Raw genomic sequence first — 115343 nt, forward strand, 5'->3', positions numbered from 1 at the left:
TGCCAATCTCGTCAGCGTCCTGCAAAACTGGTGGTTCAAGTAAAACTGAAAACGCTATCTATGTCAGCCCCTAAAGGTGATCCGAGCGCTTTGAACAAGTGCGCCGTCGCCATAACGTGTTGAAGCCGGATTGTTTCCGGTCTTTTCTATGGACCGTTTCAGAAAATTATGTTGATGCTCTTCTCATGCAGAAGAACAGACTTCCTTATCTTGATGGCCTGCGCGGCATTGCGGCTTTGCTCGTGTTCATGATCCACGCAGGCGGTTGGGGTTTACGGGAGCTGGGGTCTATTGGCAATTCGATTGCGGATCACGGGAAGTACGGCGTTACGATTTTCTTCGTTGTTTCTGCCTACAGCCTGTGTCTCAGCATCCAGTCCAGCGCTGTCATGAATCTTCGATTCTGGGCGGGATTTTACGTCAGGCGGCTCTTCAGGATCATGCCGCTCTATCTTCTGGCACTCGCAGTCTATATCCAGCTTGGCGGCGGGGTCGACTACTTCGGCATAGACTCAATCATATCTCACGTATTTCTGCTGAACATCTTCATGCCATGGTACGCGAATGATATCATTTCGGTGGAATGGTCGATCGCAGTGGAGATGGCGTTCTATCTCGTTTTCCCTCTTTTCTACGTGATCTCACAACGCAGACTTGATTTCATCTTTATTTTCATTGTGTTATTTTCTTTGTATCCAATACGAGATCTTGTTTACATGTCGATTGGAGACAACTATTTCAAATATCGCGCTTATACATTGTTCTGGTATCTGCACATTTTCCTGCTTGGAATCGTTGCCTATACTTTGAAGCTCCAGACGGATTGGGGAAAGCTCGTTTCCTCCTACGCCGATCCTGCAATTGCTGCGCTTCTGATCGCGCTCCTTGTCCTTGGTGAAAGCAACTTGAGTGTACTTGCCTTTGGCGCAATAACATTTCTTGTACTGATGAGATGCCGTACAGACTGCTTGCTGCGGCGCATCCTTTCAGGACGATTGATTGTGTTTGCCGGAGGAATCAGTTTTTCAATCTATCTTTGGCATATATTGGGTATCCGTCTGTTCGGGCCGTTCTGGGCGGTGCCTGCCACGATTGGCTTGTCCTATCTCACCTACCGTTTCGTTGAGAGGCCCTTCATGAAACTTGGACGCAAGCTTGGGAGCCGTCTGGAGGGAGAGCCCCGGGCGATTGCTTGATACCAAGGCTTCCGATGCTGACGCATCACGCCTTGAAATTGCTCAGGCGCCGCGCGGGCTTGACCAACTCTCGATCAGTCAAACGCATCGAGAGTTGGTCAAACCGGTCTGGCGCCGGTATATTTTTAGATATATTGGATGTTTTTACGTCTTGCCGGATAACGTGATGTCATTGCCTAAGCTGAAAATCCTGTTTGTTGTTTCGGAAGACTGGTACTTCCGCTCACACAGGCTGCCTCTGGCGGCGACGCTGGTGCGGGCCGGGCATGAGGTGGTCCTGGCAACACGGACCAACGGGGACGAGGCGGTGATCTCCGCTGAAGGGGTGCGCGTCATCCCGCTGCAGCACATGGACCGTTCCGGCCTCAATCCGTTCCGGGATCTGCGGTCCATTGCCGAACTGATGCAGATCTACCGCGCCGAGAAGCCCGCTCTGGTGCATCATGTGGCGTTGAAGCCGGTGCTTTATGGCGCGCTGGCAGCGCGGCTGACCGGCGTTCCGGCCATCGTCAACGCCCTCGCCGGCCTCGGTTTTGTGTTTTCCTCCACCTCGCGCAAGGCCCGGGTCCTGCGGCCTGTGATGCGTGGCCTCTTCCGCCTGCTTCTGGGCAACCCGCGCAGCCGGGTCATCGTACAGAACAGCCATGATGCGGCCGCCCTCACCCACAATGGGTTGCTTGACCCGTCGCAGGTTCGCCTGATCCGCAGTGCCGGGGTCAATCTCTCCAGCTATGCCGCCACGCCGCTGCCGGACGGCGCGCCCGTTGTGCTGCTGGCCTCGCGCCTGCTGTGGGACAAGGGCATTGGCGAGTTTGTGGAAGCGGCACGCCGGCTGCGGGCGGACGGTGTATCTGCACGCTTCGTGCTGACTGGCCGCCCGGATGAAAAGAATCCCTCATCCGTATCCAGCCAGCAGCTTGAGGCCTGGGTGGCCGAGGGCGTGGTGGAATGGTGGGGCTACCGGTCCGACATGCCTGAGGTTCTGGCCGCCACGCATATCTTCTGTCTGCCCTCCTATTATGGCGAAGGCATTCCCAAGGTGGTGATCGAGGCGATGGCCTGTGCCCGGCCCGTTGTGACCACCACCATGCCCGGCTGCAGCGAGGCCGTGGAAGACGGGGTCACCGGCCTGCTGGTGGAGCCGCGCAACGCCGCCGCTCTCACTGCCGCCATCCGCCGCCTGCTTCAGGACCCCGCCACCTGCGCCCGCATGGGCGAGGCCGGACGGCACAAGGCAGAGGCGGAATTTGCGGAAGAGGCGATTATCGAGCAGACGCGGGCCGTATACCGCGAACTTTTCTGATAACGAGCCGACCCCGCCGTGGGGGAGCCCAAGCGCTGCAGGTGCTTGACCAAGTCCCGATGAGTCGAACTCATCGAGACTTGGCATCAGCGCCCTGATATCAGACAGGATATCCCGGATCGAAGCCCGGCAAATGCATTGCCATCTTCTTCATCGTGCTCTCAAACACCGCTTTTGCCAGTTCCTGATCGCTCGCGGACAGGTCCTGCTTCCAGCGATGGACGGAGCTTTCCGAACTGGCGCTGGTGATGTGTGAATTCGCCGCCCCATCCGTTGCGCCTGAGGCAGGCATCTCAAATGCCTCCAGCCCAATGAACTTAAACACACCGGACATTGTTTCCTGCGGTGAAGAGATCATGTCCTCATACAGGATCACCTTGTTCCTGCGGTCTTCCAGATCAAGCCTGTAAAGCATGCGCTCATAACCGAGATTGAGCGCAGAAATATATTCATCCGTCTTGTAGAACTCCACTTGCGGGAAAAATGATCGGACAGAACAAAGCACGTCGAATGGATGCCGGACAAGTGTCAGCTCTGCCGGATTCCCGTAGACTTCATTGAAGATCTCGGAGTGCATGTTCGGCTGTGTCTTCTCTGCGAAGAACACGGCGCCCTCTTTCCCGCATTCCTTGGCGAGTGCCTTGTAATATTGGTCAATCTGACGTTTGAAGAACTCGATTGTCTGAGGAACATGGGTATGATCGGCCCATTCCAGAACCGGATTGTGCTCTGCCGGATCCGCCATGAACGGATGAGAGAGGAACGGATTGCGGAAGATCTTGTTCATGGCCTGCTGAAATGCCGTTACCGGAACGTCCGGCCGGACATCGCGGGGCTGCAGCAGGATGCGGGCAGCATTCAGCCAGTACTGAGCTGCCTGACCTTCATAGGGATGAACATCCCAGCCGGCGATCTTGGGGTGAGACAGCAGGAGCTTCATCAGCAGCGTCGTGCCGCTGCGGCCCAGTCCCGACACGAGGAGCGGATGGATCGCCGCCGGATCCCCAGCGCTGTCACGGCTCCATGCAGGAGCCACACGCTCGACCTTGATCGTCCCTGCGCTGAAATAGACGGCATGAGGGAGATCCTCCTCAGCCTCAGAGTTCTCCAGATAAAGAACGACCGTCAGGTCACAGTGTGGCCCCGTCCCGATGAGACCTGCGTTGATCGAAAAGCTGTAGCTTGAGGTTGTGGCGGAATGACCCCAATAACTGGTCTCTGAAAGCGTTTCGGTGTCCCAGATGACCCGGATTGCCTTCAGCTTGAATTTGTCCGTCCCCGCTCCCTTCAACATGAAACTGCCGCGCACCTGAAGCCCCCTGACTGTCGTGTGGGGCGCGGGCGCAATTTCAAGCTTACAGCCGGACAGATAGAGATCCAGCTGCGATGCGTCCGCAGCCGGGGTCAGTTCCAGCCGCCTCAGGAACGGGAAGGGCGCAAGGTCCACCTGCACAGGAGCCGGGGCCTGAGCAGCAGGTTCCGGCTCTTCCTCCGGCGGGCTCACTTGCGGCATCGGCATGGCAGGACGCTCCCAGGAGGATGTCAGGTTGACAGCAAAAGAGTCCATCCGCTCGAGGGCTGTCTTGACCTTGAAACGCTCAGCATAACGCGAATAAAGCTGTCCGTCCGAAGCCGTTGCAGGTTCGTAGTCAAGAATCCTGATCTTTATGCCATATTTTTCCATCAGATAGATAAGACAGAAAGCTGCAATGTTTGGCCTGCCGATATAGATAAAGAAATCTATCTGCAGAGGCTTGAATATCTTTTCATAGTAATTTTCCGCCAAATGCGTAATGAGCGGCGGTATTTCAGAGATTTCTGAAATTTCGGAGAAGTTCTGACTTTCTATAACTTCCTGCGCATGGTTCAACATGCCGGGCATATAGATATACTGGATGGGATGGCGCCTTTCCGCAAGCACGGCAGGGTCATACATGGAATTTGCCGGATAGGGCTGAAAATCCCAGGTTCCGGAAATCATGAAAGAGGAAGGCTCAACATCCCTGAATATGCTGTAGAGGGCGCCCTCCAATTCGCTTTCTTCAGGTGCACGCTTTTCAAACCGACCTTGCGGCAAGGCCGTTTCGGCAATGACAAGGGTCTTGCGGCTGAACCTGTAGCGGTAACCCGGCTTGGGAAACGTCCGGATGGCATAAAACGGCCGCGCGTCCCCTGGCGCAGCCGGGATCTGCTCCGGCTGGAAAACAATCTGCCAGGTTCCGTCAAAATCCTCCGGGCGCCAGACCGTCCCTGTGCTGCCGGGCGAATGTTCGCCCTGGGAAGAGACGGAAACTCCGCAAGGAATGACAGCCTGGCGCCGCGCAATACGGAGCAGGTGTTCGATCACCTTCCACCCTTCGGCCCTGTCCAGGAGCGCAAGATCACCGGCAAGAACTGCGGTATCGGCCGTCTTGTCCGGAAAGATCGAGAGGGCGTCAGAATCTGCAAGAAGAAGCTCGGTCCTGCGTTCGCACAGTTCCGGCTCTGCACTGAAGGCGCCGTCTTCCGAGGGCCGGGAAGCTGGAGAGGACCAGTTGCGGATTCGTGCCTCGATCAGCATTTCGGGGCGAAACAGCCGGCGGTCGACCGGCCCAGAACCAACGCTGAGTACAACCGGGCCAGATTCGATCACTTGGGCCAGTTGCTGGATCGCATTTTCCGGGGCAAGGCTTTCACTGGAATTCTGCCTGTCAATCAAAGGTGCTCTCCGGCGGTTCTGGGGGCAGCACTCTCACGCTGCAGATCCCGGCCAGTCAGGGTTTTCAGGGCAAAGAATGCTCCGAAGCTCAGCTCCCGGCCGGGATGGCTATGATAGGTATCGCAAACGAAGCATTGCCAGCCGGGCCCGAAGTCGGATGGTGTCCATCCGGATCTGTGTGTTTGCAAAAGCGTGTTGTCAAAGCCCCAGGCATCCTTGTCATCTGCCTCATATGACTGGTCAATGAAGCCGAGCGGGGTAAATATCCCGATCTGATCGCGGGCGATCCGTTCCGCCTCCGCCAGCAGCAAATGCCCCTGATCCTTGTCGAGGTGTTCGATTACGTCAAACATGAAGACGCTGTCAGCTGACTTGTCCGGAAGAACACTCAGCCCCTCCGGAACAAGGAAATTCAGAAGAACAAATCCCGGAACGTTCGAAAACCGCTTTCTCAGAAGCGGATGATACTGCCCCCATGGCTCAACGGCCAAATGAATGCCCGGAGTGAACATGGAAAAAGGATTGAGCCCGCATCCGATGTCAAGAACAACATTGTTGTGGTGCAAAGCTTCCCGAAAGGCCGCATCGGTCTTCTGATTGCTGTCGAAGTTTCTTACGTCCGCATGACTTGGGGCTGGTTCTGCTCCAGTCGAATTTGTCATCAAAATCTCCGTCAGGAACCCGTCCTGCCCATAAAATGGGTAAGGAGGATACGCGTTACAACGTCACTGACATTGGTTTGCAGATACTCGCGGGGTGCCGTCCAGCTTGGAGGAAATGCCAGGGCTGCACGCACGCATTCCAGAATGCGGCCGGCATCGCAGCCACTGAGAATGTTGCTTCCGCAGTCGATCGTCTCCGGGCGCTCGGTCGTATCACGCAACGTGACGGTCGGAATGTTGAGAAGGCAGCATTCCTCCTGCACGGTGCCGCTGTCGCTGAGCACGCAAAGGGCCTGCTTCTCCAGGTGAACGAAATCAAAGAAACCGAAGGGCTCGAGAAAGCGGACATTGCTGCTGCCCGTAATGCCGAAGCGGGTCATCTTGTCGCGCGTGCGCGGATGTGTGCTGACCACAACCGGCTTGCCGAATGTATCTGCAACCCTGTTGAAGCCTTCGATAAAGGTAGCCAGCCGGTCCGGAGAATCCACGTTCTCCGCCCTGTGGAGGGTCGCCAGGATGTAGTCCTTGGCACCCAGCCCGAGGTCGGCCAGAATCACGGATCTGTCAATTTCGCTCTGGTAGTGGTCCAGAACTTCCTTGATCGGATTGCCGGTGACATAAACCCGGTTCGAGGGAATGCCCTCTGCCAGCAGTATGCGCCTGCTCCCTTCGGTGTAGGGCAGAAGAATCTCGCTTGAATGGTCGATGATCCGTCTGTTGCCCTCCTCCGGCACACGGATGTCGTAGCAGCGGTTGCCTGCCTCCATATGAAACACCGGAATCCCGCGGCGCTGCGCCGGTATGGCTGCGAGGCCTGAGTTCGTGTCGCCCAGGATCAGGATGCGGTCCGGCTTTTCTGCCTCAAGAATGCGGTCCGTTCTTTCAATCACCTGCGCAATAATGCCCGCAGCCGTGTCAGCCTTCACGCCAAGAAAGTGATCCGGCTCCCGGATGTCGAATTCCTTGAGAAAGTTGTCGCTCAGGCTTGGCGTGTAGTTCTGGCCGGTATGGATCAGAACGTGCTCTGAGACCGCATCCAGCTTGGGAATGATCCGGCTCAAGCGAATGATTTCCGGACGGGTTCCGAGGATCGTGGCAATTTTCATTCTGCTCAAACCCTTATTGAGTGAACAACATAGTAAGGTATTCAATGGCCCAAATGCGGCAGGGCACAAGCAAGGATGGCCCGTCAGACCGGCCGGCTTCGAACACGCCCTTCGACCTGATCAGACGGCTGGAACTGCTCTGTTCCTGTGTTCTGCCGGAAAATCAGAACATGACATATGTTTTTTCGTTGACCCCGGAGGCTTCGTTGCCCCTGGCCAGAGGCGTGGCGCGGATCATGAGCCGCAGCAGAAGCCTGTCGCCAAGACGCATGACGAATGACATGTTCCGCAGAGAGGAGCGGTAGGAGGAAGGCACAATCAAAATCCGTTTGCACCGCCGCAAGAAGGTTCTCAATATTGCCTCCTGAAAGTTTCCGGGTCGATGGTGGTAACGCTGACGTCCACCCAGCCTTGCTGTTTCAAGCCGCGGCCCGTCAGCCGGCGCAAGAACCCAACCGGCAAGATCACGCAGAACCAGAGAAGGTTCAGAACCGTCTTCAAAGTATGTTCAGGCATGAAAAATTCCGTTCATTTTGCTGGAACGTGGATCTTGTCGATGAACTTATGCCACCAGGTGACCTGAGGTGCCATCTCCGCCATGGACAGGCTTGTGCTCCAGGGCGGCACCGGCAGTTGCAGGACAGAACTGAGGGGAGGCAGCGTTTCACGCGAGGAGACGCACATGATCATGTTCGGCTTTTCAGGCCTGGGATCGCCTGTGTAGATTTCTCCGCCGACCTCTTCGTAGAAAATCTCCACATTGGAGTAGTCCCGGAAGGATTCAGCGGTCACATTGGAGACCAGATGATGTTCGTTGATGCCGCCCGGCTCATCATAAGGCACGTCGAACATCAGGCGGCTGGTCCATCTGGCATTGATCGTTTCTTCAATGCCGTCGGGAACGTGTTCAATCACGCCACGTGACACGACGTAATCGAAAGGCTTCATTTTCCGAAGATAATCTGGAATGTCGGCGATCACATAGTCGATGTTGCGGCTGTTATAGTAGCGCCTGGCGTATCTTCGGCACGCATAGGAATTGTCTATCCCGACAACCCTGGAATTGGGGATCTGAGCGAGCATTTGGCAGCCATGCCCTGTCCCGAATCCGAGATCGAGAATGCTCACCGGACGCTTGCCCAGTTCCCCGGCACGTTCAAGATCACTGACAATGGCGTCATGGAAGAATTTGTAGCTGCTGTAATGCCTGACGATCTCAGCCATCGAGTGAGTGATGCCGGGCAGCATCCGCTCACCGCGATTGTATACCACGTACTGGATGCGGGACATTTTCGACATGTCATCTAGATGCTGTGCCATATCAGCTCATTCTTTTCCCATGAACCCTGCAAGTGCTCGAATCCGATATCTCAGGCGAGGAACTCACCTTCGTAGTTGAGCATATCGGTGACGCGAAGCCTGCGATCGATCAGCAGCTGACGCATTTCATCTTCCGTCATGACATCATCTTCGGAGCTGTATTCCTTGGTCAGGCAAGGAGCTGCCGCCTCACCCTTCCGCAATTCCGGCAGGATGGACTGAATGACATAGTACTTGCCGCGTTCGACCGTGCGCAGGGCCTCCTCTTCGGAAATGAGGATCTCATGCAGCTTCTCGCCAGGGCGGACGCCGGTCACCTTGATCTCGATATCCCTGTCCTCGATCAGCCCATGCGCCAGATTCATGATATTGCTGGAGGGAACACGCGGCACGAATGTGTCACCCGGATCACCGTCCTTCACCGCCGCCATGATGACGTCCACCGCCTCATCAAGGCTCAGGAGGAAGCGTGTCATGTCCGGACTGGTGACAGTGACCGGGCCACCCTTCTTGATCTGATCATGGAACAGGGGAATGACGGAACCGCGTGAGGCAAGGACATTGCCATAACGGACGCAGACAAATCTGGTCTGGGGCGCATAGATGTTCGCGCTGAGGAACAGGCGCTCCTGCAGAGACTTCGTCATCCCCATCACATTCACAGGCTTGGCGGCCTTGTCCGTGGAGATGCCGACCACAGTTTCGATCGGCAGGCGCAGCTCACGGATCGCACGGATGATGTTCTGGCAGCCATCGATGTTGGTGCGCACCGCCTCGTAAGGGAAATACTCGCAGGTTGGCACCTGTTTCATTGCGGCTGCATTGAACACGATATCCACATCGCGCAAGGCATTGGTGATGGACGGGTAATCCCGCACATCACCGATAACGAACTCAAGGATACGTTCGAAATTATGATAGACGATTTCTTCCGTTGAGACGGCCTTGTGCAGATACTCAAGCCGGAGATTATGCTGCTTTGCTTCATCTCGGGAGAAGACGACTATCTTGTCCGGTGTGCCGAATTCGCCGCTCAACAGCCGCCGGATGAGGACCTTTCCCAGAGACCCGGTGCCACCTGTGATCAGTATCTTCTTGCCTGTGAGCATGCTTTTGTTCCCGTGTTCGTCTGAATGCCGTCAAAATCTGCCGCTTACAGCGATTGCTCGCGGATTGCGTATTGTGAGCCAAGCTCGGCGATCATGTGCTGCCATGAAGGTGCGCGAAAACCTATGGCATCCTGCAGCCGGCTGCTGTCAAGAGAGCGGTCACACCTGAAGTCCGGATAGGCTTCAATCTCAATACCAAGCTTCAGCTCGTCATTGATGAGCTTGACCAGATCATACTTGCTGATTGGCTCGGCCGAAGCATGGTACAGGCCGCTCAAATCTGGATGCGAGGTGATGATGTCACCGGCAAGGCGGGCCAGGACCGGCGTCGTGAAGCCGGAGAAGATTGCGTTCGTAAACCCGCGCACCTTGCCGCCCTTGTTGGAGATAACCCACTCAGCAAGACTGAGAAAATGATTGAGTTCAAGGCCGATGATTGACGTTCTCAGCGTCAGGGCGTTGCCATCCGTGACTTCGCCAAGCAGCTTCGACAGGCCATAGACATCTCTTGCATCGGTCAGATCGCCTTCCCTGTAGTTTCCTGCAGCGCCTGAAAAAACGCAGTCGGTGCTGAAATGAATGAGGCGGCTGCCGTAAAGTCCGCACAACCGGGCCAGCTGATGCGGAAACAGGGCATTGGTGGCAATCATTGTTTCGGATGAAGCTTCCGAAGCCAATTGCTTGATGACCCCGACGCAATTCAGGACCGCATGCGGGCGCAGATCCGCAAGGAGTGCTTCAAGCCCGTCCAGGCCCGACGTGGAGATCCCGCCGGCAAGCTGCACGTTCCGGAAGGCAGGCAGGCCTGAAAACGCACCTGCATCACCTCTCACCGTACCTGTCACGGAGAAGCGCTGGGAAAGCTGCGCGCAACACTGATGCCCCAGCATTCCTGTTGCTCCAATGACCAGGACACTCTGCATCTGATGCGTTCTCCCCGTGTTCGTCTGCAGCGCTTGTCCGCCATGAAGCTTGTGCGTGACCTGCCTGACAGATTCAATCATTTATGGCGTGCACACTATCGTGCAATTCCTGTGATTCCCAGACTTGTGTATGCGCTCCAGAGATCTGCCTGTGCAATGTTGCAAACACCGGTGGCATTTCCCTGACACCGGGCTCCGGAAGCAACCCTGGGGAGACTGACGGGGTGTAATAGAGTGACCGGCTTTGCACCGTGACGTGCATGCCTCATCTTGCCCCGATCGCCGGACGGCATCAAAAACAGAGTGAAGACGTTGTCCTGTCATACTTTTTCTGCCGTCAAACTCACCGTCATCAACAAGCCAGCTTGGTGTTATGAGCGGCTCTAAGATTTCTGGTTGTATGGGGTGTTCGGATCGTTTAAGCCTTTCGGGCGAAATATCTCGCACGTCTATTTATGTCTTTGGGTGGGTTATGTAGGCAGATGAATCCAAAGGTTACTGTGATCGTCCCTACGTTCAATAGGGAAAAACTGATCTGCGAAACTATTGATAGCATTTTCGCCCAGGATTATGACGATATTGAAATTATCGTCATTGACGATGGTTCAACTGATCGCAGCCTTGAAATGATCGGCCGGTATGCTGGCCGTTTGCGTGTCATTTCAAGAGAAAACCGGGGTGAAGGGCGGACGGTCAATCAGGGTTTCAGCGAGGCGACAGGCAAATATGTCTGCGTTGTGAACTCGGACGATCCAATTCTGCCGGCCTGCATTTCGACACTCGTAAAAGCGCTGGAAGCCAATTCACTGGCCGTTGCTGCTTATGGTGACTGGGTCCGGATTGGTCCGGAGCATGAGTATATTCGCGTCGAAAAATTGATGCCCTATACGATTCACTCAATGCTGCGGGATGTGAATTTTGGCATTGGTCCGGGCACCCTGATCCGGCGTGACGCAATTACCTCTTACGGCGCAAGGCGCGAAGAATACCGCTATGCAGGGGACATGGAATTCTTCATGCGCCTGGCCATCCGTGGCGACCTTATCTATGTGCCGAAATTGCTTGCCACGCATCGGGACCATCTTGATTCTGCCAGTATCAAGACAAAAAAATCCGCAATATTTGTGGAGGTCGTCGATGCCTTCAAGCGCACCCTGGCCGATCCTGCCCTTCCCTCCGAGCTAAAGTCGGAGCGCCACCAGATTCTGGCGAAGCTGTATGGCATCGGCGCCATGCATTACTCGGAGCACTGGAAACAGCGCGTGCGGAACCGCTGCCTGCAGGTCTCGGAAAAGGTCAAGGCTATTGCTTCGTGGGGCGGAAAGGACGGGGCCGCCACCCGGCCGGCCGGCTTGCAGCGCCTGATCCGGCTGCTCCGCTTGCCCTTGCGCGGGGCCTGCCGGATTGCGCAGTGGTTCATCTTCAAGGTCTTCGGCCTTGTGCTGCACGGTATGGCGCGAAGGGCGAACGTGCCGCCGGCCTTGGAGCGGCCAAAGGCGCCGCTTTTTGCCTTTTCCAGCAGATTTCTTCCGCCGATGTGGTCCGGGCAGGCGGTCGTCATCAGGCGCCTGCTGTCTGCAATTCCGCCCGAACACTACCGGCTGATCGGTCACCCGGTTCTTGCGTCGCGGTCAGGTGCGGACGATTTCGTTGGCAATGTGGGAGGACGCTATTTCCCCCTGCCTCCGATCAAGCCGGTCCTGCCGCTTTACTTTACGCATCATTACAGCAGGCCGTTTATCGGCCCCCTGCTCCGGTTCTTCGCGCCTGTCATCGCCTCGATCAGCATCTGGCATGGCAGCATCCAGCGTGCACGGCAGATCGTATCCTGCTTCAGGGATCCGGAACACCGCCCGAAGATCCTTATCGGCTGCACGGGTGACTACCACGATCCGCTGGCGACGCTGATTGCCGCCAGGGTGCTGGGTGTAAAGGCTGCGCTCTATTATTTTGACGATTACCGGGAGCAGTGGTGGGCAGACCGGCACATCATGCCGGCGATTGCGCTGATCGAGCGGTTCATTGTCCCCAGAGCAAGCTTCATGATCGCGCCAAACGAGTTCATGCGGGACAAGCTTGTCAGGGATTTCAAGACGAAGTGCTATGTGCTGCGCAATCCGATGCACAGTTCATCCCTGCCGCCGCTCGTCACCCGGTTTCCCGCTGATGGGAAAAAGGTGAAACTGGTTTTCACCGGCGCTGTGTACCACCTCAACTATTCGGTCTTCCGCTCGATCATTGCCGCACTCGAGGCGATCAAGGATTTCGATGCCGAGCTTCATATCTATACGGCGCAATCTCACGATCACTTGAGATCAGAGGGGATCGACGGGCCCAAAGTGGTGCTTCACCAGCATGCCAAGCCCGAGGAAGTTGTCGAGGCTCAGTCAAATGCCGACATCCTGCTGATTCCATTCAGCATGGACACACGGGCAGCGGAGCTTGTCCGGACTTCCGCAACCGCGAAGCTGGCGGATTATCTCGCAACCGGGCGGCCAATCCTTGCAATTGCGGGGAAAGACTCGTTCCTGTCCTGGTACCTGAGAAAAAACAATGCCGGCATTGCGGCGCATTCCGAGTCCCCGCTTGAAATTGCCAAAGCCGTTTCCTTGATTGCGGGTTCGCCGGAACTTAGAACACAGTTGCGCGAAAATGCGAGGCGGATAGCCGTTGAGGAATTCGATCCCATCCGGCTCAGTCAGCAGCTTTTCACGATTTGCAGCCGGGAGAGTGCCGGTTGACCCTGCCGGGCTGTCATGCTGGCGGTTTTGAGACAGATATTTGAGGAGGCGGCGGATGTTTCTCAAGAGAACCGCACGGCACGAGGCGGCGCCAGTTTCATGGAAGCGCACGACGCGCACGCGGTGGCGGCGCCAGTGCTTTGAGTATCATCCGGTTTTTGGCTGGTGGCATATCCCGAACATGGATGCCCGGCTCATGCTTGGCCAGACCTATCACCGGTTTCAGACGAACAGCACCGGCATGCGGGATTCCCGCGAATTCACCCGCGAAATCCCGGCCGGAAAGACCCGGATCATTGCGCTGGGTGATTCTTATACGGCGGGTGACGGTGTCTCGAATGACCGCCGCGCGACCAGTCTGATCGAAGCCAGGCATCCAGACCTGGAAATTCTGAATTTCGGCCTGAATGGCAGCGGTACTGACCAGCAGCTTTTGATTTTTGAAACGCTTGCGAAGAGCTATGAGGCAGATGCCTATATCTGGTTCTTCTGCGTGGAGAATATTGCCCGGAACAAGTACACTTGCTTCCCGAGTTTCAACTGGCATGAGAATCGTGAGGTGCTCCGGCCCAAGCCCTTCTTCGAGTTGACTGAAGACGGCTTGAAACTTTCAAACGTGCCGGTGCCAACAGAAATGCGAACGGCAGAGACCCGAGGTGATTGGGCTTATACCTTCCCCTATCTGCCAGAACACCCGTCAGATCCCTATGCGATCTACAGCAAGCCCGATAGCAGCCACTGGCTTCTCATGAAGGCGATCATCAGCCGGTTCCTGGCGCAGGTTGCCCCCAAGCCCGTCTTCCTTGTCCCGCTGCCGATGTATCAGCATTATTTGGGCGAGGCCCCCGCGACATATCTGGAGCGCTTCAAGGAGCTTCGCGACCCGGATACACGGGTGCATGTCCTGGATGTCTTGCCGGCCTTCATGTCCGAGCATCCGAGCAACCGCCAGAATTTCCGCTTTCCGGACGATCCGCATTACACGGACTTTGCGCATCAAAGACTTGCGTCGTCCCTTGACTATATGATGACCTGGCTTGAGCCCGGCTTGATGAAATCCAAAATCAACGGTGAAACGGCATCATGACCTGGACACTCGGTATTTCCGCATTTTACCACGATTCAGCTGCGGCCCTGCTCAAGGACGGTGAAATCATCGCCGCTGCGCAGGAGGAGCGTTTCACGCGAATCAAGCACGATGCATCCTTTCCGGTCAGCGCCATCGCCTATTGCCTCGAACAGGGAGGAATAGGCTTTCATCAGCTGAACCATGTGGTCTTTTACGAGAAGCCGCTGCGCAAGCTGGAGCGCATGGTCGCGTCCTTTCAGTCCGGGGCTGCTGGAGCAAGGCAATCCTGGCTGAAGGCAGCACCCGGCTGGAGTGGGGAGAAACTGCACGTCAGCCAGATCATCTCGGATACATTCGAGGGCTATCCCCAGGCTCAGATCTATTTTTCCGAGCACCATCTTTCGCATGCCGCGTCGGCCTTCTACCCGTCTCCCTTCGAGGAGGCCGCAATCCTCGTGATTGACGGTGTCGGGGAGTGGGCAACCGCATCGATCGGCACCGGAAAGCAACAGCATGTGAGCTTGAGCAAGCAGCTGAACTTTCCCGATTCCCTTGGTTTGCTCTATTCGGCAGTGACCGCTTTTTGCGGGTTCAAGGTGAACTCGGGCGAGTACAAGCTGATGGGTCTCGCCCCTTATGGCAAGCCTGTCTATCTCGAGAAGATGCTTCAGGAACTGGTCACGCTGGGTGAAACCGGAGAAGTCACCATGAAGCTTGACAAGTTCGCTTATGTGGCTGGCGAAGAGATGTTTTCCGAGGCATTTGCGGGCTTGTTCGGCGGACCGGCCCGGGCGCAGGAAAGTCCCATCACGCGCCGGGAAATGGATCTTGCGGCTTCCATTCAGGCACTGACCGAGATTGCTGTCGAACGCATGGCCCGCTTTGCCCGCGATGTCACAGGTATGAAGAACCTGTGCCTTGCTGGGGGCGTTGCGCTCAATTGCGTTGCGAATGGCAAGCTTCTGAAGTCGGGCTTGTTTGACCGCATCTGGATCCAGCCCGCTGCGGGCGACGCGGGCTGTGCATTGGGCGCCGCACTGGCCTATCACCACGGTGTGGCTGCTGTACCCCGCAAGATGGCTGCAGGGCTGGACCATATGAAGGGCTCCTATCTTGGCCCCAAGTTTTCCAGAGACGAAGTCAGGGCGTATCTGCGCAGCTATCAGATCCCCTACCGCGAGCTGGATGACGCCGAGTGTGCGGAGGTTGTCGCATCGGCTCTTGCAGAGGAAAAGATCGTCGGCTTTTTCAACGGGCGCATGGAGTTCGGTCCACGCTCTCTGGGCGCAAGATCCATCCTTGGAAATCCTCTGAGCCCGGAAACGCAGAAGCAGATGAACCTGCAGATCAAGTACCGGGAGTCCTTCCGGCCCTTTGCTCCTGCTGTTCTTGCAGAGGATGCTTCACAGTATTTCGAAATTGATACGGAAAGCCCTTACATGCTTCTGGTCGCACCGGTTTGTAAGGAGCGTTGCCTTCCCCGCGCAACAGATGTTCCCGATGAGGACCTTCTGAAGTCGGTCAGCCAGCTGCGCAGTGATATTCCTGCGGTGACCCACTGGGATTACAGCGCCCGCGTGCAGACTGTTCATGCCGAAACGAATCCGCTCTTCCACCAGATCCTGGAGGCGTTCAAGGCGAAAACCGGCTGCTCGGTTCTGGTCAACACGTCCTTCAACGTCCGGGGTGAGCCGATTGTCTGCACCCCCGACGATGCATTCCGGTGTTTTGTGAACACAGATATGGATTTCCTGTTCATTGAGGGATTCTGGCTGGATAAGTCTGCCCAACCCGAGCAAACTGCCGCAGATAGAGAGAGATGGCGCAACCGCTTCGATCTGGACTGACCGCGTGGAGTCTCGCACAGAATGAAGATCGTCCAGATTTCCGGCTTTGATACACTTGGTATCCAGGTCAATGGCTACCTTCTGCATGAATACTATCTGAATGAAGGACATGATTCGATCATGTTCGTTCATGAGAAGCATTCTGACGATCCGCGGGTCTTCAGCCTTTATTCCAGGTGGCTGCGGTATCTTAACGTCCGGATGCAGAAGATCGGGACTGCGCTGTCCTTGTGGTCCGTGTTTCCCATAGAGGGCTACCGCCTCCTTTTCAGCCGCAGGGTGCGCCAGGCGGATGTTCTGCATTTGCAGCTGACCTACAATGCGCAGTTCTTCAGCCTCTTCATGATTGCGCTGATAAGCTGGCTGAGGTGGAACAAGCCGACGCTGGTTGCAATCCATGACATGTTCATGACCACTGGGCACTGTGTCTATTCGATGGGATGCGAGCGCTGGCAGTCCGGCTGCGGCAAATGCCCGAACAAGGAAACACCCTTTGCGATCCGCCATGATGTCACACGCCTTGCCTGGCTGATTCGCAGGCTCGTGTTCGGCCTGGCCCGTATTCACCTGATCGTGGGATCTCCCTGGCAACAGAGAATGCTGGCACGCAGTCCGATACTTGCCCGCAAGCTGTCCCACTACATCCCCTATGGCGTCGATACATCCAAGTATTACATAAAGGATAAGAGGGTGTGCCGTGAGCGGTTTGGCATCCCTGAAGATGCCGATGTTATTTCATTCCGTTCTGTCCCTTATGGAACAAACTTCAAGGGAACGCATTTTATTATCGCAGCACTGAAAGATTTCGTGCCGCGGCGTAAAACCTACCTGCTCACCTTCGAGGGACAAGGCGGCCTGGACGCGCTCAGCGGCAAGTTCGAGATCATTCAACTGCCCTGGACGAACAATGATCAGGAGATGCTCTCTGACGCCCTGAACGCTGCTGACATTTTTCTCATGCCTTCCGTTCAGGAGGCATTTGGCCTTATGGCGATGGAGGCACTGGCCTGCGGCACCCCTGTGATCACCTTCAGGGGGACGGCGCTTGAGGAGACGATTGACGCCCCAAGATGCGGCATTGCCGTTGAGATGGGCAATAGCGCCCAGCTGAAGGACGCAATAGAAACACTGTTCAATGATGACGGTCTTCGATACAAAATGGCGGAGAACGGCCTCCGCCTTCTGGAGAGACACCATACTTTGCCGATCTATGCCGGGAGATTTCTGGAGCTTTACCGGCGGTTGAGCGCGAAGGCCAGCTGATAGGGCGCTCGGCTGGAACCTGGACGCAGACCTGCCAGTTCTTCATATGAAGGACCTGAATTCTGAGGCATTTCTTGCAAAAGAGGAAACCGGTTTGTCTCCGGAGTTGTTTGAAAAAAAATAGATAGAGATCTTTCGATGAAAATGGAGTCATCGAAAGAACTCTGGTGGGGCCATGAGGGAAGAGCGTGAATGGGACGGCCTCCGCACAAGCTTGGCATGCATACCCTGCGCCGGTTGCCTGATTTGTTTTCAGGCGGCACATGGAGGAGCAGCAGAATGCTGGCAGTGACGGTATGAGGGTGGTGCATGTCGCAGATGCCTACCCATCAGCGAGCACACCGGCAGCCAATTCCTTTATCCATGAACAGATCCTCCAACTGAGGAGACTGGGCGTGGAGGTGATGGTTTTCTGTCCAACGCCTTATGTTCCCAAGGCTATGCGGGTGTTTCCGAAATGGGGCAATTTCTCAAATCTCCCCAGCCGTGAGACGCTCGATGGGGTGCAGGTTCTGCGCCCGAGGTTCCTACGGCCGCCGGGCCGCTGGTTTCGCGCCTACGCGGCGCAAAGCATCAGCCGCTTCTGTTCCGGTGCTTTCGATGAACTTTGTGCCGGGTTTCAGCCTGACGTGATTCATGCCCACATGACTTTGCCGGTTGGTCTGGCCTCTGTCCGGATGAATGCCGGCCGGCGGCCACTCGTTCTGACCGTTCATGGTCTCGACGTGACGGACTACACGCACTCATCGTCTGCCCTCAGGGAACTGGCCGTAGAGTCTCTGTGCGGATCAGATGCTGTCTTATGCGTCAGCGAATATCTGAAGGAAGCCACGACCCAGCTGTGTGGCGCTGGAATTTCGGCGAAGTCTGCCTATCTTGGTGTGAATCTCGAGCAGTTTCAGCGGGATGACGTCGCCCGGAACAGGATACGGAGCGCGCATGGCATCGGTGATGACGTTCTGATCGGTTATGTCGGCCGCATCGAAGATGAAAAGGGCGTCTTTGAGGCTCTTGAGCTTGTCAGCCGGGTGCGAGCGGCAGGAACCCGTGCGGCAGGCATGTTCATCGGTGACGGTTCCCGCTGCGCCGCGTTGAAGCAAAAGGCTGGCACGCTAGGGCTTCAGGATGCGGTGCATCTCGTCCCGTCTGTTCCGAACTCGGAGATTCCAGGCTACATGTCAGCGCTGGATTTGCTGGTCCTTCCATCAAAGCAGGAGGGCTTCGGCCTGGTTCTGATCGAGGCACAGGCCTGTGGAACCCCGGTCATTGCCACGCGAACCGGCGGTATCGTGGAGGCTGTTGAGCATGGCACAGGTGGATTTCTCGTCGAACCGGGTGATCTGGCGGCGTTGACCAGCCACGCCGTGTTTCTTGCAAAGAACAGTCAGCAGCGTGCGGAAATGGGGGCCCGGGCCGCACAATGGGTCCACTCGCGGTTTGACGGACAGGAACAGGCGGTACAGCTTTTCCGCATTTATGAACGGCTTGCACGGCAGGCAGGTTACGGCAGCGGCGGCCGCAAGGTCGGGTGCAACGCGGAATGAAAGGCGCTGACCCTCTCGTTTCAGTCATCATTCCCGTTTTCAACGGCCAGGCTTTCATTGAGGAAACTGTCCGCAGTATTGCGCAGCAATCCTATTGCGCACTGGAAATCGTGGTGGTGAATGACGGGTCACAGGATGGAACCGGGAAGTGCCTCGAGGCCCTTCGCCCCATCCTTGATGACTGGGTCCCGCAGCGCCTGTTCAAGATCATCAACCAGCCCAATGCCGGTGAGGCCGCAGCTGTGAACACCGGCTGGGCAGCGGCGCAAGGGGAGTTCGCCGCGATTGTCAGTGCGGATGACCCCCAGCCTGCCGATTGGCTGAGTGGCTGTGTGGCTGCTCTGCTGCAGCACCCGGAAGCCGCCGCGGCCTATCCCGACTGGGTGGTCATTGGCGAAGATGGCCGGGTGCTCCAGGAAGTCAAACTGCCGGATTTTTCCCAGGATGAACTGATTGCCGGGGCACGGTGCCTTCCCGGCCCTGGAACGCTTATCCGCAGGCGTCTGGCTCCCGCCGGCGCGCTCAGACGCAGAGATCTGAGGTTTGGATCGGACTATGAAAGCTGGCTGAGGCTGTCTCTGATTGCCCCCTTCGTGCACGCCACAGGTGTCAGAGCCCAGTGGCGGGAGCATGCCGGAAGTACGTCGATACGGGGCAACCACTGCGACAGGGCAAAGGAATACACCCAGATTCTCCGGAGTTTTTTCGATCGGGAGGACTTGCCCGGCCGGGTCAGAGCCATGAGATCTGCCGCCATGGCTTCCGTGCATTTTCTGGCGGCCCGCATCACCTGGCGCGTCAATCCGGCAGTTGCCGCCCGGCACCTGCTGGCATGGGCTGCCTACAGGTCTGCCGACCTGATGACGGGGCAGAAATGGCGTCCTGAGAGGTTTGAAGGCCGGAACCGCTCTGCCCCGCCTTCAGGCCGTTGAAAGCTGCTGGGAGCACTCGTGGAGAATGTCCACTGTTGCAGCGCTCTGCTCAAGCAAGGCTTCGTGATCCAGGCCGCCAAGGCCCTGAACGGTGCGCCTGAATGCACCCAGGGCGTTGTCGAGGGATAAAACGCCGGGAAGAGCCAAAGGCGTGGCGGATTGGCCATGTCGCTGAAGAACCAGTTTGTCCGCAGCAAGATCATCATACTGCAGGCTGCCAAACTCTCCTTCGACGGAAAAATGCCGCCGCTTTTCAGCCCGGATGTTGCTGATATCAAAGGCGCAGTCAGCCTGCTCCGGCCCGAAGTGAAGGGCCACACGGATATGCTCGCCCATCCCGTCCGGCGTCTGCTCATGCTTCACGCGGCGCGCCTGCACCGCCTGCGGCCTTAAGCCGGTGATGTTCAGGATCATCGCCAGATCATGAGGACCCCAATCCCACAACACACTGGCATCGTGCCGGACCGGCCCCTTGTTGCCGGCCTCGCCTCGTATCACCCTGATGCGGCCGATATGGTGAAGATGAGCCTTCAGGCCCTGGAAAGCCTCAGAGAAGAGGTGAATGTGGTCGATGATAACGGGGATACCCGTTTCACCGGACAAACGCAGTATTTCCCGCGCCTCTTGCGGAACCATGGTCATGGGCTTTTCCAGAAAGACGGGCTTGCCGCACATGAGGGCCAGCCGCGTCATCTCCAGATGCAGCGCGGGGGGAGTTGCAATCAGAACGGCTGAAACGTCGGGGTTCCCGACGGCAGCACGCCAGTCCGCCGTGACCATGCAGTCATGCGGCACCAGCGACCGGGTCTCCGGATTGCTGCTCGCGACAGCTTTCAGCGCAAACCCGTCAAGGCGCTGGACCGTGCCGATGAGGCATTTGCCCCACCGGCCAGCCCCGAGAACGGCAACATTCAGACGGTCAGGTTCGGCCACGTTTGTGTTCCGTCTGCAGACACAATCCGCAATTCCGGCAGAGCGACAATGAAATGCCCACCGCGCTCCAGGAACCAGCGATGCTTCGCGATGATGGCATCGGCAAAATTCCATGCGAATATCAGAATATAATCCGGCGCGATCTGCTCCAGACTGGCTGGCGGCACAATTTCAATATTCAATCCCGGAATGTAGCGCCCTTGTTTCAGCGGATTGTCATCGACTATGGAGGGCACGAGATCGGCATTGACACCGAAGTGATACAGCATCGTGGTGGCCTTGGCAGGGACACCATACCCGCAGATTTTCTTCCCCTTTGAATTAATCTCCACCAGAAGATCTTTCAAGTTTCGGGAGAGATCCTGAATTCTTGCAGAAAATCTGGAGAATGTTGCCTCCTCGTTGAGGCCTGCAGCCTCTTCAAGTGCAAGCAGGGCAGCCACGGTTTCATCGGCCGGTACCGACCCCTTGCGGACGAAGCCTCTGAGGGCGCCGCCCTGAATGTCGTGCCGCTCCACCCGCACAAGCGACATGCCGTGCTGCCTGAAGAAATCCACCAAGGGCCGCACGTGATGATAGTGAAGATGCTCGTGGTAGATCGTATCGAACAAGGCCTTCTGAACGACATCCAGAAGGTAGCCGACTTCAAAGACGAACTCGCCGTCGTCATCCAGCAGGTGCCTGACCCCGCGCACAACAGACTCGATGCCAGCAATGTGCGCGAAGCAGTGGTTCGCGCAGATCAGCCCGGCCTTGCCATAGGTGTCAGCAACTTGCTTTGCCGTCTCTTCATTAAAGAAGGCTGCGATCGTTCTCACGCCGGCGTCATTTGCTTCCTGGACGATGTTGGCAGCCGGATCGATGCCAAGAACGGTGTAGCCATTTGCAATGAAGTTCTTCAGGAGCGACCCGTCGTTCGAACCGAACTCCACGACAAAGCGGTTTGAACTGTCAGCATGCCGGCTGGCGATGGAAGCAGCCTGCGCTGCGAGGTGATCCAGCATCACCTGCGAGGTTCGCGAGGTGTAGAGATAGCTGGAAAAAAGCAGCGAGGAATCTACCGTGTGGCGCAGCTGAATGTGGGTACAGCTGCCACAGCGGCAAACAGTGAGCGGAATCCGCAGGACCTGATCACCCAGGTGTTCTGCAGTGATCAGATTGTTCGCAGGCGGTGTGGCCGTCAGCCGGACAACATCCGTAAGCGCGCCGGAGCCGCAAAGACGGCAGTTTTGTTCTTCCGAGAAGATAGCTCCACCCGTCATCTCACGTTCCCGGATAAAGGTTGACGCGGACAATGTCGTCCTCGTAGGTCGCCTGGTCGCGTTTCTCGGATGTGATGTTGAGGAAGGTGCAGTCCTCCAGGAAAAGCGCGGCGTGCTCGACCATTGCCGGCGTATGCACCAGCTGGCCGGCCTTCAGGTCGACATAGTCCGGTGCGCCGGTTTCGCCTACGGGCCTGTGGAAGTAACGCATGACACCACTCACAATATACATGTAGTGGGAGTCTTTCTTATGATAATGATTCGCCCGAACAGTATCTTTCTTTGAAGTAATAACCTGAACTGCGGCGAAGCCACCGTCAACCAGAGGCTGAATGACGCCGCGATCGTCAGAAAAGCCTTCGGGAAGCTCGATGACAGGGTAATTTTCTGTGTTCATTGATCTTTTCCTTTGGTGCCTTCAGACAAAGCGGTGAAAATCAACCGCCTCAATAATCTTGCGGAGTTCTTCGTCAAAGTTGCGCCGCGGCACCCAGCCGAGGGCATGCAGCGCTGAACTGTCGAGGCTGTAGCGAACATCCTGACCAACCCGGTCGGCGACGAACTTATACGCCTTGCTCTCCTCGATGCCTATGATCGCGGCGATCTTGCGCACCACTTCAATATTCTGAAGTTCGGCATTGCCGCACACATTGTAAATGCGGTTGGCCTCGCCCTTGTCGATGACGGTGAGGATGGCGTCCACACTGTCTTCCGCATGCAACCAATTGCGGTAGTAGGTGCCATTTCCTTGAAGTAGCGCGGGTTTTCCGCGCAGCATCCGCCCTGCCGACTTGGGGATCAGTTTCTCAGGATACTGATGCTTGCCGTAGTTGTTGGTCATACGGATGATGTTGTAGCGAATCCCGTAAGTGCGTGCCCAGCCATGAACCAGCATGTCCGCGGCAGCTTTTGTCGCCGAGTAGGGATTTGACGGCTTCAGAATGTCATCTTCCGAATGCGTCCCTTCCTTGATGTCACCGTAAACTTCGTCGGTGCTGATCTGGAGGAAATGGGGACGGTCATCCGGGCCTTTGGCCCGCGTCAGTTCGAGCAGGCGATGGGTACCGATGAAATTGCTGAAACAGAACTCCCTGCTGCTCGCAATCGAATTGTCGACATGGGATTCGGCAGCAAAGTTAACCAGATAATCGCATTCCTGGAGATGACGCAGGTTTGATATGTCTTCTTCAACGTGCCGGTACTTTTCGTAATCAAGAAACTCCTGCGCAACCTTACGGTCTGCAGCATAGTTCATGACATCGATATTGGTCACGTAGTGGCCATCGTCCAGAAGGCGCTTCACAAAGTGCTTTCCAATGAAGCCCGCCCCACCGGTCACAGTGAAAATTTTTGTTTGTGACATCGTTATACTGCTTCCTCCGGTTATGTCCTTAGACAAGAGCGCAAATCTTCGCGATTATCAATCCAGTTTTGAGCAGGTCCAGTCCAGCTTCGGAAGGATGTATCCTTCCCAGCCGCCAAAATAATCACCGCGCAAAACACCGGAATCGGTAACTTCAAATTCGGCTACATTGTCGAATCGGCGTTGATCTGTGTAGCTGTCACTCCACAAGAGAACAACCAGCGTATATCTGCCCTCCCGCATTAGGTGCTTGGGGATTGTCACCGTGCTCCGGTAAGCACCCAGCGGCCGGGGCTTGCCGTGCCAGTTGGGCTCGTGATTGCTCAATGATCCAAATACGCAGACGCCTGCAGAATTGAGAATGGCCACGGTTGCACCAATCTTGGCTCTGTCGCGCACGTTCCAGTAGTCAATGTCGATGTGAATGTCTTCACTGTTCTTCAGCCTGTAACGTTCGCTGTTATCCTCGCCGCGGATGACAACTTTTTTTAGGCGGAATGTCTCGTTGCCGGGAGCGCTCTCGGGATTTTCAAAGTCGACCATGGAATCGAGAGAAGAAACCTTCTCGAGATAGGCATCGACGATGTCATCGGTGGATCCATCATGGGTGATCTGCCCGTCAGCCAGCAAAATAGCTCTGTTGCACAGGCTGGAAACCGAGGCCATGCTGTGGCTGACAAACAAAACCGTCCGCCCGCTGCTCGCCTCCCCATGCAGCTTTCCGACGCATTTCTTCTGGAACTCGGCATCCCCAACGGCAAGAACTTCGTCGATAAGCAGTGTTTCGTGTTCCAGATGTGCAACGACGGAAAAGGCGAGGCGCGCATACATGCCCGAGGAGTAGAACTTCACAGGCACGTCGATGAACCGCCCGACCCCTGCAAAGTCGATGATCTCGTCCATCTTCTTGCGGATCTCGTGCTCGTGCATGCCTAGAATTGCCGCGCTGAGCGTGATGTTCTGGCGCCCCGTCAGGTCAGGACTGAAGCCTGTGCCGATTTCGAGAATGGAGCCGATGCGGCCCTTGATCTCGATGCGGCCGCGCGTCGGCGCGGTTATCTGAGCAAGGATCTTCAGGAGCGTTGATTTCCCGGCGCCGTTCCTGCCGACGATGCCGATCACATCGCCCTTGTTCACGGTCAGATTGATGTCCTTTAGCGCCCAAAACTCCTGCCGTGCGAGCGCAGGCTGCGCCTCCTGCGGCTTCTTACCGAACAGGCTGCGGAGAGAATTCCTGATGCGGCTCGCAGGCGTCGGCGTCTGGCCAAGCACAAAGCGTTTCGACAGGCCCTGAATTTTGATGACTGGTTCGCTCACTGGTCTTGCCTGACTTTCATTCGCATTCTGGGCTTACATCTTGTCGGTATAGGCGCGCTGCACTTCGTTGAAGTAGTAGAGCGCCCACAGCACAATCGCAACAGACACGGCTCCTGATGTTGCAAGCGCATGCATGTCCGGAGGAGGCGCACCATAGATGGTCCAGCGGACGCCACTGATGATCGTTGCCACAGGATTAAGATGGAGCAGGAAGAGGAAGCGGTCGGGAACCAGACTTGGCGGATAGATGACCGGAGATGCAAACATGCCGATCTGCAGGATGATCGGGATCACCATGGGCACGTCCTTGTAGTGGATCGACAAGGCCGAAAAGAGCAAGCCAATCCCCGCCCCCAGAACCAGGGCCCATAGAAGGAACGGAATTGCCAGCAGCGTCAGAGGCGAGAGTGCATGAGTTTGCACCAACACAATTATTACAATTGAAGAAAAAAGAAATATCGAATCAAATAGAGGCGTTCCCATTGTGCTTAAAACAACAGAAAGCCGTGAGCAGTATATCTTCGAAAGAAGCGCACCATTGGTACGAAGACCATTTGAGACGTTGTTCAGTGCACTGGAAAAAATCGTCCATGTAACGATGCCGCAGACCACAAAAACGCTGTAAGGAACGCCGTCTGACGGCACACGGGCCAGGAAACCAAGAACAACAGACAGGATGGCAACCGTTGCAAGGGGCTGAAGAAGTGCCCAGAATATTCCCATATATGCTTGGGAATACCTGACTTTAATGTCGCGCCAGGCCAGCCAGTACATCAGGTATCTGAAGCGGTAAGCCTCAGATAGACCGAGCCCAGGTTTGATCTCGACGGCATCAATGACTTGGATCTGGTTGGGGTCGCGGTTCAATGTCGGGCCTGCGTCGAATGTGGTTGGATCGCTGAACTCTGTGCGGCTATCCGCACCTCCAGCTTGTAACCAAATGGCTGGGCCCATCCAAATGCAAAATGTCCAGCCACCTGCGAATGGTCTCCCTTCGGGACACCGGCGCAAACTGGTCACAGGCCAATAGGGCGAAAAGGCGTCATCTCATGCCTAGTCTTCCGACGCTGACGCATCACGCCTTGAAACGGCTCATGTGCCACATGGGCTTGACCAAATCCCGATGAGCCAAGCTCATCTGGATTTGGTATCAGGCTCTTTCCGCTCATGGGCAGGATGGGCTTCCGGTGACTATCGCGCACCGGAGCTGCTATAGCCCTCTTGCTTCCTTGCGGAAGATGCCGTTGCTGATATCTCCGGCTTTCGCAATTCGTTTTGCTGGGACTATGGTGCAGCATGATTCGTGCTTTTGATGTGATCCTGTCCGCGCTCGGGCTGCTCTGTGGCTTGCCGTTTCTGGCTGTTCTCTGTGTGGTGGGCTGGTTTGACACGGGCTCGCCGCTGTTCCGCCAGGAGCGGGTCGGGCGGGGGCAGAGGCCGTTTATCCTCGTCAAGTTCCGCACCATGCGGCCGGATACGGCCTCCGTGGCCACCCATCAGGCCGATCCGCGTGCGGTGACGAAGCTGGGGCATTTTTTGCGGCGCACAAAGCTAGATGAGCTGCCGCAGCTCTGGAACGTGCTGAAGGGGGAGATGAGCCTTGTCGGCCCGCGCCCCTGCCTGTTCAACCAGACAGAACTGATCACTGAACGCGCGGCGCGCGGCGTCTTTGACGCGCGGCCGGGTATCACAGGGCTCGCCCAGATCAACGATATCGACATGTCCACGCCGCAGCTGCTGGCGGAAACCGACGCGCGGATGCTGAAGGACCTGAGCCTTTCCGCCTATTTCCGCTACATCTTCAAAACCATCAGAGGATCGGGCAGCGGCGACCGCATCCGCGCCGGCTGATCTCAGCCCTCAGCGGTTTCCAGCGCCGCCGCGATCCGTGCCACAAGCCGCCGGGCGACTTCGGTTTTGCCGAGGGTCGGCCAGTCCTCGATGCCGTCATGGGTGACGATGCGCACCGTGTTGGCATCTCCGCCCATGACGCCCGTTGCCGGGCTGACGTCATTGGCGACGATCCAGTCGGCGGCCTTGCGCTGCAGCTTGCCTTGCGCATTGGCGATGAGGTTCTGGGTTTCGGCGGCAAAGCCGACGACGAGCTTCGGCCGGTTGCCGGCAAGGTGCCCGACTGTGGACAGGATGTCCGGGTTCTCGACCAGCGCGAGGGCAGGGGGCTGGCCGGAGCCGTCCTTCTTGATCTTCTCGCTGCCTTCCTGCGCCACGCGCCAGTCGGCGACAGCGGCGGCCATGATGGCCACGTCGGCGGGCAGGGCCGCTTCGACAGCCGCGAGCATCTCCTTGGCCGTTTCTACAGGGATGACCGTGACGCCGGCCGGATCGGGCAGGGTGACGGGGCCGGAAATGAGCGTCACCCGCGCGCCTGCCTCTGCGGCTGCGGCGGCAATGGCATGGCCCTGCTTGCCGGACGAACGGTTGGCGATGTAGCGCACCGGATCAATCGGCTCGTGGGTCGGCCCGGAGGTGATGACCACATGCTTTCCGCTGAGCGGTCCCGCTTGCAGCGGGCTGCCGGCTTCCAGAAGCTCAAGCGCCCTTTCGGCAATGGCCAGCGGCTCGGCCATGCGGCCAAGGCCTGCCTCGCCGCTTTCGGCCATTTCGCCGCTCTCCGGGCCAATGAAGGCAATGCCATCGGTCTTGAGAGTGGCCACATTGCGCTGCGTCGCCGGGTGGGCCCACATGGCCGGGTTCATCGCCGGGGCCACCAGCACGGGCCGGTTGGTGGCCAGAAGCACGGTGCTGGCGAGATCCCCGGCAAGGCCCTGCGCCATCTTGGCCATCAGGTCCGCCGTGGCTGGCGCCACGATGATGAGACCGGTGTCGCGGGCAAGGCGGATGTGGCCGACATCCTGTTCCGCCTCCCGGTCGAAGAGGTCGGTGTAGACCTTTTCAGCCGTCAGCGCCCCGGCGGCCAGCGGGGTGATGAACTGCTGCGCGGCGGCTGTCATCACCACCTTCACCTTCACGCCGCGCTCGCGCAGGCGGCGGATCAGGTCCAGCGACTTGTAGGCAGCGATGCCGCCGCCGATGATCAGGAGAACCCGTTTTCCGCCGGTCATGATGGGCTTTCTCAGCTGGGGCTGCGGAAATCGCGCGGGGCCGGGGAGACAGGCTTCACGCCCGAACCGGTGATTTCATAGACCGCGAGGCCACGCTCGTTCTGGCCGTTCGGCAGAAAGCGGAACACGCCGTCGATGCCGAGGAAGCCGTCGCGGTTGGTCAGCGTCTGCGTGGCAAAGCGCTGGGGCCCGGCGGAGCGCACGAGCCCGGCGGCAAGGATGGTGCCGTCATAGGCGAGCGAGGCGTTGCGCGGCGGCGGGCTGCCATAGGCCGCCTGATAGCGGCTGGCCAGCGCATCAAAGCCGCTTTTTTCCGGGCCGGGGAACCAGGCGCCGGCCATCATCGGGCTGTTGGTCACCTGCTGGGTTTCCCACTGGCCGCTGCCGAGCAGCTTGACCGTGCCAAGGTTCGCGCCCTGCTGCACCAGCGTCTGTACCACGAAAGGTGCGACACCGCCGCCCGCAGGCACAAACAGTGCGTCGATCTGAGGCAGGTTCGGAGCCAGCTGCTGCGCCTTGGCCGCCAGATCCGAGGTGTCGCTGCCCGTCAGCTTGTAGCGCTGGATGGCGACGATGCGCCCACCCACACGGCCCACTTCCTGACGGAAGGCCGCTTCGGCGACAGCGCCATAGGCATCGTCCGGCAACAGGGCGGCAAAGGACTTGCGGTTCTGCTGCGCGGCATAACCGATGATCCGGCGCACGTCTCCGGCAGGCAGGAAGCTGAGCAGATAGACGCCGGGGGCTGCAACAGCCGTGTCGCTGGAGAAGGCGACGATCGGGATGCCGGCATTGCGCGCCGCATTGGCAGCGCCAGTGACGGCGGGAGCAAAGACCGGCCCGAGCAGCAGTTCCGCCCCTTCCGACATGGCCGCTTCGGCCGCCGCGCGCCCGCCTTCCGCCGTGCCTTGCGTGTCCTTCACCAGAAGCTGGATGTTGGAGCCCTGAAAATCGCTGATCGCCAGCTGTGCGGCATTCTTGAAGGTGGTGGCGATGGAGGAGGCAGAACCGCCGCCGCTGAGCGGCAGCAGCAGGCCGACGCGAATCGATCCGTCGCCAATCATCTCGCCTGCCACTGTGGGCGCGGCCGGGGTGGCAGGGAAGGAGGAGCCATCCTGCACCGGCCCCATGGTGGAGGGCATGCAGCCCGCCAGAAAGCCGAGCGCCCCGGCAAGAGCGGCAAACCGAAGCCGGCTCCGGCGCAGAAAGCCGCGTCCGGACGCCTGTGGGGATGCTGTTTTCATGCCCTTGGCGGCTTCAATCGTGTTTTGCACTATGGCCTCCTCGCGTCCGCGTTCAAAAACCTTTACGAATTCAGAACGTTCCTGTCCAGTTTCACGAGACTGGATCATATGTTGGACAGCCCTCAAGCTGTTGTTGCCCGGAGTTTTGACATGACGATGGCTGAAGCCCCGCCAGAACGGCGTTATTTCGTTGCTGGACAGGTGGTCGAGGCGCCCCGGCAGGAGGCCGCGCTCTATGTCGTCTCGACGCCGATCGGCAATCTTGGTGACATTACCTTGCGCGCGCTGGAAACGCTGGCTGGCGCAGATGTGATTGCCTGCGAGGATACGCGCGTCACGGCAACGCTGGCCCAGCGCTTCGGCCTGCGGGCACCGCTGCTGCCCTATCACGAGCACAATGCGGAGCGGCAGCGCCCGCGGCTGCTGGCGGCGCTGGCCGAAGGCAAGGTGGTGGCGCTGGTCTCCGATGCCGGCACGCCGCTGGTCTCGGATCCGGGATACCGGCTGGTGCGCGATGTGCTGGAAGCCGGCTACCGGGTCATCCCCATTCCCGGTGCCTCTGCGCCGCTTGCCGCGCTGGTCGCCTCCGGCCTGCCGAGCGATACGCTGCTTTTTGCGGGCTTCCTGCCGCAGAAGGCGGGTCAGCGCAGCCGCCGGCTGGCGGAGCTGGCGGCCATTCCGGCCACCCTTGCCTTTTTCGAATCGCCCCACCGGCTGGCCGCCTCTCTCGCCGCCATGGCTGAGGTGCTGGGCGGCAGGGCTGCGGTGGTCGCCCGCGAGCTGACGAAGAAGTTCGAAACCTTCCAGCGCGGCACACTGCCGGAACTGGCGGCTTTCTATGAGCAAAACCCGCCCAAGGGCGAGATTGTCGTTCTCATCGGCCCGCCGGAGGTGCAGGCTCACGAGGAAGACGCCGCCGATGTGGAAGCGCTGCTCACCGAGGCCCTTGCCGGCATGCCCGTTGCCGCCGCCGCCAAAGACGTGGCGAAGCGCACGGGGCTGGACCGGAACGAGGTTTACAAGCTGGCGCTGGCGCTGAAGGCAGCCGCCGGGGCTGATGGGGAAGAGGCCGGATCATGACGGAACGGGGGCGGCGGCAGATGCGGCGGAAAGCCTACCGGCTGGGTCATCTGGCCGAGAGCCTCGCCGCCCTGTCGCTGCGCCTGCGCGGCTGGCGCATTCTGGAGCGCCGCTTCAAGGCCTCGACCGGTGAGGTGGATCTCATTGCCGAACGGGGCGATGTGGTGGCTTTTGTCGAGGTGAAGGCACGGCGCACCCGCACCGCGGCGCTGGAGGCCGTCACACCCACTGCCCGCAACCGCATCATCCGTGCCGCGCAGATCTATCTGCTGCACCATCCGCATCTTGCCGCGCAGACGCTGCGGTTCGATCTGGTTCTGGTCGTGCCCTTCCGCTGGCCCGAACATGTGGTGGACGCCTTCCGGCCGGACGGGCTGGCCTGAAGTCTCGCGCTGGTTTTGCGTCTGAAGCCGGAGACGGCAGCCTCTAGCGCCTGCGGGAGGAACTTTGCGCCTCTTCCTCCGGATCTTCAGCCAGCGGGCCTCCGCCTTTGCGTGCGCCCCGGCAGCGGTCCGAGCAATAGAGGACGTTGTCCCAGTCACGGGCCCATTTGCGCCGCCAGGTGAAGGGCCTTGCGCAGGTGCGGCAGGTCTTGACCGGCAGATCGGATTTCTTGCGCATCTTCATGGTCTGCCCTTGCCCTTCTCCTCCGGCAGCAACAGGCCGAAGCTGAGCTGGGCAGTGGTGTCTGCCGGGCGCTTTCGCCTTGCTCCGCCTTCCCGCCCGCGCCGGGTGATGCCGGCCTTGCGGCTGCCATGCCGCTCCTGAATGGTGTCAGCCGCCTTGTGAAAGTCGCGGTCCTTGCGCAGAGACCAGACCTTGTCCCGCGCCGCCCGGGCTGCCGCCACATGATCCACCACCGGCAGCGGATAGGCCTTGTCCAGCACGGCGCCCGCGTTGGGGGCCTTCCAGGGCTCGTGCAGGAAAGCGTCCGGAATGGCGCGCAGCTCCGGCACCCAGCGGCGGATGAAGCGGCCATCCGGGTCCTGATCGATGCCCTGCTTCACCGGATTGTAGATGCGGATGGTGTTGATGCCCGTGGTGCCGGACTGCATCTGCACCTGAGGCCAGTGGATGCCGGGCTCATAATCGGTGAAACAACGCGCAAGATGCTCCCCCGGCGTGCGCCAGTCCAGCCACAGGTGATAGCTGGAGACGGCCATCAGCATGGCGCGCATGCGGAAGTTCATCCAGCCGGTGGTGAGGAGCGCCCGCATGGTGGCATCCACAAAGGGCAGGCCGGTTTCGCCCTTCATCCAGGCCTCCAGCCGCGCCCGGTCCGGCTCACGCGGGCGCAGGCCGTCATGGGCAAGATGCAGGTTGCTGACCTCGATGCGCGGCGCATCCTCCAGCTTCTGCATGAAGTGGCAGTGCCAGTGCAGCCGGGCGAGAAAGGAACTTACGGCACCGCGCCAAGTGGCCGCACCCGGCGCATCCCCCGCAAGAACCAGCTGGTTCAGCCGGTCTTCCGCCCGCTGCGTAATCTCACGCAAGGAAAGCGTGCCGAAGGCGATATGCGGCGAGAGGCGCGAACAGGCATCGAAGCCGGAGACGGGGCTCGACATGCCGGATCTGTAGGTCTTGCCACGCCGGTGAAGGAAGCTCTCAAGACAGGCAAGGCCCGCCTTGCGCCCGCCGGGCTGGCGCTGGGGGCAAAGGTCCGGCGCGAGGCCAGGACCGCCCGCCGGGGGCAGGGGGCCGGGATCAATGGTGTGGCCAAGGCTGGAAAGCGGAGTGAGCAGGGGTTCCGGCAGCAGGGGCTTGCGCATGTCATGGTCCCAGCGCGCGGCCCAGCCGTTGCGGCTCGCCAGACGGCGCACCACGCCGGTCTGGCGCGGCTCGTGCCATGGGATGCCTTCGGCCCGTACAAAGGCCTTCACCGCCAGGTCGCGGCGGAAGGTCCACAGATTCCCGGTTTCCTCATGCGACCACAGGGCGGCAATGCCCCGCGCCCGGTGCAGCGCGGAAAGCACCGGCACGGCCTCGCCCGTGCGGATGATCAGCGGCTGGCCCAGCCGGGCGAGCGCCTCCCGCAGTTCTTCAAGGCATTCGCGCAGAAAGGCGAACTGGCGGCCGGACATGTCCGGCTGCGCCCACAGCCCCGGCTCCACGATATAGAGCGGCAGCACCGGCCCAAGGCGGGCGGCCTCGAACAGGGGCTGATGATCAAAGGCGCGCAGGTCCCGCTTGAACCAGACAACCTGCAGGCCGAGCGAGGAGGAGGATGTAGGGGCCGTGGCAGGTGCTGGTGGCATGACGGGGTCTGGCAAGGGCGTGGTTCGCGTGGAGATTTTCCCTCTTACGCCAGCCCCCGCGCCAAGGATCAGAGCACGCTGGCAATGGCCCTTGCGTCCGGGTCCAGGAGGTCATGCAGGCGCAGGGCGGCCTGACGGGCAAAGCGAGAGGTCACGGCCTTGCGCGTCGCGGCCGCCAGCGGATGGTGCGGGGCCTCGCGCAGGATATCGGCGGCATAGCCATCGGACAGGATCAGTCCGGCTTCTTCCGGGAAGATCTCTGACGGCACATCCACATGGGTGGCGAAATAGAGCCGGTCGCAATGGGCGCGGTAGTCCGGCCATTTGCTGTCCGCGCGCAAATCCGCGATGGAGGATTTCACCTCGATGATGATGATCTCGTGCTTCGGGCCCAGTGCGATCAGATCCGCCCGCCGCCCGGAGGCCAGCGTCAGCTCGGGCAGGCAGGCAAAGCCCTGCAGGCGCATGAGCCGGGCCGCCCCGCGCCAGACCTTGAGCGCCGTTTCGGACTGGCGCCCGTCCGTCAGCGGGTCATCAAGGGCAATGCGGTTGGTATGAGCAAGATCCAGCGGGTTCATCCTGCAAATGTTCCGCATTTGTTCGAAAAATGCAAGAGCTGTCCCTGCATTTCAGCTTTCCGGCAGGTTGATGCCAAGCTCTCCCGCCAGTGCCAGAACCTTTGCGTCATGGGGCATCTGCGCGGCGAGAGACCTCAGCAGATCCGCCGCTGCCGCCTGTCTTCCGAGGTCCGCCATCCAGCGGATGCGGGCAAGCGTCAGGTCCTTGCGCCAGCGCTTGGGCAGGGCGGCAAGGCCGGGGTGGCTGGCAATCTGTGCTTCGGCCTGTGTCATCAGGGCAAGGGCGGATTCCAGATTTCCGCACGCGGCGGCCGCATCCGCCCTGAGGCGCAGCAGGCCAATGTGATCAGGGGCAAGGCCTGCCAGATGCAGAAGATCTGCTTCCTCCGGCACGAGGCCTTGCGCCAGCAGTTCGGCGGCCTGCGAGAAGCCGGCATGGAACACGGGCGGCAGGGGCTGCAGCAGATCGCGGGCGGCCAGTTCCGCCGCCGGATCGCGCTCGAAGGTGCGGATGATCTTGCGGATCACGTTCAGCGCATAGAGGTGGTCATGGCTGGCGTGGCAGGAGGCCAGTTCATGCACGTGGATGCCGGCCATCGCCGGGACTTCCGCCTTGCGGCTCAGCACCCGCGCCGCGCCTGCGGCATCGGCAGCATCGAAATGGCCGAAGTAGAGATGCAGCGGATGGGCGGGCGGGGTCTCAAGCCTTGCGAACTCCGGTGCAAGCGTCAGCGCCTGAGCAGCCGTGCCGGGGTGGGGCAGGCCGTAACCGGCGCTCTGGGTGCCGGGCCGTCCGGGCTCCAGCTCCGGCCCGAAGCTGTGCACCTCGCCATCTCCCCGGCGCAAGCCCGCCGCCAGCGCCGCATGGCCGCCCATGGACGAGCCATAGTGGATGATGCGCGAGGGTTTCGCCTCGGCCACAGCGGCGTCAATCGCCGCGTCGATGGCCGCCGTCTGCCCCTCATACCAGCGCCAGCGCAGGTCATTGAGGAAGAGGCAGGCATGGCGCGTGTCCATGAACAGCCGCTCCAGCCCGAACCGGCCTTCGGGCACGCGCACCTGTGAATAGACGACGGCCAGAATGCCGCTCCCGCCGCTCTGCGGGCCGGATACGAACCGCTGCCGGAGGCTCGCCTCGGGCGGTGCTTCTGCGGGTATGGGCTGAGGCATCTGTTCCATGGCCGCGACCCTTGCTTGGGTGAAGTGCGGAAGGCAAGTGAAAGGTGGCTTGGGGCAGACAAGGCGCCATAGCAGCTTGCCGGCGAATCCGCAGCCCCTCCATCGTCATCCCGGCCCCCGGGCCGGGACCGGTGAGCCGGGGTACAAGTTGGTTGTCCCAGAAGCATAACCGGGAAACCGTGGCTCACCGGCCCCGGATCTCCGCTGCGCTTCGTCCGGGGTGACGATGGAAAAGCTGAGGGTTGAGCTCCCCCTCCCTCAAATCTCCGGCCCGTCCCACAGCGTGCTCATGGCGCGGCGTTTGGGATGGCGGGATTCGGAGACGTGGGCGGTTTCGGGGTCGAGGCTGCACAGGGCGTCATATTGGGTGAGGAACACCTGCCCCGTGAGATGATGGGTGAAATCGGTGCGGTTCAGCCGGTCCATCACCGGGCCCTTCACCTCCGACAGGTGGAAGGTGACGCCGGAATCCTTCAGCCGCCGGTTCAGTTCCTCAAGGCTCTCGAAGGCGCTGGCGTCGATCACGTTGACGGCGGTGCACATCAGAACCACGTGGCGGATCGCCGGGTGCTCGGCCACCAGTTCCAGAATGCGGTCTTCCAGATAGCGGCTGTTGGCGAAGTAAAGACTCTCATCGACGCGGAGGGTCAGCACCGTGCTGCCGGTCACCACCTTGTGGCGGCGCACATTGCGGAAGTGCTCCGTGCCCGGCACGATGCCGACGACAGCCATATGCGGGCGGCTGGTGCGGAACAGATAGAGCAGCACCGACAGGATGACGCCCGTGGTGACGCCCGTTTCCACCCCCACCAGCAGGGTGACGAGAATGGTGGCGGCCATGGCGGCAAAGTCGCTGCGCGAATAGATGAAGGTGCGGCGCAGGGCCGGAAAATCCACCAGCGACAGCACGGCGACGATGATGGTGGCGGCAAGGGTTGCCTGGGGCAAATTGGCGAGAAGCGGCGTCAGGAACAGGGTGGCCAGCGCAATGCCCACGGCGGTATAGGCGCCTGCCGCCGGGGTTTCGGCGCCTGCATCGAAATTGACGACCGAGCGGGCAAAGCCGCCGGTCACCGGATAGCCGCCCGAAATGGCCGAGGCCACATTGGAGGCGCCAAGGCCGATCAGCTCCTGATCCGGCAGGATGCGCTGGCGCTTCTTGGCCGCCAGCGTCTGCGCCACGGACACCGATTCCACAAAGCCGATGACGGAAATGAGCAGGGCAGGGCCCAGAAGGTCCAGCCACAGCTTCGCATCAAAGGGCGGCAGCACAGGCGTGGGCAACCCGCCCGGAATATGGCCGACAAGCTTCACCCCCGCATCACCGAGATTGAAGGCGGCAGCAAGCAAGGTCGTCACGGCGACAGCAGCCACGGGGCCCGCCTTGGCGATGCTGTCCGCGAGCCTTGGCTTCAGTCCAGCGCGGATCAAAAGCGGTTTCAGCCCCTTGCGCACCCAGAACAGGAAGCCGATGGCCGGGATGCCGATGGCAAGCGTGATGAGATTGATCTGGTCAAGACTGGCGGCCAGAGACGAGGTGATTTCCACCAGCGTGGTGCCGCCGCCCGGCACGCCGAGAATGTGTTTCAGCTGGCTGGCAGCAATCAGCAGGCCCGAGGCGGTGATGAAGCCGGAGATCACCGGATGGGACAGGAGATTGGCGAGAAAACCGAGGCGGAACAGGCCCATGACGATGAGAATGAGCCCGGAGAGGAAGGCAAGCGCAATGGCCGCGCCCAGATATTCCGCCGTGCCCTGCGCCGTCAGTTCGCCCACGGCAGAAGCCGTCATCAGCGACACCACCGCCACCGGCCCCACCGCCAGCGCCCGGCTGGTGCCGAAGATGGCATAGGCCACCAGCGGCAGGATGGAGGCATAGAGCCCGACCTCTGCCGGCAGCCCCGCCAGCAGGGCATAGGCCAGCGACTGCGGGATCAGCATGATCGTCACGATCACGGCGGCGATGAGATCATTGGTGGCGGCCGCCCGGTCATAGGTACGGCCCCAGTCGAGGATCGGAAGATAGCGCTGAAGCCGGTTCATTGGGGGCTCGCTGGAGGGAGAAAACGAAGAACATGTCTTTTGCTGGCACAGAGTCTCCGCCCCCCTCCCCCAAGGTGGGGAGGGGTGAGGGGTGGGGGGCTGTGAGACAGCAATTTAGAGCCACGTCTGATCTAGTTGCAAAAGAGCTGCCGTAGGGTGACCCACTGAACTCGTGCCGGGCTGAGTGTCTGCGCCCCCCGCCCCTCACCCCGCCCCACCAGGGGGCGGGGGGCGGTGAAGCCCTGCCATGAAACACGCCTTCAGGATCGTTCCGCACTGTGATCAAGACTTGCATTCATTCCTGACGCTTTGACCGCAAACGCTCCTTAAAGCCCGTTGACCGGAACCTTGAGGAAGGTCTTGCCGCTGTCATCGGCGGGGGGAAGCTGACCGGCGCGCATGTTGACCTGCAGCGAGGGGATGATCAGCTTCGGCATGTCGAGTTCGGCATCGCGCGCCGTGCGGAAGGCGATGAATTCCTCGCGGGTCTTGCCGCCGCCCACGTGGATGTTATGCGCCTTTTCCTCGCCCACCGTGGTCTCCCACTGGATGTCTCGGCCATTGGGGCCGTAGTCGTGGCACATGAAGAGGCGCATGTCGTCCGGCAGGGCGAGCACCTTCTGGATGGAATCGTAAAGCGTGCCGGCATCCCCGCCGGGAAAATCGGCGCGGGCGGAGCCGCCATCGGGCATGAACAGGGTGTCGCCGACGAAGGCGGCATCGCCCATCACATGGGTCATGCAGGCAGGCGTATGGCCGGGGGTGTAGATGGCAAAGCAGGTCATGCTGCCCACCTGATAGGTGTCCCCATCCTCGAACAGCCGGTCAAACTGGCTGCCGTCGCGCTGGAACTCCGTGCCCTCGTTGAAGATCTTGCCGAAGGTTTCCTGCACCACAGTGATCTGGCTGCCGATGCCCAGATTGCCGCCCAGCTTGCCCTGGATATAGGGCGCGGCAGACAGGTGGTCGGCGTGCACATGGGTCTCGATCAGCCATTCCACCCTGAGGCCGTTCTCCTCGACGAAGCGGATGATCTGGTCCGCCGAGACATAGCTGATCCGTCCGGCGGCATAGTCGATGTCCATGACGCTGTCGATGATGGCGCAGGCCTCCGAGGCCGGATCCTTCACCACATAGCTGATGGTGTTGGTCAGCGGATCAAAGAAGGCGGTGACCTCGGGGGTCACCGTCATGTCAACCGGATAGGACTGCGTGCTCATGGTGTTTCTCCTGAGGGGTCAGGTCATTCGCCGGATGCGAGCTTCGGACGCGCCGGTTTCTGCTGCGCCTGCAGCATGCCGATGGCCCGGGCAGCCAGCATGCCCGCGACGACGGCCGCAAAGGCGATCCACGGTTCACTCTGGCCAAGCCCGAGCGCGGGCACAAGCCCGCCGGGGCAGAAACCGGACAGGCCCCAGCCGATGCCAAAGACGGCCGCGCCGCCGATGAGCTTCGGATCGATATCTTTGCGGGTGGGCACGAGATAGCGCGGGGCGAGCAGCGGCGCGCCGCCCTTGCGGAAGAGGATCTGGTAGCCGGCGGCTGTCACGGCGAGGGCGCCGCCCATGACAAAGGCGAGGCTGGGGTCCCAGGTTCCGGCAATATCGAAGAAATTCAAAACCTTGGCCGGATTGGCCATGCCCGACAGCAGGATGCCGAGGCCAAAGACAACGCCGATCGCAAAGGCAGAGAGAATACGCATGGGTCTCAGCCTCCGAAAACGTGACGGACAAGGAAGACGGTCACCGCGCCGGTGGCCATGAAGGTGAGCGTGGCGGCGATGGAGCGGGCGGAGAGGCGCGACAGGCCGCAGACCCCGTGGCCGCTGGTGCAGCCGGAGCCGAAGGTGGCGCCGATGCCAACCAGAAATCCGCCGGCCACCAGCGCAAGTGTGGAAACCGGCACAGCGATCTGCGGCATGCTGCCGGTCGCGGCCATGACGGTGAGGGGAGCGGCGATCATGCCGGCGATGAAGGCCATGCGCCAGCCGCGGTCACTTTCGCCCGAACCCGGCAGAAACCCGCCCAGAATGCCGGTGATCCCGGCAATGCGGCCATGAACGGCCATCAGGGCAACGGCGGCAAGGCCGATGAGTGCGCCCCCTGCCAGCGACAGGAGCGGCGTGAATTCGGTTGGCATTCTGACCCTCTCTTCATATGCCTGAAGGTGGCCGGAAACGGCCACTTGTTTCATACATAGGAAACTAAGCGGGCCATGCCAAGACGTATTTTCAATTAAGTGAAACTATCGAGCCGCCGGTGGCGGGGCAGGGACCAGGGTCACCGCCGATCCATCCGGGCGCTGGCGCTCCGTCGCGCCCGGCAACAGAAGGAAGGGATTGCGGTCCGCCGGCGGGGCGGCCTGTTCCGTCTTGGGGGCGGAGAATTCTCCCAGAGGATGCAGGATCTCTTCCGAAATGATGCCGCCCGCATAGAGGGGGCTGACGTCCTCTCCGCTCCCGATGACGAAGCTTGTGGGCCACAGGCGCAGCACCTGACGGATATCGTCCTTCTTGTCCGGCGCATGGCTGTTGCGGATCATCACCAGGGCGGCATAGCGTCCATAATGGGTCCGCGGCAGGGCGGGCAGAACCTCCGCGCTCGTCTGGCCTTCAATGAACCCGGCCGCAGATCTTACGGTCCAGGCCGGAGCCTTTTGCCAGCCCTCCTGTTCCAGCCGGCGGGCAAGGGCGCCGAGATCTCCGGCATATTGCACGATCAACGGCTCTTCATCATCGCCGCTGAGGCCGACGCGGCGCGGGGCAACGCGGGTCCAGCCGCTGTCGAGCCAATCCGCCTCGTCAAGCACCTGCTCGTTCGGCACGGGGCTGTAGGTGGCAAGCGCTGCAGGCAGGTTGCGTGTGATGTGCCAGCCGCCGAACACCACGAAGGCACTGGCGACAATCGCCACCAGCACGCCCCGGCCCACCTTTTCGTTGTGGACATGGCCAAAGACGAAGGCAAAGGCGGAGACCATGGCGGTGCCGAACAGCAGGCCCGCCAGCACATCGCTGGTCCAGTGCACCCCGAGATAGACCCGGGAGAAAGCCATGGTCAGCACATAGATGGCGGTGATGGTGAAGATGCCGGCCTTGGACCAGGCCGAGCGCTCATGGGCGATCAGCACGGCAATGATGCCGAAAATGACGGTGGTGACCGTCGTGTGGCCGGAGGGAAAGCTGAAGCTGTGCACACCGTCGCCAAAGACATTGGGCCGGTCACGCACGACGAGAGCCTTCATCAGCGGCACGAACAGCGCCGTCGTGCTGACGGCGATGAGGAAACCGGTGCCCCGGCGCCAGGCCTTGCGGCCAAACAGATAGGCTGCGACCAGCAGCGCAAAGATGGTCAGCAGAAAACCATCGCCCAGCATGGTGATGGGCACGAGGATGCGGTCACCCAGCGGCGAGCGCAGGCTCTCGAACAGGTTGCGGATCGCCAGATCCGCCTGGGTCAGGCTGTCGCCCGGCGTCAGCTGCGTCACCAGCCAGAAGAAGGCCGGCATGGTGATGATCAGCAGGAGCGCGGATGCCAGCATGCCGGTGGAGCGGGGATGCTGCGGATCGAAAGAGCGGGCCACCCACTGCGAGACCGGGCCGGGACGGCGGGCAAACCAGCCGATGATGGCGCCATGGGTGCCGGCGAACAGCGGCATGATGATCTGGATGAGCCAGCGGCCCAGCATGATCACGACAAAGAGAATGACGCAGAGCACGCCCAGCATCACCGCCAGACGGCCGCTGACCTCGCCGATGGCACTCAGCGCCGTGCCGGCAATGAAGCCGGGTCCGAGGTGCGAGACGGCCCAGGCGATGGCCGAGGTGACGTTGACGAACGTGAAGTACCAGGCATCCATGCCCACCATGCCGGCGATGCCCGGCACAACGGATTTCACCCCCGGCACGAAGCGTCCGATGAAGACGCTTTTGCCGCCATGCAGGCGGAAGAAGGCTTCGCCCCGCTCCATAATGCTGGTGTAGCGGGACAGGGGCCAGACATTGCGCAGCCGGTCCTTGTAGAAATAGCCGACCCAATAGGAAATGGCATCACCGGCAATGGCGCCGAGGGTGGTCCATAGGAAGATCGACACCGGATCGAGCTTGCCGAGCCCGGCGAGCGCGCCCGCCCCAACCAGCACAACGGTGCTGGGCACGAAGAGGCCGACAATGAAGAGCGCCTCGCCCATGGCGATCAGGAAGCAGATGAGCCCGGCCAGTTCGGGGTTATCCCCAAGGAACGTGACGATCTGATTGAGATACTCGGTCAAGAACGGCTTCCACCTGATCGCAACATCTATGCAGCGCCAATGCACGGCCAGAAGTTTCGCGGGCCAAGGCCGCCTGCATATAAGTATCGGCCTATGTGCTCAACAGGTATCTAGCACCAGAAAGTTTCGGCAAGGTGCATGCGGCTTCAACAGGATGCGAGGAGCAGTTCCTGCGCCTGCCGCTCTACGGGAGCTGTCTGCTGGGCCAGCGTCTGGTCGATGCAGCGGCGGATGCGGCGGAAATACTCGCTGCAGGCCGCAAGGCTTTCCGGACGGCTGTCAGCCTCGCAGGCCGCCACCTGCCACAGGGTGCGGCGCGGGTTGCCCGGCCAGTCCGGCTGATGGCCGCCGGCCACACTGTCCGTCAGCGCCACCACGCGGTCCGGCTGCGGCGCATGGGGCAGCATGAAGATGTCCCAGCTCTTGGGCTCAAGGCCCTGCGCATCCAGGCCATGATCCTGCAGCAGGCGGCGCACCAGCGGATGCAACGCACCGCGCGGATTGGGCCCGGCGGAAAAGGCACGGATCCCCTGCGGCGCAAGGCTGTTCAGGTACGCCTCGGCCAGCGGCCCCAGCAGGGCGTTGTCCGGACAAACGAAAAGCACAGTCGACGGGGTCATTCCAGGCCTCTTCGAATCATCGCCCCTTGGGCGCCTGTTTAGTCAGATGACACTACGGACGTGTGACAGCGGCAGTTCGTGCAAACCCGGACGCCGCGGCACGGCCGGCAAGGTGGCGGGCGTATGGCTGTAGTGCGGTTTTGACTTGTCCAGCCAAAAGGACGCCCGTTAGCATACCACCTGCAATACGGATTGCGTCCGGACTGCACTTGCTGGCTGTGACCACAGGAGGAGCTGAGTCACAGGCAGGAAACGATGCAGACCGGATTTTGTTTCGGGAGGACGGAATGAAATTCAGACAAGCCTTGCTTGCCAGCCTGCTGGCGGCGCCGCTGTTGCCTGTGGCAGCCACGGAAAACGTGCAGGCGGCGGCAGATTGCGCCGCCGCTGCGGGCCTGTTCCAGATCGAGGGGCTGGACGTCACCGGCAGCGAAGCGGTTGCCAGGGATGCCGCGATTGGCCGCTCCGATATGTCGCCCGTTTCCCATTGTGTGGTTCAGGGCAAGCTGGACCAGCGCACGGGCGTGGATGGTCAGACCTACGCCATTTCCTTTGAACTGCGCCTGCCGGAAAACTGGAACGGCGGCTTTGTGCATCAGTTCAATGGCGGCAATGATGGCCGCGTGGTGCCCGCCCTTGGTCAGGTGCTGGGCGGCGACAGGAGCCAGACGGCGCTTGGCCGCGGTTATGCGGTCGTCTCCAGTGATGCAGGGCATGATGGCGCAGCGGTGAAGGATGCAGGCCTTGCGGGCGGCGCGCGCTTCGGCTTCGACCCTCAGGCACGCAGGGACTATGGCTATGGTGCCGTGGCCCGGCTCAACCCGGTGGCGTTGCAGATGATCGAGGCCTTCTACGGCCAGCCGGTGCAGCGGTCTTACGGGCTTGGCAGCTCCAATGGCGGCCGCCATGCCATGGTGGCTGCGGAACGGATGCCCGATGCCTTCGACGGGCTGCTGATTGCCTATCCCGGTTTCAATCTGCCCAAGGCCGCCGTGCAGCACGCCCACGACCTGCAGGCACTGGCCGCCATCTCCGGTGATATCCGCACGTCCCTGTCAAAGGACGATACGGATGTTCTCGCCAGGGGTATTCTGGACGCTTGCGACGGGCTGGACGGCCTGAAGGATGGTCTGGCGCAGGATATCGATGGCTGCCAGAAGGCCTTTGATGTCTCCGCGCTTGCCTGCAAGGCCGGGCAGGAAACCGGCTGCCTGAGCCAGCCCAAGATTGATGCGCTGCAGACGATCCTCAAGGGGCCGCACAACAGCAAGGGGGAGCAGCTTTACGCCCCCTGGGTCTGGGATGCCGGCATGGCCTCGTCCAACTGGCGCATGTGGCGGGTCAACAGCGAAGCGGAGGCCTTTGCCAATCTGCCGCGTATCGTGGCGCTGGGTGCTCCTTCACTGGCGCAGATCTTCACTACTCCACCCACCCGCGTCGAAGGATCGCCCGAAGCTTTGATGGCCTATCTTGCCGCCTTCAACTTCGACACGGACGCGCCGAAGATCTTTGCGAAGACGGAAGAGTTTCCCGAATCCGCCATGGAGTTCATGACCCCGCCGGGCGCGGATAATCCGGATCTGACTGCGTTCCGGGCTGCCGGAGGCAAGATTGTCCTGTTCCATGGGGCGGGTGATCCGGTCTTCTCCATTCGTGACACGGATGCCTGGTTCGAACGGCTTTCGGCCAATACAGGCGCAGAGCTTGATGGCTTCATCCGCTATTACCGGATTGCCGGCATGCCCCACGGCGCCAGTGGCCCCACGGCAGACGGTTTCGACTTTTTCGCCTCTCTGACCGATTGGGTGGAAAAGGGCGAAGCGCCCGGTGCGGTGATTGCCTCCGTGACGGACGGCAACAAGGAGGGCATCGCGGCGCTGGGCAAGGTGACGCGCAAGCTCTGCCCGCATCCGCAGGTGGCCCGCTACACCGGCAGCGATCCGGCTTCGGCGGAGAGCTTCACCTGCCAGTGAAACCCCGTAATACCAAGGCTTTCGACGCTGACGCATCACGCCTTGAAGATGCTCAAGCGCCGCACGGGCTTAGCCAAGAAAAATGCCCCGGAAGCGGTCTTCCGGGGCAGGTGGCGTCTGACCTCAGGGGATCTGAGGCGGGGAGGAGAGGGTGGCAGCGCCGATGGCCTGCTTGATGCGGGGGATGGAGGCTGGCGCCATGCTGAGCTCGCGCACGCCCGCATCAAGGAAGGTTTGAAGCAGGCCCGCATCGGACGCAGCCTCGCCGCAGATGCCGCACCAGATACCATGCGCCTGTGCCGCTTCCGCGACCATGCGGATGGCGCGCAGAACAGCCGGATGGTCCGTCTGGCAGAGGCTGGCGACGGACGGGTTCATCCGGTCGGCGGCCATGACATATTGGGTGAGGTCATTGGTGCCGATGGAGAAGAAGGCCGTCACCGCCGCAAGATCATCGGCGATGAGCGCGGCGGCCGGCGTTTCCACCATGGTGCCGAGATCAAAGCTGCCGAAAGCCCTGCCCTCTGCCGTCAGCTCGGCTTCGCACGCGGTTATGAGGCCGCGGGTGCTGGCGATTTCCGCCGGATCGCTGACCATGGGCAGCATCACCTTGAGATCGCCGTAAGGGGCCGCGCGTAAGAGCGCCCGCAGCTGCACCTTGAACAGACCAGGATTGGCGAGACACAGCCGGACGCCGCGCAGGCCGAGGAAGGGATTTTCCTCCTGCGGCACCGAAATGCCGCGCACCGGCTTGTCGCCGCCGATGTCGAGGGTGCGAATCACCACCGGATGGCCGGGGAAAGCCTCCAGCACGGTCCGGTAGGTGGAAAACTGCTCTTCCTCATCCGGCAGGGCGGTGCGCCCCAGGAACAGAAATTCGGTGCGCATCAGGCCGACGCCCATGGCGCCGTGCTCCTTTGCCAGCTCAATGTCCTTCACCGAGCCGATGTTGGCGGCGACAATGACCGGTGTGCCATCGCGCGTGACCGGCGCCACATCCCGCAGCGCGGAGAGCCGCTCCGCCTCGGCGCGGGCCTGCGCGCAGCGTGCCGTGAACTCCTCCGCGACATCAGATGACGGGTCCGGGTAGACCAGCCCCGATGTGCCATCCAGCGCGACCGACCCCGCTGCGGCTAGCTTGCCTTGCGGATCAGCCACACCGAAGACGGCAGGAATGCCGAAGGCCTTCGCCAGAATGGCGGCATGACTGGTGGCCGAGCCGTTGCGGCAGATGAGGCCGCCGGTGCGGCGCAGATCTGCCGCGCCGATTTCCAGCGCGGTCAGATCCCCGGCCACAATGACCGCCCCTTCCGGGCAATCGGCGAGAGACACCGGCTTCAGGCCGTTGACGGCAAGTGCCAGCAGCCGGGCCACCGCATCCATGTCTTCGGCGCGGGCGCGGGCGTAAGGGTCCGGCAGGGCAGCGAGGGCGGCTGCCGTCTCGCGTCCGGCGGTCAGAATGGCGGTGATGGCCGGTTGTCCGTCAGCCACACGGGCGGCAATGGCTGCGGCCCAGTCTGCGTCTTCGGCAAGACTGGCAATGGCGGTCAGAATGTCTCGGGCTTGAGGCGATGCCGCGCGGGCGGCGTCATCATGGATCTGCAGCAGCAGCCGGACGCGGGCGCCCTCAACTTTCTCCAGCTCTGCGCTGCGGGCTTCCGGCGGGGTGGGGCCGGCCGGAGCCTGCAGCGCGGGCTGGATGAAATGGAACACCGGACCGATGGCAGGTCCGCCACCCGTACCGATGCCTTTGAGGGCGCCAGCGGGCCCTGCGCCAGCGGCAGGAGCGCATTCCTCAGCAGGCACCGGGACTGCTTCGCTGGCTATGGATGCGAGCGCTTCCGCCGGTTCATGTGCCGTTCCGCCTGACAGAAAGCCGGAGACGGCGGACAGGGCCTCGGCGGCGTCCGGGCCGCTGGTGCGCAGCTCCACCTCGTCGCCTTCCTTGACGCCAAGCAGCAACAGCTTCAGCGAGGAGCGGGCCGGAGCGGTTTGCGCCCCGGCGCCGATCACGATCTCCGCCTCGAAGCCCTTGGCGAGGCGGACGAGTTCGGCAGCCGGGCGGGCATGCAAGCCCCCCTCGACGCCAACGCGCAGGCGCTTCATCGTCTCCATCGGTCCTGTTCCGTCTTCTGGTCTTTGCGTCCGCTCAGCCTGCGAGGATTTTGGCGATCTTCTCGATTTCCGCATCCCGGCCAATGCCAGTAAGGAAGGCGAGCGTGACGATCGCGGGCTTGGGCAGGTTGGGCGGCAGCGGCGTGGTGGAGACGACGAGATCGGCCTGATCGATCAGGCTGGGCACCTCGGTTGCCTTGCACTGGCGGGTCTCGATGCGGATGCCGCGGGCGGCCATGGCCTCTTCCAGGCTGTTGGCCACCACGGTGGATGTGGCAACGGCGGTGCCGCATGCCACGAGAACGGTCTTGGTCTGCGCCATCAGTTTCCTCCTGTTGTTATTCTGCGCTGAGGAGAGCCATCGCCTCCTGCGGGCCGGATGCGTCCATCAGCTTGCGGATGCGCTCCCCATCCTGCAGCAGTCTGCCGATGGATTGAAGCATGCCGATCTGTTCATCCTTGCTCTTCAGCGCCAGCGCGAAAACCACCCGCACGGCCAGCTGATTGTCCGGATCATCCATGCTGGCAAAGGCAACAGGTTCCGCCAGCGTGGCGATGGCAATGCCGGAGCGGATGACATGCTGCGGATCGGTGTGGGGCACCGCCACCGCCAGCCCGTCTTCCATCGGCAGGCCGGTGGGCATCACCTTTTCCCGGTCGATGACCGCCTGCACATAGGTGTCTGCGACAAGGCCCTTGGCCCTGAGGTGACCGGCCAGAAGGCCGATCACCGAGGTTGCGTCCTGTGCCTGCGCCTTGAGGAAGATACCGTCCTCAGCCACGCAGTCTGCAAGGGATTGCGTCATGCATTCGCTCCGTTGGCAGCATCGTCTTCGCCGCCTGCCAGCTTCTCGAGCGTGGCGCGCTTGGTGACAAGGGCGAGCAGGGCCGCGGCAGAACAGATGGCAAGGATCACCAGTCCGAGGATGCCGAACACCTGGACCAGTTCCAGCGTTGCCCAGACAAGCCAGACAAAGCCGTCACCGATGGCCGTGATCTGCGAGGCGCCTTCCGGCATGGCAAAGCCGGAGGATACCGCAGCCTTGGTGAAGAGCGGGGCCAGTGCGCCAGCCATGTAGAAGCCGAGGCCCAGCGTAACCGTGCCGATGATCACCATGCGCAGCACGTTGCCCCGCACGATGGGTGCGGCCAGCGCCACGACGAAGGGGATCACCGCCAGATCGGCGAAGAGGATGACCCGGTTGCCCGGCAGCACCACCGACAGGAAGATGGCAATCGGCACCAGCAGCAGCGAACTGGAAATCGCCGCCGGATGGCCGATCAGAATGGCCGAGTCGAGGCCGATGTTGATCTGGCGGCTGCCGGCGCGCTTCTGAACGAAGTCGCGGGCGGCTTCCGAGACCGGGATCAGGCCTTCCATCAGGATCTTTACCATGCGCGGCAGCAGCAGCATCACGGCGGCAAGGTTGATACCGGTCTTCAGCACCTTGGTGATCATGCCGGCAACATCATCCGGGTTCCAGAAACCGATGGTGCCCAGCACCACGCCGATGACGAGACCCAGAACCACCGGCTCACCCAGCACGCCAAGGCGCTCCTGGATGTGATCAGTGCTGAGATCGATGTCACGCAGGCCCGGGATACGGTCGATGACCCAGTTCACCGCCACGGCGATGGGCAGGATCTGGACAGACAGAAGATGCGGCACCGAAACACCCGGCAGGCCATAGAAGCGCTGCACGGCCTTGGCGCTCCAGTCGGCGAAGATCAGGCAGATCACGGCAATGATGGCGGCAGCGGCAAGGCCCATGCCGAGCGAATTGGTGGCCGCGACCACCAGCGAGCCGACGAAGGCAAAGTGCCAGAAGTTCCACACATCCACGTTCAGCGTGCGGGTGAGGCCCGCGAGCAGCATCACGACATTGACGGCAATGCCGATAGGGATGATCCAGAGGCCGACCTGCGAGCCGAAGGCAATGGCGGCCGAAGACGGCCAGCCCACATCGACGATGTCGCGGGTGACGCCGGTGTTCGTGGCAATGGCCTGCGCCACCTCGCTGAGGTTGGTCCACATCAGGCCGATGACGAGATTGATGCCGATGAAGGCGACGCCGATGGTGACACCGGCGCGGAACGCCTTGCCCGGGCGGGCGCCCAGAACCACGGCAATGATGAAGATGATGATCGGCAGCAGAACCGTCGCGCCCAATCCGTCGACGACAGTCTTCAACCCTGACAACAGGCTATCCATGATTTCCTCCTCCCGAAGTTCTGGCCAGACATCCGGGCCTGCCCGGGACGGAGAGGCCTCGATGCCGCTTGCGCTCTCCCTCCAGGGCGCCTGCCGCACTCTCCGCCAGCCTGATGCACAGATCGCAATCCGGCAAAGGATCGGTCAAATGTGCATCTTATGCACTTTTGTCTAAACCCGGAGGTGGATATGTGTCAAGTGTGCTTCGGTTGAACATTTGTTCAGGTTGCCGTGGCGCGCGCTCTGCATCATCTAGATGAAACGGGATATGTTCCGGGAAGGCTCGAGGGAGGAAACATGGCAAGACCCAAGTCCGGTGATGACGATCTGGGCGTGCTCGCCGCATGGCTCTATTACGTCCATGGACTGGGGCAGGAACAGGTGGCCCGGCGGCTCAACCTGTCGCGCACCAAGGTCACCCGGCTGCTGGCACAGGCCCGCGACACGGGGCTGGTGAAGATCTCCGTCGAGCATGAAATGGCCGAAACCCTCGCGCTCAGCGACTGGATCAGCCAGCGCTACGGGGTGGAGGAATGCGTGCTGACGCCGCCGCTCGAAGCCCAGTCCTCGGAGCCGGAGCTGGCCGAGCGGCTGGGGCGCGAGTCGGTCGGCATTGCCGCCAGCAACTATCTGTCCCGCATTCTGTTGAGCACGCCGGACATGATCCTGGGCGTTGCCGGCGGGCGGACCATTGCCCGCATGGCCGATGCCATGCGCCAGCTTTCCAAAAGCGACTGCCTCGTTGTGGCGATGATCGGCGCCTCATCCATTGATGACGGGGTGAGTTCCTATTCGGTGGCCCTGCAACTGGCCGCCACCATCGGCTGCCCGGCCCGCACCCTGCCCCTGCCCAGCCACGTCGGCAGCCCGCAAACGCGCCAGACACTGGAGCAGGACCCGGTGCTGCGGGCGATGCTGGACAAGGGAGAGACGGCGGCGCTCAATCTGCTGAGCTGCGGCGGCGTGCAGCCGGGCGGCACCTTCTTCCGGCTGGCGGGCATCGGCGCTTCAGAGGTGGAAGAGGCCATCCGGGCCGGGGCAGTGAGCGAAATCGGCGGCTTTTTGCTGGCCGCTGATGGCAGTCTGGTGGACTGCGCCCTCAACGAGCGCCGCGTCGGCATCTCCTTCGAGGCGCTGAAACGCGGCACCAATGTCATCATCGCTTCCGGCGCCCGCAAGACCGAGCCCCTGAAGGCGGTGATGAAGGCAGGTCTTGCCCGCACCATCATCATTGATCAGGAAATCGCCCAGGCCTTGGCCCGCAAGGGGGCGTGAACAGGGCGTGAATTGGGCCTGAGACATCCGCGCTGGCATGAAGCCTGCCCCTGCGGGAGGGGATCCGGCGGGTCAACCCGCCGGATCCGGCATCACACGTCCAGATTGGCAACGCTGAGAGCGTTGTCCTGGATGAACTCGCGGCGCGGTTCCACCTCGTCGCCCATCAGCTTGGTGAAGATGTCGTCGGCCGCATCGGCTTCCTTGACCTTCACCTGCAGCAGCGAGCGGACGTTCGGGTCCAGCGTCGTCTCCCACAGCTGCTCCGGGTTCATCTCGCCAAGGCCCTTGTAGCGCTGCAGGCTGAGGCCCTTGCGGCCGAGGGCGAAGATGGTGGACAGCAGCGCCTGCGGCCCGCGGATCGCCGTCTCGGTTTCCTTGCGGCGCAGAACGGCGGCCTTGCCGTAGATCTCGTTGAGATGGGCCGAATGAGCATCAAGGCGGCGGGCATCGGCCGAGGCCAGAAGCGCCGGATCGATGGTGGCCACCTCATCCACACCGCGCACGGTGCGGCGGAAGACGAGCGCGCCATCGTCACGCACCTCGGCCGTCCAGCCCCGCTCGAATTCATCGGCGAGAATGTCGAGACGGCGGGCGATATAGGCAGCCGCCTGCTCGCCCTTTTCCCGGTCATTGAGCGTGTCCGGATTGAGCGCACCGGCAATCGCCGCCTGTTCCACCACCGCACGGTCATAGCGCGAGTGCAGGCCGTCGAGAATGCCGCTGATGGCGCGCGCCTGCTCCACCACCTGCCGCAGGTCCGCGCCTATGCGCACTTCGCCATTGGCGAGCGCCAGGGACGTGTCTTCAAGGCCGGTGCCGATCAGATAGTTCTCAAGCGCCGTCTGGTCCTTGAGATACTGCTCCGACTGGCCGCGCTTCACCTTGTAGAGCGGCGGCTGGGCAATATAGATGTAGCCGCGCTCGATCAGCTCCGGCATCTGCCGGAAGAAGAAGGTCAGCAGCAGGGTGCGGATGTGGGCGCCGTCCACGTCGGCGTCCGTCATGATGATGATCTTGTGGTAGCGCAGCTTCTCGACGTTGAACTCTTCCTTGCCGATGCCGGTGCCGAGCGCGGTGATCAGCGTGCCGATTTCGTTGGAAGAGAGCATCTTGTCGAAGCGCGCACGCTCCACGTTGAGGATCTTGCCGCGCAGCGGAAGCACGGCCTGGTTCTCGCGGTGGCGGCCCTGCTTGGCCGAGCCGCCTGCCGAGTCACCCTCGACGAGGAAGAGTTCGGCCTTGGAGGCATCGCGCTCCTGACAGTCGGCGAGCTTGCCGGGCAGGGAGGCGATATCGAGCGCGCCCTTGCGCCGGGTCAGCTCGCGCGCCTTGCGCGCCGCTTCACGGGCGGAAGCGGCTTCCACCACCTTGGACACCAGCGACTTCGCCTTGGCCGGGTTTTCCTCCAGCCATTCGGCCAGCGCCTGGTTGATGATGTTCTCCACCACCGGGCGCACTTCGGAGGACACCAGCTTGTCCTTCGTCTGGGACGAGAACTTCGGGTCCGGCACCTTGACGGAGAGAACGCAGGTCAGGCCCTCGCGGCAGTCATCGCCGGTCAGCGACACCTTTTCCTTCTTCAGAAGGCCGGAGCTTTCCGCGTAACCGGTGACCTGACGGGTCAGCGCCCCGCGGAAACCGGCCAGATGGGTGCCGCCATCGCGCTGGGGGATGTTGTTGGTGAAGCACAGCACCTGCTCGTGATAGCTGTCGTTCCACCACATGGCGACTTCGACCGTGATGCCGTCACGCTCGGCCGTCATGTAGATCGGCGCGTCCAGCAGCGGGTGCTTGGCCCGGTCGAGATAGCGCACGAAGGCTTCCAGACCGCCTTCATAGAACAGCTCGACCACGCGCGGCTCGACGCCGCGCTTGTCGGTCAGCAGAATGCGCACGCCGGAATTCAGGAATGCCAGCTCGCGCAGGCGGTGCTCCAGCGTGTCGAAATCGAACTCGGTCTTGGTGAAGGTCTCGGTCGAGGGCAGGAAGGTGACTTCCGTGCCCTTGCGGCCATTGGCAGGTCCCGTCACCTTCAGCGGGGCTTCGGCATCGCCATGGCGGAAGCGCATGTAATGCTCGTTGCCGGCGCGCCAGATGCGCAGGTCCAGCCAGGTGGACAGGGCATTCACCACGGACACGCCCACGCCGTGCAGGCCGCCGGAAACCTTGTAGGAATTCTGGTCGAACTTTCCGCCCGCGTGCAGCTGGGTCATGATGACTTCAGCCGCAGAGACGCCTTCCTGCGGGTGCAGGTCGGTGGGAATGCCGCGGCCGTTGTCCGTCACTGTGACGGAGCCATCGGCGTTCAGGGTCACGGTCACATGGTCGGCATGGCCGGCCAGTGCCTCATCGATGGCGTTGTCGACAACCTCATAAACCATGTGGTGCAGGCCGGAGCCGTCGTCGGTGTCACCGATGTACATGCCCGGGCGCTTGCGCACAGCGTCGAGGCCCTTCAGCACCTTGATGCTGTCAGCGCCATATTCCTGTGCTGCAGAGCTTTCCGCAGACGGGGTGTTCTCGGGAATCGAAGTATCGCTCATCCGAATCAGTCACCATTCGGTCCAGGGGATCAATGTACCCTTATACGGCACTGGCCGGAGGGTTCAACCAACCCGGCCAAATGGCCGGGCATGAGGGGTTTCACCAGTGGAAAAACCATAGGAAACCGGCCTTTTAAGGGCGGATGTTGCGCTGCGGCAGCAAGCCTTCCGCCGCTCAGCCGCCCAGAAGATGGATCTCGCCGCTGTCCGGCAGGGCATCGAACAGGGCCTTGTCCGTGCCCGTCATGAAAACCTGGGCTTCCAGTGCGGTCAGACGGGCGAAGAGCGCTTCCCGCCGGCCCGGATCCAGATGCGCCGCCACCTCGTCCAGAAGCAGGATGGGCGTCATGCCCGAGACAGCCGCCGTCAGGTCCGCGTGGGCGAGCACCAGCCCGATCAGCAGCGCCTTCTGCTCTCCGGTGGAGGCGAGTGCTGCCGGCATCACCTTGGCCGCATGGGTGACGAGAAGATCGCTGCGGTGCGGGCCGGTGAGGGTGCGCCCTGCCGCCCGGTCGCGCGCCCGGCCCTCGCGCAAGCGGCGGCGCAGCAGGTCTTCCTGATCACTGGCGGCAAGGCCGGTGGCCTCGCTCTCGAATTCGCCGTCCAGCACGAGCAGGGCACGGGGGAAGGGCAGGCCCAACTGGTCCAGCGCCTCGATCCGCCCCTGCAGCAGGCTGACGGTCTCGCGCCGGGCGAGCGCCAGCGCGACACCAAGCTCCGCCACCTGTGCCTCGATCGCCTCCAGCCAGGCCGGGGAACCGCCGTCTTCCAGCAGCTTGTTGCGATGGCGCAGGGCCTTGTCGAAGTCATTCACCCGGCGGCCATGCGCCGGATCAATCGACAACGTCAACCGGTCGAGAAAGCGGCGCCGGTCGCCGGCAGGGCCGGTGAAGAGGCCGTCCATGGCCGGAACCAGCCAGAGCACGCGCAGATAGTCGAGCAGCGCTTCTGAGGAGCGCGCCTCCGTGCCATCGATCCGCACCCGGCGGCCGCTGTCGCCCGCCCCATATCCGGTGCCGAGCCGTGTTTCGCCCAGAGGGCCGGTGATCAGCGCATTGACAGCAAACCCGCCTTCGCCGCCGCGCCGGGCAATATCCGGCAGGCTGGCGCGGCGCAGGCCGCGGCCCGCGGTCAGGAGGGAGATGGCTTCGAGAATGTTGGTCTTGCCGATGCCGTTGTTTCCGGCCAGCGCCACGAGCTTCCGCTCCGGCGACAGGGCGAAATGCGCATAGTTGCGGAAATCCGTCAGCGTGAGGCGCTCAATCGCCACCTGGCTGATGCCGGTCATGGTGCCCCGTCATGGCATGGGGGTGTAGCAGGACGGAGAGGCATTGGGGCTGCAGTATCCGGAAGGCCTGGCCGGCACGCCTGAAATACCGCCGCAGCCCCCCTCTCCCCCCTTGAGGGGGAGATGTCTGCGCCAGCAGACAGAGGGGGGTGGCAGCGCTTCAACAAGGCTTAGCCTTCTGAAAAACCTGACAGGCCGTTACCCCCCTCTGCCCCCTGCCGGGGGCATCTCCCCCTCAAGGGGGGAGAGGAGTTGGTGCCTGACAGTACTGTTTGAACCAAGTATCCCGCTTAAGGGACCCCTCACACCCGCATCGGCATCAGCACGAAGAGGCTGTCGCCGGTGGCGTTGTCCTGAACGAGGGTGGGAGAGCCGGAATCGGCCAGGCGGAACAAGGCGGTATCGCCCGTCAGCTGGGCGGCGATGTCCAGCAGGTAGCGGGAGTTGAAGCCGATTTCCATCGGCTCGGCATCATATTCGACGGCCAGTTCTTCCGTTGCACTGCCCGAGTCCGGGTTGTTCACGGCGAGCACAAGACGGCCTTCCGACATGGACAGCTTCACGGCCCGGCCGCGCTCGGAGGAAATGGTCGACACGCGGTCCACCGCTTCCTTGAACTCGTCCCGGTCGACGCGCATTTCCTTGTCATTGTGCTGCGGAATGACGCGGCCATAATCCGGGAAGGTTCCGTCGATCAGCTTGGACGTCAGAACCACCGGCCCGTTGGTGATGCGGATCTTGGTGTCGGAGATCTCCACCGTCACCTCGGCCTCGCGGTCTTCCAGAAGCTTCTGGACTTCGCCCACCGTCTTGCGCGGCACGATGATGCCCGGCATGCCGGCAGCGCCCTGCGGCGCGGGCACTTCGGCCTGGGCAAGGCGGTGGCCGTCGGTGGCAACCGCCCGCACCATCTGGCCCTGCTCCCCGGCAACCGTGTGCAGGTAAATGCCGTTCAGATAGTAGCGCGTCTCCTCGGTGGAGATGGCGAACTGGGTGGTGTCGATCAGCTTGCGGATCGCACCGCCTGCCAGCGTGAACTGGTGGGTGAAGGTGCCGGCCGTCAGATCCGGGAAATCCGTCTCGGGCAGCATCTGCAGCGCAAAGCGCGAGCGCCCGGCCCTCAGTTCCAGCGTGGCGTTGTCGCTGGAGGTTTCCAGCACGACCTGCGAGCCCTCGGGCAGCTTGCGCACGATGTCATAGATCATGTGCGCGGGCACGGTCGTCGCGCCGGGCCGCTCGATCATCGCAGGCACCGTCTCCACGACCTCAAGGTCAAGGTCCGTCGCCTTGAGCTTGAGCGAGCCCTGATCGGCGCGCAGCAGCACGTTCGACAGGATCGGGATCGTGTTGCGGCGCTCGACAACCCGGTGCACGTGGGTCAGGGACTTGAGCAGGTCGGTCCGTTCGAGGGTCGCTTTCATGCGCGTCTTCCGTGTACTCGTGACGGTCAGACCGGACGGCCTGACGCAGGAAACCGTAAGCTCCGGCAGGGCAGGAGCGGGGCATCGAACCTGCCCTTTATGGCCACAAAATGCAAGAGGGCGCCCGGTTGGACGCCCTCAAAACATCAATCTTCGCAAGGACGGCAGCAGTTTCCCCCGCTATCCCAAGTCTTCACGCAAGCCTTTGGGCTCACGCGTCCAGCATGCGCTTCAGCAGCTCCAGCTCCTGCGCCAGGCTCACATCGGCGCGGGCCATTTCCTCGATCTTGCGCACGGCATGCAGAACCGTGGTGTGATCGCGGTTGCCGAAGCGGCGGCCGATTTCCGGCAGCGAGCGCGGCGTCATCACCTTGGCCAGATACATGGCGATCTGGCGCGGACGCACGATGGTGCGGGTGCGGCGGGCCGACAGCAGGTCGGCCTTGGTCACATTATAGTGCTTGGAGACGATCCGCTGGATGTCCTCGATCTTCACCCGGCGCGGTTCGCTGGAGCGGATGAGGTCCCGCAGGGTCATCTCGGCCATTTCCTGCGTCACCGGCTGGTTGGTGAGCTGGTTATGGGCAACAAGCCGGTTCAGCGCGCCTTCCAGGTCACGGCCGGAGGACACCACGTGGCGGGCCACATAATCCAGAACCGTGTCGGGAACGGAGAAAGCCGGGTAGGACTTCTTCAGATTGGCCACGCGGGCCGACAGGATGTTGCGGCGCAGGGAAAAGTCCGGCTCGTTGATGCCGACAACCAGGCCACCGGACAGGCGCGAGCGCACCCGGTCATCCAGCGTGTCCAGTTCGGACGGGGCGCGGTCTGCAGCCACGATGACCTGACGGGCGCCGTCGATGAGGGCGTTCAGCGTGTGGCAGAATTCCTGCTGCACCTGCTTGCCATGCAGGAACTGCATGTCGTCGATGAGCAAAAGGTCGATGCTGCGCAGGGTTTCCTTGAAGGACAGGGCCGACTGGGCCTTCAGCGCCGCCACGAAACGGTACATGAAATGCTCGGCGGTCAGATAGAGCACCTTGCGGCCGGAAGCACGCGCCTTGGCGGCAACGGCCTGCATCAGATGGGTCTTGCCGAGGCCGACCGAGGCGTGAAGATAGAGCGGATTGAAGGTGACGGCGCCGCCGCCGGCGACCTGCTTGGCAGCAGCAAGCGCCAGGCCGTTGGACTCGCCCTCGACAAAGGTCTCGAACGTGTATTTCGGATCGAGCGCTGCACCCTGCAGCACGTCGCGGCTGCCCATGTCGGCTTCGGCACGGGCAAGAGCGGCGGTCGCGGCCTGCGCAGCGGCAACCGCATTGGTCGGCTCGCTCAGCGAAATCGGGCGCGCCTCGGCGGCAGCCGGAGCCACCGGGCGGGCGGGCGCGGACAGGCTGCTGCTGCTGGCCATCGGCATCTCGACCTGACGGGGGCGCATGGCGCCGCGCACGGTCAGTTCGATGCGATGCACGTTTTCGCATTCACGCTTCCAAAGGCCCATCAGCCGGTCGCGGTAATGAGACTGGATCCACTGCTTCAGAAAGCGGGTGGGTACGGACAGACGCACGGTGCCATCTGCATTTTCTTCCAGGTCAACGCGTGCAAACCAGCTGGAGAAGACGTCATCGCCCAGCTCGGCCCGCAGGCTTTTTTTGACGCGGTTCCATTGTTCAGCGCCCATATCTTCCTGAACTTGCATGTCGCCTCGCCTCTCGTTCGTTCCGGAAAGCAGTCCGCCACAGCCGCTTTCCCGTTTCATACGGTCGGGACGCCCGGAGGGCTGTCCCGTGTTTCAAGAACGGCAGAACCTGCCGGGACCAGGGGAGGTGGTCCCGTTGGGTCTGCCTGAGTGTCTAAAGAAGGATCCTAGCTCTGGATCCAGGGAAGGCCGCAGGCCTTCCATCCGCCGGCACTGCCCCGGTGACCGGTCCCGTCAAGCGGGCCCTCGAAACCATCGGCAATGTTGAAGCACGACCCGTATCCTGCCTGCGTCATCGCAATGGCTGCATTCAGGCTCCGGGCGCCGGAGCGGCACAGAAAATAGATCTGAACCGTTTTGTCCAGTCCTTTCCGCTCCAGTTCGGCCGAAAGTGTGGCAACGAAGTCCGGAACGGGTGAACCGGCCGGAAAACCCTGCCATTCGGTAAAGACGACCTCCTTACCAAGGGCACGGAGATCAGGTACGCCGACGAAATTCCATTCGGCCCGGGTACGCACATCAACCAGCACAGTATTGGGGCTGGCAGTCAGCGCCTCATAAGCCGCCTTAACGTCGACGTCGCCCGCATAAGGCATAGAATTCGACAAATGACCCCCTTCGCAATATCGAGTATTGCGCACCATCGATACCAAAATCTGAGGAGAAAATTGGGCTTAGAAGAGCTCGAACTTCGTTGGACCCGTAAAAATAACATTGGTACGCAAGGAAACTGTTCCTGAACTCTGCCAGTTATGTCTCTTTGCCTGCCTTGCCATTTTTCTGGTCCACGTTTTGCTGTGTTTTTTATTTAAATTTCGAGCTTGCCCCGATGGATTGAACATACACAGGCAGCCGGAACGCGGCAACAGTTGCCTATTAACAAAATGGCCGCAGGCGGCTTTTCCGGGCGGTCAGATTAACGCCTTCGTGAACGGCTTTCGGGCCAAATCCGTTCTGACTCAAGGCCTTTTCTTGATGTGCTCAGAAGGGGCCAACAGGCTGGCACTTCTCCAAAAAAAAAACTTCGCCACGTACTTGACTCAGGTTGAATCGGGCAGGGGAGGCCGGATCCATGCCGACATGCTCATAACCATTTGAAAAATATGAGAAAAAACTGACAAAGCCCGGCATGAGTATTTGCTGGTATACAGTGATAGTTTTATCGTGAGAATTTTTTCATGTGCCGTTCAGGCAACAAAAAACCCGGCCTTTCGGGCCGGGTTTTAAAGATTTTATGACGGGCGTTATCAGGCCTGCAGAGCCTTCACGCGGGCGTTCAGACGGGACACCTTGCGCGAGGCGGTGTTGCCGTGAACGACGCCCTTGGAAGCGGCGCGCATCAGCTCCGGCTGGGCAGCCTTGAGAGCTTCGGTGGCAGCGTTGTAATCGCCGGAAGCAATGGCTTCCTCGACCTTGCGCAGATAGGTGCGCACGCGGCTCCGCCGTGCCTTGTTAACAGCCGTCCGGCGGGCAATCTTGCGGGCCGCCTTGGTGGCCGAGGGAGTGTTGGCCATTGGCTCAATCCTGGTCCGAGTGTGAAACAAAAATTCCGTAGAACATCAGGGCGGCAGACATAGGCCTGAAACTGCCCCGCGTCAAACGAATGCGGCGGCGATTTGATCGCCACCGGTTGGCCGAGGCTTATAGTCCCGCCCAACCGGTCCGTCAATGCCAAAACCCGAGTCAAAGCGTCATTTGTTGCGGAACTGGGGCGTGCGCTTTTCAATGAAAGCGGCCATGCCCTCGCTCTGGTCTTCCGTGGCAAAGGCCGCATGGAACATGCGGCGCTCGAAGCGGATGCCCTCGCCCAGCGTCGTCTCGTAGGCGCGGTTGACGCTTTCCTTGGTCATCATCACCACGGGCATCGAGAAGTCGGCAATCTTCTCCGCCGCCTTCATAGCCTCCTCCATGAGGTCATCCAGCGGCACGATGCGGGAGATGAGGCCGCAGCGCTCGGCCTCCACTGCATCCATCAGCCGGCCGGTCAGGCACATTTCCATGGCCTTGGACTTGCCGATGAAGCGGGTGAGGCGCTGGGTGCCGCCGGCCCCCGGCAGAACGCCAAGCGTGATCTCCGGCTGGCCGAATTTGGCATTGTCTGCGGCCAGGATGAAATCGCACATCATGGCAAGCTCGCAGCCGCCGCCCAGCGCATAACCGGCCACCGCTGCAATCACCGGCTTGCGGTTGCGCGCCACCCGGTCCCAGGGGGTGATGAGATCGGTCATGTAGGCCTTGGCGAAATCGAAGGGCTGCATCTCCTTGATGTCCGCCCCGGCCGCAAAAGCCTTCTGCGAACCGGTGATGATGACGCAGCCGACGCGCTCATCCGCCTCGTAGGCGTCAAGCGCTGCCGCCACTTCAGCCATCAGGGCCGCGTTCAGAGCGTTGAGGGCCTTGGGCCGGTTGAGCGTGATGATGCCCACCTTGCCGCGCTTTTCGGTCAGGATGTTCTCATATGCCATTGCAGTCCTCCGCTGACGGGCTATGCCCCTGTGGCAGCGCCCGGCGGCGGCACCCGGTGGTGCCCCGCTGGCCGGGCCATGGCAACAAGGGGTAGCTGACGCGCCGCACACGTGCAAGGCAAGCCGCGCCCGCCTTTTTGGCGGAGCCTCAGCGCTGGCACTTCGCGCAGTGGAAGGTGGACCGGCCCGACTGCACCAGCCGCAGAACCGTACCCTTGCAGCCTTCCGTGCGGCAGGGCTCGCCCTCTCGGCCATAGACGGCAAAGCTGTGCTGGAAATAGCCGAGCGTGCCGTCGGTCTGCGCATGGTCGCGCAGGGTGGAGCCGCCGGCGGCAATCGCCTCTTCCAGCACTTTGCGGATTGCAGCTGCCAGCCGCTCGCGTGCGGCCACCCGCGCCTTGCCCGGCCCCGTTATGTCACCCGCAGCCCGCTCCGGACTGAGGCCGGAGCGCCACAGCGCCTCGCAGACATAGATATTGCCAAGCCCGGCAATCAGCCGCTGATCCAGAAGCGCGGCCTTCAATGGCGCGGACTTGCCCGCAAACAGCCGGTCGAGCAGATCCGCATTCAGCGCATTGCCAAGCGGCTCGATGCCCATGGCGGCGAAGAGCGGATGGGAGCTGAGGCCGCTGCGGGCCACGAGCTGCATGAAGCCGAAACGGCGCGGGTCATTATAGACAATCCGGCTCGCCGCCTCCGGTCCCAGATTGCCGGGGGCGGAGAGGTGGAACACCACATGATCGTGCTTTTCATCACGCGAGCGGGCATGAGTGAAGTCGCCCGGCATATGGCTGTCCGCCTGCTGTTCCACCCGAAAGGAGCCGGACATGCCCAGATGCATGACCAGCACCTCGCCGCTGTCGAGATCAGCCAGCAGATATTTCGCCCGGCGGGAAAGGGCTGTGACAATCCGCCCCTCCAGCCGCTCCACGAAGCGCTCGGGGAAGGGAAAGCGCAGATCCGGGCGGCGGCATTCGAGTTTCAGGATGCGCGCGCCTTCAAAATCCGGCTGCAGGCCGCGCCTGACCGTCTCGACCTCGGGCAATTCGGGCATGGGAGGACCTACCGATCTTGAGCAAAAGACTATATGGACTGCACAAACCGCCTATATGAGACGCGGGCCCGGCGCAATAATGGCGCTGGCCTGCGGCTTGTACTAAGGTCCGCGCAATTGTGGCCCGTGCCCGGAACACCGGCCCCGGGCCGCGCGTTGCGGCAGCAGTGCTGCTTCCGTGACCGTCATTCAGGGAGTGACCCGCATGACCGACGAAACTGGCTTTTCCTCCGCAGGCGCCTATGCCTCCAGCCGCGCGCCCGAGGACATGCCGACCAGCTTCGGCTTCCGCACCGTGCGCGAAGGCGAGAAGCAGGGCCTCGTCAACGACGTGTTCCACAAGGTCGCCACCCGCTATGACATCATGAATGACCTGATGTCCGGCGGCCTGCACCGGGTGTGGAAGGATGCAATGGTCTCCACCCTTGCCCCTCCGCACACACCGGGCCGCGGCTGGAAGGTGCTGGATGTGGCCGGCGGAACCGGTGACATTGCCACGCGCATCGTCGAGCGCTCGGGCCGTGCGGTGGAAGCCGTGGTGCTGGACATCAACGGCTCCATGCTGGCCGTGGGGCAGGACCGGGCAGACAAGGCGGGGCTTTCCGGCTCCATCCGCTTCTCGCAGGGCAATGCGGAAGTACTGCCCTTTCCGGACCGCAGCTTTGATGCCTATACGATCGCCTTCGGCATCCGCAACGTGCCGGAAATCGGCAAGGCGCTATCAGAAGCCTACCGGGTGCTGAAGCGCGGCGGCCGCTTCCTGTGCCTCGAATTTTCCGAAGTCGACATGCCCGGCCTCGACAAGATCTATGATGCCTTCTCCTTCCACGCCATTCCGGCGATGGGGCAGGCCGTGACCGGCGACGGCGAGCCCTATCGTTACCTCGTGGAATCCATCCGCAAGTTCCCCAATCAGGAGCGCTTTGCGCAGATGATCCGCACGGCCGGTTTCGAGCGGGTGAGCTACCGCAACTACACCGGCGGCATCGCCGCCCTGCACTCGGGCTGGAAACTCTGATCCATGGCCCTTGCAATCCGCCCCTTGCTGCGTCTGGCGCAGGCCGGTTTCGTTCTGGCGCGTGAAGGCGTCTTCGGCCTGTTCAACATTCCGGACCTGCCGCCCGCAGCGCGGCTGGCGCTGCGCTTTGCCCGCCTGTTCGAGCGCCGCTCCGTGCGCGACAAGAGCGCCCGCTCGCGCCTGTCCGATGCGATGAACCGGCTGGGGCCGTCCTATGTGAAGCTTGGCCAGTTTCTCGCCACCCGCGCCGATGTGGTCGGCAAGGAAGCGGCGGCGGAGCTTGCCTATCTGCAGGACCGGCTGCCCGCCTTCAGCCAGAGCGAGGCCGAGGCCTGGGTGGCCGAGCAGCTGATGCGGCCGGTGAACGAGGTTTTCGTCGAATTCGGCGAGCCGGTGGCCGCGGCCTCCATCGCGCAGGTTCACCCCGCCATGGTGCGCCAGAGCGACGGCTCCCTGCGCAAGATGGCCGTCAAGGTGCTGCGGCCGGGTGTCGCCCGCCGCTTCCAGCGCGATCTGGAGAGCTTCTATCTGGTCGCACGCCTCGCCGAGCGCTTCCACGAGCCCTCCCGCCGCCTGCGGCCGCTCGCCGTGGTCGACACGCTGGCCCGCTCCGTGGCGCTGGAAATGGATTTCCGCCTGGAAGCGGCCGCCCTGTCCGAAATGGCCGAGAACACCGCTGAAGATCCCGGCTTCCGCGTGCCTTCCGTGGACTGGATGCGCAGCGCCAAGGGCGTGCTGACGATGGAATGGATCGACGGCACCAAGATGTCCGACGTCGAGGGGCTGACCCTTCAGGGCCTCGATCTGGAGCTTCTGGCCGCCAACGTGATCCAGAGCTTCCTGCGCCACACCCTGCGCGACGGCTTTTTCCATGCAGACATGCATCAGGGCAATCTCTTCGTCGAGGCCGATGGCACGCTGGTGGCGGTCGATTTCGGCATCACCGGGCGCCTCGGCAAGGCGGAGCGCCGGTTCCTCGCCGAAATCCTCTATGGCTTCATCACCCGCGACTACCGCCGGGTGGCGGAGGTGCATTTCGAGGCCGGTTACGTGCCCGCCGATCAGGATGTGGATGTGTTCGCCCAGGCGATCCGTGCCATCGGCGAGCCGATCCACGGCCATGATGCGTCCGAAATTTCCATGGCGCGGCTTCTCACCCAGCTGTTCGAGGTGACGGAGCTGTTCCAGATGCACACCCAGCCGCAGCTGATCATGCTGCAGAAGACGATGGTGGTGGTGGAGGGTGTTGCCCGGACGCTGAATCCGCGCCTCGACATGTGGCGCACGGCTGAACCCGTGGTGGGCGCCTGGATCGCCCAGCATCTGGGGCCCGCCGGCCGGTTGCGCGATGCCGGGGCCGCCGTGAATGCGCTCGGCCGCATCGCCAGTGACCTGCCGATCTTTGCAGACCGGGTGGGGCGCATGTCGGAAGAGCTGGAAAAGATGGCCCACGAAGGGCTGCGCTTTGATGCCGCGACAGCTGAGGCCATCGGCCGCTCCGAAGCCCGCCACAACCGCTCGGGCCGCATTGCGCTCTGGATCATCGCCCTGTCTCTGGCAGCGATTGCAGCCAAGGCCTGGTTCTGAAACCAGACCGAATCCCGCTGAGCTTGGCTCATCGGGATTCGGTCAAGCCCGTGCGGCGCCTGAGCCATTTCAAGGCGTGATGCGTCAGCATCGAAAGCCCTGTCAGTGCGCTTCGTCCCAATTGTCTGCGGCGCGGGCATCGACCTGCAGCGGCACGGACAGCTGCAGCAGCGGCTCGCAGGCGCCTTCCATCACCCGGCGGATCACCGGGATGGCTGCTTCGACTTCCCCTTCTTCCGCCTCGAAGATCAGTTCGTCATGCACCTGCAGCAGCATGCGGATGTTGAGGCCAGCATCCACCAGCGCATCTTCCATCCGCAGCATGGCGCGGCGGATGATGTCGGCAGCCGATCCCTGAATGGGGGCGTTGATCGCGGCCCGCTCGAAGAAGGCGCGCATCGACGGGTTGGACGTGTTCACATCCGGATAATGCGCCTTGCGCCCGAAAACGGTGGTGACAAAGCCCTTCTCGTGCACTTCCTTCTTCACCGCTTCCATGTAGTCGCGGATGCCGGGGAAGCGCTGGAAATACATCTTGATGTAGTCGCCGGCCTCCCCGCGTGAAATGCCGAGCTGGGCGGCAAGGCCGAAGGCCGAAATGCCATAGATGATGCCGAAGTTGATCGCCTTGGCGCGGCGGCGGACCATCGGGTCCATGTCTTTCACCGGCACGCCGAACATCTCGCTCGCCGTCATGGCGTGAATGTCCAGCCCGTCGGCAAAGGCCTTTTTCAGCTGCGGAATGTCGGCGATATGGGCCAGCACGCGCAGTTCGATCTGGCTGTAGTCGGCGGAAATCAGCTTGTTGCCCTTTTCCGCGACGAAGGCCTTGCGGATCTTGCGCCCCGCTTCCGTGCGCACCGGAATGTTCTGCAGGTTCGGCTCGGACGAGGACAGGCGACCGGTCGTGGTCGAGGCCAGCGAATAGGACGTGTGGACCCGCTTCGTTTCCGGATTGATGAAGCCGGGCAGGGCGTCCGAATAGGTGGACTTCAGCTTGGCGAGCTGGCGCCATTCGACGATCTTCACCGGCAGCTCGTGGCCTTCAGCAGCCAGATCATCCAGCACCGAAACCGAGGTGGACCAGGCGCCGGTCTTGGTCTTCTTGCCGCCGGGCAGGCCCATCTTGCCGAACAGGATATCGCCCAGCTGCTTGGGCGAGCCGATGTTGAAGTTTTCCCCGGCAAGGGCGTAGATCTCCGATTCAACGGCGGCCATGCCTTGCGCAAATTCGCCGGAGAGGCGCGAGAGCATCTGCCGGTCGATGGAAATGCCGCGCCGCTCCATCCGCGCCAGAACCGGCACCATGGGCCGTTCCAGCGTTTCATAGACGGTGGCCATGGCTTCCGCCGCTAGGCGGGGCTTGAGCACCAGCCACAGGCGCAGCGTCACATCCGCATCCTCGGCGGCATAGGCCGAAGCGCGCGAAATCTCCACCTTGTCGAAGGTGACCATCGACTTGCCGGACCCGGCCACCTCCTTGAAGGGGATCGGCGTGTGGCCAAGCCAGCGTTCGGACAGCTCGTCCATGCCGTTGCCGCCCTTGCCTGCGTCCAGCGTGTAGGACAGCAGCATGGTGTCGTCATGCGGGCCAACCTCGATGCCGTGACGGGCCATCACCTGCCAGTCATACTTGAGGTTCTGCGCGATCTTGAGCACGCCGGGGTCTTCCAGCATGGGTTTCAGCACATCCAGCGCCGCCCGCAGCGGGATCTGGCCGGGCACGAGACCGCCGCCGCCCAGAAGGTCGCCCTCCCCATCCACATGGCCCAGCGGCACATAGCAGGCCCGGCCCGGACGGGTCGCCAGTGACACGCCCACGAGTTCGGCCTGCATGGCATCCAGCGAGGTGGTTTCCGTGTCGAAGGCGACGATGCCCGTTTCCATCGCCTCGGCCACCCAGGCCTTGAGGCGCTCGATATCCATAACCGTTTCGTAGGTGGAATGATCGACCGGGATGCGGCGGATTTCTTCCGCCCGTGCAGCGGCAAGGCTCTGCGGCGTCATCATGCCATCTGGCGCGGCAGCCGCGGACGCGGAAGACGGATCTGCGGAACCGGCAGGGGCAGAAGCCGCAGCACCCGGGGCTGCGGCAGGGCCGCGCTCCATCATGCGGCCCTTGGCGTCGGGCGCATGCCAGCCGGGGATGGTCAGCTCCGTGGGGTCGATGTTGCCCGTCTCCGCCCCGGTTGCCTCGGCCACGCGGCGGGTGAGCGTGGTGAATTCCATCGCCTTGAGGAAACCGACCGCCTGCGGGCCGTTGACGGCTTCCACAGCAAAATGGGTGACCGGAGTTTCCACCGGCACGTCGCATTTCAGCGTCACGAGCTGCTTCGAAATGCGGGCCTGTTCGGCAAATTCGATCAGGTTTTCGCGGCGCTTGGGCTGTTTGATGCTAGAGGCATTGGCCAGCAGGGTCTCAAGGTCGCCATACTCAAGAATCAGCTGGGCGGCCGTCTTCAGGCCGATGCCGGGTACGCCGGGCACGTTGTCGACGCCATCGCCGGCCAGCGACTGCACCTCGATCACCTTGTCCGGGCCGACGCCGAATTTCTCGAACACCTCCGGCTCGCCGATGATCTTGTTCTTCATCGTGTCGATCATGCCGATGCGCGGGCTGATCAGCTGCATCAGGTCCTTGTCGCCGGAGACGATGGTGACGCGGGCGCCCATGGCGGCGGCTTGCGTGGCATAGGTGGCGATCAGGTCGTCCGCCTCGAAGCCTTCCTGCTCGATGCAGGGCACGTTGAAGGCACGGGTCGCCTGACGGATCAGGCCGAACTGCGGGATCAGATCCTCCGGCGGCTCCGGGCGCTGCGCCTTGTAAGCGGGGTAGATGTCATTGCGGAAGGTCTTGGCCGAATGGTCGAAGATGACGGCGAAATGCGTCGGCTCATCGCCCTTCTCCGGGGTCAGGCCCTCGGTCAGCAGCTTCCACAGCATGTTGCAGAAGCCGGAGACGGCACCAACCGGCAGGCCATCGCTCTTGCGCGTCAGCGGCGGCAGGGCGTGATAGGCGCGGAAAATGAAGGTGGAGCCATCGACCAGGATCAGGTGGTCATTGGCGGTGAGCGCGGGGAGGAAAGCATCGTTCGACATGGCGCGGATCATGCCGGGGAACGGGTGCTAGAGCAACAATAGAACTGTCAGATCACTTGAAGGTGCCGTTCCATTTGTCGATAATTTTTTCAGTGAGCGTCCATATATGATCGACTTGCCATTTTCTGCCGAGAGCAACAAGGGCAATTATTTGTATAACCCCTATCATCATTGGCCCTGCCCATGTGCTCATCTGCTGAAATGCAAAGGCATCGAATATTAGCATAATAGACAATAACCAAATCCACCTCTCTTCGAGGCGCCTATCAACTTCTTTATCTAAGGCCTCCTGAAGTGAACCTATAAGCTCATCCTTTTTTGACGGCAGCTCAACGTCAAAAAAGAGCTTTTCTACAGGCTCAGCGAGCGGCTTGTCTTCTGACACGCTTTCTAAACTCTTCTTCTATGTCTGAATCGGGTATTTTTATACTTCTCATACCGGCTACAAAGTGCTTACTCCAAGCGCCTTCAGGCCAATGGGTTATCGCTACGAGCTTTCGTGGCGATTCTGCTCCGAGTTCATCGACAACACTTTTGATCGATGAGTATTGATCATCTCGCTCTGTATACGGAGTTTCGCCAAAAATATCCGGAACGTTGCTCGCGCCATAAGCCTTTAATTTATGATACAATTGAGGCTCTACGGGGCCGTAGTCCCACGCTTCAAAACTATTCGAAACAAGTGGCCCTCTGCCTGCACCAAGTTCAAGCATATGCGCTAGGTACAGCAATTTTTGCATCGACAGATTTGACACCCGTCCGGAGCAAAGATCCCATATTGTTTTGGCGGCCTTAAAGGTGGTCATTTGTCAACCCTTTCGATCAAAAAAATAACATAAAACGGGGAGGTTGTGAATCAATTTTTGGTTGTCTTTGCAATCTGCATCCAACCAGGCCGCTCGATGAGGAAACGGACCCAGCCGGTGCGGCGGATGAACCACAGCAGCAGCAGCGGGGCGAGGCTTGCCACCAGCGTCACCAGCAGGGAAACCGTGCCAACATCCAGCACACCGGCTTTCAGCAGCAGCACGCGGGACAGCGCCATGGGCAGGAAGAAGGCCAAATAGATGACGATGGAATTCTGGCCGATGAAGCGCAGCGGATCGAGCAGGGGAAGCTGCGCCAGCAGGCTGGAGACGAGCACGATGGCCACAGCTCCGGCAAAGCCAAGCGCCAGGGAAACACCCGGCAACTCACTGTAGCCCGCAAAGACGGCAAATCCATTGCCCAGCGCCCAGAGCCCAAGCCCGGCCAGCGCTGTGCCGCGATGCGCCGCCCCCCAGTCCGCCAGCACGAAGAGGCGGCCCGCAAACACATAGCCGCCGAAGAAATAGACAAACCGCTCGGCAAAGTAATCGGCGATGTAGATACCCGTTTCGACCGGCAGGATTTGCAGCAGGGCGGCAGCCGTCAGCGTTAGCTGCCAGGGCACCTTCAGGTCATGCAGGACCTTCGTCACGGCGAAAAAGATGGCCAGCAGATAGATGAACCAGAGCGTGCCGAAGGGCTGAACGAAGGAAATGAGATATTCCCGCAAGACGCCCCACCAGCCGAGTTCAGCGGCAAAGGACGGGGCCTTGAGCGCGAACTGGATCGTCAGCCACAGCACGTAAAAATAGGCAAAATGCAGCACCTTGCGGTCGGCATAGAGCCGCCAGGGCCGCGACAGGACGAGGGCGGTGAAAAGCCCGGAGATCATGAAGAAATCCGGCATGCGGAAAGGTGCGGCAAATTGCACCACCGGGTGCATCCAGCCCATCTGCCCGGCGGCCTCCTCAACACCCAGCACCGAATGCATCATCACGACAAAGATGATGCAGATGCCCTTGGCGTGATCCACCCAGCCGATTCGCCCCTCTTGCCCCATTCCGCGTCTCCCCCACGGCGTCGCCGTCCATTCCGGACCACAGCATTCCTTCAGAAGGGTGATGCGGTTCAAAATTCCACGAGCCAGCGGAAACTTATCGGACCGAACGGCGAATGGCAGCAGTCACTTCTGTGTGAGGGTCACTCTGCCGCAGAGGTCAGTTGCCATCGCGCCAGGGGCTGATGCGCGGGGTGCTGTCATCATCGGGCTTGTGGCGGGTGCTGGTCCATTCGGCGCCGTCCAGATCCACCACCGGCTCGCCCTGCTTGCGGCGGCGGTTGACGACCACGACGGAGGCACGGCGGGAGAAAAACCGCGCCAGCGCCACGCGCAGCGGCGGAATGAACAGCAGAAGACCGACTGCATCGGTCAGAAAGCCCGGCAGAAGCAGGAACAGGCTTGCCAGAACGATCATCGCGCCCTGCATCATGTCGTCGCCCGGCACGCGGCCCGCATCCAGCTCGGACTGCATGCGGCGGACAAGGGAAAGCCCCTGCTGGCGCAACAGCACCGTTCCGGCGACGGCGGTGAACACCGTCAGCAGGATTGTCGGCAGCACGCCGATGGCCTTTCCGACCACAATGAACACGGCAATTTCGGCAAGCGGCAGCAGGATGAGGCCGCCGAGGATCAGCAGAGGCAAGGATTTGAACCCGTTGACAGTTAACTAACGGGTACAAGATAGGCTGAGATGGCAGAAATTGCGAGGCATCGGCGCATTTTTGCAATTTCTTCGCCCCTTGGAGGGGCTATGTCCCCAATCTGCGCCTTGCAAATGGACAAGACACTTGCCCCGCGCACTGGATGCTGGTTCAACAGAACCTACATATAGGATTGAATGATTGTCCCGCAGTCCTTTCCGGCCGGTCAGGCCGGTCACGAGAGACTGCGGATCGCGGAGAGAGCCCGGTAGCACCAAATGAACGATATCTTTGACGTCACGAACATCATTCTTCTGGGGCTTGCGGTCTTTATCTTCTTCAAGCTGCGCTCCGTGCTGGGCCGCCGCACCGGCAGCGAGCGCCCGCCGTTCGATCCCTATTCCAAGCCCGCACCGGACAAGAACGGCCAGGCCCGCGCCGAAAGCCCGCGCGACAACGTGGTGCCGCTGCCCGGTTCGCAGCAGCGCCAGGAGCCGGAAGAACAGGCAAGCCCGGATCAGCTGGCCGACAAGGTGGCTCCGGCCGGTTCCGCGCTGAACGAGGCCCTGCGCCAGGTTCTGTCCGCCGACCGCAGCTTCGAGCCCGAACAGTTCCTGCAGGGCGCCAAGGCGGCTTACGAGATGATCGTCACCGCCTTTGCCGAAGGCGACCGCAAGACGCTCAAGCCGCTCCTGTCGCGCGAGGTCTTCGACGGCTTCAACAGCGCCATCTCCGAGCGCGAAGCACGCGGGGAGACGATCGAGTCCACCTTTGTCGGCATCGACAAGGCCGACATTGTTGAAGCAGGCATGAAGGGCAGCATTGCCCAGGTGACCGTGCGCCTGCAGAGCGAGCTGATTTCCGCCACCCGCGACAAGGACGGCCATGTGATTGATGGCGATCCCAACCGCGTGAGCGAAGTGGTGGACATCTGGACCTTCGCGCGCGACACCACGACACGCGATCCGAACTGGAAGCTGGTCGCAACCGAATCGGCAGGATGACGGTGCAGTCAGCACAGGCATTGCGATGGGCCGCAGCCCCTGCTGCGGCCTTTCTGCGTTTCCGGCGGCAGACGTTGCGGGGCCTGGCCGCAGCGCTGTGCCTTTGGGGAACCGGCGGGGCAGGGGCCATGACATTCGACACGGAACTGCCGCTGAAACCGGCGGATTTTGCCAGCCTCCGGGGCTGGGCGCAGGACGGCCATCTGGCCGCCCTCCAGTCCTTTCTCCGGTTTTGCACCAGCGATGGGCAAGGCGCTCAGGCACGCAATAGCCTGCAGCGCGCCCTGACGGCTGCCTGCCGCAAGGCGCAGGAAGAAGCTCCCGCAACGGATGCCGCTGCCCGTGCTTTCTTCGAGCGGGAGTTCCGGCCCTTTCACGTTGCCTCAGAGGGCTTCGTCACCGCCTATTTCGAGCCGGAAGTGCGCGGTTCGCGCCAGCCATCGCCCGCCTATGCCGCTCCGCTCTACCGGGCGCCGGAGGGATTGACCACGTTGAAGCCGGAAGGCACGCCGAAGGCGCTATCCGGGCTCACCCATGCGCTGAAAACCTCAAAAGGCTTCCGCGAAATGCCGGACCGGGGCGCCATCATGGATGGGGCTCTGAAGGGCAGGGGGCTGGAGCTCGTCTGGCTGGCCGATCCCATTGATGCCTATTTCGTCCATGTGCAGGGTTCCACCCGGATCCGTCTGGAGGACGGCTCGGTGATGCGGGCAGGCTATGCCGGCAAGACCGGCCATCCCTACACCGCCATCGGCAAGGTGCTGGTGGAGGCGGGTGAAGGCACGCCCGAAGACTTCACCATGCAGGGCCTGCGCGCCTGGCTGACGGCCAATCCGGAGCGGATGGACGGCCTCTTCCGCCGCAACCGCTCCTTCATCTTCTTCCGCGAGGTGACCGAGGTGGAACCGGAGCTTGGCCCCATTGGCGCGGCTGGCCTGCCCCTGGTGCCGGGCCGGAGCCTTGCCATTGACCCGCGCTTTCACAGCTATGGTCTGCCGGTTTTCGTCGGCGCGGATCTTTCGGGCGCAGGCCTGACACAACCGCAGTGGCAGCGGCTGATGATTGCCGATGACACAGGCTCGGCCATTCGCGGGGCCGCGCGCGGCGACATATTCATGGGCTCGGGCGATGCCGCAGGAACTGCAGCCGGAGCCGTGCGCCACAAGGCCAGCTTCACCATTTTGCTGCCGCGTGTGCTCACACCGAAACCCTCGGGGCAAGGCTCATGAGCGGACGGCGCGGGCGCAACAAGGGCCTTTCGACCGAAGACAGGCAGATCTGGTCGAAAGTGGCGGCAACGCTGACACCGCTCAAGACCACGCGGCCGCTGGAACCGGACCCGGATCTGGAGCAGGAGTTGAGCCTTGCCGAGGAAATGGCCCGGGCCGGTATCGCCATGACGGGCGCCGGACAGGACGCAGGCGCACCCGAAACGGCCATCCGCTCCCCCGCCCAGCCCAAGGGCCCGCCGCCACTGGCGCCGCTGGAGCGGCGGGTGCGGCAGAAGATCGTGCGCGGCATGCGCAGCTTTGATGCGCGGATCGATCTGCATGGCCTGACCCAGCACGAAGCGCATGACCGGTTGCGCGGTTTCCTGCATCTTGCCTATCAGCGCGGCCATGTGATCGTGCTCGTCATCACCGGCAAGGGCGGACGCAACGGGCCGGGCTCCGGCCATGGCGCGCCCTATATGGACGAGCGCGGCATTCTGCGCCGGGTGGTGCCGCAATGGCTTGCCATGGCCGATCTGCGGCATATCGTGCTGGGGTTCGAGGAAGCACATCTGACCCATGGCGGGTCCGGCGCGCTTTATGTGCGCCTGCGCAAGCGCAAGGCTTGATGTCAAAGCAGGAACAGTGGCAGGGGCAAGAGACGGCATGACACCGCTGGGAGCCAAGATCAGGGAAATGAGGGCCAGGCGCGGCATCTCGCTGAAGGAGATGGCGGCGGGTCTGGCCGTGTCCAGCGCCTATCTGTCGGCGCTGGAACATGGCAAGCGCGGCAAGCCCACATGGTTCCTGGTTCAGCGAATCATAACGTTTTTCAATGTCATCTGGGATGAGGCAGAGGAAATCCAGCGTCTGGCGGAGATTTCCGATCCAAAGGTGACCATCGACACCTCGGGGCTGGACCCGAAGGCGACGGAGTTCACCAATCTGCTGGCGCGCAAGATCGAGGGCCTGTCCCCGGATTCCCTCGATCATCTGCTGCACCAGTTGCGGGTCGTTGCCGCCAGGGATGGTGTCTGACCGGCAGATCCTGCCTCAAGTCAGGACCTGCATAGTTTAGAGGCTTTCAGGGCGCGTTACGGGCATATAGGGTCCGGCGCGGCACAGGCCTGCCTTGAAGCGGCGGGCCCGGACAGGACGACCACATATGAAGCTTCCCGCAGCAGACCTGAATGAGCTTGTCGACGCAGATGCCCTGCGTGAAAGGCTGACCGCCCTGACCGCCCCCCACAACGGCAAGGGCACGGACCTTAAGGTGCGCGCTGCCGTGCTGGGCGAGTTGAAGGCAGCCTACAAGACCGGCCGCGATCTGGCGCAGGAAGGCCTGAAGCGCGATGGCAGCGGCCTTGCCTGCGCCCAGCGCCTGAGCCATCTGCAGGACGAACTGATCCGCGTCATCTATGATTTTGCCCTCTGGCACGTCTACCAGATCAAGAACCCCTCGGCTGCCGAACGCATGGCCGTGGTGGCGGTGGGCGGCTACGGCCGCGGCACGCTGGCGCCGGGCTCCGACATCGATCTGCTGTTCCTGCTGCCCTACAAACAAACGCCCTGGGGCGAGCAGGTGGTGGAATACATCCTCTACATGCTCTGGGATCTGGGCTTCAAGGTTGGCCACGCCACCCGCAACATCGACGAATGCATCCGCCTTGCCCGGCAGGACATGACCATCCGCACGGCCATTCTCGAGGCCCGCTTCATCTGGGGCGAGGAGCCGCTGTTCGAGGATCTGCAGACCCGCTTTGATGCGGAAGTCGTGGCCGGGACCAGCTCCGAATTCATCGCCGCAAAGCTTGCCGAGCGCGACGACCGGCACAAGCGGCAGGGCACCTCGCGCTATCTGGTCGAGCCCAACATCAAGGAAGGCAAGGGCGGCCTGCGCGACCTGAACACCCTGTTCTGGATCGCCAAGTATCACTACCGCGTGCGCACCCAGTCCGATCTCGTGTCGCAGGGTGTGCTGTCGCGGGCCGAATACAACCGCTTCATCAAATGCGAGGACTTCCTGTGGGCGGTGCGCTGCCACGTGCATTTCCTCACCGGCCGCCCGGAAGAGCGCCTGTCGTTTGATCTTCAGCGGGAAATCGCCATCCGCCTCGGCTACACCCAGCATCCCGGCCAGAAGGATGTGGAGCGCTTCATGAAGCACTACTTCCTTGTGGCCAAGGATGTGGGCGACCTGACGCGCATCTTCTGTTCGGCGCTGGAAGACCAGCATGTGAAAAAGCCGCATGGCTCGGGCATCGGCGGGCTGATGCTGCGCCTGCGCGGCGCGCGCGGCAGCACTGCGCAGCCGATCCGCGAGGCCCCCGGTTTCGTTGTTGAGAACGGCCGCATCAATGCCGCATCGGACACCGTGTTCAAGGATGATCCGGTCAACCTGATCCGTGTGTTTCAGGTGGCGGACAGAATGGAGCAGCATCTCCATCCGGAGCTGATGAAGCGGATCCACCGCTCTCTGTCGCTGATCAACGGGGCCTTGCGGGACAATCCGGAAGCCAACCGGCTGTTCCTCTCCATCCTCACCTCGCGCAACCACCCGGAAGAAACCCTGCGCGCCATGAACGAGGCCGGCGTGCTGGGCCGCTTCGTGCCGGATTTCGGCAAGGTGGTGGCGATGATGCAGTTCAACATGTACCACCACTACACGGTGGACGAGCATCTGATCCGCTCCATCGGCGTGCTGGCCGAAATCGAACGCGGCGATGCGGGCGAGGGCAATCCGCTCTCCACCCAGCTGATCAAGACCATCCAGAACCGCAAGGTTCTCTATGTAGCCATGTTCCTGCACGACATCGCCAAGGGCCGGCCGGAGGATCATTCCATCGCCGGGGCGCGCATTGCCCGCAAGATCTGCCCGCGCTTCGGCCTCAGCGCCTCGGAGACCGATACGGTCGCCTGGCTGGTGGAGCATCACCTCGACATGAGCACCTATGCCCAGTCGCGCGATCTCTCCGACCGCAAGACCATCGCCGACTTTGCCCATATCGTGCAGAGCATGGAGCGGCTGAAGCTGTTGCTGATCCTGACCGTGGCCGATATCCGCGCCGTGGGACCGGGCGTCTTCAACGGCTGGAAAGGCCAGCTGCTGCGCACGCTCTATTACGAATGCGAACCGCTGCTGACCGGCGGCCACAGCCAGCTGAGCCGCAAGGAGCGGGTGGCCGATGCCAAGGCGCGGCTGGAAGAAAAGCTGTCGTCCTGGCCGGAGGCGGCACGCAAGGACTATGTGGCGCGGCATTATCCGGCCTACTGGCTGCGCACCGAGCCGGAGCGCACGCTGGCTCATGCCGAGCTGATCCACAACGCCGATCTCAAGCATGAGCGCTTTGCTGCGGCCGTCACCACCCGCGCCTTCGAGGGCGTCACCGAAATCACCCTGCTGGCACCGGATCATCCGCGCCTGCTGTCCTCCATTGCGGGCGCCTGTTTCGTCACGGGCGCCAATATCGTCGATGCCCAGATCGACACGACGACCGACGGCTTTGCGCTCGACACGATCTTCGTCAGCCGCGAGCTGCCCGATGATGCGGATGAAAAGCGCCGGGGGGAGCGGATCACCGATCTCATCCTCAAGACCCTGCGCGGTGACGCGCCGCTGCCCGAGCATGTGAGCAAGAAGACAGCGGTGAAGGGGCGGATGAAGGCCTTCCGCATCACGGCGGATGTGATCGTCAACAACTCGTCCTCGGACAATTACACCATCATCGAGGTGAGCGGCCTCGACCGGCCGGGCCTTCTGTATGACCTCACCCGGGCCATGGCGACGCTGAACCTCAACATCGGTTCGGCCCATATTTCCACCTTCGGCGAGCGGGTGGTGGACGTGTTCTATGTCACCGACCTGACGGGGCAGAAGATCTCCAACATCGCCCGGCAGGATGTGATCCGCGAGCGGCTGGTGCAGGCGGTCGACGGCAAGCTTGAAACAAATTCCGGGGCGGCGGCACTGGTGACGCAATCCTGACCAGCGGGCGGATCTACACCCCATGAGCATGCTGCGGAACTTTGCCACTGTCGGCGGCGCCACCCTCGCCAGCCGTCTGATCGGCTTCGCGCGCGATGCCATGCTGGCGGCCGTCGTTGGTACAGGGCCAGTGGCCGATGCCTTTGTCGTCGCCTTCCGTCTGCCCAATCTCTTCCGCCGCCTGTTCGCGGAAGGGGCCTTCAATTCCGCTTTCGTGCCGCTTTTCGGCCGGACACTGGAGGAAGAGGGCGAGGAAGCGGCCCGCCGGGTGGCCGGGGAGATTGCCGCGGCCCTGTTCTGGACGCTTCTGGCGCTGACGGCACTGGCGCAGCTTTTCATGCCGGCGGTGGTCTGGGCGCTGGCACCGGGCTTTGCGGCAGAGCCGGAGAAGTTCGACCTCACCGTGCTGATGTCACGAATTGCGTTCCCCTATCTCCTGTTCATGTCGATGCTGGCCTTTGCCGCCGGCATTCTCAACACCTACCACCGCTTCGCTGCGGCGGCTTTTGCCCCGGTGATGCTGAATGTGGTGATGTGCGCCGTCCTCGCCGCCATTGCATTTGCCGGTGTCTCCGGCGAGCGGACCCTGGCCCTGTCCTTGAGCGGCGGCGTTGCCCTGGCCGGCATCGTGCAGCTTGTCTTCGTGCTGGCGGGGTTGAAACGCCTCGGCTTCCGCGTGCCCGTGCTACGCCCGCGCCTGACGCCAGCCGTGCGCAGGCTTGCGCTTCTCGGCGTGCCTGGGGTGATTGCGGGCGGCATCACCCAGATCAACATCGTCGTCGGGCAGGTGATTGCCTCGGGCGAGGCCAGCGCCAATGCGCTGCTCTATTATGCCGACCGGCTTTATCAGCTGCCACTGGGCGTCATCGGCATCGCCGTGGGCGTCGTGCTGCTGCCCAGCCTGACGCGGCAGCTGCGCTCCGGTCAGGGTGCCACCTTCCGCAAGACGCTGAACGGGGCGATGGAGTTTTCCCTCGCCCTGACGCTGCCTGCCTCGGTGGCGCTGGTGCTGATCCCGGAGGAGATCGTCTCGGTGCTGTTCCAGCGCGGCGCCTTCGGCCGGGAGGCGGTGGAGGGCACGGCCCTGGCGCTGGCCGCCTTTGCCTGGGGCCTGCCTGCCTTCGTGCTGCACAAGGTGTTTGCCCCCGGCTTTTTTGCCCGCGAGGACATGCGCACCCCCATGTGGTGTGCAGGCGCCAGCGCCGTGATCAACCTTGTCCTGTCGCTGCTGCTGTTCCCAGACTTCCGGCATACAGGGATTGCCGCCGCCACAAGCATTTCGGGCTGGGTCAACACCGTGCTGCTCGGCCTTGCCCTGTGGCGCAGCGGCTATTTCGTGCCAGACCGGCTGGTGCTGCGCAAGCTGGCGCTGCTGTTCGTGGCCAGCCTGCTGATGGGCGCGGCGGTGGAATTCCTGTCCGGGCCGCTTGCGCCGCTGCTGACCAGTCGCCATCTCTCCGTCCGCCTTGCGGGGCTGCTGCTGCTGACGGGATCCGGCATGGCCACCTTCGCGGTCTTTGCGCAGATCACCGGCGGTGCCGACCTCATCGGCTTCGCCCGCCGCCTGCGCAAGGGCCGGGAGAAAGGCGAAGACGGCAAACGTGATGCCATGCCCGGCTTCATGTCCGATTGAAGCCCAAAGCTCCCGGCTTGCCTTGCCGCCAGCGGTTCGCCATAAGAACAGCGGCATTCTGCCTTCCCATTTACGGGCCCTTCCAACCGGCCAACTCTCAGGGACTTGATCATGACGGCTTTCCAGCCCCGCTGTTTTTCTGGTGTCCAGCCAACCGGCAATCTCCATCTCGGCAATTATCTGGGCGCCGTTTCCCGCTGGGTGCCGCTGCAGGACCAGATGCCGTCGATCTTCTGCGTCGTTGATCTGCATGCCATCACGGCCGGGTTTCCGGATGCGGGCGAACTGAAGAGCGCGACCCGCGAGGTGACCGCCGCCTATATCGCCGCCGGCATCGACCCGAAGCGCTCCATCATCTTCAACCAGAGCCAGGTGAAGGAACACGCGGAACTGGCGTGGATCTTCAACTGCGTCGCCCGCATGGGCTGGCTGAACCGGATGACCCAGTTCAAGGACAAGGCCGGCAAGAACAGCGAGAATGCCTCCGTTGGCCTCTTCGCCTATCCGAACCTGATGGCCGCCGACATTCTGGCCTACCGCGCCACCCACGTGCCGGTGGGCGATGACCAGAAGCAGCATCTGGAGCTGACCCGCGATATCGCGCAGAAGTTCAACAACGACTTTGCGGAGCGCATCAAGGAGCTGGGCATCGGCGTGCCGAACCCCACGCCCTCGCCGGAAGTGCCGGACGAGCTTTATCTGCCGCTGCCCGAGCCGATGATCGCAGGCCCCGCCACCCGCATCATGAGCCTGCGCGATGGCACCAAGAAGATGTCGAAGTCGGACCCGTCCGACCTGTCGCGCATCAACCTTGCCGACGATGCGGATGCCATCTCCAAGAAGGTGAAGAAGGCCAAGACCGATCCCGAGCCGCTGCCGGGCGATGTGGAAGGCCTCAAGGGCCGCCCGGAGGCGGACAATCTGGTCGGCATTTTCGCAGCTCTTGCCGGCAAGACGAAGGAAGAGGTCATCCGCGATTACGGCGGGCAGCCCTTCTCCGTCTTCAAGCCGGCGCTGGCGGATCTTGCCGTCGACAAGCTGGCGCCGCTTTCGGGCGAAATGCGCCGCCTGATGGCCGATCCGGCCGAAATCGACAAGGTGCTGAAGGCAGGCGCGGAAAGCGCCTCGGCCATTGCCGAACCGGTGCTGCGCGACATGCGCAAGATCATCGGCTTCCTCGACGTGCGCTGAACCACAAGGAGACACCCATGGACTTCCTCAAGATGATGAAGCAGGCCAAGCAGATGCAGGAGAAGATGGGCTCCCTGCAGGAAAGCCTGGCCGCCGTTGAAGTGACCGGCAGCGCCGGTGCCGGTCTTGTCACCGTCACCCTGTCGGGCAAGGGCGACATGAAGGGCCTGAAGATCGACCCTTCGCTGGCCAAGGAAGACGAGGTGGAAATCCTCGAAGACCTGATCCTCGCCGCCCACAATGATGCCAAGGCCAAGGCCGAGGCGATGATGGCGGAAAAGACCCAGGAACTCATGAGCGGCATGGGCCTGCCCGCCGGCTTCAAGCTGCCGTTCTGAGGGAGCGGAGCTGCTGACTGACTGGGCGGCCGGCAGGCCGCTCCTGTGGCGAGGCCTTTCTGCCCCCCTCCCCCTCGTGGGGAGGGGCTGGGGGTGGGGGGCTCAGCGTCTCGTGTGCCGCTGAGTCTCATGAATGCCACGCCGCACCACCTCTTGAAGGCGCTCTGCAGGAAGAACTGCTCATTAGATGATTGCAGGCTCAGAGCCCCCCACCCCTTACCCCTCCCCACGAGGGGGAGGGGGGCGGAGGTGTGCCTCCGGAAATTAGATGCATCACTGCGGGCGACGTCCAAACCTGATGTGTGAACCCGGTAGCGCAAGGGGGAGAGGCGTGCCCTGTCACCGGCTTGTATCTGCGGGCACTTGCCTGCAAACAGAAGAACCGAAGTTTCTGACCAGCGTCCGCTACGGATCACATGGGGGCATCATGGCCAGCCGGAAGGTTGCAGGACCCGAGATTGAACGCCTGATTCAGCTTCTTGCGAAGCTGCCGGGCCTTGGCCCCCGCTCGGCGCGTCGGGCAGCGCTGCATCTGATCAAGAAAAAAGAGCAGCTGCTCGTGCCGCTTGCCTCCGCCATGGCTGTCGCGGTGGAGAAGGTGGGCGTGTGCTCGGTCTGCGGCACGGTCGACACGTCCGACCCTTGCGCCATCTGCTGCGATCCGGCCCGCGACGAGGGGCTGCTGGTTGTTGTTGAGGATGTGGCCGATCTCTGGGCGCTGGAGCGGGCGGCGGCGCTCAATGCCCGCTATCACGTGCTCGGCGGCACCCTGTCGCCGCTGGATGGCGTCGGCCCGGAGGATCTCAACATCGCCTCGCTGGTGGAGCGGGTGAACCGGGGCGGCATCCGCGAGGTGATCCTGGCGATCAGCGCCACGGTGGAAGGGCAGACGACGGCCCATTACGTCACCGGCGAACTGGCCGCCTCCGGCGTCACCGTCTCGCGCCTCGCCCACGGCGTGCCGGTGGGCGGGGAGCTGGACTATCTGGATGAAGGCACGCTGGCACAGGCCCTGAAGGCCCGCACCCGGCTTTGATCCCTTTTTCGTGTCAGTGAGACGGACCTGCCTCGTAGACGAGGAAGGAGCAGGGCATGGGCCCGGTCAGGCGGAACACCTCCTGCGCCTGCGCAAAGCCTGCGGCAAGGCCGAGGGACTTCCAGCCGTCCAGCGTCTCGGGAAAGTCGAAGCTGTTGATGTGCTGCCACATGTGGTCGAACTCGTCCGGGGCAAGCACGGCCCAGGCCTGACGCAATTCGCCCGCCATCCGCGCCATGAACGCGTCACGGGTCAGCCCGTCCGGCAGCACCGGTTCATAGACCGCCATCATCCCACCCTTGCGCAAGGCGTTGCGGGCAAGGGCAAAGAGCTGGCGCTTTTCGTCCTGCGGCAGGTGATGCAGCGACAGGCCGCACCAGATCACATCCACCGGCCCGGTGCTTGCCGGCGACAGGGCCGCCAGCATGTCGGTTTCCTCAAGCGTCACCGGGAAGGGTGCGGCAGCGAAGTTGCTCCGCGCCAGCGACAGGGCCATGGCGGACAGATCGATGCCGCGATAGGTGGAAACCGGACAGCGGCTCAGCACGCTGCTGGTGACGGTGGCATCGCCGCAGGCCAGCTCCAGAATGGAAAAGGGCGCCGGAAACCGGGCGGAAATCTCCCGCTCCAGCACTTCGGCCACCTCCACATGGCCAAAAAGCCCGGTGCTGGTGAGCTTGCGGTAGATGCCCCATTCAAAGCGGAACAGATCCGCCGCATTCTGCTTGCTGCTTGCCGGCATGCTCTCCTCCCACGGAAATAGGCCGCAACCGTCCCGCATGGTACACCAATTTACCCGGGTCACCAATGGACGCTGTTGCAGCCTCAACTGTGAAAAGCGGTTTCGGGTTCCCTGGCTTGTGGCCGGAGCGGGCGGCGCTTATCTCTGCCCTGAAAGACCGTGATACCAAGGCTTTCGATGCTGACGCATCACGCCTTGAAATTGCTCAGATGCCGCACGGGCTCGGCCAATTCCCGGCGAGCCGGGCTCATCAAGAGTTGGTATGACACGCGCAAGGACTGGAAGCTGCCGATGATTTCCGATGCAATCCGCTCTCTGGGGCAGGTTTTCGAGCCGGCTTTCCGGGCAATCCTGATCAAGTCCCTGGCGTTCACGCTGGCCGTGCTGATGGCCGTATGGATCGGGCTGCAGGCGCTGGTCGCCGGATTTGTGGAACTGCCCTATCCATGGCTCGATACGGTGGTGACGATCCTGACCGGCATCGGTGCCATCTTCGCGCTGGGCTTTCTGGTGGCACCGGTGACAGCGCTCTTTGCCGGGTTCTTTCAGGATGATGTGGCAGAAATCGTCGAGCGGACCAATTATCCGGCCGATCTGCCGGGCAAGGCCATGCCGCTGGGAACATCGCTGCTCTCGACCCTGCGGTTCACGGGCGTGGTCATTCTGGGCAATCTTTTTGCGCTGGTGCTGCTGCTGGTGCCGGGCATCAACCTCATCGCCTTTTTCGTGGTGAATGCCTATCTGCTGGGCCGCGAGTTCTTTGAGTTCGCCGCGTCGCGCTTCATGCCGTTAACGGAAGCCCGCCGCCTGCGGCAGGCAAACAGCGGCAAGGTGTTCATGGGCGGCCTGCTGATTGCGGCCGTTCTTGCCGTGCCGCTGCTGAACCTGGTCACGCCGGTTTTTGCGACGATTTTCATGGTCCACCTTTTCAAACGGCTTTCCTTGGCCCGCCGGGTATGATTGTGTCCGCCACCCGGTGACGGCTGAGGAGGAGCCTGCCGCATGCCGGTGACAGAACTTGGGCGGGAGCAGATGCAGGATCTTCTGGACGCAATCGTCAGTGACGCCATGGCCTCGGACGAGCGGGGCAAGGTGGCGGACTATATCCCTGAGCTTTCCCGCGTGGATCCGAATCAGTTCGGCATCTGCGTGGCCACCGTATCCGGCGAGGTCTATGCCGCCGGGGATGCGGATACGCCCTTTTCGATCCAGTCCGTGTCCAAGGTGTTCGCACTGGCTCTGGCGCTGGGCAAGGTGGGTGACCAGCTGTGGCACCGGGTGGGGCGGGAGCCTTCGGGCCTTGCCTTCAATAGTCTTTTGCTACTTGAGCACGAGAACGGGATTCCACGCAACCCGTTCATCAATGCCGGAGCACTGGTGACCACGGACACCTACCTGGCGGACTCCTCGCCCCGCGAAGCGCTGGGCCAGATGGTGCGGTTTGTGCAGGCAGCCTGCGACTTTGAGGATATTCGCATCAACCAAAGTGTTGCGCAGTCAGAAATTGCAACCGCGAACCGGAACTTCGCTCTTGCCCATTACCTTGCTTCCTTTGGCAATTTGCGGAACAGCACCGACAAGGTACTTGGCACTTACTGTCACCAATGCGCCATCGACATGAGCTGCCGCCAGCTGGCGCTGGCCGGGCGGCTGCTGCTGGAAGGGCCGGGCATGCCGCGCCTGATTTCGCGCGACCGGCGCCGGCGCATCAATGCGCTGATGATGACCTGCGGCCATTATGACGGCTCGGGCGACTTCGCCTTCCGCGTCGGCCTGCCGGGAAAGAGCGGCGTTGGCGGCGGAATTCTCGTCATCGCGCCGGGCCGGGCTTCCATCGCCGTCTGGTCTCCAGGCTTGAACCAGTATGGCAATTCCAAGTTGGGCACGGAGGCCATGGAGACCCTTGCGCGCAAGACGGGCTGGTCTGTCTTCGGATAAACCTGAAGATTCCTGTCAAGTTAAAGCCGTTTCAGCACCTGCCTAAACTTCACGCCATATTAACCCGCTCTGGTCTTTCAATCGTTCAAACCCGCGAGAATCCGCGCTTCGTATTCGAAGGAAAGAAACTCAATGCAGTTTTCACCCTCAGGATACTTTGACGAGCCGTGTTCTTGGCGCTATTACCCCACTAGACAACGCCGCAGATTGCTGACGTTTACGTAAACGGCAGCATGGCGTCGGACGGGAGAGAATGTCCATGCCGGATGTCGATGTGAAGGGCAGCCGCCCTCTGTCGCCCCATCTTCAGATCTACAAGCCGATCCTGACGATGGTGATGTCGATCCTCCACCGCGTGACCGGTGGGGCGCTTTATTTCGGGACCCTGCTGCTGGCCTGGTGGCTCATCGCCGCGGCCTCCGGCGAGGCCTATTATGATTTCGTCAATGGCCTGATGGGTTCGATCCTTGGCCGCCTGGTGCTGTTCGGCTTCACCTGGGCCCTTGTTCACCACATGCTGGGCGGCATCCGCCACTTCATCTGGGACATGGGCGCCGGTTTCGGCCGTGAAGCGCGCGAATGGCTGGCCCGTGCCACCATCATCGGTTCGGTGACGCTGACGATCCTGCTGTGGATCATCGGCTACATGGTCCGCTGAGGAGATAGATCATGAGCGATATGCGCACTCCCCTCGGCAAGGTCCGCGGCCTTGGCTCCGCCAAGGAAGGCACCGAGCATTTCTGGCGCCAGCGCGTCACGGCCTTTGCCAACGTCTTCCTCATCTCGTTCTTCATCGTGCTGGTCATTTCCCTGCAGGGCTCAAGCCATGCGGAACTGGTTGCAGCCCTGAAGAACCCGCTGCTGTCGATCCTGCTTCTGCTGGTCATCCTGTCCGGCATCTATCACATGAAGCTCGGCATGCAGGTCATCATCGAGGACTATGTCCACGGTGACGGCGTGAAGTTCCTCGCCCTGATGGCCAACATCTTCTTCTGTGCCGCTGTCGGCCTCGGATCGGTGTTCGCGGTCATCAAGATTGCCTTTGGAGGCTGATCCACATGGCCAAGACCTATGAATTTGTCGAACACACCCACGATGTGGTGGTGGTCGGCGCGGGCGGTGCCGGTCTGCGCGCCACCCTCGGCATGGCCGAGCAGGGCCTGCGCACGGCCTGCATCACCAAGGTGTTCCCCACCCGCTCCCACACGGTGGCAGCACAGGGCGGCATTGCCGCCTCGCTGAAGAACATGACGCCGGACTGCTGGGAATGGCACATGTACGACACGGTGAAGGGCTCCGACTGGCTCGGCGACACCGACGCCATGGAGTATCTCGCCCGTGAGGCCCCCAAGGCCGTGTATGAGCTGGAGCACTATGGCGTGCCCTTCTCGCGCACCGAGGACGGCCGCATCTACCAGCGCCCCTTCGGCGGCCACATGCAGAACTACGGCGAAGGCCCCCCGGTGCAGCGCACCTGCGCGGCGGCGGACCGTACCGGCCACGCCATCCTGCACACGCTCTATGGCCAGTCCCTGCGCCACAACGCCGAATTCTACATCGAGTATTTCGCGCTCGACCTGATCATGTCGGAAGACGGTGTGTGCCAGGGCGTGATCGCCTGGAACCTCGATGACGGCACCATCCACCGCTTCTCCGCGAAGATGGTGGTTCTGGCGACCGGCGGCTATGGCCGCGCCTATTTCTCCGCCACCTCGGCCCACACCTGCACCGGCGACGGCGGCGGCATGGTGGCCCGTGCGGGCCTGCCGCTGCAGGACATGGAATTCGTGCAGTTCCATCCGACCGGCATCTACGGCTCGGGCTGCCTCATCACCGAGGGCGCCCGCGGCGAAGGCGGCTATCTGGTCAACTCGGAAGGCGAGCGCTTCATGGAGCGTTATGCACCTTCCGCCAAGGACCTTGCCTCCCGCGACGTGGTTTCGCGCTGCATGACCCTGGAGATCCGTGAAGGCCGCGGCGTCGGCAAGAACAAGGATCACATCTTCCTGCACCTCGATCACCTGGACCCGGCCATGCTGGCCGAGCGCCTGCCGGGCATTTCCGAATCCGCGAAGATCTTCGCGGGCGTGGACGTGACCAAGGAGCCGATCCCGGTTCTGCCGACCGTGCACTACAACATGGGCGGCATTCCCACCAACTACTGGGGTGAAGTGCTGAACCCGGATGCTTCCAACCCGAACCGCATCCAGCCGGGCCTGATGGCCGTGGGTGAGGCGGGCTGCGCATCGGTGCATGGCGCCAACCGCCTTGGCTCCAACTCCCTGATCGACCTTGTGGTCTTCGGCCGTGCCGCTGCCATCCGCGCAGCCGAGGTTGTCGACCCGAAGTCCGCAGTGCCCACGCCGAACGAGCGCTCCTGCGAAGAAATCATGGCCCGCTTCGACAAGACGCGCCACGCCAGCGGCAGCACGCCGACGGCGGCCCTGCGCGAGAAGATGCAGCGTGCCATGCAGGAAGACGCGGCCGTGTTCCGCACCCAGGAAAGCCTGGAGCAGGGCTGCAAGCGCCTCTCCGCCATCTGGGGCGAAATGAGCGACCTGAAGGTCTCCGACCGGTCCATGGTCTGGAACTCGGATCTCGTGGAAACCCTCGAGCTGCAGAACCTGATGGCCAACGCCATCACCACGGTCTACGGCGCCGAGGCCCGCAAGGAGAGCCGTGGTGCCCATGCCCGCGAGGACTACAAGGATGGTCCGCTGGGTGGCCGTGATGACGACAACTGGCGCAAGCACACCCTGTCCTGGGTGGACGAGGCCGGCAACGTCAAGCTGGACTACCGTCCGGTCGTTCTCGAGCCGCTGACGCCCTACGAGCAGGGCGGCATCGACCCGAAGAAGATCGCCCCCAAGGCACGCGTGTACTAAGGACGGCACCCGATGTCCGCAACCGCCCGGCCAGACACCAGTTCCCCCTTCGGCACGTACCGTGCCGAGGGTCTGGTGCGTCTTGCCTGGGGGCTTGCGGACCGGCATGACATTTCCGCCTTTCTGCGCAAGCGGATCAGGTCACTGGTGGCCCGCCTGTTCGGCGGCCCCTATGACACGGTGGTGGAAGGGCTGAAGTTCCGCGTCTACCCGGGCGCCAACTACGACGACCGCAAGATGCTGGCCCGCGGCCGGCTGCCGGAGCGGGCCGAGCACGGTCTCCTGGCACCGCTCATACACCGGGGCGCGGTCTTCGTCGATGTGGGCGCCAATGTGGGCACCTATTCCCTGTTTGCCGCTGCTGCCGGTGCCCGTGTGCTGGCGGTGGAAGCAAGCGAGGAGACGGCGGAAAAGCTCGCCTTCAACATCGCGGCCAATGGCGCAGGCAGCATCACGCTGGTGCGCACGGCGGTGGGGGACCGGGAGGGCGAGCTGTCCCTCTGGCGCGAGCCCTCCAACGCCGGTTTTGCCACCGTGGTGGAAGATCTGACCACCGGCGAATGGGCCGGAAACTGGTCCAATGTCACCGTTCCGGTGCGCCCGCTGCTCGATGTGATCAGCGAGGCAGGCCTTGAGCGGGTGGATGTCATGAAGCTGGACGTGGAAGGGTTTGAGGACCGTGTCCTCCTGCCCTATCTGCGGACGGCAAACCGGGACCTCTGGCCCCGGGCGATCCTGCTTGAAACAAACTGCCGGCCGCACTGGGCCGAGGACTGCCTGACCCTTCTGGCAGATCTCGGTTACGTCAAGGCCGGTGAAACCAGAGACAACATCCTGTTCCGGCTGGCGGCCTGACGGGGAACTGACTGGCGCGGACATTCATCCGGCGCCGTAACGCGGAGCGACGATAATGGTTCAGCTGACGCTTCCCAAGAACTCGAAGGTGACCGAGGGCAAGGTCTGGGACAAGCCGGCGGGCGCCACCAACCTGCGCGAATACCGGATCTACCGCTGGAATCCGGATGACGGGCGCAACCCGCGCATCGACACCTATTTCGTCGATCTCGACGACTGCGGTCCGATGATCCTGGACGGTCTCATCTACATCAAGAACAAGATCGACCCGACGCTGACCTTCCGCCGCTCCTGCCGTGAAGGCATCTGCGGCTCCTGCGCCATGAACATCGACGGCACCAACACCCTTGCCTGCACCCGCGGCATGGATGAAGTGTCCAAGGGCGCCATCAGCATCTACCCGCTGCCGCACATGCCGGTGGTGAAGGATCTGGTGCCGGATCTGACCCGCTTCTACGCCCAGCACCGCTCCATCGAGCCCTGGCTGAAGACGGTTTCCCCGGCCCCGGAAAAGGAATGGCGCCAGAGCCATGAGGACCGCGCCAAGCTGGACGGCCTCTACGAGTGCATTCTCTGTGCCTGCTGCTCCACCTCCTGCCCGTCCTACTGGTGGAACGGCGACCGCTACCTCGGCCCGGCCGTGCTGCTGCAGGCCTACCGCTGGCTCATCGACAGCCGCGACGAAGCCAAGGGCGAGCGTCTCGACAACCTCGAGGACCCGTTCCGCCTCTACCGCTGCCACACCATCATGAACTGCGCGCAGGCCTGCCCGAAGGGCCTGAACCCGGCCAAGGCCATCGCGGAGATCAAGAAGATGCTGGTGGACCGCCGCGTCTGACCCGGCTCAAGGCCACACAGCTGACAGCTGATCCGGGCCCGCTCTGCCCCTTCCGCAAGGAACCGGGGCAGGGCGGGCCTTCTTTGTTGCGGGCGGCCCGTTTCTGATCCGGTTGCCTATTCTGGACAAACCGGTCCAGAAATCACATATGTATGTGCCCCGCCGCAAAGCGGCCCCTGACATGAAGCTTTCCGGAGAACAGGCATGGCCCTGAAGGTCGCGGTCCAGATGGACCATATTTCGTCCATCAACATTGCCGGTGACAGCGCCTTTGCGCTGATGCTGGAGGCGCAGGCGCGCGGGCACGAGCTTTACCACTACACGCCGGACCGGCTGGCGCTGAAGGACGGCAAGGTCTTCGCCGCGCTGGAGCCGGTAGCGGTGCGTGACGAGAAGGGCAACCACTTCACGCTGGGCGAAAAACAGCGCACGGATCTGTCGCAGATCGACGTCATCCTGATGCGTCAGGACCCGCCCTTCGACATGGCCTATGTGGCCGCCACCCATCTTCTGGAAAAGATCCATCCGCAGGTGCTGGTGGTCAACAATCCGGCCGAGGTGCGCAACGCGCCCGAAAAGCTGTTCGTCACCGGATTTGCCGATCTGATGCCGCCGACGCTGATCACCCGCGACCGGGCGGAGATCGACGCCTTCCGCGAGGAGCATGGCGATATCGTCATGAAGCCGCTGTTCGGCCATGGCGGGGCGGCGGTGTTCCGCATCACCAATGATGACCTCAACTACGGCTCGCTCTACGACTTCTTCGCCGCCACCTTCCGCGAGCCCTGGGTGATCCAGCGCTTCCTGCCGAATGTGAAGCACGGCGACAAGCGCATCCTGCTGGTGGACGGCGAATATGCCGGTGCCGTCAACCGGGTGCCCGCGCCGGGCGATCTGCGCTCCAACATGGTGCGCGGCGGCTCGCCGAAGGAATCTGAGCTGAGTGACCGCGAGCGTGAGATCTGCGCCCGCCTCGGGCCTGCCCTCAAGGCCAAGGGGCTGATCCTCGTCGGCATCGACGTGATCGACGGCAACCTGACGGAAATCAACGTCACCGCCCCCACCGGCATCCGCGCCGTCAAGCGCCTCGGCGGCCCGGATATCGCTGCCCGCGTCTGGGACGTGATCGAGGCCAAGCGCCGGGCGTAAAGCCTGGCATACACACTGCAAAACTCTCGATTGTCATACCGGACGAGAGCGAAGCGAAAATCCGGTACCGGTGAGCCACGGCCCATCGGTACCGCCCTTGAGTGCAGGCAACCCGCACCCCGGCTCACCGGTCCCGGCGCGCGCTGCGCTTGGCCGGGAAGACGCGGAAAGGTAACGGCCCCGCCCGGCCTGAAGCCCGGCACTCTCTCCTGCTCAGGCTTCACGCCAGCGCGAAGATGCGGGCCGGGCCGCCGGTGCCGCCCCGGTGCTTGGGCGCGCCAACGACCAGCGTTGCGCCCTTGACCGGCAGCTGGTCCAGATTGGCGATGCATTCGATGCCCCAGCGGTTCGACGGCAGCCAGGCGTAGTGAACCGCAAAATCCGGCGACATGCCGTAGTCCAGCGACAGCGTGTCCGAGGCGATGCCCGAGATACTGCCCGTTTCCATCAGCATCTGAACCGCTTCCACATGGAAGCCGGGGAAATGCATCTTGCCCTCCGCATCGGCATTGCGGAATTTCTCCGTGTTCACATGCTTGTCCCAGCCGGACAGCATGGCAATGCAGGCCCCTTCCGGCAGATCACCGTTTGCCGCCGTCCAGGCCTTGATGTCATCGGGGGTCAGCTGCGCATCGGCGTTTTCCGCAGCCCTTGCGCGGATATCGATGATGCAGAGCGGCACGACGAGATTGGCCACCGGAATTTCCGCCACCGACAGCCCGTCAGCCGAAAAATGCAGCGGCGCATCCACATGGGTGCCGGTGTGCTCGTTCACCCGCAGCTCGAACAGGTTGAACTTGTCCTTGGCGTAGTCGAACAGCTTTTCGGCAAAGAACTGCTGCTGGCCGAAGAAGGTCGGGAAGGCCTCGTGCAGCTCATGGGTCAGGTCGCTGACCTTGCTGGGCACCGCCGCCATGGCGGAAAAGGGCGCGCTCACCGCCGCAACGGCGGCCACAGCGCCGCCCACGGCTGCGGCCCGGAAAAGATCGCGCCGCGACAGCATGCGGTCCTTCACGGCATTCATCACACACACATCACACATGGCTGTTCCCCTTTGCCTGTTCAGGCTTAACCAACGCTCGACGAGCTTGCCTCATCGAGCGTTGGTCAAGCCCGTGCGGCGCGTGAGCCTCTTCAAGGCGTGATGCGTCAGCATCTCAGACGCCTTGGTACTATGAAAAGATGCTGCAACCTGTCCCGGAAAAGCGCAAGGCCAAAGAAGTGGCGTTAATGTTCTGTTTACGTTCTTGACTCCCTGAAAAGTTGCCGTAATCTCTGATACGACCCATGGGGGAGGCGCGTATGGTAAGCCGGGTGACGACGGTCGCATTTCAGGGCATCGAGGCAGTGCCCGTTGATGTGCAGGTGCAAGTGGGGCCCGGCATGGTGGCCTTCACCGTGGTGGGCCTGCCGGACAAGGCGGTGGCCGAAAGCCGGGAGCGGGTGCGTGCCGCCCTGCATGCCTCGGGTCTGGCGCTGCCGGCCAAGCGGGTGATCGTCAATCTCGCCCCTGCCGACCTGCCGAAGGAAGGCTCCCACTACGACCTGCCGATTGCGCTGGGCATCATGTCCGCCATCGGCGCCATTCCGCCGGACATGCTGGCCGATTACGTGGTGCTGGGGGAACTGGGGCTGGATGGCACGCTGGCGCCGGTGGCCGGGGTGCTGCCTGCGGCCATGGGCGCCAACGGGCTCGGCAAGGGGCTGATCTGTCCGGAGGACTGCGGGCCGGAAGCGGCCTGGGCAGATGGGGAGATGTCCATCCTTGCGCCGCGCTCGCTCATTCAACTGGCGAACCATTTCAAGGGCACGCAGGTGCTCTCCCGGCCCTCTCCGCGCCTGCGGGGCCTGCCGGCCAACCTGCCGGACCTTGCCGATGTGAAGGGGCAGGAGACGGCCAAGCGTGCGCTGGAGATTGCCGCAGCCGGTGGCCACAACATGCTGATGGTCGGCCCGCCGGGCGCGGGCAAGTCGATGCTGGCCAGCCGCCTTGCCTCCATCCTGCCGCCGCTGTCGCCGAGGGAACTGCTGGAGGTGTCCATGATTGCCTCCCTCGCCGGAGAGCTGGCCGATGGCAAGCTGACCGACCGGCGCCCCTTCCGTGCGCCGCATCACTCGGCGTCGATGGCCGCGCTCGTCGGCGGCGGTTTGCGGGCGCGGCCGGGGGAAGTGTCGCTCGCCCACAATGGCGTGCTCTTTCTGGATGAGCTGCCGGAGTTCCAGCCGCAGGTGCTCGACAGTCTGCGCCAGCCGCTGGAGGCAGGCGAAACCATCATTGCCCGGGCCAATCACCGGGTCACCTATCCCTCGCGCATCCAGCTGATTGCGGCGATGAACCCGTGCCGCTGCGGCCATGCGGGCGAGCCGGGGCACCAGTGCCGCCGGGGCCCGCGCTGCGCCAGCGAATATCAGTCCCGCGTTTCCGGCCCCTTCCTCGACCGGCTGGACCTCAGGATCGAGGTTCCCGCCGTCACCGCCAGCGATCTGCTCACCCCCGGCCGTGCGGAAAGCTCTGCCGCCGTGGCCGAAAGGGTGGCCATGGCCCGCGAGCAACAGGCGGCGCGCTACCGGGCGCTGGGCCTTACGGCCCGCACCAATGCGCAGATGCCTGCCGCCGTGGTGGAGGAGGTGGTGGCGCTGGACCCGTCAGGCCGCCAGTTCCTCACCGATGCCGCCAACAGCCTCTCCCTCAGCGCCCGTGGCTATCACCGCGTGCTGAAACTCGCCCGCACTCTCGCCGACCTCGACGGCGACCCCACCGTCACCCGCATTCACCTCGCCGAGGCCCTCAGTTACAGGGGGCAGGATGTGCTTAAGCAGGCGGCGTGAGAGGAAAGGCAGGTTGCCCGGAACTCCGCCCGGTTGCCCGGCGTTCCGCCCGGCGGCATAATCAGGGAAGACTGAGAACAGGTTCCGGACTTGCGGCTTTGGCCAACGGACTGCGAATGGCCAGGAAAGACAAGACCTTGCATGCAGGTACGGGCAAGCTGGAGGAGACGCCGGGCGGCAGGGCTGCTGGCTGGATCAATCTGGCGTCCGGCATGGAGGGCTGCGAGCGCATAGAGGCCTATTTCTCGGGGCCCGCCTACCAGCCGCACAGGCATGACACCTATGCCATCGGCTGCACATTGTCCGGTGTGCAGCAGTTCCGGTACCGGGGTGGTGTGAGCGAGGGCCTTCCGGGCACGGCGATGGTCATTCATCCCGATGAGCTGCACGATGGTCAGGCGGGAACCGAAGACGGCTTCCATTACCGGATGTTCTACCTCGATCCTGCCCTTGTGCAGACTGCGCTCGGTGCGCATCAGCCTCTGCCATTCCTGCCCGGTGGCATCAGCCGCGATCCAAGGCTGCTCAGGGCCATTGCAGGCCTCGTCAGCCACATCGGCGCGCCTATGGAGACGCTGCAGTACAATGATGCCGTTTATGATCTGGCGCTTGCCCTGCAGGCCGCCGGTGAGCCTTCTGCCGCACGGGTCATAAGCGCGCCGGACAGCCGGGCGGCCCATATGGCGCGCGACTTTTTGCGGCAGGCTTGCGGGCGGCCTGTTTCCCTGGAGCACCTCGAACAGGTGACGGGGCAGGACCGCTGGCAGCTCTCGCGCGATTTCCGGGCCCTGTTCGGCACCAGCCCCTACCGCTATCTGACATTGCGGCGGCTGGATCATGCGCGGGCGCTCATCCGTGCTGGTGCGTCTCTGGTACAGGCAGCTCTTGAGGCCGGATTTGCGGATCAAGCGCATTTCACCCGCCACTTCCGCAGCAGCTTCGGAATCACACCCGCCCGCTGGCGGCGGCTCATCTGCCAGCCTGAACGCGCTGACGCGCAGCTTGCACGAACGTTCAAGAAGCCGCCCACTGGTCCGGTCTAGCCTGCTGTTCCCCCCGCAACGGAGCAGGACAGCATGGACAAGACATACAAGGCCATCAATTTCGCTGAAAAACTGACCTTGATCGACGCTCTCTGGCAGCCCCGCGTTGCCGCCGAAATGAATGAGTATCAGTTCAAGCTGGTGCGGATCGAAGGGGATTTCGTCTGGCACGACCACCCGGAGACCGATGAAACCTTCATCGTGCTGAAGGGGCAGCTCAGGATCGACCTCCGCGACGGCGCCGTTTCGATTGGCGCCGGAGAGATGTTCGTTGTGCCCAAGGGCGTGGAGCACAAGCCCTATGCCGCGCAGGAAGTGCATCTTCTGCTGATCGAACCGCGGGGCATCCTCAACACCGGCCACACCGGCGGGGAGCGGACTGCACAGAACGATCTCTGGATCTGATTGGTGGCAGGGCCTCTCCGCCCCCCTCCCCCTCGTGGGGAGGGGTAAGGGGTGGGGGGCTCAGAGCCTGCAAGGATTTGAAAAAAGGAACTTTTTCCGAAGAGGCATCACGAGGAGCAGCTGTCTGAATCAATGGACACTGTGCCAGACGGAAAGGCTTTCCCCCCACCCCTAACCCCTCCCCACGAGGGGGAGGGGGGCTGAAACGCTGTGCCGGAGTAACCAGACTTCAGGCGTTCTCCCATCTGTCTTCGGCTTCAGGCACGATGTGTGCATGCCGTAGGTCAAGGGGGGAGAGGGGCGCTGCGGTAAAACGGAATGACCTCCGTAGAGGAGGAGGGGCTTGCCCTCTCTCACGTCTTCGCAGCCGGGTACTCCTTCGGCGCCCTTACTTCGGCGCCATCCCGTTGGCGGCGAGAACATCGCCGACGAGGTAGAGGGAGCCGCAGACGAGGATGCGGGGGGGCTCGCCGTCCCGGGCGGCGCAGCGGCGGATGTCGGCGACGGCGGCCTGCAGGCTGTCGAAGGGCGTGGCTTCCAGACCGGCGGTGCGGGCGAAATCGGCCAGTTCGAACGGGTCATGCGCCGCATTGGTGGATTTCACCGGCACGGTGGCCACATGGCGCACGAGGCCGTGGAAGGCGCGGTAGAAGCCGATCGGGTCCTTGGTCGTCAGCATGGCCGAGATCATGTAGAGCGGGCGCGGGTGCCGCTCCTCCTGTTCGCCCATGAAGGCGGCAACACGCAGGGCAGCACCCGGATTGTGGCCGCCATCAACCCAGATTTCCGCCCCTTCCGGGCATTGATCGACAAAGGGTCCGTGGGTCAGCACCTGCAGACGCCCCGGCCAGACCACATGTTTGAGGCCCTTTGCGATGGTGGCCTCGTCCGGCAGCAGGCCTGCGGTCTTCAGCGCGGCAATGGCTAATCCTGCGTTGATGATCTGGTGGCCGCCGGTCAGGCTCGACAGCGGCAGGTCGTAAAGCCCGTCATCGTCCTGATAGCACAGCCGCCCCTGATCCTCGCTGGCGGTATATTCCTGACCAAAGCGGGCGATGGGCGCACGGTTGCGGGCGGCAACCCGGTCCAGCACCGCCTGCACCTCGTCCTCCTGGGGGGCTGAGACAACCGGGCAGCCGGGCTTGATGATGCCTGCCTTCTCGCCTGCAATCTCGCTCAAGGTGTTGCCGAGGAACTTCTCGTGGTCATGCGAGATGGACGTGATGACCGACACCAGCGGCCGGTCAATCACGTTTGTGGCGTCGAGCCGCCCGCCAAGACCCACTTCCAGCAGCAGCACATCGGCCGGCTCCTCGGAGAACAGCAGCAGGGCGGCGGCGGTGGTGATTTCGAAGAAGGTAATCTCGTTCCCGCCGTTCGCCTCCTCGCAGCGGTCGAGCGCGGCCATCAGGCGCGGATCATCGACCAGCTTGCCGTACTCACCGAGGCGGATGCGCTCGTTGAAGGCGACCAGATGCGGCGAGGTGTAGACATGGCAGCGCTTGCCGGAGGCCTCCAGAATGGCGCGCATGGTGGCCGTGACGGAGCCCTTGCCATTGGTGCCCGCCACATGGATCACGGGCGGCAGGCGCCGCTCCGGATTGCCCAGCGCCGCCAGCAGGCGGTGCATGCGGTCCAGCGACAGGTCGATCTGGCGCGGGTGCAAGGCGAGAAGCCGGTCAAGAATGGCGGTGATCTGGTCCATGGCGTCCCTGGAGTTTCCCTGCGGATGGCACAAACATTCTGGAGCCGCCCGGCGGCACTGGTCTGCCGGGCAAGCCCCGTCTCTTTGCTTTCAGGCAGGCCGCTTGAACGGCCCTGCTCTGGCTTGCGGGAAGGGATGATCCCGCAAGGCGAGCCTCTCATGCTTGTGTCAAACAGACATGAAGCATCGGCAGGCCGCCGTGCGGGCTTTTTTTTCAGGCGGCGGAAGCCTGATCCTGGGCGGGTTCGTCCGCGGGCGGATCAAGGTCCGGCAGGGTCAGCTCACGCTTCATGAAGATGCCGGCAAGGCGCGAGATGGTGTCCTTCAGGTCGTGACGCTTCACCACCATGTCCACCATGCCGTGAGCCAGCAGATATTCGGCGCTCTGGAAATCATCCGGCAGCTTTTCGCGGATGGTCTGCTCGATGACGCGGCGGCCGGCAAAGCCGATCTGGGCGCCCGGCTCGGCGATGTGAACATCCCCCAGCATGGCGTAGGACGCCGAAACGCCGCCCGTGGTCGGGTTGGTCAAAACCACGATGTAGGGCAGGCGTGCCTCGCGCAGCATCTGGATGCCGATGGTGGTGCGCGGCATCTGCATCAGCGACAGGATGCCTTCCTGCATGCGCGCGCCGCCGGAGGCCGCAAACAGCACGAAGGGGGTCTTGTGCTCCACGGCGGTCATCATGCCGGTCAGGATGGCTTCGCCTGCGGCCATGCCGAGCGAGCCGCCCATGAAGTCGAAGTCCTGCACCGCAGCGGTGAAATCGAGACCGTTGACGCGGCCGCGCGCCACCAGAACCGCGTCTTCCTCGCCGGTGCGGGTGCGGTATTCCTTCAGGCGGTCGGCGTATTTCTTGGTGTCGCGGAACTTCAGCGGATCAGCGGTCACGGAAGGCGTTGCCACCCGGTCATAGCTGCCACCATCGAAGAAGGACTCAAGGCGCTTCTTGGCCGGAATGCGCATGTGGTAGCCGGAATTCGGCACGACCCACAGGTTGGCTTCCAGATCGCGGTGGAACACCATCTCGCCCGTTTCCGGGCATTTGATCCAGAGGTTTTCCGGCATCTCGCGGCGCGACAGGAAGTTGCGCAGCTTGGGCCGTACGACAGTGTTGATCCAGTTCACGGCAAATCCCGTTCGTTGTTGGTGCCTGTTGGCCGGTCAGCGGGCGCGCGCCACGCCTCCGGCCAGGGAGGACACAAGATTTGTCACGGCGGCAACGGTCTTGTCCGTCGCCTGTCCATCTGCATCGAGGCTGTTGCGGATCGCCTCCACCAGCACGGAGCCGACGACCACACCGTCCGCATCCTTGCCGATGGCCTCAGCATCCTCAGCCGTCTTGACGCCGAAGCCGACGGCGACCGGCAGGTCCGTGTGGCCCTTGATCCGCTTCACCGCCGCAGAAACATTGGTGGTGTTGAGGGCCGCCGACCCGGTGATGCCGGTGACGGAAACATAATAGACAAAGCCGGACGTGTTTTTCAGCACCGCCGGCAGGCGGCGGTCATCGGTGGTCGGCGTTGCCAGGCGGATAAAGTTGATGCCGCCTTCCAGCGCCGGGATGCAGAGCTCGTCGTCAGCTTCCGGCGGAATATCGACAACAATCAGGCCATCCACGCCCGCAGCATGTGCCTCGGCGACAAAAGCCTCCGGCCCGCGCACATAGATGGGGTTGTAATAGCCCATCAGCACGATGGGCGTGTCCTGATCCTTCTCGCGGAACTTGCGCACCATGGCGAGCGTCCGGTCCATGGTCTGGCCGGCCTTCAGCGCCCGCTGGGTGGCAAGCTGGATGGGAATGCCTTCCGCCATCGGATCGGAAAAGGGCATGCCCAGTTCGATCACGTCAGCGCCTGCCGCAGGCAGGGCCTCAAGGATCGCCTGCGATGTGGCCAGATCCGGATCGCCTGCCGTGATGAAGGTGACAAGGGCCGGACGCCCCTTTTCGGCACAGGCCTTGAATCGGCGGTCGATGCGCGTCCCGGTCATTCAGCTTCCCATCCTTGAGGATCTGTTCGCAGATCTGGTTTGCCGGGCAGGCAGCCCGGAGGGCGGGCGCGCTGAACCTGGAAACCAGCGCTTGGATGTAGGGGGCTTCAAGGCCTTCTGTCAACGCATCGCGGCAGGGAAAGGCAAGAAAGGCTGAATCGCGCCGCTTTTCCTGCAAGGGGAAGACGCATCAGCGGCAGAAATCCTGTCCTTTGAGCCATGCAGCGGTTGCAGGGTTGGTCTGCAACGGAGGACCTTGAAGCGCACATTGTGCGTCTCTATCTCTTGAAGATAAGGCCGGGTTGGCCAGGAACAACAAGAAAAGGAGCCTCCCCCATGATCATTCAGACCACGCCCCGCAAGACAACGCGCCTCGCCGGAATTGGCCGCATCTTCAGCGACCGTGAGCCGCAGGCCGCTGCACCGCGCAAGGACCACAACGGCCCGGGCGCATTCGAGTTTTATCTCACCGCCATGTTTGCAGGCGGCCTGACCGGCCGGTGACCGGACCGTTTTTCATGCTAAAGGCCCCGCAGTTCAGAAGGCTGCGGGGCCTTTGCGTTTGTGGAAAGGTTTGCGCGGAATTGGTACGGCTGGCATGCAGCCCCGGAGGGGGCATTGAGGCGGCCACGCGCTCTCCCCGTGTCATTCCGGTTTGACGCGAAGCGGCAAGACCGGAATCCAGTAGCCCCGGAATCTCCGTTCATTTCATGCGCCGGGCGCACTGGATCCCCGCCTGCGCGGGGATGACAAGATGAGGGTCTGCGGAGACAGTACCGGCAGAAAACGCCGTGGCTCATGACAAGCCACGGCATAGTGAGGCAAAAACCTCAGATCACAGGTCGAAGCCGAGCATCTTGCCGACGGTGAAGACGTCCTTGTCGCCGCGGCCGCACAGGTTCATGACGATGATCTGGTCCTTGTCCATCTTCGGCGCCATCTTGACCACCTGAGCCAGCGCATGGGCCGGTTCCAGCGCCGGGATGATGCCTTCCACCTTTGTCAGAAGCTGGAAGGCGGCCATCGCCTCGTCATCGGTGATCGGCACGTAATTGGCGCGGCCGATTTCCTTCAGCCAGGAATGCTCCGGCCCGATGCCGGGATAATCAAGGCCCGCCGAAATGGAGTGGCCTTCCAGGATCTGGCCATCATCATCCTGCAGCAGATAGGTGCGGTTGCCATGCAGGACGCCCGGCTTGCCGGCATTCAGCGAAGCGCAATGCTCGTGGCCGTCAAGTCCGCGCCCGCCGGCCTCGACGCCCCAGATTTCGACGCTCTTGTCGTCAAGGAAGGGGTGGAACAGGCCGATGGCGTTGGATCCGCCGCCGACAGCGGCGACGATTGCATCCGGCAGGCGGCCTTCTGCGGCCAGGATCTGCTCGCGGGTTTCCTTGCCGATGACCGACTGGAAATCGCGCACCAGCTCCGGATAGGGATGCGGGCCTGCAGCCGTGCCGATCAGGTAATAGGTGTTGTCGACGTTGGTGACCCAATCACGCAGCGCCTCGTTCATCGCGTCCTTCAGCGTGCCCGCGCCAGCGGTGACCGGAACGATCTCGGCGCCCAGCAGCTTCATGCGGAAGACGTTCGGCTTCTGCCGCTCCACGTCCGTGGCACCCATGTAGACGACGCAAGGCAGACCGAAGCGGGCGCAGACGGTGGCCGTCGCCACGCCATGCTGGCCAGCGCCGGTCTCGGCGATGATGCGCGTCTTGCCCATGCGCTTGGCCAGCAGGATCTGGCCGAGGCAGTTGTTGATCTTGTGGCTGCCGGTGTGGTTCAGCTCATCACGCTTGAAGTAGACCTTGGCGCCGCCCAAATGTTCGGTCAGGCGTTCGGCGAAATAAAGCGGCGACGGACGGCCGGTGTAATGGGTGTTGAGGTTGTCCAGCTCCGCCTTGAAGGCCGGATCGGCCTTGGCGTCGCTATAGGCCTTTTCCAGATCGAGGATCAGCGGCATCAGGGTTTCGGCCACGTAGCGGCCGCCGAAAATCCCGAAATGGCCCCGCTCGTCCGGGCCGGACCGCAGGGTGTTCGCCATTGTGGTCAACTCTCGTCACTCCTTCGCATGTTCCGCGCCCCGGACTGCCGCCACGAAAGCACGTATCAACCCGCTGTCCTTGACGCCCTTGCCGCGCTCGACGCCGGAAGAGACATCGACCGCTGTGGCGCCGCTGAGCGCAATCGCCTGCGCAACGTTTTCCGGATCCAGTCCCCCGGAAAGCATGAAGGGACACGGCAGGTCAAGCGACTTCAGCAGCGTCCAGTCAAACGGAACCCCGTGGCCGCCGGGCACATCGGAGTCTTTCGGGGGCTTGGCGTCAAACAGGATCCGCTCAGCCACATTGACATAGGGCAGGGCGGCCTCAAGGTCAGCCCTTTCACTCACGCCAATTGCCTTGATGATGCGCCGGCGCATCATGACCCGCGCGGCAGCACAGGCTTCCGGCGTTTCCTGGCCGTGGAACTGGAAAATATCCGGCTGCACCAGCTCGTTGATGCGCTGCAGGCCATGCAGATCCATGTCCACCGTCAGGGCGACAATCTCGCTGCGGCCGCGGGCAATATCAGCCAGACGGCAGGCATCGGAAAGCGTCACGTGGCGCGGGCTCTTGGGAAAGAACACCAGCCCGACCATATCCGCCCCCGCCTCGACGGCCGCTTCCATGGTTTCGGGGGTCGAAAGACCGCAGATCTTGATGATGGTTTTGGGCATTCTGAATTCCTGCGGCTTTCGCATGTTTGACGGACAGTGGGTGCCGCCTGGCTGGCCCGGACGGGACGCAGGCGGCACCCTGATAGATCACGTCACGTTATAGGCTGCAATCGCGGCCATGTTGACGATGTCGCTGTCCTTGGCACCCATCGGGACGATCTGCACCGGCTTGTCGAAGCCGACGAGCAGCGGGCCGATGACGGTGGAGCCGCCCAGTTCCTGCAGCATCTTGGTGGCGATGGAGGCCGAGTGGAAGGCCGGCATGACGAGAACGTTGGCCGGGCCGGTCAGGCGGCAGAAGGGATAGGCTGCCATCTTGTCCATGTTGAGCGCCACGTCTGCCGCCATTTCGCCATCATACTCGAAATCGACGCGGCGGCGGTCGAGGATGCGCACGGCTTCCTGCACCCGCTCGGCGCGCTCGCCCTTCGGATGGCCGAAGGTGGAATAGGCGAGCATGGCCACACGCGGCTCGTAGCCAAGCCTCCGGGCGACATGGGCTGCCTCTTCAGCGATATCGGCCAGTTCCTCCGCGTTGGGCATGTCATGCACCGTGGTGTCGGCGATGAGCACGGTTCGGCCACGGCACAAGGCCACCGAAACACCGATCACCCGGTGGCCGGGCTTGGTGTCGATGCACTGGCGCATGGTGTCGAGCGCGACGGAATAGTTGCGGGTGATGCCGGTGACCATGGCATCCGCATCGCCCCGCGCCACCATGATGGCGCCCCAGTAGTTGCGGTCGTTGTTGACCATGCGGTGGCAGTCACGCAGCAGATAGCCCTTCCGCTGCAACCGGGTGTAGAGATACTGCGCATAATCGGTGTTGCGGGTGGAATTGCGGGCGTTCTGGATGCTGATGCCGGAACGGGCAAGATCGACACCGGCGCCAGCGGCGGCTTCGCGGATTTCATCCTCGCGGCCGATCAGGATGGCCTCGCCCAGCCCCTGGCTGACGAAGCTGACGGCGGCGCGGATCATCGGTTCTTCTTCGCCTTCGGCAAAGACCACGCGCTTGGGCGCCTGACGCACCTTGGAGAAGATGCGCTGCAGGGTTCCGGCCACCGGATCGCGGCGGGCAGAAAGCTGGTGCCTGTACTGGTCCATGTCAATGATCGGGCGGCGGGCAACGCCCGTGTCCATCGCCGCCTGCGCCACGGCAGGCGGGATGGTGGAGATGAGGCGCGGATCAAACGGCACGGGGATGATGTAGTCGGGGCCGAACTTCGGACGGCTGCCCCGGTAGGCGGCGGCCACCTCGTCCGGCACTTCCTCGCGGGCAAGAGCTGCCAGCGCCTGCGCACAGGCGACCTTCATCGCATCATTGATGGTCGTCGCCCGCACATCCAGCGCACCGCGGAAGATGTAGGGGAAGCCGAGCACGTTGTTGACCTGGTTGGGATAATCCGACCGGCCGGTGGCGATGATGGCGTCATCGCGGATGGCCGCCACCTCTTCCGGCGTGATTTCCGGATCCGGGTTGGCCATGGCGAAGATGATCGGGTTCGGGGCCATGGCGCGCACCATGTCCTCCGTCAGCGCACCCTTCACCGAAACGCCGAGGAACACATCCGCGCCCTTCAGCGCCTCATAGAGGGTGCGGGCATCGGTCTTCACCGCATGGGCGGACTTCCACTGGTTCATGCCATCGGTGCGGCCCTGATAGATGACGCCCTTGGTGTCGCAGAGGATGACATTGTCATGCGGCACGCCCAGGGCCTTGACCAGTTCGATACAGGCAATGCCGGCCGCGCCCGCGCCGTTGCAGACAATGCGCACCGACTTCAGGTCCTTACCCGTCAGATGCAGCGAATTGATCAGGCCGGCGGCAGCGATGATGGCGGTGCCGTGCTGGTCGTCGTGGAAGACGGGAATATCCATCAGCTCACGCAGGCGCTGCTCGATGATGAAACACTCCGGCGCCTTGATGTCCTCAAGGTTGATGCCGCCGAAGGAGGGGCCGAGATAGCGCACCGCGTTGATGAACTGGTCCGCATCTTCCGTATCGACCTCAAGGTCGATGGAATCCACATCCGCAAAGCGCTTGAACAGCACCGCCTTGCCTTCCATCACCGGCTTGGACGCGAGCGCCCCGAGATTGCCGAGGCCGAGGATGGCGGTTCCATTGGAGATGACCGCGACCAGATTGCCGCGCGTCGTGTAGTCATAGGCCCGCGAGGGGTCTTCCGCGATGGCCCGCACGGGCACGGCCACACCGGGGGAATAGGCCAGCGACAGGTCGCGCTGCGTCGCCATCGGCTTGGTGGGGTTGATTTCGAGTTTGCCGGGCTTGCCTTCCTGATGGAACAGCAGGGCCTCCTGGTCTGTAAAGCTGACGCCTGTCTTGCCCTTCTTGCCTGATGACGACATGGTCTGGCCGGTCCTTCCCTCGTGCTGCGAAGCCTTCGCTTCTCTTATCTGGACCAAGACCTTATCCCCGGAAAATTACCGCCTCAAGGCGCCTTTAGGCACAGGACCTGTGAAAGCTGCGGAGGGCTTTGCTAGGGTCCGCACATGCCGACCGATCAGAGCCCCTATACCCCTGCCCCGAACGATGCCGCATCCGGCGCGAGCGATGCCCGCGTGACGCCGATGATGGCGCAGTTCATCGAGATCAAGGCCGCCAATCCGGACAGCCTGCTGTTCTACCGCATGGGCGATTTCTACGAGATGTTCTTCGAGGACGCGGAAATCGCCTCGCAGGCGCTGGGCATCACGCTGACCAAGCGCGGCAAGCATCAGGGCGAGGACATCCCGATGTGCGGCGTGCCGGTGCATGCGGCGGATGACTACCTGCAGAAGCTGATCGGCCTCGGCCACCGGGTTGCGGTCTGCGAGCAGATGGAAGACCCGGCAGAGGCGAAGAAGCGCGGTTCGAAATCCGTGGTGCGGCGTGATGTGATCCGCCTCGTCACCCCCGGTACACTCACCGAAGAGCGGCTGCTGAACGCGGGGAGCAACAATTTCCTGCTGGCGCTGACAAGGCTGCGCGCCGGCGCTGACACTGCCGATGGCGTCTTCGGCCTTGCCTGGATCGACATGTCCACCGGCAGCTTCCAGGTGGCCGAGACGGATCTGCAGCGGCTTTCGGCGGATCTGGCGCAGATTGATCCGCGTGAAATCGTGCTGCCGGACAATCTGCTTCAGGAAACCGAAATCCGCCATCTGGTGGAAGGGCAGGGCGCTGCCATTTCGCCCGTGCCGCGTGCCTTCTTCGACGGGGCGACGGCGGCGGACCGGCTGGCGAATTATTTCCGGGTGAAGACCCTCGACGGTTTCGGCAATTTCTCCCGCGCCGAGTTGACCGCAGCGGCCGGTATTCTCGCCTATGTGGAGAAGACCCAGCTGGGCGAACGCCCGCCGCTGGACCCGCCCACCCGGGAGGCGGCACGCGGGCGCATGCTGATCGATCCGGCCACCCGCGCCAACCTTGAACTGACGCGCACCCTTTCAGGCGAGCGGCAGGGCAGCCTTCTGTCGTCCATCGACCGCACGGTGACAGGTGCGGGCGCGCGCCTGCTGGCCAGCCGTCTTGCCGGGCCGCTCACCGATCCGGCCGAAATCGCCACGCGGCAGGACTCCGTCGGCTTCTTCCTCGACAACGAGATCCTGCGCGACAGCCTGAGGGCCGAGCTGAAGGCCGCGCCCGATCTGGCCCGCGCCCTCTCCCGCATTGCCATGCAGCGCGGTGGTCCGCGTGATCTTCTGGCTATCTCGCAAGGCCTTGAGGCAACGGCACGCATTCTGACGCAGATGAAGAGCGCGGAGGACTTGCCGCCGGAACTCGCCGCAGCCTGGCGCGATCTGGCCGCCGCCCCCCATGATCTGGGTGCCGAGCTGACCCGTGCGCTTGATCCCGAGCCGCCGCTGCTCAAGCGCGACGGCGGCTTTGTTGCGGCTGGCTATGACGCCAATCTGGATGAGCTGCGGGATCTGCGCGATGCCTCGCGCAAGGTGATTGCCCGGCTCCAGGCGGACTATGCCGAAGAGCTGGGCCTGCGTTCGCTCAAGATCAAGCACAACAACGTGCTGGGCTGGTTCATCGAGGTGCCGGCCGGACAGGCGGACAAGCTGTCGGCGGATCCGGCGCGGTTCATCCACCGCCAGACCATGGCGGGCGCCATGCGCTTCACCACGACGGAACTTGCCGATCTGGAATCGCGCATCGCCAGCGCGGGGGAGCGGGCGCTGGCCATCGAGCTGGAGATCTTCGACCGGCTTGCCGCCCAGCTGGTGGCGGACAGCGAGCCAGTGAAGGCCGCAGCCCGGGCGCTGGCCGTGATCGATGTGGCAGCGGCCCTGTCGAAACTGGCGCAGGATGAAAATTACTGCCGCCCGCTGGTGGACATGAGCCTTGCCTTCGCCATTGAGGGCGGCCGTCATCCGGTGGTGGAACAAGCTCTGCGTCGCGGCGGCGGCGACACTTTTGTGGCCAATGACAGCAACCTCGGGCCGCAGGGCAAGGAAGCGTCGGGCCAGATCTGGCTGATCACCGGTCCCAACATGGCCGGTAAGTCCACGTTCCTGCGGCAGAATGCGCTGATTGCCGTTCTGGCGCAGATGGGCAGTTTCGTGCCTGCCGCCAGCGCTCATCTGGGCGTGGTGGACCGGCTGTTCTCCCGCGTTGGCGCGGCCGATGATCTGGCGCGCGGCCGCTCCACCTTCATGGTGGAGATGGTGGAAACGGCGGCCATCCTCAATCAGGCGGGCGAGCGGGCGCTGGTCATTCTGGACGAGATCGGGCGCGGCACAGCCACCTTCGATGGCCTGTCCATCGCCTGGGCCGCCATCGAGCATCTGCACGAGGTGAACCGCTCCCGCGCGCTCTTTGCCACCCACTACCACGAGCTGACCGCGCTGGCCCAGCGCCTGCCACGGCTGACCAATGCCACAGTCTCCGTGAAAGAATGGAACGGCGACGTGGTCTTCCTGCATGAGATCATCCCCGGTGCGGCGGACCGGTCCTATGGCATTCAGGTGGCCAAGCTTGCGGGCCTTCCGGCAGCGGTGGTGGAGCGGGCAAAGTCCGTCCTCTCCCAGCTGGAGGAAAAGGACCGCCGCTCCCCGGCGGAAACCCTGATCGACGAGCTGCCGCTGTTTGCCGCCGTGGTCCAGACCACCAAGGCGGCCGCCACTGCACCTGCGGCCAAGGCCGATCCGGTGCTGGAAGCGCTCGGTGAAATCAATCCGGACGACCTCACCCCGCGTGAGGCGCTGGAAGCGCTCTACCGGCTGAAGTCTCTCAAGGCGAAAGGGTGACGCCGGAAAAGGTCAGGCCTGCTCTGCCTTGCGGGCCTGCCATAGTCCGCTGTCGATGGCCTTATGCACCAGTTCGATGACGAGCCGCTGCACCGTCTCCAGCGCATAGGAGGACGGGCGGTCCGCCATCTGGCACAGATGCAGCGTGCGTGACAGTTCCGGCATGATGATGGGCCGGACAGCGAGGGCGCCTGTTTCTATGTGCTCCTGCAGAAACAGCCGTGTGCCGATGGCGCAGCCGAGCCCCGCAATCAGCGCGCCGCCGATCACATGCACCGAGTTCAGCTGAAAGCGGGCGCTACTCTCCAGCTTCTTCAGCAGCGTGGCGTCATCGACCAGCGCACGCGCCGAAATGCCCTGGCGCAGGATGATCATCGGCAGCCCGAGCGTGTCGTGAAAGGCGATCGGGCGGCCGGTTTCCCCGATGATGGCCTCGTGCCCGATCAGCACCATGCTTTCCTCCAGCACCGGGATCGACTTCAGCCGTGCATCCGCCGGAGGGTTGTAGACAAGAGCCATGTCCACGTCGGCCGCGAGCAGATGCGCGAGTGTCGTGCCGGACAGGCTTTCGGAAAGCGACAGGTTCAGCTTCGGGTAGTCGGTCATGATCCGTTGAAGGAGCGGCACGCCGATGGCCTTGACCGCCGAATAGGCCATGCCGATGGTCACGTCACCCGCAACCTCGCCGCCTGAAGCCTTGATGTCCCTTTCGGCGGCCTGCATGGCGCGCAGGATTGCCTTGGCGTGGGTGTAAAGCCGCTCACCCGCCGCCGTCGGTTCCAGCCCGCGCGGCCTGCGGTGGAAGAGCTTCTGTCCGAGATCCGCCTCAAGATTGGCGAGGTGATGGCTCAGCGCCGACACCGCGATGCGCAACTCGCCAGCAGCAGTCGTCAGGCTGCGTCTTTCAAAGATCGCCTCGAAGTAGCGGAGCTGGCGCGTGTCCATGGTTTCTCGATTTTAGAACGAAGCCTTATAAACTTTATAATTTTTCTACTCCGAGTCGAGCGCTAACTTGCTTCTGTGCTGCCGCCAGGCACTGGGAGGACTAGCAGGTGACGGAACCGTTCAAGCCGCTCGAAGGCATACGCATCGTCGAGATGAGCCACATGATCATGGGGCCGTCCTGCGGCATGTTCCTCGGCTTTCTCGGCGCCGAAGTGATCAAGGTCGAGCCGCCGGAAGGGGACAAGACCCGCTATCTGTCCGGCATGGGGCGGCCGATGTTCCCGCTCTTCAACCGCGGCAAGAAGTCGGTCCAGCTTGATCTGGCCAGCGAGAGCGGCCAGGCCGCACTCCGCAAGCTGCTGGCCACCGCCGACGTCTTCATTGAAAATTTCCGGGACCAGTCGCTGGCAAAGATGGGTGCTGACGGCGAGACGCTGCGGCGCGAATTTCCCGGGCTGATCGTTGCCTCGCACAAGGGCTTCCTGCGCGGCCCCTATCAGGACCGCACGGCGCTGGACGAGGTGGTCCAGATGATGACCGGCCTTGCCTATATGACCGGCCCCTCGGGCAGGCCGTTGCGGGTCGGCTCGTCGGCGAATGACATCATGGGCGGGCTCTTCGGTGCCTTTTCCGTTCTGGCTGCGCTGCTGGAGCGCAAGGAAACCGGCAAGGGCCGCAACCTGCGCATCGGCCTGTTCGAGAATTGCCTGCTGCTCGTTGCCCAGCACATGGTTCAGTTCGAGCTCGAAGGCAAATCGCCGCCACCAATGCCGGAGCGGGACTTCTCCTGGCCGGTCTACGATATTTTTGACACCTCGGACGGCAACCAGATCTTCGTCGGCGCCGTGACCGAAGGGCAATGGGTTGCGCTGTGCAAGCTCCTGGGTCTCGATGAATTGCTGAGCGATCCGCAGCTTCAGACCCGGATGCAGCAGATTGAGGCCCGCGGCAGGACCATTCCGGTCGTCGCCCGTGCCATTGCGGCCCGCGATGCCGGTGAACTTGCGAGGCAATTCGAGGACCTGGGCATTCCCTATTCACCCATCGCAAAACCCGCCGACATGTACAGCGATCCGCATGTGATGCGCCCCGGCGGGCTCGCCACCTCACACATGCCGGATGGCTCCACCTTCCGCGCCCCGTCCCTGCCTTTCGAAGTCGATGGCGAAATGCTGACCGGTGGCGGCGATTTGCAATCGGTCGGGCAGGACACGGAGACGGTTCTGGCCGGGGTCGGTCTTGACGCTGCAGAGATCGCTGCCGCGCGGGGCAAGGCGAAGGAGCAGGCGGCATGACGCGGCTTCGCGACGTCTATCCGGCCGGCCATGTGGTGCTGCGCGAAGTCGGGCTGCGTGATGGCTTGCAGCTCGTCAAATCCTATCCGTCGACGGCAGCCAAGATCGAGTGGATCAACCGTGAATACGCTGCCGGTGTGCGCAATTTCGAGGTTGGCTCCTTCCTGCCGGCCTCACGTTTTCCGCAATTCGCCGATGTGCGGGAGGTGCTGGCTGCGGTGAAGGCCCTGCCGGGCGCCCATGCGGTTGGTCTCGTCCTCAACGACCGGGGCGCGGATGACGCGCTTGCGTCCGGGGTTGATGAGATCATGTGCGTTGTCTCTGCCACGGAAGCGCATTCGCAGGCCAATACCCGGCGCAGCCGCGCCGAATCGGTGGCCCATGTGAAACGGCTTTGCGCGCTGCGCGATGCCAGTGATCACCGGCCGCTGGTGAATGCCGGCATCGGCATGGCCTTCGGCTGTTCGATCACGGGTGCCGTCGATCCGGACGAGGTGCTGTCCCTTGCGGAGGCACTTTTCGAGGCTGGTGCCGATGTCGTCGGTTTGGCCGACACGGTCGGCTTTGCCGGACCAGACCAGATTGCCGCGCTTGTCCGGCGTACCCGCGCCATTGCGGCAGACCGGGAGGCCGCCATCCACCTGCACGACACGCGCGGCATGGCGATGGCCAATGCGTCCGCCGCGCTCGATGCGGGCTGCCGCATTCTCGACGGAGCGCTCGGGGGGCTGGGAGGCTGCCCCTTTGCGCCCGGCGCCACGGGCAACGCGGTTTTCGAGGATCTCGTTTTCCTGTGCGAATCCAAGGGCTTTGCCACCGGCATCGACATTGGAAAGCTGATCGGGGTCCGGGAGATTCTGGCCCGCGAAATGCCTTCAGAAACGCTTTACGGCCAGCTGGCCCGTGCAGGGCTGCCGCAGGCGGCCGGAACGGGAGCAATGTGAGCCTGAGATAAACTGGTCAAACTGGGAGGAGACCATCATGACGAAGACACTTCTTGCAACGCTTCTTGCCGCAACAGCCATGACAGGCGCTGCGGGTGCAGCAGAACTGATGCGCTGCAGCCATCAGCTGCCGCCCGGCCATCACATTTCCGAGGTGATCGAGAAATGGGCCGCAGAAGTTGAAACCTTGTCCAACGGCGAGATCGATGTTCAGATCTTCGGCGCCGACAGCCTGATCAAGGCCAATGACAATATCCTCGCCGTTGCGCGCGGGGAGATCGAATGCGCCTTCTCGCTGAACTTCCAGTGGGGCAAGACGCTTCCCCTCATGAACGTCACCATCGGCCCCTACACCATGTCCTCCATCGAGTCCTGGAAGAAGTGGCCGGACTCGGAAGCCGCTGCCTATCTCGAAGGCAAGCTTCTCGACAAGGGCGTGAAGAACATCGCCTGGATGTTCCAGACCAATGTCAGCGTGTTCACGTCCAAGGGCAAGGCACTGACGAAGCCGGATGACTTCAAGGGCCTGAAGATGCGCGGCCTTGGCCCTGCTTTCGACCGTGGCCTGACCGCCATGGGCGCCTCGACCGTGTCGCTGCCCGGCAGTGAGGTCTATCAGGCGCTGGCGACCGGCGTGATTGATGCTGCCGTGACCGACGTCGCGGCCGCCTATTCGCGCCGCTACTATGAGGTGCAGGACCACATGACGATCGTGCCCGTCCTTGCCGCCTATCTCCACGGCTATGTGACACCCTCCTGGTATGACGGCCTCACCGGAACGCAGAAGGCGGCCATCGATGAGGCTGGCAGGAAGGCAGCGGGCTGGGCCATCGAGGCCTCTGAAAAAGCCTCCGCCGATGCTCCGGCCCAGCTGCAGGAGAAGGGCGTGACCGTCCACATCGCCACCAGCGAGGAGAACGAAGCCTTCCGTGCGGCGATGCAGCCGGCCTTTGAAGAGGGCTTTGCCGCTGAGACCGGCGAGGAAGGCCGCGAGCTTCTGGCGCTGATTGCAAAGATCAAGTAGCTCCGATGCGGGATCCTGCTGAAAGGGGGGAGGAGGCGGGCGCCTCCTCCTCACCCCTCGACCGTTTCGCCGCCGCGATTTCCGGCGCCGGAGGTCTGATAAGCTCTGCGCTGATCCTGGTGGTGCTGATCATCACCGGCGTTGGCGTGTGGATGCGGTACGTGATTGGCCAGCCCATCGCCGGTGTCGAGGAGGCGACCGGCTTTTTCGTTGTGGCCATCGTCATGTTCGGCGCGGCTGAGGCATCGCGCCGGAACGATCATATCCGCATCGACATCATCCTCGACAAGGCGCCGCCGCGTCTGCGCCGCTGGCTCGACATCTGGGCGCAGATTTCGGTGCTGGCCTTTGCAGCTGCGCTGCTGGTGACCGCCTGGCACACGGTGTCGTTTTCGCGCCGCTTCGGCGCCTATTCGCCCGGCTATCTCGAACTGCCCATGTGGATCCCCCAATCGGCGATGATCGCAGGCGGCGGACTGATCCTGCTGGTGTGCCTGGCGCGTCTCTTCATTCTCCTGCGTGGAGGCCGGACATGACCCTCATCATCATCGCCGTTCTGGCCGCCGTGCTTCTGACAGGCATACCGATCTTCGCGGCCCTCGGGCTTACCTCGCTTGCCATTCTCTGGCTTTTCGAGGGCAAGGTCTGGTCGATGGCCGACACGGTCTTTGCCTCGCTCAATAATCCGCTGCTCGCCACCATCCCGATGTTCGCCTTCATGGCGCATGTGATGATCAAGGCGAAGGTCGTCGACGATCTCTACGAGATGTCGAACAAGCTGGTCGGCCACGTCAAGGGCGGGCTCGGCTTTGCCACCATCCTCTGCTGCACGATCTTTGCCACGATTTCCGGCTCCTCCGTGGCCACCGCACTCACCATCGGCACCACCGCCATTCCGCAGATGCAGCGGTTCGGCTACCGCCCGCGCGACACCTACGGCATCATTGCCGCAGGCGGCACGCTCGGTATCCTCATTCCGCCCTCCGGGCCGATGATCCTTTATGCGGTCGTCACCAATGCCTCGATCGGCGGCCTGTTCCTCGCCGGAATCGTGCCCGGCCTGCTGATCGCACTCCTCTTCGCCATCTTCTCCTGGGTTCAGGCGAACGCCCATGGCGAAACACAGGCACAGGACTGGCCAGGCACACGCGCCGTCCTTGCGGCCTTCTGGAAGTCGATCTGGGCCGTCATGATGCCACCGGTCATTCTGGGCGGCATCTATTTCGGCATCTTCACAGCCGCCGAAGCAGCCGCAGTGGGTGCCGCCTATGCGCTGCTCGTCGCTCTGCTCGTGTACCGGAACGTTTCGCTGCGCGATCTCGGGGAGTGCCTCTGGCAGACCATGCGCACCTGCGCCATGCTGTTCATGATCATCGCGGCTGCCGGCATGTTCGGCCATGCCATCACCATCATCCGGCTTCCTGCCGAAGTGATGGAAACCGTGACGGCGCTCGAACTGTCCCAGACGGGCTTCCTTCTGGCGGTCATGATTGCGATCTTCATCCTGGGGATGTTTCTGGAAACGATCGCGATCATCCTGATCACCACACCAATCATCCTGCCGTCCATGCTGGCCCTTGGCATTGATCCGGTCTGGTACGGCATCATGCTGATGATCAACCTTGAGCTTGCCCTGATCACGCCGCCTGTCGGCATGAACCTGTTCGTTCTCAAGGGGATCACGGGGGCGCCGCTGATCGACATCATGCGCGGGGCCGCGCCTTATGTCGGCATCCTGATCTTCGGCCTCTTCATGGTTTGGCTGTTTCCGCAGCTGGCCCTCTGGCTGCCGCAGCAATCCGGATTTGGCCGCTAGAGCAATTCCAGCAAAAGGGAAACCGCCCTGCGTCCCGGCTGCCCCAGGCTGTGCACGGCCGGGGGCAGCACTTTCCCCACGAAGGACTGGCGCAAAGCCGTCAAATCACCTTATTCTGGTGGTCCCTCCATTCAGGGTGCAGACCGTGTGCTGCGCCTTGCCCTTGCCGGTTTGACCGGCCCGGACCGTCTCATGTCTTTCGTCCTGCAGCTGCCCCGTCAGGCAGTCCTCATCCTGCTGCTCGTCTTTTTCGGCGCGCTGTGCACCTCTTCGCTCATTCCGGCGATGGGCTATTTCATCGTCGAAGGGTTGAAGCAGGAGCCCTGGCAGATCGGCCTTTACACCGGGCTCGTGGCGCCGCTGACCATGGTGGTGAACCGGACCTTTGGCGAAAAGCTGGATGGCGCGGTGGCGGTGAAGCCGCTGCTGCTGATCTCGATCCTGGCTTATATGGCAATGGCACTGCTGCTTGCGGCCATTCCGGATTTTCTGGTGCTGGTGCTTGCCGGTGCGCCCATCATGGCGGTGGCCAATGGCGCGACCTCGACCGAATTCACCTACGGCCGGCTTTATGCAGAGCGGACCGGCCTTGATATTGCCGAGTATAACGCCTGGCTGCGCATGGTCGTGTCGCTGGCCTGGGTCATCGGGCCGTCCATGACCTTCATTCTGTTTGATCTCGCCGGTTTCCGGGTGGCCTATCTGATTTCGGCAGGCCTTGCGGTGATCTGGCTTGTGCTGTGGCATCTGGGCGTGCCGGGGGATTTCCGCGCGCCGCAGCGCCCGCGCGGCACGGCTGCGCTGGAGGGCATCGACTGGCCCATCCTGCTGGCAGCTTTCACCTGCACGCTTTTTGCCGTTGGCAATGTGCTCTTCACCGCCGCCATGCCGCTCTATTATGTCAGGGAAGTGGGCCTGCCCGGCTACACGCCCGGCCTGTCGCTGTCCTTCAAGTGCATCGTCGAGGTCATCGCCATTTTCCTTGCCGCGCGCATTGCCGCGCGTTTCGGCTCAAGAACGGTGCTCTATGGTGCTTCGCTGCTCGCTGTGGTCACCTTCCTGCTGTTCACCCAGATCAGCAGCGTGCTGCATGTGGTGATCCTCTCGGCCATCGAGGGGCTTTACTATGGCCTTTTCGCCGGGGTCGCGATTTCCTTCGTGCAGAGCTATGCGCCGGACAAGCCGGGGCGGGCCACCGCGCTCTACATGAACGGGCTGTTTCTCGGCTCCTTCATCGGCTCGGTCTCCATGGGGCTGATCGCCAGCGCCTTTGATTTCCGCACCGTTGTCTTCGTGGCAGCCGGCAGCGGCCTTGCCGTGCTGGTGGCCCTCAGCCAGCTGCGCCCGCCGCGGGGTGCAAGCTGAGGCGCCCGTGCGGCCTCAGCCGCCGTAGCCGGAAATGAGACGCCGGGCCTCGGCGTTGACGGCCGCTTCCGTTGCCGCATATTCGCCCTGCCGCTGCATCAGACGGAAGCGCAGGTCCTGGATCTCGAACCGGCTGTCGCTGATCCGGTCGCGGAGGCGGTCTGCCTTCTGGCGGCAGGCGTTACGTTCGTCGGGACTGCCGGAGCCGCAGTCGAGCCGCGACAGGTCGAAGCGGGCGCTGTCTGTGGAGGATTCCAGATACCGCAGGCGGGATTCGACATTCTCGACCTCCCGCCGGGCGGAATAGATGCGGTTGCCGAGCTGATAGGCATATTCAAACTGACCGGCGAGAGCGGGCGGGCAGATATCCGACTTGCTGTCGCCCTGGCGGCCAATGTTGAAGCCGTTGAGCGGGGTGCAATAGATCTGCACACCCTCCTGCCAGCCGGACTGGTAGGCCGCCGGATCAGGGGAAATGCCATACTGGCCGCAGTCTTCCGCCACCTTGGAGATACGGTTGGCCGCATGGCCGGAGGCCGCATCCGCCCGGCCCAGCGCACGCCAGTCCCCGGCCTGGCACTGTTCCTTGGAAACCGTGTCGCAGCCACCCAAAAGCAGCGCAATGCCCATGGCCACAGCGGCCCCCAGCCAGAACTTCATGAAAGCCTCCCCAAGATACCCAGACCAGAGTGATACGCCTCACGGACGGGAACCGGAAGGCGGATTCGCGGCAAATTATGGGTCCAATATCAGGAAACGGCCGGGATACGCCCCGCCTTGGCATCGGCAATGGCTGCGGCAAAGGCCGTGGCAAAGCTTGTGCGGTCCGGCGGGTTGAGGAAGTCGCCGATGCCTATGGTGTCACCGCGGGCGCTCAGGGTGATCCGGGTGACGCCTTCATCTTCAAGCCGCATCACCGAAAGCCGCACCCAGAAGGGGTTGAAGCGGTATTCCTGCCGCTGACGGCCCGGCCCGGTCTTGCGGACGACAATCTCGTGTGCGCTGACCGTCACTTCCTCGCAGCGGTTGGCCGCCGCATAGTTCAGCCGGAAGGCCATCCAGACCAGCAGCACATCGAGCCCGAAGAAACCGAAGACCGGCCATGCGCCGATGGAGAGGAACAAAAGCCCGGCGGCGAAACAGACCGCCCCCGTGGCCAGCATCAGCACCAGAAAGCCCTTTGGCCCCAGCGAGCGGTGCGGCGTCAGCACGGCAGCAAAGAGCGGCCGCTCGCCCGGTGCCAGCGCCGCGTCATCAGGACCGTCAGGATTGCTCTTGGTGCCGCTCATGAGAAAGCTTTATAGAGGAGGCATGACGCAAGCAAAGATCACAAAAGCACCAAAAAAGAGCAAGACCGCTGCGGCGGCGGCGAAAACGCCCGCTCCGGCACGGCGCAAGCAAGCGGCGCCGCGCTACACGAAGGCCGAAATCCACGCGATCTTCGACCGGTTCCACACGGACAATCCGGAGCCCAAGGGCGAACTGGACCATGTGAATGCCTTCACGCTGCTGGTTGCGGTGGTCTTGTCGGCGCAGGCAACGGATGTGGGCGTGAACCGGGCGACAAAAACCCTGTTCCGCATTGCCGATACGCCGGAGAAGATGCTGGCGCTGGGCGAGGACCGGGTGCGCGAGGAAATCCGCACCATCGGCCTGTTCAAGACCAAGGCGAAGAATGTCATCGCCCTGTGCGAACAGCTGCTGCGTGATCACGGCGGCGAGGTGCCGGAAAGCCGCGAGGCGCTGGAGGCGCTGCCCGGCGTTGGCCGCAAGACGGCGAATGTGGTGCTGAACATGGCCTTTGGTCATCCGACCATTGCGGTGGACACGCATCTGTTCCGCCTGGGCAACCGCATCGGCATTGCTCCCGGCAAGACGCCGCTGGCGGTCGAACTGGCGATGGAGAAGATCGTGCCGGCCGAATATGGGCTGCACGCCCATCACTGGCTGATCCTGCATGGCCGTTACATCTGCAAGGCCCGCAAGCCGGAATGCGCGCGCTGCCTGATCTATGACCTGTGCAAGAGCCACGAGAAGGTGCCGATGGATGCGGTGCCGGACATTGCGCTGCGCACGGCGGCGGAGATTGCCGCAAGACAGGCCGGGACACAGGCAGGAGCAGAAGCAGGGGCACCTGCGGCATCATGAAGATCCCGGACTGTCCGCAGCTTTCCTTCCGCCAGTTCGAACTTTCCGACGCTGAGTTCCTCATGCGGCTGATGAACGATGCCGCGTTCATCGAACATATCGGCGACCGGGGCCTGAGACAGGTTGAAGATGCCCGCAACTACATCCGCAGTGCCATCCGCCCGGCCTACCGGCGCGGCAACTACGGCTTCTGGGTGATCTCTGACAAGGCGGGCGGCGCGGCGCTGGGCATGGCGGGCCTTGCCAAACGTGACAATCTGGATCTGCCGGATCTGGGCTATGCCCTGCTGCCGGAAGCGCGCGGACAGGGACATGCCATGGCGGCCTCCCGGGCCGTGCTCGCCTATGGCTTCGGAACGCTGGCCCTGCCGCGTGTTCTCGCCATCACCAGTCCGGGGAACGAGGCGTCAAACAGTCTGCTGGCCCGCCTCGGCTTTGAGGTAGCCGTGCAGGATTACCGCCTGCCGAACGCGCCGGGACGGCCGCAACTGCTGCATTGCCTCGAAAGGGAAAGATGGGAGCGCGCGGCCTGAAAGATCAGGCTGCGCCCTTCGGACGCACCCGCACCACCACGTCGATACGCACGATCTCCATGCCCTCGGGGGCCTGGGGCACACGGCCGATGCCGATGCCATCGTGCGGAATGTCGACGACCCGGTTTTCGCCTTCAATGAAGAAGTGATGGTGATCGTGGACGTTGGTGTCGAAATAGGTCTTGGTGCCGTCGATGGCGACTTCCCGCAGCAGGCCGGCTTCGGTGAACTGGTGCAGGGTGTTGTAGACCGTCGCCAGTGACACCGGTACGGAGGCGCGGACCGCCTCCTCATGCAGGATTTCCGCAGAGATGTGGCGGTGGCCCTTGGAATAGAGCAATTCAGCAAGAGCGACACGCTGACGCGTCGGGCGCAGCCCGGAATCGCGCAGCATTTCAGTCACATCATGGCTGTGGTGGTGGTCGGCGTGATCGGGCGCGGTCATATCTGACTTTGGATCTCTGTCTCGTCGGCCAGCCTCAGCGGCGGAACCTAGTGCTATTCATAGGCATTCGCAGCGCGGTGCTTTGAAGGCCTGTCCTGATGGTCTCTATGGCCCTTTGTAGGGGACTTTTTCATATCAACAATTCAATTTTGCCATTTCTTGGACCGGGAATGCAAGTTTTTCCTTGAATTGCCGGTCAAATGTCCTCCCGCCGGCGTGATGAAACGGCCCCGGCGGGCCGCAGAAGCAGCCCTGCGTGCTTCAGTCCGGCGAGCTACAGGCCGCATTAAGGCCCCGGAAGAGGGCTCCGCAGCAAGTGACGCAGCGATATCCTTGCCTTCAGGCCCCGCTTTCGCCCGTCTTGTGCGTTTGGTGATCTTTCGAAGCTGCACCTGCTGTGTTAGGAAGGCCTCGAACACATGACTGCAGAACCGCTTGCCCCTGCGGCAGAAAATGCAAGCCTCACCGGGCGGGCAGAACAACAAGATAAACGGGAACGGAATGACCGATCGGCGCTCGAGCTACGAATATGAAGACCTCCTTGCCTGTGCACGCGGGGAATTGTTCGGACCCGGCAACGCGCAGCTGCCGCTGCCGCCCATGCTGATGTTCGACCGGATCACGGAGCTTTCCGAGACCGGCGGCGAGTTTGACAAGGGCTTTGCGCGCGCCGAATTCGACATCAATCCGGACCTGTGGTTCTTCCCCTGCCACTTCCAGGGCAATCCGGTGATGCCGGGCTGCCTCGGCCTTGATGCCCTGTGGCAGCTGACCGGTTTCTACCTTGGCTGGCTCGGGCTCGAGGGCAAGGGCATGGCCCTGTCCACCGGCGAGGTGAAGTTCAAGGGCATGGTCACGCCGTCGGTCAAGAAGGTCGAGTATGGCGTCGATTTCAAGCGCATCATGAAGGGCAAGCTCGTGCTCGGCATCGCGGATGGCTGGCTGAAGGCCGATGGCGAGCAGATCTACAAGGCGACCGACCTGCGGGTTGGCCTCGCCAAGACCTGATACCATATCAGCCCGTGGGTGCGGCATGTCCGCGCCCATCCAACATCTGACGAATGAGTTTGCTGCCGCGCCGCCGCGCGCATGGGCAGCCTGGAAAGACAGGAGACCGCGATGAGGCGGGTGGTTGTTACCGGCATGGGTATCGTGTCCTCGATTGGCGACACGGCTCAGGAGGTTCTGGAGAGCCTGCAGGCGGGCCGTTCCGGCATCGTCAAGGCGCAGGAATACGCCGATCTCGGCTTCCGCTGCCAGGTGCACGGCGCTCCGAAGCTGAACCCCTTCGAGGCGCTGGACCGCCGCACTACCCGTTTCATGGGTCAGGGCGCCGCCTGGAACTACATCGCCATGCAGCAGGCGATTGCCGATGCAGGCCTTGAGGACGGCGACGTCTCCAACGAGCGCACCGGCATCATCATGGGCTCTGGCGGCCCGTCGACCCCTGCCATCGTGGAAGCGGCGGATATCACCCGCACGAAAGGCCCGAAGCGCATCGGACCGACGGCCGTGCCGAAAGCCATGTCCTCGACCAACTCGGCGACGCTGGCCACCCCGTTCAAGATCCGCGGCGTGAACTATTCCATCTCCGCAGCCTGCGCGACCACCAACATCTGCATCGGCAATGCGGCCGAGCTGATCCAGTGGGGCAAGCAGGACATCGTCTTTGCCGGCGGCGGCGAGGAACTGGACTGGACGCTCTCCTCCCTGTTTGACGCCATGGGCGCCATGTCGTCCAAGTACAACGAGACACCGTCCACCGCCTCGCGCCCCTATGATGCCAACCGCGACGGTTTCGTCATCGCCGGCGGTGCCGGTGTGCTGGTTCTGGAAGAGCTGGAGCACGCCAAGGCGCGCGGTGCCAAGATCTATGCCGAGATCGTGGGTTATGGCGCAACCTCTGACGGTTACGACATGGTGGCTCCCTCGGGTGAAGGCGCCGAGCGCTGCATGCGCCTTGCCCTGTCCACCGTGGACCTGCCGGTGGACTACCTCAATCCGCATGCCACTTCCACGCCGGTGGGTGACATCAAGGAGATCGAGGCGATCCGTGCCGTGTTCGGCGACAAGATCCCGCAGATTTCCGCCACCAAGGCCCTTTCGGGCCACTCGCTGGGGGCGGCAGGCGTGCATGAAGCGATCTATTCGATCCTGATGATGCAGCACAATTTCATCGCGGCCTCGGCCCATATCGAAACCATTGATCCCGCCTTTGCGGATATGCCGATCGTGCGCGAGCGCGTCGACAACGCCAAGCTTGATTGCGTTCTGTCCAACGGCTTCGGCTTTGGCGGCACCAACGCCTCCGTGGTTTTCAAACGATACGCTTAAACAGATTGATTGCCGGCGCGGCGGGGACGTTCGAGACGTCTCCCGCGCGCCTTAAAGGCGGTCCGACAGGAGTTTTTTATGGAAGGGCTGATGAAGGGCAAGCGCGGGCTTGTCATGGGTGTCGCCAATGACCACTCCATTGCATGGGGCATTGCCAAGACCCTTGCCGCACACGGCGCCGAGATGGCCTTCACCTATCAGGGTGAGGCTTTCGGAAAGCGCATCAAGCCACTGGCCGAGTCCATCGGCTCCAGCATCCTGCTGCCCTGCGACGTGGAAGACATTGCTTCCGTCGACAACGTCTTTGACGTGCTGAAGGAAAAGTGGGGCAAGATCGATTTCCTCGTTCATGCCATTGCCTATGCGGACAAGACCGAGCTGCGCGGCCGCTATGCGGACACCAGCCGCGACAATTTCAGCAAGGCGCTGCTGATTTCCTGCTTCTCCTTCACCGAGATCGTGAAGCGTGCAGCGGCCATCATGCCGGACGGCGGTTCCGTGGTGACGCTGACCTATGGCGGCTCCACCCGCGTCATGCCGAAC

General features: G+C 62.5%; 102 protein-coding genes (1 of these 102 running past the window's edge). 48 read left to right on the forward strand and 54 right to left on the reverse strand.

Annotated elements, in window-relative coordinates; translation table 11 throughout:
* The first annotated feature begins 185 nt into the window (after positions 1-185).
* A complete protein-coding gene (locus tag ACVNHC_RS21135; RefSeq protein ID WP_457169298.1) occupies positions 186-1196 on the forward strand; it encodes an acyltransferase family protein in 1011 nt (336 codons plus the stop codon).
* A 166-nt stretch (positions 1197-1362) separates the two neighbouring features.
* Positions 1363-2499 (forward strand): glycosyltransferase family 4 protein, encoded by a 1137-nt coding sequence (locus ACVNHC_RS21140; RefSeq protein WP_457169300.1) that lies wholly within the window; start codon positions 1363-1365, stop codon positions 2497-2499.
* Positions 2500-2599: 100 nt separating this feature from the next.
* Here the strand turns inward: ACVNHC_RS21140 and ACVNHC_RS21145 are convergent, their stop codons facing one another.
* From ACVNHC_RS21145 to ACVNHC_RS21175, 7 genes are all read right to left on the reverse strand, one after another.
* The gene (locus ACVNHC_RS21145) at positions 2600-5197 is read right to left on the reverse strand and encodes a sulfotransferase (RefSeq protein ID WP_457169302.1); all 2598 of its coding nucleotides are present in this window, start codon (positions 5195-5197) and stop codon (positions 2600-2602) included.
* On the reverse strand, positions 5194-5859 hold the full coding sequence (locus ACVNHC_RS21150) for a methyltransferase domain-containing protein (protein ID WP_457169304.1): 666 nt from the start codon (positions 5857-5859) through the stop codon (positions 5194-5196). The genes ACVNHC_RS21145 and ACVNHC_RS21150 overlap by 4 nt, the downstream gene beginning before the upstream one ends.
* A gap of 11 nt (positions 5860-5870) precedes the next feature.
* A complete protein-coding gene (wecB, locus tag ACVNHC_RS21155) occupies positions 5871-6965 on the reverse strand; it encodes a non-hydrolyzing UDP-N-acetylglucosamine 2-epimerase (RefSeq protein WP_050473589.1) in 1095 nt (364 codons plus the stop codon).
* A 351-nt stretch (positions 6966-7316) separates the two neighbouring features.
* Positions 7317-7481 carry a hypothetical protein gene (locus ACVNHC_RS21160; RefSeq protein ID WP_157757099.1) on the reverse strand — a complete coding sequence of 55 codons (165 nt, stop codon included), beginning with the start codon at positions 7479-7481 and terminating at the stop codon, positions 7317-7319.
* 12 nt (positions 7482-7493) lie between these two features.
* A complete protein-coding gene (locus tag ACVNHC_RS21165; RefSeq protein ID WP_082206002.1) occupies positions 7494-8285 on the reverse strand; it encodes a class I SAM-dependent methyltransferase in 792 nt (263 codons plus the stop codon).
* Between the two features lie 50 nt (positions 8286-8335).
* Positions 8336-9394, reverse strand: a complete 1059-nt coding sequence (locus ACVNHC_RS21170) for a polysaccharide biosynthesis protein (protein ID WP_457169307.1) — start codon at positions 9392-9394, stop codon at positions 8336-8338.
* 44 nt (positions 9395-9438) lie between these two features.
* Complete coding sequence (locus tag ACVNHC_RS21175) at positions 9439-10317, reverse strand: dTDP-4-dehydrorhamnose reductase family protein (RefSeq protein WP_457169309.1); 879 nt, start codon at positions 10315-10317, stop codon at positions 9439-9441.
* 482 nt (positions 10318-10799) lie between these two features.
* Here ACVNHC_RS21175 and ACVNHC_RS21180 point away from each other — a divergent pair, with 482 nt between their 5' ends.
* From ACVNHC_RS21180 to ACVNHC_RS21205, 6 genes are all read left to right on the forward strand, one after another.
* Complete coding sequence (locus tag ACVNHC_RS21180; RefSeq protein WP_163001433.1) at positions 10800-13058, forward strand: glycosyltransferase; 2259 nt, start codon at positions 10800-10802, stop codon at positions 13056-13058.
* Between the two features lie 55 nt (positions 13059-13113).
* Positions 13114-14145, forward strand: a complete 1032-nt coding sequence (locus tag ACVNHC_RS21185) for a hypothetical protein (RefSeq protein WP_457169311.1) — start codon at positions 13114-13116, stop codon at positions 14143-14145.
* Positions 14142-15974, forward strand: a complete 1833-nt coding sequence (locus tag ACVNHC_RS21190; RefSeq protein ID WP_457169313.1) for a carbamoyltransferase family protein — start codon at positions 14142-14144, stop codon at positions 15972-15974. Before ACVNHC_RS21185 ends, ACVNHC_RS21190 begins: the two co-directional genes overlap by 4 nt.
* Before the next feature lie 21 nt (positions 15975-15995).
* Positions 15996-17237, forward strand: coding sequence for a glycosyltransferase (locus ACVNHC_RS21195; protein ID WP_457169315.1), 1242 nt, complete (start codon positions 15996-15998; stop codon positions 17235-17237).
* Between the two features lie 263 nt (positions 17238-17500).
* A complete protein-coding gene (locus ACVNHC_RS21200) occupies positions 17501-18781 on the forward strand; it encodes a glycosyltransferase (RefSeq protein ID WP_457169317.1) in 1281 nt (426 codons plus the stop codon).
* On the forward strand, positions 18778-19713 hold the full coding sequence (locus ACVNHC_RS21205) for a glycosyltransferase (protein ID WP_374629687.1): 936 nt from the start codon (positions 18778-18780) through the stop codon (positions 19711-19713). Before ACVNHC_RS21200 ends, ACVNHC_RS21205 begins: the two co-directional genes overlap by 4 nt.
* Here ACVNHC_RS21205 and ACVNHC_RS21210 read toward each other — a convergent pair.
* The 6 genes from ACVNHC_RS21210 to ACVNHC_RS21235 are packed head-to-tail and all read right to left on the reverse strand — an operon-like array spanning position 19702 to position 25542.
* Positions 19702-20646, reverse strand: coding sequence for a Gfo/Idh/MocA family protein (locus tag ACVNHC_RS21210; protein WP_374629686.1), 945 nt, complete (start codon positions 20644-20646; stop codon positions 19702-19704). The genes ACVNHC_RS21205 and ACVNHC_RS21210 overlap by 12 nt on opposite strands.
* Entirely contained in the window at positions 20625-21908 is a 1284-nt protein-coding gene (locus tag ACVNHC_RS21215; protein WP_374629685.1) for a methyltransferase domain-containing protein, read from the reverse strand. Before ACVNHC_RS21215 ends, ACVNHC_RS21210 begins: the two co-directional genes overlap by 22 nt.
* 1 nt (position 21909) lies before the next feature.
* Complete coding sequence (locus ACVNHC_RS21220) at positions 21910-22305, reverse strand: cupin domain-containing protein (protein WP_050473600.1); 396 nt, start codon at positions 22303-22305, stop codon at positions 21910-21912.
* Positions 22306-22326: 21 nt separating this feature from the next.
* Positions 22327-23271 (reverse strand): dTDP-glucose 4,6-dehydratase, encoded by a 945-nt coding sequence (locus ACVNHC_RS21225; RefSeq protein ID WP_058898364.1) that lies wholly within the window; start codon positions 23269-23271, stop codon positions 22327-22329.
* A 57-nt stretch (positions 23272-23328) separates the two neighbouring features.
* Positions 23329-24588, reverse strand: coding sequence for an ABC transporter ATP-binding protein (locus tag ACVNHC_RS21230; RefSeq protein ID WP_058898365.1), 1260 nt, complete (start codon positions 24586-24588; stop codon positions 23329-23331).
* Between the two features lie 33 nt (positions 24589-24621).
* Complete coding sequence (locus tag ACVNHC_RS21235) at positions 24622-25542, reverse strand: ABC transporter permease (RefSeq protein WP_122522420.1); 921 nt, start codon at positions 25540-25542, stop codon at positions 24622-24624.
* Positions 25543-25884: 342 nt separating this feature from the next.
* On the opposite strand from ACVNHC_RS21235, the gene ACVNHC_RS21240 reads away from it, so the two are divergent.
* Positions 25885-26439, forward strand: a complete 555-nt coding sequence (locus ACVNHC_RS21240) for a sugar transferase (RefSeq protein WP_457169322.1) — start codon at positions 25885-25887, stop codon at positions 26437-26439.
* A gap of 2 nt (positions 26440-26441) precedes the next feature.
* Here the strand turns inward: ACVNHC_RS21240 and coaBC are convergent, their stop codons facing one another.
* On the reverse strand, positions 26442-27671 hold the full coding sequence (coaBC, locus tag ACVNHC_RS21245; RefSeq protein WP_457169324.1) for a bifunctional phosphopantothenoylcysteine decarboxylase/phosphopantothenate--cysteine ligase CoaBC: 1230 nt from the start codon (positions 27669-27671) through the stop codon (positions 26442-26444).
* Positions 27672-27682: 11 nt separating this feature from the next.
* Positions 27683-28945, reverse strand: coding sequence for a penicillin-binding protein activator (locus ACVNHC_RS21250; RefSeq protein WP_457169326.1), 1263 nt, complete (start codon positions 28943-28945; stop codon positions 27683-27685).
* Positions 28946-29065: 120 nt separating this feature from the next.
* Here ACVNHC_RS21250 and rsmI point away from each other — a divergent pair, with 120 nt between their 5' ends.
* Both rsmI and ACVNHC_RS21260 read left to right on the forward strand, forming a co-directional pair.
* Positions 29066-29995 (forward strand): 16S rRNA (cytidine(1402)-2'-O)-methyltransferase, encoded by a 930-nt coding sequence (gene rsmI, locus ACVNHC_RS21255; protein ID WP_457169328.1) that lies wholly within the window; start codon positions 29066-29068, stop codon positions 29993-29995.
* Positions 29992-30378, forward strand: a complete 387-nt coding sequence (locus ACVNHC_RS21260) for a YraN family protein (RefSeq protein WP_457169330.1) — start codon at positions 29992-29994, stop codon at positions 30376-30378. Before rsmI ends, ACVNHC_RS21260 begins: the two co-directional genes overlap by 4 nt.
* Before the next feature lie 43 nt (positions 30379-30421).
* Here ACVNHC_RS21260 and ACVNHC_RS21265 read toward each other — a convergent pair whose 3' ends face one another.
* From ACVNHC_RS21265 to ACVNHC_RS21310, 10 genes are all read right to left on the reverse strand, one after another.
* Positions 30422-30616, reverse strand: coding sequence for a DUF2256 domain-containing protein (locus ACVNHC_RS21265; RefSeq protein ID WP_174234540.1), 195 nt, complete (start codon positions 30614-30616; stop codon positions 30422-30424).
* A 2-nt stretch (positions 30617-30618) separates the two neighbouring features.
* Positions 30619-32250 (reverse strand): FAD-binding domain-containing protein, encoded by a 1632-nt coding sequence (locus ACVNHC_RS21270; protein WP_457169332.1) that lies wholly within the window; start codon positions 32248-32250, stop codon positions 30619-30621.
* Positions 32251-32318: 68 nt separating this feature from the next.
* On the reverse strand, positions 32319-32828 hold the full coding sequence (locus tag ACVNHC_RS21275; RefSeq protein ID WP_457169334.1) for an MmcB family DNA repair protein: 510 nt from the start codon (positions 32826-32828) through the stop codon (positions 32319-32321).
* 51 nt (positions 32829-32879) lie between these two features.
* Complete coding sequence (locus ACVNHC_RS21280; RefSeq protein WP_457169336.1) at positions 32880-34007, reverse strand: hypothetical protein; 1128 nt, start codon at positions 34005-34007, stop codon at positions 32880-32882.
* A 258-nt stretch (positions 34008-34265) separates the two neighbouring features.
* A complete protein-coding gene (locus ACVNHC_RS21285) occupies positions 34266-36050 on the reverse strand; it encodes a SulP family inorganic anion transporter (RefSeq protein WP_457169338.1) in 1785 nt (594 codons plus the stop codon).
* Positions 36051-36376: 326 nt separating this feature from the next.
* Positions 36377-37270, reverse strand: coding sequence for an MBL fold metallo-hydrolase (locus ACVNHC_RS21290; protein ID WP_457169340.1), 894 nt, complete (start codon positions 37268-37270; stop codon positions 36377-36379).
* Between the two features lie 23 nt (positions 37271-37293).
* Positions 37294-37752, reverse strand: a complete 459-nt coding sequence (locus ACVNHC_RS21295) for a YeeE/YedE family protein (protein ID WP_122522442.1) — start codon at positions 37750-37752, stop codon at positions 37294-37296.
* Positions 37753-37757: 5 nt separating this feature from the next.
* Positions 37758-38189, reverse strand: coding sequence for a YeeE/YedE family protein (locus tag ACVNHC_RS21300; RefSeq protein WP_050473613.1), 432 nt, complete (start codon positions 38187-38189; stop codon positions 37758-37760).
* 105 nt (positions 38190-38294) lie between these two features.
* Positions 38295-40316 (reverse strand): VTT domain-containing protein, encoded by a 2022-nt coding sequence (locus tag ACVNHC_RS21305; RefSeq protein WP_457169342.1) that lies wholly within the window; start codon positions 40314-40316, stop codon positions 38295-38297.
* Positions 40317-40462: 146 nt separating this feature from the next.
* Positions 40463-40936 carry an arsenate-mycothiol transferase ArsC gene (locus ACVNHC_RS21310; RefSeq protein ID WP_050473614.1) on the reverse strand — a complete coding sequence of 158 codons (474 nt, stop codon included), beginning with the start codon at positions 40934-40936 and terminating at the stop codon, positions 40463-40465.
* Between the two features lie 287 nt (positions 40937-41223).
* On the opposite strand from ACVNHC_RS21310, the gene ACVNHC_RS21315 reads away from it, so the two are divergent.
* Positions 41224-42909 carry a tannase/feruloyl esterase family alpha/beta hydrolase gene (locus ACVNHC_RS21315; RefSeq protein ID WP_457169344.1) on the forward strand — a complete coding sequence of 562 codons (1686 nt, stop codon included), beginning with the start codon at positions 41224-41226 and terminating at the stop codon, positions 42907-42909.
* A gap of 123 nt (positions 42910-43032) precedes the next feature.
* Here ACVNHC_RS21315 and ptsP read toward each other — a convergent pair whose 3' ends face one another.
* From ptsP to ACVNHC_RS21335, 4 genes are read right to left on the reverse strand one after another with little or no spacing between them, the layout of a single operon-like run.
* Positions 43033-45024 carry a phosphoenolpyruvate--protein phosphotransferase gene (gene ptsP / locus ACVNHC_RS21320; protein ID WP_457169346.1) on the reverse strand — a complete coding sequence of 664 codons (1992 nt, stop codon included), beginning with the start codon at positions 45022-45024 and terminating at the stop codon, positions 43033-43035.
* A gap of 34 nt (positions 45025-45058) precedes the next feature.
* Positions 45059-45346 carry a PTS sugar transporter subunit IIB gene (locus tag ACVNHC_RS21325; RefSeq protein ID WP_050473617.1) on the reverse strand — a complete coding sequence of 96 codons (288 nt, stop codon included), beginning with the start codon at positions 45344-45346 and terminating at the stop codon, positions 45059-45061.
* 16 nt (positions 45347-45362) lie between these two features.
* Positions 45363-45830 (reverse strand): PTS sugar transporter subunit IIA, encoded by a 468-nt coding sequence (locus ACVNHC_RS21330; protein ID WP_058898377.1) that lies wholly within the window; start codon positions 45828-45830, stop codon positions 45363-45365.
* The gene (locus tag ACVNHC_RS21335) at positions 45827-47236 is read right to left on the reverse strand and encodes a PTS galactitol transporter subunit IIC (RefSeq protein ID WP_058898378.1); all 1410 of its coding nucleotides are present in this window, start codon (positions 47234-47236) and stop codon (positions 45827-45829) included. The genes ACVNHC_RS21330 and ACVNHC_RS21335 overlap by 4 nt, the downstream gene beginning before the upstream one ends.
* A 297-nt stretch (positions 47237-47533) precedes the next feature.
* Here ACVNHC_RS21335 and ACVNHC_RS21340 point away from each other — a divergent pair, with 297 nt between their 5' ends.
* Positions 47534-48511 (forward strand): sugar-binding transcriptional regulator, encoded by a 978-nt coding sequence (locus ACVNHC_RS21340; RefSeq protein ID WP_123193200.1) that lies wholly within the window; start codon positions 47534-47536, stop codon positions 48509-48511.
* A gap of 92 nt (positions 48512-48603) precedes the next feature.
* On the opposite strand, the gene gyrB is transcribed toward ACVNHC_RS21340, so the two are convergent.
* The 8 genes from gyrB to mutM all read right to left on the reverse strand — a co-directional run bounded on the left by gyrB (position 48604) and on the right by mutM (position 58984).
* Positions 48604-51057 (reverse strand): DNA topoisomerase (ATP-hydrolyzing) subunit B, encoded by a 2454-nt coding sequence (gyrB, locus tag ACVNHC_RS21345; RefSeq protein ID WP_457169349.1) that lies wholly within the window; start codon positions 51055-51057, stop codon positions 48604-48606.
* Between the two features lie 175 nt (positions 51058-51232).
* Positions 51233-52345 carry a DNA replication/repair protein RecF gene (gene recF / locus ACVNHC_RS21350; RefSeq protein WP_457169351.1) on the reverse strand — a complete coding sequence of 371 codons (1113 nt, stop codon included), beginning with the start codon at positions 52343-52345 and terminating at the stop codon, positions 51233-51235.
* 302 nt (positions 52346-52647) lie between these two features.
* Complete coding sequence (gene dnaN / locus ACVNHC_RS21355) at positions 52648-53766, reverse strand: DNA polymerase III subunit beta (protein ID WP_050473623.1); 1119 nt, start codon at positions 53764-53766, stop codon at positions 52648-52650.
* Positions 53767-53977: 211 nt separating this feature from the next.
* The gene (dnaA, locus tag ACVNHC_RS21360) at positions 53978-55465 is read right to left on the reverse strand and encodes a chromosomal replication initiator protein DnaA (RefSeq protein ID WP_050473624.1); all 1488 of its coding nucleotides are present in this window, start codon (positions 55463-55465) and stop codon (positions 53978-53980) included.
* A 167-nt stretch (positions 55466-55632) separates the two neighbouring features.
* The gene (locus ACVNHC_RS21365; protein WP_050473625.1) at positions 55633-56061 is read right to left on the reverse strand and encodes a rhodanese-like domain-containing protein; all 429 of its coding nucleotides are present in this window, start codon (positions 56059-56061) and stop codon (positions 55633-55635) included.
* 651 nt (positions 56062-56712) lie between these two features.
* Positions 56713-56979 (reverse strand): 30S ribosomal protein S20, encoded by a 267-nt coding sequence (gene rpsT / locus ACVNHC_RS21370; protein WP_019964246.1) that lies wholly within the window; start codon positions 56977-56979, stop codon positions 56713-56715.
* Positions 56980-57156: 177 nt separating this feature from the next.
* A complete protein-coding gene (locus ACVNHC_RS21375; protein ID WP_457169354.1) occupies positions 57157-57930 on the reverse strand; it encodes an enoyl-CoA hydratase in 774 nt (257 codons plus the stop codon).
* A 148-nt stretch (positions 57931-58078) separates the two neighbouring features.
* Positions 58079-58984: a bifunctional DNA-formamidopyrimidine glycosylase/DNA-(apurinic or apyrimidinic site) lyase gene (mutM, locus tag ACVNHC_RS21380; RefSeq protein ID WP_457169356.1), complete on the reverse strand. Its 906-nt coding sequence runs from the start codon at positions 58982-58984 to the stop codon at positions 58079-58081.
* Positions 58985-59252: 268 nt separating this feature from the next.
* Between mutM and ubiE the strand changes: the two genes are divergently transcribed.
* A complete protein-coding gene (ubiE, locus tag ACVNHC_RS21385; protein WP_050473677.1) occupies positions 59253-60002 on the forward strand; it encodes a bifunctional demethylmenaquinone methyltransferase/2-methoxy-6-polyprenyl-1,4-benzoquinol methylase UbiE in 750 nt (249 codons plus the stop codon).
* A 3-nt stretch (positions 60003-60005) separates the two neighbouring features.
* Positions 60006-61589 carry a 2-polyprenylphenol 6-hydroxylase gene (gene ubiB / locus ACVNHC_RS21390; RefSeq protein WP_050473628.1) on the forward strand — a complete coding sequence of 528 codons (1584 nt, stop codon included), beginning with the start codon at positions 60006-60008 and terminating at the stop codon, positions 61587-61589.
* 102 nt (positions 61590-61691) lie between these two features.
* On the opposite strand, the gene polA is transcribed toward ubiB, so the two are convergent.
* From polA to ACVNHC_RS21415, 5 genes are all read right to left on the reverse strand, one after another.
* Positions 61692-64700, reverse strand: a complete 3009-nt coding sequence (polA, locus tag ACVNHC_RS21395) for a DNA polymerase I (RefSeq protein ID WP_457169358.1) — start codon at positions 64698-64700, stop codon at positions 61692-61694.
* Positions 64701-64740: 40 nt separating this feature from the next.
* Entirely contained in the window at positions 64741-65073 is a 333-nt protein-coding gene (locus ACVNHC_RS21400; protein WP_457169360.1) for a hypothetical protein, read from the reverse strand.
* Positions 65048-65494, reverse strand: coding sequence for a Panacea domain-containing protein (locus ACVNHC_RS21405; protein WP_457169362.1), 447 nt, complete (start codon positions 65492-65494; stop codon positions 65048-65050). The genes ACVNHC_RS21400 and ACVNHC_RS21405 overlap by 26 nt, the downstream gene beginning before the upstream one ends.
* Before the next feature lie 50 nt (positions 65495-65544).
* Positions 65545-66555: an acyltransferase family protein gene (locus ACVNHC_RS21410; protein WP_457169364.1), complete on the reverse strand. Its 1011-nt coding sequence runs from the start codon at positions 66553-66555 to the stop codon at positions 65545-65547.
* Between the two features lie 157 nt (positions 66556-66712).
* Positions 66713-67198 carry an FxsA family protein gene (locus ACVNHC_RS21415; protein WP_050473631.1) on the reverse strand — a complete coding sequence of 162 codons (486 nt, stop codon included), beginning with the start codon at positions 67196-67198 and terminating at the stop codon, positions 66713-66715.
* Positions 67199-67474: 276 nt separating this feature from the next.
* Here ACVNHC_RS21415 and ACVNHC_RS21420 point away from each other — a divergent pair, with 276 nt between their 5' ends.
* The 9 genes from ACVNHC_RS21420 (at position 67475) to recR (ending at position 77594) form a co-directional block, all read left to right on the forward strand.
* Complete coding sequence (locus ACVNHC_RS21420; RefSeq protein WP_050473632.1) at positions 67475-68200, forward strand: Tim44/TimA family putative adaptor protein; 726 nt, start codon at positions 67475-67477, stop codon at positions 68198-68200.
* 128 nt (positions 68201-68328) lie between these two features.
* Positions 68329-69429 carry a murein transglycosylase A gene (gene mltA, locus ACVNHC_RS21425; protein WP_457169366.1) on the forward strand — a complete coding sequence of 367 codons (1101 nt, stop codon included), beginning with the start codon at positions 68329-68331 and terminating at the stop codon, positions 69427-69429.
* Positions 69426-70040, forward strand: a complete 615-nt coding sequence (locus ACVNHC_RS21430) for a Smr/MutS family protein (RefSeq protein ID WP_457169368.1) — start codon at positions 69426-69428, stop codon at positions 70038-70040. Before mltA ends, ACVNHC_RS21430 begins: the two co-directional genes overlap by 4 nt.
* A gap of 37 nt (positions 70041-70077) precedes the next feature.
* Positions 70078-70449: a helix-turn-helix domain-containing protein gene (locus ACVNHC_RS21435; protein WP_122522470.1), complete on the forward strand. Its 372-nt coding sequence runs from the start codon at positions 70078-70080 to the stop codon at positions 70447-70449.
* 127 nt (positions 70450-70576) lie between these two features.
* On the forward strand, positions 70577-73396 hold the full coding sequence (locus ACVNHC_RS21440) for a [protein-PII] uridylyltransferase (protein ID WP_457169371.1): 2820 nt from the start codon (positions 70577-70579) through the stop codon (positions 73394-73396).
* 22 nt (positions 73397-73418) lie between these two features.
* Positions 73419-75029, forward strand: a complete 1611-nt coding sequence (gene murJ / locus ACVNHC_RS21445) for a murein biosynthesis integral membrane protein MurJ (protein WP_457169373.1) — start codon at positions 73419-73421, stop codon at positions 75027-75029.
* Positions 75030-75140: 111 nt separating this feature from the next.
* Positions 75141-76220 (forward strand): tryptophan--tRNA ligase, encoded by a 1080-nt coding sequence (gene trpS, locus ACVNHC_RS21450; RefSeq protein WP_050473638.1) that lies wholly within the window; start codon positions 75141-75143, stop codon positions 76218-76220.
* A gap of 17 nt (positions 76221-76237) precedes the next feature.
* On the forward strand, positions 76238-76558 hold the full coding sequence (locus tag ACVNHC_RS21455) for a YbaB/EbfC family nucleoid-associated protein (protein ID WP_050473639.1): 321 nt from the start codon (positions 76238-76240) through the stop codon (positions 76556-76558).
* A gap of 427 nt (positions 76559-76985) precedes the next feature.
* Positions 76986-77594: a recombination mediator RecR gene (gene recR / locus ACVNHC_RS21460; RefSeq protein ID WP_058898393.1), complete on the forward strand. Its 609-nt coding sequence runs from the start codon at positions 76986-76988 to the stop codon at positions 77592-77594.
* A gap of 13 nt (positions 77595-77607) precedes the next feature.
* On the opposite strand, the gene ACVNHC_RS21465 is transcribed toward recR, so the two are convergent.
* A complete protein-coding gene (locus ACVNHC_RS21465) occupies positions 77608-78336 on the reverse strand; it encodes a class I SAM-dependent methyltransferase (protein ID WP_050473995.1) in 729 nt (242 codons plus the stop codon).
* Between the two features lie 291 nt (positions 78337-78627).
* On the opposite strand from ACVNHC_RS21465, the gene ACVNHC_RS21470 reads away from it, so the two are divergent.
* The 8 genes from ACVNHC_RS21470 to gshB all read left to right on the forward strand — a co-directional run bounded on the left by ACVNHC_RS21470 (position 78628) and on the right by gshB (position 86001).
* Positions 78628-79296, forward strand: a complete 669-nt coding sequence (locus tag ACVNHC_RS21470; protein ID WP_457169479.1) for a sulfate transporter family protein — start codon at positions 78628-78630, stop codon at positions 79294-79296.
* 42 nt (positions 79297-79338) lie between these two features.
* Entirely contained in the window at positions 79339-80274 is a 936-nt protein-coding gene (locus tag ACVNHC_RS21475; protein WP_457169376.1) for a glutaminase, read from the forward strand.
* A 253-nt stretch (positions 80275-80527) separates the two neighbouring features.
* On the forward strand, positions 80528-80932 hold the full coding sequence (gene sdhC / locus ACVNHC_RS21480; protein ID WP_371328544.1) for a succinate dehydrogenase, cytochrome b556 subunit: 405 nt from the start codon (positions 80528-80530) through the stop codon (positions 80930-80932).
* Positions 80933-80943: 11 nt separating this feature from the next.
* The gene (gene sdhD, locus ACVNHC_RS21485) at positions 80944-81327 is read left to right on the forward strand and encodes a succinate dehydrogenase, hydrophobic membrane anchor protein (RefSeq protein ID WP_026355658.1); all 384 of its coding nucleotides are present in this window, start codon (positions 80944-80946) and stop codon (positions 81325-81327) included.
* Positions 81328-81332: 5 nt separating this feature from the next.
* A complete protein-coding gene (gene sdhA, locus ACVNHC_RS21490) occupies positions 81333-83159 on the forward strand; it encodes a succinate dehydrogenase flavoprotein subunit (RefSeq protein ID WP_122522483.1) in 1827 nt (608 codons plus the stop codon).
* 12 nt (positions 83160-83171) lie between these two features.
* On the forward strand, positions 83172-84014 hold the full coding sequence (locus tag ACVNHC_RS21495; RefSeq protein WP_186391422.1) for an FkbM family methyltransferase: 843 nt from the start codon (positions 83172-83174) through the stop codon (positions 84012-84014).
* 55 nt (positions 84015-84069) lie between these two features.
* Positions 84070-84852, forward strand: coding sequence for a succinate dehydrogenase iron-sulfur subunit (locus ACVNHC_RS21500; protein ID WP_019964270.1), 783 nt, complete (start codon positions 84070-84072; stop codon positions 84850-84852).
* Positions 84853-85056: 204 nt separating this feature from the next.
* Positions 85057-86001, forward strand: a complete 945-nt coding sequence (gene gshB / locus ACVNHC_RS21505) for a glutathione synthase (protein WP_457169380.1) — start codon at positions 85057-85059, stop codon at positions 85999-86001.
* 220 nt (positions 86002-86221) lie between these two features.
* On the opposite strand, the gene ACVNHC_RS21510 is transcribed toward gshB, so the two are convergent.
* Complete coding sequence (locus ACVNHC_RS21510; protein WP_457169382.1) at positions 86222-87043, reverse strand: cyclase family protein; 822 nt, start codon at positions 87041-87043, stop codon at positions 86222-86224.
* Between the two features lie 260 nt (positions 87044-87303).
* Here ACVNHC_RS21510 and ACVNHC_RS21515 point away from each other — a divergent pair, with 260 nt between their 5' ends.
* The 3 genes from ACVNHC_RS21515 (at position 87304) to ACVNHC_RS21525 (ending at position 90278) form a co-directional block, all read left to right on the forward strand.
* Positions 87304-88830: a YifB family Mg chelatase-like AAA ATPase gene (locus ACVNHC_RS21515; RefSeq protein ID WP_457169383.1), complete on the forward strand. Its 1527-nt coding sequence runs from the start codon at positions 87304-87306 to the stop codon at positions 88828-88830.
* A 116-nt stretch (positions 88831-88946) separates the two neighbouring features.
* On the forward strand, positions 88947-89873 hold the full coding sequence (locus tag ACVNHC_RS21520) for an AraC family transcriptional regulator (RefSeq protein WP_208977697.1): 927 nt from the start codon (positions 88947-88949) through the stop codon (positions 89871-89873).
* A gap of 33 nt (positions 89874-89906) precedes the next feature.
* Positions 89907-90278: a cupin domain-containing protein gene (locus tag ACVNHC_RS21525; protein ID WP_186391418.1), complete on the forward strand. Its 372-nt coding sequence runs from the start codon at positions 89907-89909 to the stop codon at positions 90276-90278.
* A gap of 388 nt (positions 90279-90666) precedes the next feature.
* On the opposite strand, the gene ACVNHC_RS21530 is transcribed toward ACVNHC_RS21525, so the two are convergent.
* From ACVNHC_RS21530 to trpA, 3 genes are all read right to left on the reverse strand, one after another.
* Positions 90667-91983 (reverse strand): bifunctional folylpolyglutamate synthase/dihydrofolate synthase, encoded by a 1317-nt coding sequence (locus ACVNHC_RS21530; protein WP_457169386.1) that lies wholly within the window; start codon positions 91981-91983, stop codon positions 90667-90669.
* A 214-nt stretch (positions 91984-92197) separates the two neighbouring features.
* Positions 92198-93112 (reverse strand): acetyl-CoA carboxylase, carboxyltransferase subunit beta, encoded by a 915-nt coding sequence (gene accD / locus ACVNHC_RS21535; protein WP_050474008.1) that lies wholly within the window; start codon positions 93110-93112, stop codon positions 92198-92200.
* Positions 93113-93148: 36 nt separating this feature from the next.
* Positions 93149-93976, reverse strand: a complete 828-nt coding sequence (gene trpA, locus ACVNHC_RS21540) for a tryptophan synthase subunit alpha (protein ID WP_094462566.1) — start codon at positions 93974-93976, stop codon at positions 93149-93151.
* 336 nt (positions 93977-94312) lie between these two features.
* On the opposite strand from trpA, the gene ACVNHC_RS21545 reads away from it, so the two are divergent.
* The gene (locus tag ACVNHC_RS21545; protein WP_157757101.1) at positions 94313-94480 is read left to right on the forward strand and encodes a hypothetical protein; all 168 of its coding nucleotides are present in this window, start codon (positions 94313-94315) and stop codon (positions 94478-94480) included.
* A gap of 331 nt (positions 94481-94811) precedes the next feature.
* On the opposite strand, the gene trpB is transcribed toward ACVNHC_RS21545, so the two are convergent.
* The 3 genes from trpB to ACVNHC_RS21560 form a co-directional block, all read right to left on the reverse strand.
* Complete coding sequence (trpB, locus tag ACVNHC_RS21550) at positions 94812-96017, reverse strand: tryptophan synthase subunit beta (protein WP_457169389.1); 1206 nt, start codon at positions 96015-96017, stop codon at positions 94812-94814.
* Between the two features lie 15 nt (positions 96018-96032).
* Positions 96033-96692 (reverse strand): phosphoribosylanthranilate isomerase, encoded by a 660-nt coding sequence (locus ACVNHC_RS21555; protein WP_058898406.1) that lies wholly within the window; start codon positions 96690-96692, stop codon positions 96033-96035.
* A gap of 87 nt (positions 96693-96779) precedes the next feature.
* Entirely contained in the window at positions 96780-99062 is a 2283-nt protein-coding gene (locus ACVNHC_RS21560; RefSeq protein ID WP_374629655.1) for an NADP-dependent malic enzyme, read from the reverse strand.
* Between the two features lie 144 nt (positions 99063-99206).
* Between ACVNHC_RS21560 and mutS the strand changes: the two genes are divergently transcribed.
* Positions 99207-101951: a DNA mismatch repair protein MutS gene (gene mutS / locus ACVNHC_RS21565; RefSeq protein WP_457169392.1), complete on the forward strand. Its 2745-nt coding sequence runs from the start codon at positions 99207-99209 to the stop codon at positions 101949-101951.
* A gap of 12 nt (positions 101952-101963) precedes the next feature.
* Here the strand turns inward: mutS and ACVNHC_RS21570 are convergent, their stop codons facing one another.
* Complete coding sequence (locus ACVNHC_RS21570) at positions 101964-102896, reverse strand: LysR family transcriptional regulator (RefSeq protein ID WP_186391412.1); 933 nt, start codon at positions 102894-102896, stop codon at positions 101964-101966.
* A 107-nt stretch (positions 102897-103003) separates the two neighbouring features.
* Between ACVNHC_RS21570 and ACVNHC_RS21575 the strand changes: the two genes are divergently transcribed.
* The 6 genes from ACVNHC_RS21575 (at position 103004) to ACVNHC_RS21600 (ending at position 109340) form a co-directional block, all read left to right on the forward strand.
* Entirely contained in the window at positions 103004-104191 is a 1188-nt protein-coding gene (locus tag ACVNHC_RS21575) for a CaiB/BaiF CoA transferase family protein (RefSeq protein ID WP_457169394.1), read from the forward strand.
* Entirely contained in the window at positions 104188-105135 is a 948-nt protein-coding gene (locus ACVNHC_RS21580; RefSeq protein ID WP_457169396.1) for a hydroxymethylglutaryl-CoA lyase, read from the forward strand. The genes ACVNHC_RS21575 and ACVNHC_RS21580 overlap by 4 nt, the downstream gene beginning before the upstream one ends.
* A 37-nt stretch (positions 105136-105172) precedes the next feature.
* The gene (gene dctP / locus ACVNHC_RS21585; RefSeq protein ID WP_457169398.1) at positions 105173-106159 is read left to right on the forward strand and encodes a TRAP transporter substrate-binding protein DctP; all 987 of its coding nucleotides are present in this window, start codon (positions 105173-105175) and stop codon (positions 106157-106159) included.
* A 5-nt stretch (positions 106160-106164) separates the two neighbouring features.
* The gene (locus ACVNHC_RS21590; RefSeq protein WP_050474017.1) at positions 106165-106695 is read left to right on the forward strand and encodes a TRAP transporter small permease; all 531 of its coding nucleotides are present in this window, start codon (positions 106165-106167) and stop codon (positions 106693-106695) included.
* Entirely contained in the window at positions 106692-107975 is a 1284-nt protein-coding gene (locus ACVNHC_RS21595; protein ID WP_094462562.1) for a TRAP transporter large permease, read from the forward strand. Before ACVNHC_RS21590 ends, ACVNHC_RS21595 begins: the two co-directional genes overlap by 4 nt.
* 192 nt (positions 107976-108167) lie before the next feature.
* On the forward strand, positions 108168-109340 hold the full coding sequence (locus tag ACVNHC_RS21600) for an MFS transporter (RefSeq protein WP_374629649.1): 1173 nt from the start codon (positions 108168-108170) through the stop codon (positions 109338-109340).
* A gap of 15 nt (positions 109341-109355) precedes the next feature.
* Here the strand turns inward: ACVNHC_RS21600 and ACVNHC_RS21605 are convergent, their stop codons facing one another.
* Complete coding sequence (locus ACVNHC_RS21605) at positions 109356-110000, reverse strand: DUF2799 domain-containing protein (RefSeq protein WP_457169401.1); 645 nt, start codon at positions 109998-110000, stop codon at positions 109356-109358.
* Between the two features lie 89 nt (positions 110001-110089).
* On the reverse strand, positions 110090-110629 hold the full coding sequence (locus ACVNHC_RS21610; protein WP_186391406.1) for a DUF2244 domain-containing protein: 540 nt from the start codon (positions 110627-110629) through the stop codon (positions 110090-110092).
* Between the two features lie 22 nt (positions 110630-110651).
* Between ACVNHC_RS21610 and nth the strand changes: the two genes are divergently transcribed.
* On the forward strand, positions 110652-111488 hold the full coding sequence (gene nth, locus ACVNHC_RS21615) for an endonuclease III (protein ID WP_186391405.1): 837 nt from the start codon (positions 110652-110654) through the stop codon (positions 111486-111488).
* Positions 111485-112021, forward strand: a complete 537-nt coding sequence (locus tag ACVNHC_RS21620; protein WP_050474022.1) for a GNAT family N-acetyltransferase — start codon at positions 111485-111487, stop codon at positions 112019-112021. The genes nth and ACVNHC_RS21620 overlap by 4 nt, the downstream gene beginning before the upstream one ends.
* Positions 112022-112025: 4 nt before the next feature.
* Here the strand turns inward: ACVNHC_RS21620 and irrA are convergent, their stop codons facing one another.
* Positions 112026-112466 (reverse strand): iron response transcriptional regulator IrrA, encoded by a 441-nt coding sequence (gene irrA / locus ACVNHC_RS21625; protein ID WP_050474023.1) that lies wholly within the window; start codon positions 112464-112466, stop codon positions 112026-112028.
* Between the two features lie 501 nt (positions 112467-112967).
* On the opposite strand from irrA, the gene fabA reads away from it, so the two are divergent.
* The 3 genes from fabA to fabI form a co-directional block, all read left to right on the forward strand.
* Positions 112968-113474 (forward strand): 3-hydroxyacyl-[acyl-carrier-protein] dehydratase FabA, encoded by a 507-nt coding sequence (fabA, locus tag ACVNHC_RS21630; protein ID WP_094462559.1) that lies wholly within the window; start codon positions 112968-112970, stop codon positions 113472-113474.
* Positions 113475-113585: 111 nt separating this feature from the next.
* Complete coding sequence (gene fabB, locus ACVNHC_RS21635) at positions 113586-114800, forward strand: beta-ketoacyl-ACP synthase I (RefSeq protein ID WP_122522674.1); 1215 nt, start codon at positions 113586-113588, stop codon at positions 114798-114800.
* 78 nt (positions 114801-114878) lie between these two features.
* Positions 114879-115343, forward strand: partial view of an enoyl-ACP reductase FabI gene (gene fabI / locus ACVNHC_RS21640; RefSeq protein ID WP_019964299.1) — the 5' portion only. Its footprint extends 348 nt past the window's final position; 465 of the gene's 813 nt are visible here — the first part of the coding sequence; the start codon lies at positions 114879-114881; its stop codon lies beyond the right edge, outside the window.

This window comes from Pannonibacter sp. Q-1 (assembly GCF_054073275.1).

Coding starts and splice junctions, on each gene's coding strand:
- ACVNHC_RS21300 (WP_050473613.1), bottom strand. CDS start 38,189: ATGCCAACCGAATTCACGCCGCTCCTGTCGCTGGCAGGGGGCGCACTC.
- ACVNHC_RS21570 (WP_186391412.1), bottom strand. CDS start 102,896: ATGGACACGCGCCAGCTCCGCTACTTCGAGGCGATCTTTGAAAGACGC.
- ACVNHC_RS21150 (WP_457169304.1), bottom strand. CDS start 5,859: ATGACAAATTCGACTGGAGCAGAACCAGCCCCAAGTCATGCGGACGTA.
- ACVNHC_RS21330 (WP_058898377.1), bottom strand. CDS start 45,830: ATGACGCAATCCCTTGCAGACTGCGTGGCTGAGGACGGTATCTTCCTC.
- ubiE (WP_050473677.1), top strand. CDS start 59,253: ATGCCGACCAGCTTCGGCTTCCGCACCGTGCGCGAAGGCGAGAAGCAG.
- ACVNHC_RS21225 (WP_058898364.1), bottom strand. CDS start 23,271: ATGTCACAAACAAAAATTTTCACTGTGACCGGTGGGGCGGGCTTCATT.
- recF (WP_457169351.1), bottom strand. CDS start 52,345: ATGACCGGCATCAGCCAGGTGGCGATTGAGCGCCTCACGCTGACGGAT.
- ACVNHC_RS21180 (WP_163001433.1), top strand. CDS start 10,800: ATGAATCCAAAGGTTACTGTGATCGTCCCTACGTTCAATAGGGAAAAA.
- fabA (WP_094462559.1), top strand. CDS start 112,968: ATGACCGATCGGCGCTCGAGCTACGAATATGAAGACCTCCTTGCCTGT.
- ACVNHC_RS21545 (WP_157757101.1), top strand. CDS start 94,313: ATGATCATTCAGACCACGCCCCGCAAGACAACGCGCCTCGCCGGAATT.
- gshB (WP_457169380.1), top strand. CDS start 85,057: ATGGCCCTGAAGGTCGCGGTCCAGATGGACCATATTTCGTCCATCAAC.
- mltA (WP_457169366.1), top strand. CDS start 68,329: ATGACATTCGACACGGAACTGCCGCTGAAACCGGCGGATTTTGCCAGC.
- ACVNHC_RS21340 (WP_123193200.1), top strand. CDS start 47,534: ATGGCAAGACCCAAGTCCGGTGATGACGATCTGGGCGTGCTCGCCGCA.
- ptsP (WP_457169346.1), bottom strand. CDS start 45,024: ATGGAGACGATGAAGCGCCTGCGCGTTGGCGTCGAGGGGGGCTTGCAT.
- ACVNHC_RS21205 (WP_374629687.1), top strand. CDS start 18,778: ATGAAAGGCGCTGACCCTCTCGTTTCAGTCATCATTCCCGTTTTCAAC.
- ACVNHC_RS21590 (WP_050474017.1), top strand. CDS start 106,165: ATGCGGGATCCTGCTGAAAGGGGGGAGGAGGCGGGCGCCTCCTCCTCA.
- ACVNHC_RS21515 (WP_457169383.1), top strand. CDS start 87,304: ATGGTAAGCCGGGTGACGACGGTCGCATTTCAGGGCATCGAGGCAGTG.
- dctP (WP_457169398.1), top strand. CDS start 105,173: ATGACGAAGACACTTCTTGCAACGCTTCTTGCCGCAACAGCCATGACA.
- ACVNHC_RS21520 (WP_208977697.1), top strand. CDS start 88,947: ATGGCCAGGAAAGACAAGACCTTGCATGCAGGTACGGGCAAGCTGGAG.
- sdhC (WP_371328544.1), top strand. CDS start 80,528: ATGTCCATGCCGGATGTCGATGTGAAGGGCAGCCGCCCTCTGTCGCCC.
- ACVNHC_RS21160 (WP_157757099.1), bottom strand. CDS start 7,481: ATGCCTGAACATACTTTGAAGACGGTTCTGAACCTTCTCTGGTTCTGC.
- ACVNHC_RS21470 (WP_457169479.1), top strand. CDS start 78,628: ATGATTTCCGATGCAATCCGCTCTCTGGGGCAGGTTTTCGAGCCGGCT.
- ACVNHC_RS21525 (WP_186391418.1), top strand. CDS start 89,907: ATGGACAAGACATACAAGGCCATCAATTTCGCTGAAAAACTGACCTTG.
- ACVNHC_RS21335 (WP_058898378.1), bottom strand. CDS start 47,236: ATGGATAGCCTGTTGTCAGGGTTGAAGACTGTCGTCGACGGATTGGGC.
- ACVNHC_RS21430 (WP_457169368.1), top strand. CDS start 69,426: ATGAGCGGACGGCGCGGGCGCAACAAGGGCCTTTCGACCGAAGACAGG.
- ACVNHC_RS21495 (WP_186391422.1), top strand. CDS start 83,172: ATGTCCGCAACCGCCCGGCCAGACACCAGTTCCCCCTTCGGCACGTAC.
- ubiB (WP_050473628.1), top strand. CDS start 60,006: ATGGCCCTTGCAATCCGCCCCTTGCTGCGTCTGGCGCAGGCCGGTTTC.
- irrA (WP_050474023.1), bottom strand. CDS start 112,466: ATGACCGCGCCCGATCACGCCGACCACCACCACAGCCATGATGTGACT.
- ACVNHC_RS21620 (WP_050474022.1), top strand. CDS start 111,485: ATGAAGATCCCGGACTGTCCGCAGCTTTCCTTCCGCCAGTTCGAACTT.
- ACVNHC_RS21285 (WP_457169338.1), bottom strand. CDS start 36,050: ATGAACCGGCTTCAGCGCTATCTTCCGATCCTCGACTGGGGCCGTACC.
- mutS (WP_457169392.1), top strand. CDS start 99,207: ATGCCGACCGATCAGAGCCCCTATACCCCTGCCCCGAACGATGCCGCA.
- trpB (WP_457169389.1), bottom strand. CDS start 96,017: ATGGCGAACACCCTGCGGTCCGGCCCGGACGAGCGGGGCCATTTCGGG.
- recR (WP_058898393.1), top strand. CDS start 76,986: ATGGCCAGCCGGAAGGTTGCAGGACCCGAGATTGAACGCCTGATTCAG.
- rpsT (WP_019964246.1), bottom strand. CDS start 56,979: ATGGCCAACACTCCCTCGGCCACCAAGGCGGCCCGCAAGATTGCCCGC.
- ACVNHC_RS21295 (WP_122522442.1), bottom strand. CDS start 37,752: ATGCGTATTCTCTCTGCCTTTGCGATCGGCGTTGTCTTTGGCCTCGGC.
- rsmI (WP_457169328.1), top strand. CDS start 29,066: ATGACGATGGCTGAAGCCCCGCCAGAACGGCGTTATTTCGTTGCTGGA.
- mutM (WP_457169356.1), bottom strand. CDS start 58,984: ATGCCCGAATTGCCCGAGGTCGAGACGGTCAGGCGCGGCCTGCAGCCG.
- ACVNHC_RS21240 (WP_457169322.1), top strand. CDS start 25,885: ATGATTCGTGCTTTTGATGTGATCCTGTCCGCGCTCGGGCTGCTCTGT.
- ACVNHC_RS21595 (WP_094462562.1), top strand. CDS start 106,692: ATGACCCTCATCATCATCGCCGTTCTGGCCGCCGTGCTTCTGACAGGC.
- ACVNHC_RS21175 (WP_457169309.1), bottom strand. CDS start 10,317: ATGCAGAGTGTCCTGGTCATTGGAGCAACAGGAATGCTGGGGCATCAG.
- ACVNHC_RS21170 (WP_457169307.1), bottom strand. CDS start 9,394: ATGCTCACAGGCAAGAAGATACTGATCACAGGTGGCACCGGGTCTCTG.
- ACVNHC_RS21270 (WP_457169332.1), bottom strand. CDS start 32,250: ATGCCACCAGCACCTGCCACGGCCCCTACATCCTCCTCCTCGCTCGGC.
- ACVNHC_RS21600 (WP_374629649.1), top strand. CDS start 108,168: ATGTCTTTCGTCCTGCAGCTGCCCCGTCAGGCAGTCCTCATCCTGCTG.
- ACVNHC_RS21610 (WP_186391406.1), bottom strand. CDS start 110,629: ATGAGCGGCACCAAGAGCAATCCTGACGGTCCTGATGACGCGGCGCTG.
- ACVNHC_RS21190 (WP_457169313.1), top strand. CDS start 14,142: ATGACCTGGACACTCGGTATTTCCGCATTTTACCACGATTCAGCTGCG.
- ACVNHC_RS21140 (WP_457169300.1), top strand. CDS start 1,363: ATGTCATTGCCTAAGCTGAAAATCCTGTTTGTTGTTTCGGAAGACTGG.
- ACVNHC_RS21530 (WP_457169386.1), bottom strand. CDS start 91,983: ATGGACCAGATCACCGCCATTCTTGACCGGCTTCTCGCCTTGCACCCG.
- ACVNHC_RS21405 (WP_457169362.1), bottom strand. CDS start 65,494: ATGACCACCTTTAAGGCCGCCAAAACAATATGGGATCTTTGCTCCGGA.
- murJ (WP_457169373.1), top strand. CDS start 73,419: ATGAGCATGCTGCGGAACTTTGCCACTGTCGGCGGCGCCACCCTCGCC.
- ACVNHC_RS21185 (WP_457169311.1), top strand. CDS start 13,114: ATGTTTCTCAAGAGAACCGCACGGCACGAGGCGGCGCCAGTTTCATGG.
- ACVNHC_RS21260 (WP_457169330.1), top strand. CDS start 29,992: ATGACGGAACGGGGGCGGCGGCAGATGCGGCGGAAAGCCTACCGGCTG.
- ACVNHC_RS21465 (WP_050473995.1), bottom strand. CDS start 78,336: ATGCCGGCAAGCAGCAAGCAGAATGCGGCGGATCTGTTCCGCTTTGAA.
- ACVNHC_RS21200 (WP_457169317.1), top strand. CDS start 17,501: ATGGAGGAGCAGCAGAATGCTGGCAGTGACGGTATGAGGGTGGTGCAT.
- ACVNHC_RS21420 (WP_050473632.1), top strand. CDS start 67,475: ATGAACGATATCTTTGACGTCACGAACATCATTCTTCTGGGGCTTGCG.
- ACVNHC_RS21265 (WP_174234540.1), bottom strand. CDS start 30,616: ATGCGCAAGAAATCCGATCTGCCGGTCAAGACCTGCCGCACCTGCGCA.
- trpA (WP_094462566.1), bottom strand. CDS start 93,976: ATGACCGGGACGCGCATCGACCGCCGATTCAAGGCCTGTGCCGAAAAG.
- wecB (WP_050473589.1), bottom strand. CDS start 6,965: ATGAAAATTGCCACGATCCTCGGAACCCGTCCGGAAATCATTCGCTTG.
- polA (WP_457169358.1), bottom strand. CDS start 64,700: ATGATCCGCGCCATGTCGAACGATGCTTTCCTCCCCGCGCTCACCGCC.
- gyrB (WP_457169349.1), bottom strand. CDS start 51,057: ATGAGCGATACTTCGATTCCCGAGAACACCCCGTCTGCGGAAAGCTCT.
- ACVNHC_RS21280 (WP_457169336.1), bottom strand. CDS start 34,007: ATGGAACAGATGCCTCAGCCCATACCCGCAGAAGCACCGCCCGAGGCG.
- ACVNHC_RS21440 (WP_457169371.1), top strand. CDS start 70,577: ATGAAGCTTCCCGCAGCAGACCTGAATGAGCTTGTCGACGCAGATGCC.
- ACVNHC_RS21365 (WP_050473625.1), bottom strand. CDS start 56,061: ATGCCTTATGCGGGCGACGTCGACGTTAAGGCGGCTTATGAGGCGCTG.
- ACVNHC_RS21375 (WP_457169354.1), bottom strand. CDS start 57,930: ATGGCATATGAGAACATCCTGACCGAAAAGCGCGGCAAGGTGGGCATC.
- ACVNHC_RS21310 (WP_050473614.1), bottom strand. CDS start 40,936: ATGACCCCGTCGACTGTGCTTTTCGTTTGTCCGGACAACGCCCTGCTG.
- ACVNHC_RS21605 (WP_457169401.1), bottom strand. CDS start 110,000: ATGAAGTTCTGGCTGGGGGCCGCTGTGGCCATGGGCATTGCGCTGCTT.
- ACVNHC_RS21315 (WP_457169344.1), top strand. CDS start 41,224: ATGAAATTCAGACAAGCCTTGCTTGCCAGCCTGCTGGCGGCGCCGCTG.
- ACVNHC_RS21555 (WP_058898406.1), bottom strand. CDS start 96,692: ATGCCCAAAACCATCATCAAGATCTGCGGTCTTTCGACCCCCGAAACC.
- ACVNHC_RS21165 (WP_082206002.1), bottom strand. CDS start 8,285: ATGGCACAGCATCTAGATGACATGTCGAAAATGTCCCGCATCCAGTAC.
- ACVNHC_RS21580 (WP_457169396.1), top strand. CDS start 104,188: ATGACGCGGCTTCGCGACGTCTATCCGGCCGGCCATGTGGTGCTGCGC.
- ACVNHC_RS21235 (WP_122522420.1), bottom strand. CDS start 25,542: ATGGGCCCAGCCATTTGGTTACAAGCTGGAGGTGCGGATAGCCGCACA.
- dnaA (WP_050473624.1), bottom strand. CDS start 55,465: ATGCAAGTTCAGGAAGATATGGGCGCTGAACAATGGAACCGCGTCAAA.
- ACVNHC_RS21135 (WP_457169298.1), top strand. CDS start 186: ATGCAGAAGAACAGACTTCCTTATCTTGATGGCCTGCGCGGCATTGCG.
- ACVNHC_RS21510 (WP_457169382.1), bottom strand. CDS start 87,043: ATGTGTGATGTGTGTGTGATGAATGCCGTGAAGGACCGCATGCTGTCG.
- coaBC (WP_457169324.1), bottom strand. CDS start 27,671: ATGACCGGCGGAAAACGGGTTCTCCTGATCATCGGCGGCGGCATCGCT.
- ACVNHC_RS21195 (WP_457169315.1), top strand. CDS start 15,996: ATGAAGATCGTCCAGATTTCCGGCTTTGATACACTTGGTATCCAGGTC.
- trpS (WP_050473638.1), top strand. CDS start 75,141: ATGACGGCTTTCCAGCCCCGCTGTTTTTCTGGTGTCCAGCCAACCGGC.
- ACVNHC_RS21455 (WP_050473639.1), top strand. CDS start 76,238: ATGGACTTCCTCAAGATGATGAAGCAGGCCAAGCAGATGCAGGAGAAG.
- ACVNHC_RS21215 (WP_374629685.1), bottom strand. CDS start 21,908: ATGACGGGTGGAGCTATCTTCTCGGAAGAACAAAACTGCCGTCTTTGC.
- ACVNHC_RS21275 (WP_457169334.1), bottom strand. CDS start 32,828: ATGAACCCGCTGGATCTTGCTCATACCAACCGCATTGCCCTTGATGAC.
- nth (WP_186391405.1), top strand. CDS start 110,652: ATGACGCAAGCAAAGATCACAAAAGCACCAAAAAAGAGCAAGACCGCT.
- ACVNHC_RS21290 (WP_457169340.1), bottom strand. CDS start 37,270: ATGAGCACGCAGTCCTATCCGGTTGACATGACGGTGACCCCCGAGGTC.
- ACVNHC_RS21410 (WP_457169364.1), bottom strand. CDS start 66,555: ATGGGGCAAGAGGGGCGAATCGGCTGGGTGGATCACGCCAAGGGCATC.
- ACVNHC_RS21325 (WP_050473617.1), bottom strand. CDS start 45,346: ATGGCGCAGACCAAGACCGTTCTCGTGGCATGCGGCACCGCCGTTGCC.
- fabB (WP_122522674.1), top strand. CDS start 113,586: ATGAGGCGGGTGGTTGTTACCGGCATGGGTATCGTGTCCTCGATTGGC.
- sdhD (WP_026355658.1), top strand. CDS start 80,944: ATGAGCGATATGCGCACTCCCCTCGGCAAGGTCCGCGGCCTTGGCTCC.
- ACVNHC_RS21500 (WP_019964270.1), top strand. CDS start 84,070: ATGGTTCAGCTGACGCTTCCCAAGAACTCGAAGGTGACCGAGGGCAAG.
- ACVNHC_RS21435 (WP_122522470.1), top strand. CDS start 70,078: ATGACACCGCTGGGAGCCAAGATCAGGGAAATGAGGGCCAGGCGCGGC.
- dnaN (WP_050473623.1), bottom strand. CDS start 53,766: ATGAAAGCGACCCTCGAACGGACCGACCTGCTCAAGTCCCTGACCCAC.
- ACVNHC_RS21475 (WP_457169376.1), top strand. CDS start 79,339: ATGCCGGTGACAGAACTTGGGCGGGAGCAGATGCAGGATCTTCTGGAC.
- ACVNHC_RS21560 (WP_374629655.1), bottom strand. CDS start 99,062: ATGTCGTCATCAGGCAAGAAGGGCAAGACAGGCGTCAGCTTTACAGAC.
- sdhA (WP_122522483.1), top strand. CDS start 81,333: ATGGCCAAGACCTATGAATTTGTCGAACACACCCACGATGTGGTGGTG.
- ACVNHC_RS21220 (WP_050473600.1), bottom strand. CDS start 22,305: ATGAACACAGAAAATTACCCTGTCATCGAGCTTCCCGAAGGCTTTTCT.